At 63.5% G+C, this 94,371-nt stretch carries 84 protein-coding genes; 47 read left to right on the forward strand and 37 right to left on the reverse strand.

Translation table 11 applies throughout. The annotated features are described in order from the left end of the window. The first annotated feature begins 187 nt into the window (after positions 1 to 187). The 13 genes from QMX89_RS10715 to QMX89_RS10775 all read left to right on the forward strand — a co-directional run bounded on the left by QMX89_RS10715 (position 188) and on the right by QMX89_RS10775 (position 14,598). Complete coding sequence (locus QMX89_RS10715; protein WP_282348126.1) at positions 188 to 757, forward strand: lipocalin family protein; 570 nt, start codon at positions 188 to 190, stop codon at positions 755 to 757. Between the two features lie 142 nt (positions 758 to 899). Beyond that, on the forward strand, positions 900 to 1,610 hold the full coding sequence (hutC, locus tag QMX89_RS10720) for a histidine utilization repressor (RefSeq protein ID WP_282348176.1): 711 nt from the start codon (positions 900 to 902) through the stop codon (positions 1,608 to 1,610). A gap of 113 nt (positions 1,611 to 1,723) precedes the next feature. Beyond that, positions 1,724 to 2,692: an ABC transporter substrate-binding protein gene (locus QMX89_RS10725; protein ID WP_282348127.1), complete on the forward strand. Its 969-nt coding sequence runs from the start codon at positions 1,724 to 1,726 to the stop codon at positions 2,690 to 2,692. A gap of 45 nt (positions 2,693 to 2,737) precedes the next feature. Beyond that, entirely contained in the window at positions 2,738 to 3,589 is an 852-nt protein-coding gene (locus QMX89_RS10730) for a proline/glycine betaine ABC transporter permease (RefSeq protein ID WP_049861732.1), read from the forward strand. Next, the gene (locus QMX89_RS10735; protein ID WP_049861733.1) at positions 3,586 to 4,407 is read left to right on the forward strand and encodes a glycine betaine/L-proline ABC transporter ATP-binding protein; all 822 of its coding nucleotides are present in this window, start codon (positions 3,586 to 3,588) and stop codon (positions 4,405 to 4,407) included. The genes QMX89_RS10730 and QMX89_RS10735 overlap by 4 nt, the downstream gene beginning before the upstream one ends. 159 nt (positions 4,408 to 4,566) lie before the next feature. After that, the gene (locus tag QMX89_RS10740; RefSeq protein ID WP_282348128.1) at positions 4,567 to 5,712 is read left to right on the forward strand and encodes a hypothetical protein; all 1,146 of its coding nucleotides are present in this window, start codon (positions 4,567 to 4,569) and stop codon (positions 5,710 to 5,712) included. A gap of 90 nt (positions 5,713 to 5,802) precedes the next feature. Continuing rightward, positions 5,803 to 6,774 carry a prolyl aminopeptidase gene (pip, locus tag QMX89_RS10745; protein WP_056844443.1) on the forward strand — a complete coding sequence of 324 codons (972 nt, stop codon included), beginning with the start codon at positions 5,803 to 5,805 and terminating at the stop codon, positions 6,772 to 6,774. Beyond that, positions 6,771 to 7,208 carry a D-aminoacyl-tRNA deacylase gene (dtd, locus tag QMX89_RS10750; RefSeq protein ID WP_049861736.1) on the forward strand — a complete coding sequence of 146 codons (438 nt, stop codon included), beginning with the start codon at positions 6,771 to 6,773 and terminating at the stop codon, positions 7,206 to 7,208. Before pip ends, dtd begins: the two co-directional genes overlap by 4 nt. Positions 7,209 to 7,471: 263 nt before the next feature. After that, positions 7,472 to 9,229, forward strand: coding sequence for a glucan biosynthesis protein G (locus QMX89_RS10755; RefSeq protein ID WP_282348129.1), 1,758 nt, complete (start codon positions 7,472 to 7,474; stop codon positions 9,227 to 9,229). Further along, positions 9,222 to 11,798 carry a glucans biosynthesis glucosyltransferase MdoH gene (gene mdoH / locus QMX89_RS10760; protein ID WP_282348130.1) on the forward strand — a complete coding sequence of 859 codons (2,577 nt, stop codon included), beginning with the start codon at positions 9,222 to 9,224 and terminating at the stop codon, positions 11,796 to 11,798. The genes QMX89_RS10755 and mdoH overlap by 8 nt, the downstream gene beginning before the upstream one ends. A gap of 237 nt (positions 11,799 to 12,035) precedes the next feature. Next, positions 12,036 to 12,833 carry a transporter substrate-binding domain-containing protein gene (locus tag QMX89_RS10765; protein ID WP_282348131.1) on the forward strand — a complete coding sequence of 266 codons (798 nt, stop codon included), beginning with the start codon at positions 12,036 to 12,038 and terminating at the stop codon, positions 12,831 to 12,833. Between the two features lie 75 nt (positions 12,834 to 12,908). Next, positions 12,909 to 13,871 (forward strand): amino acid ABC transporter permease, encoded by a 963-nt coding sequence (locus tag QMX89_RS10770; RefSeq protein ID WP_282348132.1) that lies wholly within the window; start codon positions 12,909 to 12,911, stop codon positions 13,869 to 13,871. Beyond that, positions 13,864 to 14,598 (forward strand): amino acid ABC transporter ATP-binding protein, encoded by a 735-nt coding sequence (locus tag QMX89_RS10775; protein ID WP_282348178.1) that lies wholly within the window; start codon positions 13,864 to 13,866, stop codon positions 14,596 to 14,598. Before QMX89_RS10770 ends, QMX89_RS10775 begins: the two co-directional genes overlap by 8 nt. Before the next feature lie 299 nt (positions 14,599 to 14,897). On the opposite strand, the gene QMX89_RS10780 is transcribed toward QMX89_RS10775, so the two are convergent. From QMX89_RS10780 to ubiE, 10 genes are all read right to left on the reverse strand, one after another. Then, the gene (locus QMX89_RS10780) at positions 14,898 to 16,814 is read right to left on the reverse strand and encodes a methyl-accepting chemotaxis protein (RefSeq protein ID WP_282348133.1); all 1,917 of its coding nucleotides are present in this window, start codon (positions 16,812 to 16,814) and stop codon (positions 14,898 to 14,900) included. A gap of 129 nt (positions 16,815 to 16,943) precedes the next feature. Next, positions 16,944 to 17,651, reverse strand: coding sequence for a 16S rRNA (uracil(1498)-N(3))-methyltransferase (locus QMX89_RS10785; RefSeq protein ID WP_049861750.1), 708 nt, complete (start codon positions 17,649 to 17,651; stop codon positions 16,944 to 16,946). Continuing rightward, positions 17,648 to 18,436: a twin-arginine translocase subunit TatC gene (gene tatC / locus QMX89_RS10790; protein ID WP_282348134.1), complete on the reverse strand. Its 789-nt coding sequence runs from the start codon at positions 18,434 to 18,436 to the stop codon at positions 17,648 to 17,650. The genes QMX89_RS10785 and tatC overlap by 4 nt, the downstream gene beginning before the upstream one ends. Next, complete coding sequence (gene tatB, locus QMX89_RS10795) at positions 18,433 to 18,909, reverse strand: Sec-independent protein translocase protein TatB (RefSeq protein WP_049861752.1); 477 nt, start codon at positions 18,907 to 18,909, stop codon at positions 18,433 to 18,435. Before tatB ends, tatC begins: the two co-directional genes overlap by 4 nt. A 3-nt stretch (positions 18,910 to 18,912) precedes the next feature. Further along, complete coding sequence (locus tag QMX89_RS10800) at positions 18,913 to 19,173, reverse strand: twin-arginine translocase TatA/TatE family subunit (protein WP_049861753.1); 261 nt, start codon at positions 19,171 to 19,173, stop codon at positions 18,913 to 18,915. 25 nt (positions 19,174 to 19,198) lie between these two features. Further along, positions 19,199 to 19,534, reverse strand: a complete 336-nt coding sequence (locus QMX89_RS10805; RefSeq protein WP_049861754.1) for a phosphoribosyl-ATP diphosphatase — start codon at positions 19,532 to 19,534, stop codon at positions 19,199 to 19,201. Beyond that, positions 19,527 to 19,928 carry a phosphoribosyl-AMP cyclohydrolase gene (gene hisI / locus QMX89_RS10810; protein ID WP_056844435.1) on the reverse strand — a complete coding sequence of 134 codons (402 nt, stop codon included), beginning with the start codon at positions 19,926 to 19,928 and terminating at the stop codon, positions 19,527 to 19,529. Before hisI ends, QMX89_RS10805 begins: the two co-directional genes overlap by 8 nt. 52 nt (positions 19,929 to 19,980) lie before the next feature. Next, positions 19,981 to 21,588 (reverse strand): ubiquinone biosynthesis regulatory protein kinase UbiB, encoded by a 1,608-nt coding sequence (gene ubiB, locus QMX89_RS10815; RefSeq protein ID WP_049861756.1) that lies wholly within the window; start codon positions 21,586 to 21,588, stop codon positions 19,981 to 19,983. Continuing rightward, positions 21,585 to 22,208: an SCP2 sterol-binding domain-containing protein gene (locus QMX89_RS10820; RefSeq protein WP_090355674.1), complete on the reverse strand. Its 624-nt coding sequence runs from the start codon at positions 22,206 to 22,208 to the stop codon at positions 21,585 to 21,587. Before QMX89_RS10820 ends, ubiB begins: the two co-directional genes overlap by 4 nt. Next, a complete protein-coding gene (ubiE, locus tag QMX89_RS10825; RefSeq protein ID WP_043191385.1) occupies positions 22,208 to 22,978 on the reverse strand; it encodes a bifunctional demethylmenaquinone methyltransferase/2-methoxy-6-polyprenyl-1,4-benzoquinol methylase UbiE in 771 nt (256 codons plus the stop codon). Before ubiE ends, QMX89_RS10820 begins: the two co-directional genes overlap by 1 nt. Before the next feature lie 127 nt (positions 22,979 to 23,105). On the opposite strand from ubiE, the gene QMX89_RS10830 reads away from it, so the two are divergent. After that, positions 23,106 to 23,384, forward strand: coding sequence for a polyhydroxyalkanoic acid system family protein (locus QMX89_RS10830; protein ID WP_043191383.1), 279 nt, complete (start codon positions 23,106 to 23,108; stop codon positions 23,382 to 23,384). Here the strand turns inward: QMX89_RS10830 and QMX89_RS10835 are convergent. The 6 genes from QMX89_RS10835 to QMX89_RS10860 all read right to left on the reverse strand — a co-directional run bounded on the left by QMX89_RS10835 (position 23,381) and on the right by QMX89_RS10860 (position 30,888). After that, positions 23,381 to 23,758, reverse strand: a complete 378-nt coding sequence (locus QMX89_RS10835; protein ID WP_049861758.1) for a DUF971 domain-containing protein — start codon at positions 23,756 to 23,758, stop codon at positions 23,381 to 23,383. The genes QMX89_RS10830 and QMX89_RS10835 overlap by 4 nt on opposite strands. A gap of 86 nt (positions 23,759 to 23,844) precedes the next feature. Then, positions 23,845 to 25,182, reverse strand: coding sequence for an ATP-dependent protease ATPase subunit HslU (gene hslU / locus QMX89_RS10840; protein ID WP_282348138.1), 1,338 nt, complete (start codon positions 25,180 to 25,182; stop codon positions 23,845 to 23,847). Positions 25,183 to 25,256: 74 nt separating this feature from the next. Beyond that, positions 25,257 to 25,787, reverse strand: coding sequence for an ATP-dependent protease subunit HslV (gene hslV / locus QMX89_RS10845; RefSeq protein ID WP_049861759.1), 531 nt, complete (start codon positions 25,785 to 25,787; stop codon positions 25,257 to 25,259). Between the two features lie 271 nt (positions 25,788 to 26,058). Next, on the reverse strand, positions 26,059 to 26,748 hold the full coding sequence (locus QMX89_RS10850; RefSeq protein WP_282348139.1) for an SPOR domain-containing protein: 690 nt from the start codon (positions 26,746 to 26,748) through the stop codon (positions 26,059 to 26,061). A 1-nt stretch (position 26,749) separates the two neighbouring features. After that, positions 26,750 to 28,486: an arginine--tRNA ligase gene (gene argS, locus QMX89_RS10855; protein ID WP_282348140.1), complete on the reverse strand. Its 1,737-nt coding sequence runs from the start codon at positions 28,484 to 28,486 to the stop codon at positions 26,750 to 26,752. 182 nt (positions 28,487 to 28,668) lie between these two features. Next, on the reverse strand, positions 28,669 to 30,888 hold the full coding sequence (locus tag QMX89_RS10860) for a primosomal protein N' (protein ID WP_282348141.1): 2,220 nt from the start codon (positions 30,886 to 30,888) through the stop codon (positions 28,669 to 28,671). 220 nt (positions 30,889 to 31,108) lie between these two features. Between QMX89_RS10860 and rpmE the strand changes: the two genes are divergently transcribed. From rpmE to QMX89_RS10875, 3 genes are all read left to right on the forward strand, one after another. Then, positions 31,109 to 31,327, forward strand: coding sequence for a 50S ribosomal protein L31 (gene rpmE, locus QMX89_RS10865; protein ID WP_043193699.1), 219 nt, complete (start codon positions 31,109 to 31,111; stop codon positions 31,325 to 31,327). Beyond that, positions 31,327 to 32,133: a thermonuclease family protein gene (locus QMX89_RS10870; protein ID WP_282348179.1), complete on the forward strand. Its 807-nt coding sequence runs from the start codon at positions 31,327 to 31,329 to the stop codon at positions 32,131 to 32,133. The genes rpmE and QMX89_RS10870 overlap by 1 nt, the downstream gene beginning before the upstream one ends. Positions 32,134 to 32,323: 190 nt before the next feature. Next, positions 32,324 to 33,592 (forward strand): malic enzyme-like NAD(P)-binding protein, encoded by a 1,269-nt coding sequence (locus QMX89_RS10875; RefSeq protein ID WP_049861763.1) that lies wholly within the window; start codon positions 32,324 to 32,326, stop codon positions 33,590 to 33,592. A gap of 155 nt (positions 33,593 to 33,747) precedes the next feature. Here the strand turns inward: QMX89_RS10875 and QMX89_RS10880 are convergent, their stop codons facing one another. Continuing rightward, positions 33,748 to 36,195 (reverse strand): penicillin-binding protein 1A, encoded by a 2,448-nt coding sequence (locus QMX89_RS10880; RefSeq protein ID WP_090355684.1) that lies wholly within the window; start codon positions 36,193 to 36,195, stop codon positions 33,748 to 33,750. Positions 36,196 to 36,375: 180 nt separating this feature from the next. Between QMX89_RS10880 and QMX89_RS10885 the strand changes: the two genes are divergently transcribed. The 10 genes from QMX89_RS10885 to QMX89_RS10930 all read left to right on the forward strand — a co-directional run bounded on the left by QMX89_RS10885 (position 36,376) and on the right by QMX89_RS10930 (position 51,075). Next, complete coding sequence (locus tag QMX89_RS10885; protein ID WP_122743967.1) at positions 36,376 to 37,440, forward strand: pilus assembly protein PilM; 1,065 nt, start codon at positions 36,376 to 36,378, stop codon at positions 37,438 to 37,440. Next, positions 37,441 to 38,010 (forward strand): PilN domain-containing protein, encoded by a 570-nt coding sequence (locus tag QMX89_RS10890; RefSeq protein ID WP_049861766.1) that lies wholly within the window; start codon positions 37,441 to 37,443, stop codon positions 38,008 to 38,010. It begins immediately after the preceding gene. Beyond that, a complete protein-coding gene (gene pilO / locus QMX89_RS10895) occupies positions 38,007 to 38,666 on the forward strand; it encodes a type 4a pilus biogenesis protein PilO (RefSeq protein WP_056844426.1) in 660 nt (219 codons plus the stop codon). Before QMX89_RS10890 ends, pilO begins: the two co-directional genes overlap by 4 nt. Next, positions 38,663 to 39,190, forward strand: a complete 528-nt coding sequence (locus tag QMX89_RS10900; protein ID WP_049861768.1) for a pilus assembly protein PilP — start codon at positions 38,663 to 38,665, stop codon at positions 39,188 to 39,190. The genes pilO and QMX89_RS10900 overlap by 4 nt, the downstream gene beginning before the upstream one ends. Positions 39,191 to 39,225: 35 nt before the next feature. Then, positions 39,226 to 41,352, forward strand: a complete 2,127-nt coding sequence (pilQ, locus tag QMX89_RS10905) for a type IV pilus secretin PilQ (protein WP_090355694.1) — start codon at positions 39,226 to 39,228, stop codon at positions 41,350 to 41,352. A gap of 4 nt (positions 41,353 to 41,356) precedes the next feature. After that, on the forward strand, positions 41,357 to 41,875 hold the full coding sequence (gene aroK / locus QMX89_RS10910; protein WP_056844424.1) for a shikimate kinase AroK: 519 nt from the start codon (positions 41,357 to 41,359) through the stop codon (positions 41,873 to 41,875). A 98-nt stretch (positions 41,876 to 41,973) separates the two neighbouring features. Further along, a complete protein-coding gene (aroB, locus tag QMX89_RS10915) occupies positions 41,974 to 43,077 on the forward strand; it encodes a 3-dehydroquinate synthase (RefSeq protein WP_049861771.1) in 1,104 nt (367 codons plus the stop codon). A 114-nt stretch (positions 43,078 to 43,191) separates the two neighbouring features. Then, positions 43,192 to 44,781, forward strand: a complete 1,590-nt coding sequence (locus QMX89_RS10920; RefSeq protein WP_282348144.1) for an AAA family ATPase — start codon at positions 43,192 to 43,194, stop codon at positions 44,779 to 44,781. Between the two features lie 393 nt (positions 44,782 to 45,174). Next, positions 45,175 to 49,623, forward strand: coding sequence for a glutamate synthase large subunit (gene gltB / locus QMX89_RS10925; protein WP_049861772.1), 4,449 nt, complete (start codon positions 45,175 to 45,177; stop codon positions 49,621 to 49,623). A gap of 33 nt (positions 49,624 to 49,656) precedes the next feature. Next, positions 49,657 to 51,075: an FAD-dependent oxidoreductase gene (locus tag QMX89_RS10930; RefSeq protein ID WP_049861773.1), complete on the forward strand. Its 1,419-nt coding sequence runs from the start codon at positions 49,657 to 49,659 to the stop codon at positions 51,073 to 51,075. 306 nt (positions 51,076 to 51,381) lie between these two features. Here QMX89_RS10930 and QMX89_RS10935 read toward each other — a convergent pair whose 3' ends face one another. Next, entirely contained in the window at positions 51,382 to 52,422 is a 1,041-nt protein-coding gene (locus tag QMX89_RS10935; protein WP_282348145.1) for a low specificity L-threonine aldolase, read from the reverse strand. 146 nt (positions 52,423 to 52,568) lie between these two features. Here QMX89_RS10935 and QMX89_RS10940 point away from each other — a divergent pair, with 146 nt between their 5' ends. From QMX89_RS10940 to QMX89_RS10980, 9 genes are all read left to right on the forward strand, one after another. Continuing rightward, a complete protein-coding gene (locus tag QMX89_RS10940) occupies positions 52,569 to 53,279 on the forward strand; it encodes a TraX family protein (RefSeq protein WP_282348146.1) in 711 nt (236 codons plus the stop codon). 161 nt (positions 53,280 to 53,440) lie between these two features. Further along, entirely contained in the window at positions 53,441 to 54,694 is a 1,254-nt protein-coding gene (gene glyA / locus QMX89_RS10945) for a serine hydroxymethyltransferase (RefSeq protein ID WP_282348147.1), read from the forward strand. A 16-nt stretch (positions 54,695 to 54,710) separates the two neighbouring features. Beyond that, positions 54,711 to 55,961 carry a sarcosine oxidase subunit beta family protein gene (locus QMX89_RS10950; RefSeq protein ID WP_282348148.1) on the forward strand — a complete coding sequence of 417 codons (1,251 nt, stop codon included), beginning with the start codon at positions 54,711 to 54,713 and terminating at the stop codon, positions 55,959 to 55,961. A 14-nt stretch (positions 55,962 to 55,975) separates the two neighbouring features. Further along, positions 55,976 to 56,302 (forward strand): sarcosine oxidase subunit delta, encoded by a 327-nt coding sequence (locus QMX89_RS10955; RefSeq protein WP_043191317.1) that lies wholly within the window; start codon positions 55,976 to 55,978, stop codon positions 56,300 to 56,302. Beyond that, complete coding sequence (locus QMX89_RS10960; RefSeq protein WP_282348149.1) at positions 56,299 to 59,316, forward strand: sarcosine oxidase subunit alpha; 3,018 nt, start codon at positions 56,299 to 56,301, stop codon at positions 59,314 to 59,316. The genes QMX89_RS10955 and QMX89_RS10960 overlap by 4 nt, the downstream gene beginning before the upstream one ends. 155 nt (positions 59,317 to 59,471) lie before the next feature. Beyond that, positions 59,472 to 60,104, forward strand: coding sequence for a sarcosine oxidase subunit gamma family protein (soxG, locus tag QMX89_RS10965; protein ID WP_049861778.1), 633 nt, complete (start codon positions 59,472 to 59,474; stop codon positions 60,102 to 60,104). A 43-nt stretch (positions 60,105 to 60,147) separates the two neighbouring features. Beyond that, entirely contained in the window at positions 60,148 to 61,005 is an 858-nt protein-coding gene (gene purU, locus QMX89_RS10970) for a formyltetrahydrofolate deformylase (protein ID WP_282348151.1), read from the forward strand. Between the two features lie 200 nt (positions 61,006 to 61,205). Then, positions 61,206 to 62,405, forward strand: a complete 1,200-nt coding sequence (gene fdhA, locus QMX89_RS10975; RefSeq protein ID WP_043191307.1) for a formaldehyde dehydrogenase, glutathione-independent — start codon at positions 61,206 to 61,208, stop codon at positions 62,403 to 62,405. 286 nt (positions 62,406 to 62,691) lie between these two features. Then, a complete protein-coding gene (locus QMX89_RS10980) occupies positions 62,692 to 63,267 on the forward strand; it encodes a DUF2780 domain-containing protein (protein WP_282348152.1) in 576 nt (191 codons plus the stop codon). A 12-nt stretch (positions 63,268 to 63,279) separates the two neighbouring features. On the opposite strand, the gene QMX89_RS10985 is transcribed toward QMX89_RS10980, so the two are convergent. After that, the gene (locus QMX89_RS10985; RefSeq protein WP_282348153.1) at positions 63,280 to 64,170 is read right to left on the reverse strand and encodes an acyltransferase; all 891 of its coding nucleotides are present in this window, start codon (positions 64,168 to 64,170) and stop codon (positions 63,280 to 63,282) included. Positions 64,171 to 64,342: 172 nt separating this feature from the next. Here QMX89_RS10985 and QMX89_RS10990 point away from each other — a divergent pair, with 172 nt between their 5' ends. The 3 genes from QMX89_RS10990 (at position 64,343) to QMX89_RS11000 (ending at position 65,638) form a co-directional block, all read left to right on the forward strand. Then, complete coding sequence (locus QMX89_RS10990) at positions 64,343 to 64,846, forward strand: ATP-dependent zinc protease (RefSeq protein ID WP_056844418.1); 504 nt, start codon at positions 64,343 to 64,345, stop codon at positions 64,844 to 64,846. A gap of 127 nt (positions 64,847 to 64,973) precedes the next feature. Continuing rightward, positions 64,974 to 65,237, forward strand: a complete 264-nt coding sequence (vapB, locus tag QMX89_RS10995; protein ID WP_049861782.1) for a type II toxin-antitoxin system VapB family antitoxin — start codon at positions 64,974 to 64,976, stop codon at positions 65,235 to 65,237. Further along, complete coding sequence (locus QMX89_RS11000) at positions 65,234 to 65,638, forward strand: type II toxin-antitoxin system VapC family toxin (RefSeq protein ID WP_122743977.1); 405 nt, start codon at positions 65,234 to 65,236, stop codon at positions 65,636 to 65,638. The genes vapB and QMX89_RS11000 overlap by 4 nt, the downstream gene beginning before the upstream one ends. 13 nt (positions 65,639 to 65,651) lie before the next feature. Here QMX89_RS11000 and QMX89_RS11005 read toward each other — a convergent pair whose 3' ends face one another. From QMX89_RS11005 to QMX89_RS11030, 6 genes are all read right to left on the reverse strand, one after another. Next, positions 65,652 to 66,275, reverse strand: a complete 624-nt coding sequence (locus tag QMX89_RS11005; RefSeq protein ID WP_192000743.1) for a glutathione S-transferase — start codon at positions 66,273 to 66,275, stop codon at positions 65,652 to 65,654. Between the two features lie 151 nt (positions 66,276 to 66,426). Continuing rightward, the gene (locus QMX89_RS11010; RefSeq protein ID WP_349012434.1) at positions 66,427 to 66,834 is read right to left on the reverse strand and encodes a hypothetical protein; all 408 of its coding nucleotides are present in this window, start codon (positions 66,832 to 66,834) and stop codon (positions 66,427 to 66,429) included. Positions 66,835 to 67,323: 489 nt separating this feature from the next. Further along, complete coding sequence (locus QMX89_RS11015) at positions 67,324 to 67,506, reverse strand: hypothetical protein (protein WP_056844412.1); 183 nt, start codon at positions 67,504 to 67,506, stop codon at positions 67,324 to 67,326. Beyond that, entirely contained in the window at positions 67,503 to 68,627 is a 1,125-nt protein-coding gene (locus QMX89_RS11020; RefSeq protein WP_282348156.1) for a PepSY-associated TM helix domain-containing protein, read from the reverse strand. The genes QMX89_RS11015 and QMX89_RS11020 overlap by 4 nt, the downstream gene beginning before the upstream one ends. Before the next feature lie 184 nt (positions 68,628 to 68,811). Then, positions 68,812 to 69,522 (reverse strand): 3'-5' exonuclease, encoded by a 711-nt coding sequence (locus QMX89_RS11025; RefSeq protein ID WP_282348157.1) that lies wholly within the window; start codon positions 69,520 to 69,522, stop codon positions 68,812 to 68,814. Next, positions 69,519 to 71,456 carry a putative nucleotidyltransferase substrate binding domain-containing protein gene (locus tag QMX89_RS11030; protein ID WP_282348159.1) on the reverse strand — a complete coding sequence of 646 codons (1,938 nt, stop codon included), beginning with the start codon at positions 71,454 to 71,456 and terminating at the stop codon, positions 69,519 to 69,521. Before QMX89_RS11030 ends, QMX89_RS11025 begins: the two co-directional genes overlap by 4 nt. A 168-nt stretch (positions 71,457 to 71,624) precedes the next feature. Here QMX89_RS11030 and QMX89_RS11035 point away from each other — a divergent pair, with 168 nt between their 5' ends. Then, entirely contained in the window at positions 71,625 to 72,101 is a 477-nt protein-coding gene (locus QMX89_RS11035) for a response regulator (protein ID WP_049862102.1), read from the forward strand. A gap of 192 nt (positions 72,102 to 72,293) precedes the next feature. Here QMX89_RS11035 and rarD read toward each other — a convergent pair whose 3' ends face one another. The 7 genes from rarD to QMX89_RS11070 form a co-directional block, all read right to left on the reverse strand. Continuing rightward, positions 72,294 to 73,181 (reverse strand): EamA family transporter RarD, encoded by an 888-nt coding sequence (gene rarD, locus QMX89_RS11040; protein ID WP_049862092.1) that lies wholly within the window; start codon positions 73,179 to 73,181, stop codon positions 72,294 to 72,296. A gap of 89 nt (positions 73,182 to 73,270) precedes the next feature. Then, a complete protein-coding gene (locus tag QMX89_RS11045; RefSeq protein WP_282348162.1) occupies positions 73,271 to 74,245 on the reverse strand; it encodes a serine/threonine protein kinase in 975 nt (324 codons plus the stop codon). Between the two features lie 76 nt (positions 74,246 to 74,321). Continuing rightward, entirely contained in the window at positions 74,322 to 76,223 is a 1,902-nt protein-coding gene (locus QMX89_RS11050; RefSeq protein WP_049862090.1) for a PhoX family phosphatase, read from the reverse strand. 85 nt (positions 76,224 to 76,308) lie between these two features. Continuing rightward, positions 76,309 to 77,232: an aliphatic sulfonate ABC transporter substrate-binding protein gene (locus tag QMX89_RS11055; RefSeq protein ID WP_282348164.1), complete on the reverse strand. Its 924-nt coding sequence runs from the start codon at positions 77,230 to 77,232 to the stop codon at positions 76,309 to 76,311. Positions 77,233 to 77,244: 12 nt separating this feature from the next. After that, entirely contained in the window at positions 77,245 to 78,282 is a 1,038-nt protein-coding gene (gene mgrA / locus QMX89_RS11060; RefSeq protein WP_282348165.1) for an L-glyceraldehyde 3-phosphate reductase, read from the reverse strand. A 38-nt stretch (positions 78,283 to 78,320) separates the two neighbouring features. Further along, positions 78,321 to 79,637: an LLM class flavin-dependent oxidoreductase gene (locus QMX89_RS11065; RefSeq protein WP_282348166.1), complete on the reverse strand. Its 1,317-nt coding sequence runs from the start codon at positions 79,635 to 79,637 to the stop codon at positions 78,321 to 78,323. Between the two features lies 1 nt (position 79,638). After that, positions 79,639 to 81,774: a TonB-dependent receptor gene (locus QMX89_RS11070; RefSeq protein WP_282348182.1), complete on the reverse strand. Its 2,136-nt coding sequence runs from the start codon at positions 81,772 to 81,774 to the stop codon at positions 79,639 to 79,641. A 255-nt stretch (positions 81,775 to 82,029) separates the two neighbouring features. Here QMX89_RS11070 and QMX89_RS11075 point away from each other — a divergent pair, with 255 nt between their 5' ends. The 3 genes from QMX89_RS11075 to QMX89_RS11085 all read left to right on the forward strand — a co-directional run bounded on the left by QMX89_RS11075 (position 82,030) and on the right by QMX89_RS11085 (position 83,839). Next, positions 82,030 to 83,067: a LacI family DNA-binding transcriptional regulator gene (locus tag QMX89_RS11075; RefSeq protein WP_282348167.1), complete on the forward strand. Its 1,038-nt coding sequence runs from the start codon at positions 82,030 to 82,032 to the stop codon at positions 83,065 to 83,067. A gap of 149 nt (positions 83,068 to 83,216) precedes the next feature. Further along, positions 83,217 to 83,456: a type II toxin-antitoxin system prevent-host-death family antitoxin gene (locus QMX89_RS11080; RefSeq protein ID WP_049862084.1), complete on the forward strand. Its 240-nt coding sequence runs from the start codon at positions 83,217 to 83,219 to the stop codon at positions 83,454 to 83,456. Continuing rightward, complete coding sequence (locus QMX89_RS11085; protein ID WP_282348168.1) at positions 83,453 to 83,839, forward strand: type II toxin-antitoxin system VapC family toxin; 387 nt, start codon at positions 83,453 to 83,455, stop codon at positions 83,837 to 83,839. Before QMX89_RS11080 ends, QMX89_RS11085 begins: the two co-directional genes overlap by 4 nt. Before the next feature lie 6 nt (positions 83,840 to 83,845). On the opposite strand, the gene bioD is transcribed toward QMX89_RS11085, so the two are convergent. The 5 genes from bioD to bioB all read right to left on the reverse strand — a co-directional run bounded on the left by bioD (position 83,846) and on the right by bioB (position 88,406). After that, positions 83,846 to 84,526, reverse strand: coding sequence for a dethiobiotin synthase (bioD, locus tag QMX89_RS11090; RefSeq protein ID WP_049862082.1), 681 nt, complete (start codon positions 84,524 to 84,526; stop codon positions 83,846 to 83,848). After that, a complete protein-coding gene (gene bioC, locus QMX89_RS11095) occupies positions 84,523 to 85,338 on the reverse strand; it encodes a malonyl-ACP O-methyltransferase BioC (protein ID WP_282348169.1) in 816 nt (271 codons plus the stop codon). The genes bioD and bioC overlap by 4 nt, the downstream gene beginning before the upstream one ends. 76 nt (positions 85,339 to 85,414) lie before the next feature. Beyond that, positions 85,415 to 86,131 carry an alpha/beta fold hydrolase gene (locus QMX89_RS11100; RefSeq protein WP_282348170.1) on the reverse strand — a complete coding sequence of 239 codons (717 nt, stop codon included), beginning with the start codon at positions 86,129 to 86,131 and terminating at the stop codon, positions 85,415 to 85,417. After that, the gene (bioF, locus tag QMX89_RS11105) at positions 86,124 to 87,296 is read right to left on the reverse strand and encodes an 8-amino-7-oxononanoate synthase (RefSeq protein WP_282348171.1); all 1,173 of its coding nucleotides are present in this window, start codon (positions 87,294 to 87,296) and stop codon (positions 86,124 to 86,126) included. The genes QMX89_RS11100 and bioF overlap by 8 nt, the downstream gene beginning before the upstream one ends. Positions 87,297 to 87,347: 51 nt before the next feature. Continuing rightward, positions 87,348 to 88,406: a biotin synthase BioB gene (gene bioB, locus QMX89_RS11110; protein ID WP_122743987.1), complete on the reverse strand. Its 1,059-nt coding sequence runs from the start codon at positions 88,404 to 88,406 to the stop codon at positions 87,348 to 87,350. A 100-nt stretch (positions 88,407 to 88,506) separates the two neighbouring features. Between bioB and QMX89_RS11115 the strand changes: the two genes are divergently transcribed. From QMX89_RS11115 to QMX89_RS11130, 4 genes are all read left to right on the forward strand, one after another. Next, entirely contained in the window at positions 88,507 to 89,238 is a 732-nt protein-coding gene (locus QMX89_RS11115; protein WP_282348172.1) for a ComF family protein, read from the forward strand. A 9-nt stretch (positions 89,239 to 89,247) separates the two neighbouring features. Then, the gene (locus QMX89_RS11120) at positions 89,248 to 89,997 is read left to right on the forward strand and encodes a TOBE domain-containing protein (RefSeq protein WP_282348173.1); all 750 of its coding nucleotides are present in this window, start codon (positions 89,248 to 89,250) and stop codon (positions 89,995 to 89,997) included. Positions 89,998 to 90,199: 202 nt separating this feature from the next. After that, positions 90,200 to 92,005: a phenylacyl-CoA dehydrogenase gene (locus QMX89_RS11125; protein ID WP_282348174.1), complete on the forward strand. Its 1,806-nt coding sequence runs from the start codon at positions 90,200 to 90,202 to the stop codon at positions 92,003 to 92,005. Between the two features lie 85 nt (positions 92,006 to 92,090). After that, positions 92,091 to 93,866, forward strand: coding sequence for an acyl-CoA dehydrogenase C-terminal domain-containing protein (locus QMX89_RS11130; RefSeq protein ID WP_282348175.1), 1,776 nt, complete (start codon positions 92,091 to 92,093; stop codon positions 93,864 to 93,866). Positions 93,867 to 94,371: the final 505 nt, after the last annotated feature.

Below are 94,371 nucleotides of genomic sequence, written 5' to 3' on the forward strand. Positions count from 1 at the left end.
CCCGCTAAGGCTTCACCTCGTTCTGCCTGATATCCGGCGCTGCTCGCTTCGCGGGCAGAGCCCGCTCCCACAACCCCCAACCCCCAACCCCCAACCCACAAGCCATGAGGGTCGCAATTGGAACCCACGCGGTCTGCGCTCTTCTAAGCAGCACACACCCTGTGTCTGCCGTTCAAGGAGAGCCCCCATGTCGTTGCGCAAGTTCGCCTTGCTACCTTTGTGCCTGTCGCTGATGATCGCCGGCTGCAGTAACGCCCCCGACGCCAGCATGGCGCCACGCACCGTCGACAGCGTAGACCTGCAACGCTATCAAGGCACCTGGTACGAAGTGGCCAGATTGCCCATGTTCTTCCAACGCAACTGCGCCCAGTCCGAAGCCCACTACACCCTGCAAACCGATGGCAATATCGGCGTGCTCAACCGTTGCCGTACCGAAGGTGGTGAATGGAGCGAAGCCAAGGGCACGGCGTCGCCACAGGTCCCGGGCAAGACCGACAAGCTGTGGGTAGTGTTCGACAACTGGTTCTCCCGGATGGCGCCAAGCCTGGCCAAAGGCGACTACTGGGTCTTGGACGTGGACGACAGCTACCAGCATGCGCTGGTCGGCAGTCCGAGCCGCAAGTACCTGTGGCTGCTGTCACGTACTCCCCAGGTGTCCACCGCAGTGCGCGAGCGGATGTTGGCGAAGGCACGTCAGCAGGGCTATGACACCAGTCGCCTGATCTGGCGCGCGGCGGATGCCGACATCGGCAAATAAGGCCTGTCGCGACTTGCGCCCGGCACGAGTGGCGTTACAGCCTAGGCGCGAGTCGCGTTACAATGTCGCTCGCTGTGCCCTACGAATCAATCAAGGAATTCCCGTGCCGACTCCGCCTGTTGTCCCTGCGCTGGCTGCCCAGATGGGCGAAAGTCCGGCGCCCTTGTATGCCCGCGTCAAACAGATGATTGCGGTGCAGATCCTCAACGGCACCTGGCCACCGCACTACCGGGTGCCTTCGGAAAGCGAGCTGGTCAATCAGTTGGGCTTCAGCCGAATGACCATCAACCGTGCCCTGCGCGAGCTGACGGCCGAAGGCCTGCTGGTGCGCATGCAGGGCGTCGGTACGTTCGTGGCCGAGCCGAAAAGCCAGTCGGCGCTGTTCGAGGTGCACAACGTCGCCGACGAGATCGCCGCTCGCGGCCATCGTCACAGCAGCCGCCTGGTGCTGCTGGAAGAGGAGGCGGCCGGTGCCGAACGCGCCTTGACCCTGAACATGCGCGAAGGCCAGCGGGTGTTTCATTCGATCATCGTGCACTACGAAAACGACATCCCGGTGCAGATCGAGGATCGTTACGTCAACGCGCAGATCGCCCCGCAGTACCTGCAGCAGGACTTCGTCGACGAGACCCCCTATGCCTACCTGACCCGCGTGGCACCTTTGACTGCCGGCGAGCACGTGGTCGAGGCCATGCTGGCCAACCCCAGCGAGTGCGAGCTGCTGCAGATCGAGCGTGGCGAACCCTGCCTGCTGATCCTGCGGCGTACCTGGTCGGGCAAGACGCCCGTCACCGCCGCGCGCCTGATCCACCCCGGATCACGCCATCGCCTGGAAGGCCGCTTCACCAAATAGGCCTCCCCACGGCACAAATATGCCAATCTGCCGTTCGTCGCGCAGAACAATGGCTCATCGTGCGGTCACACTCATAGATCGCCGTGACCATGGCTTATGTGGAGCAGGACCCGATGAAACTGAACAAGACCCTCCTGGCAACGACCCTGTCCCTGGGCTTGCTGGCCGGTGCCACCAGCAGCCAAGCCGCTGGCTGGTGCGAATCGGGCAAGACGGTGAAATTCGCCGGCCTGAACTGGGAGAGCGGCATGCTGCTCACCGACCTGCTGCAATTCGTCCTCGAGCACGGCTACGACTGCAAGACCGACAGCTTGCCCGGCAACTCCATCACCATGGAAAGTGCCCTGGGCAGTAACGACATCCAGGTGTTTGCCGAGGAGTGGGTCGGCCGCAGCGAAGTCTGGAACAAGGCCGAGCAGGCGGGCAAGGTGGTCGGGGTCGGCGCACCGATCACCGGCGCCGTGGAAGGCTGGTACGTGCCGCGCTACGTGATCGAAGGCGACGCCAAGCGCGGCCTTGACGCCAAGGCCCCCGATCTTGCCGCCATCGCCGACCTGAGCAAATACGCCAAGGTGTTCAAGGACCAGGAAGAGCCGAACAAGGGCCGCTTCTACAACTGCCCGGCCGGTTGGACCTGCGAGCTGGAAAACAGCGAAATGCTCAAGAGCTATGGTCTGCAGGACAGCTACACCAATTTCCGCCCCGGCACCGGGCCAGCCCTGGATGCGGCTGTGCTGTCGAGCTACAAGCGCGGCGAACCGATCCTGTTCTACTACTGGTCGCCCACTCCGCTGCTGGGTCAGGTCGATGTGGTCAAGCTGGCAGAAAAGCCCGGTGTGGACAAGACCATCAGCATCAAGGTCGGCCTGTCCAAAGCCTTCCACGAAGGCGCGCCGGAATTGCTTCCCGTGTTCGAGAAGGTCAACCTGCCCATCGACCTGCTCAACCAGAACCTGGCGCGCATGAGCCGCGAGCGTATCGAGTCGCCCAAGCTGGCGCGCTTGTTCCTCAAGGAGCACCCGGAAGTCTGGAAGCCGTGGGTCAGTGAAGCGGCAGCCAGCAAGATCGAAGCGGCGCTTTGACCTTGCCCGTTGTTTTGACGAAGCCCCTTGCACCGAGAGCGCTCCATGTTTCCTGAGAGTTTCACCTTCTCCATCGCCGACTGGGTCAACGACGGCGTCGATGCGCTGGTCACCCGCTACGGCGATGTGTTCCGGCAGATCTCCGACACACTGCTGTGGGCCATCGTCAACCTGGAAAGCCTGCTGCGCATGACGCCTTGGTGGCTGATGCTGGCCATCGTCGGCGGCATCGCCTGGCATGCCTCGCGCAAATGGCTGACCACCGTGGTCATCGTTGGCCTGCTGTTTCTGGTGGGAGCCGTGGGCTTGTGGGACAAGCTCATGCAGACCCTGGCCTTGATGCTCGTGGCCACGGTGATTTCCGTAGTGATCGCCATTCCCCTGGGCATTCTTGCTGCGCGTAGCGACCGGCTGCGTGCGGTGTTGATGCCGCTGCTCGACATCATGCAGACCATGCCCAGCTTCGTGTACCTGATCCCAGTGCTGATGCTGTTCGGTCTGGGCAAGGTGCCTGCCATCTTCGCCACCGTCATCTACGCGGCACCGCCGCTGATTCGCCTGACCGACCTGGGTATTCGCCAAGTGGATCGAGAGGTCATGGAGGCGATCAACGCCTTCGGCGCCAACCGCTGGCAACAGCTGTTCGGCGTGCAACTGCCGCTGGCCTTGCCCAGCATCATGGCTGGTATCAACCAGACCACGATGATGGCGCTGTCCATGGTGGTGATTGCCTCGATGATCGGCGCGCGCGGCCTGGGCGAAGACGTGCTGGTCGGCATTCAGACGCTGAACGTGGGCAAGGGCCTAGAGGCGGGGCTGGCGATCGTCATTCTGGCGGTCGTGATCGACCGCATCACTCAGGCCTATGGTCGTCCCCGTCACGAGGTAGGCCGATGAACCCACCCAAGATCGAAGTGCGCAACGTCTACAAAGTATTCGGCAAGCGCGAGAAAGAGGCGCTGGCGCTGAGCCAGCAAGGCCAAAGCAAGGAACAGGTGCTGGCAGCAACCGGTTGCGTGGTTGGCGTCGATGACCTGTCATTGTCGATCGCAGCGGGCGAGGTGTTCGTGATCATGGGTCTGTCCGGTTCGGGCAAGTCGACATTGGTGCGGCATTTCAACCGACTGGTAGACCCTTCCAGTGGCCAGATTCTGGTGGATGGCGAAGATATCCTGCGCTATGGCATGCCAGCGCTGCGCGAATTTCGCCGCCGCAAGATCAGCATGGTGTTCCAGAGCTTCGGCCTGTTGCCGCACAAGAGCGTGCTCGACAACGTCGCCTATGGGCTCAAGGTTCGCGGTGAGAGCAAGGCGCTGTGCCAGGAGCGGGCGCAGCAGTGGGTCGAGGCGGTCGGTCTCAACGGCTACGAGCGTGCCTATCCCCAGCAGCTGTCCGGCGGCATGCGCCAGCGTGTGGGCCTGGCGCGGGCACTGGCGGCGGACACCGACATTATCCTCATGGACGAAGCGTTCAGTGCTCTGGACCCGTTGATCCGTGCAGAAATGCAGGATCAGTTGCTGGAATTGCAGACCCGCCTGCACAAGACCATCGTGTTCATCACCCACGACCTGGACGAGGCGATTCGCCTGGGCAACCGGATCGCCATCCTCAAGGATGGGCGCTTGATCCAGGCCGGGACTGCCAGGGAAATTCTGCACAACCCGGCTGACGATTACGTTGACCGGTTCGTGCAGCGTCGCAGCGTTGCGGTTTGAGGCAACCGGTGGTGGGGTCTGGAAAGCGTCTGCCGACATTGCTGTCAGACATTTCTGTCGGAAGTTTCTGAAAAGTGCCTCTTTCAGAAACTTCCGATTGTTGTCCCGCAATACCCTGCCTAGCGTGCAGGCATCCGTTCAGGAACAAGGAATGCCTGCATGCCCGTCACCAAGCACTACCTCAGCCATGAAGCCATCCACAAGGCGTTGCGCATTGCCGACTTGACCGATGCCTGCGAACCGCCCCACGCGGTACGCCTGCTGGTCAGGGATCTGCTCGCGGGTCTGGTGCGCCAAGGCTGGCCCCTGGCCGAAGTGCACAAGGGGCCGCGGATCATCTCCGCAGTGGAAAACTTTCAGCTGTGCGGTGACGATCCCCAAGTGATGGATGAAGTCAGCACTCACAGCTGTTGGGTCGATGATGAATTGCTGCTGCGCACCCAGACCAGCAGCGCGGTCATCACCGGCCTGCAGGCGGCGGCGGGGCGTCGCGCGCCGGGCGAAACCATCATGCTCGCCGCGCCCGGCATCACCTTCCGTCGCGACATCCGCGATCGCTGGCACTGCGCCGAACCGCACCAGATGGACATCTGGGTAGTGGGCGACGCCGCGCTGGGCAATCGTCAGGAGCTGCTGCGGCTGGTAGGCGACGTGCTGGACATCGCCGTGCCGGGACGCATGTGGGCGCACAGCTCGGGCGTCTGCGGTTTTACCCGCGATGGCCTCAATGTCAGCCTGGTCACCCGCCAGGCGCCGGTGGATATTCTGGCTTGCGGTTGCATCTGCCCGGCGTTCCTGCAACGCCTGGACGTCGATCCCCAGGCCCATGGCGGTCTGGTGCTGCGCCTGGGGCTGGATCGCCTGGCGATGCTGCGCAAGGGTGTTCCGGACATTCGTCTGCTGCGTGACGGCCATCCCCAGGTCCAGGCGCAGATGGGCGACCTCAAGGCCTGGCAACCGCTTTACCGCCAGCCGGCCATCAGCCGTGACCTGTCGCTGGCGGTGGAACCTGGATTGGGCATCGAGGACATCACAGAGCGTGTCCTGCAGGTGGCCGGCTATCGCGCCGGCTGGATCGAAGAATTGCACATACGGGGCTGCTGGTCGTTCGAGGAATTGCCTTCCCTGACCATCAAGCGTCTGGGTATCGTGCGTGGCCAGCACAACCTGGTGCTGCAGGTGGTGCTGCGCGACCATGCCCAGTCCTTGACCGCGCAACAGGCCGATGACCTATACCGGGACATCCGCGCCACCCTTCACCAAGGCGTGCCCGGTGGCGCCTATCTGGTGGGGGAGCGCTTGTGAAACCCTGCAATGGATAGGGAGAATGCGCCGAGTGGTCATTCGGGTTTATGATGGCCGACGGCAGAGACCCAACTTCCAACGGAGCGCACGATGCAAACCTTGTACCCGCAGATCAAACCCTACGCCAGGCATGATCTGGCCGTGGAAGAGCCGCACGTGCTGTATGTCGACGAGAGCGGTTCGCCGCAGGGCTTGCCGGTGCTCTTCATCCACGGCGGCCCGGGTTCGGGCTGCGACGCGCAGAGCCGTTGCTACTTCGATCCCAACGTCTATCGCATCGTCACCTTCGACCAGCGCGGCTGCGGCCGTTCCACCCCCCATGCCAGCATTGAGAACAACACCACCTGGCGGCTGGTGGCAGACATGGAGCGCATTCGCGAACACCTGGGCATCGACAAGTGGGTTCTGTTCGGCGGCTCCTGGGGCTCGACCTTGGCGCTGGCCTATGCCCAGACGCATCCCGAGCGCGTGCATGGCCTGATCCTGCGCGGAATCTTCCTGTGCCGCCCGCAGGAAATCGAATGGTTCTACCAGTGCGGCGCCAGCCGTCTGTTCCCCGACTACTGGCAGGACTACGTCGCGCCGATTCCACCGGAAGAGCGCGGCAACCTGTTGCAGGCCTTCCACAAGCGCCTCACCGGCAATGACCAGATCGCCCAGATGCACGCTGCCAAGGCGTGGTCCACCTGGGAAGGCCGTACCGCGACCCTGCGACCCAACCCGTTGGTGGTCGACCGCTTCTCCGAGCCGCAACGTGCATTGTCGATTGCCCGCATCGAGACCCACTACTTCGTCAACAACGCTTTCCTGGAGCCGGATCAATTGATCCGCGACATGCCGCGTATCGCCCATTTGCCGGCGGTGATCGTGCATGGCCGCTATGACGTGATCTGTCCGCTGGACAACGCCTGGGCGCTGCATCAAGCCTGGCCCAACAGCGAACTGCAGGTGATTCGCGACGCTGGCCACGCCGCCTCCGAGCCGGGCATCACCGATGCGCTGGTGCGTGCCGCCGAACAGATGGCGCGCCGTTTGCTGGATTTGCCTCTGGAAGAGGCATGAAGGGGCTGCTGCAACGGGTCAGCCAGGCCCGTGTCGAGGTCGCCGGGCAGACCATAGGCGCCATCGATCAGGGTTTGCTGGTACTGGTGGCCGTCGAACCGGACGACACCGCCGCCAGTGCCGACAAGCTGCTGCATAAGCTGCTCAACTATAGAGTGTTCAGCGATGAGCAGGGCAGGATGAATCTGTCGCTCAAGGACGTCGGCGGCGGGTTGCTGCTGGTGTCGCAATTCACCCTGGCGGCGGACACCCGCAGCGGCCTGCGCGCAGGCTTCTCCACTGCAGCGCCGCCGGCCTTGGCGCAGGCGCTTTTCGACCACCTGGTCGAGGCTGCAAAAAAAGCGCACGGGCAGGTTCAGGTGGGGCAATTCGGTGCCGATATGCAGGTAAGCTTGACCAATGATGGGCCTGTAACCTTCCTGTTACAAAGTTAATGGCCTATTGATGGCGAGTTTGCGGTCGTCGACCTCTCTTCGTAGCATAAATACTTGGGCTACCCTGATGCGTTGTGACGCGACGTACTAGATAATCGCGCGCCAGGGGGGCCACGTTTTGCTACCCGGTATTTCCAGTTTGAAGCGTGTCTGGCTCCGCTTGGGGAATCATTAAGCCCTTTTGGAGTCGGAACAGTGCTCGCCAACCCGGCGCAAGATTGCTGGCCGTTGGTTTTTCGATATGTTTTCGGCGAGGGTTGCTCGTGATTGTTAGTCCTTTAAATGCTTCAAGAACACCCCGCACTCGGTTGCGCAAAGCGATGCTGGCCGGGTCTGCACTGTTCTGCCTGTTCAGCGCCAGCCAACTCTGGGCCTTCAGCCTGGACGATGTTGCCGGACGCGCCAAGGAGCTTGCCGGTCAGAAATTCGAAACCCCGCGCAGCAACTTGCCCAAAGAGTTTCGCGACATGAAGTTCGCGGACTACCAGAAAATCCGTTTCCGCAACGAGAACGCAGAATGGGCTGATGCCAAGACCCCGTTCAAGCTGTCTTTCTATCACCAGGGCATGCATTTCGACACGCCGGTGAAGATCAACGAAGTCACCGCCACTGCCGTCAATGAAATCAAGTACGACCCTGCGCGTTTCGATTTCGGCGACCTGCAGTTCGATCCCAAGTCCACCGAGCAGTTGGGTTACGCCGGTTTCCGTGTGCTGTTCCCGATCAACAAGGCGGACAAACAGGACGAGATCATGACCATGCTGGGCGCGAGCTACTTCCGCGTCATCGGCAAGGGTCAGGTCTATGGCCTCTCGGCCCGCGGCCTGGCCCTGGATACGGCACTGCCGTCGGGTGAAGAGTTCCCGCGCTTCCGCGAATTCTGGGTAGAACGGCCAAACGAAGGCGACAAGCAGCTGGTAATCTTTGCCCTGCTCGATTCGCCGCGCTCCACCGGCGCCTACAAGTTGACCCTGCGTCCTGGCAAGGACACCACCGTCGACGTCGAGTCGCGGGTGTTCCTGCGTGACCGTGTCAGCCGCCTGGGTATCGCGCCGCTGACCAGCATGTTCCTGTTCGGCTCCAACCAGCCGTCCCGTGTGCAGAATTATCGCCACGAGCTGCATGACTCCACCGGCCTGTCCATCCATGCCGGCAACGGTGAGTGGCTGTGGCGCCCGCTGAACAATCCCAAGCACCTGGCTGTGAGCAGCTTCACCGTCGAGAACCCCAAGGGCTTCGGTCTGCTGCAGCGTGGCCGCGAGTTCTCCCGCTACGAAGACCTCGACGACCGCTACGACAAGCGCCCAAGCGCTTGGATCGAGCCGAAGGGTGATTGGGGCAAGGGCACCGTCGACCTGGTGGAAATCCCCACTGCGGACGAAACCAACGACAACATCGTGGCGTTCTGGAACCCGGAGAAGATCCCGGAGCCGGGCGTGGCGCTGGAGCATAACTACCGCCTGCACTGGACGATGGACGAAGACGAGTTCCATTCGCCCGACATTGCCTGGGTCGACCAGACTCTGCGCTCGACCGGTGACGTGAAGCAGTCCAACCTGATTCGTCAGGCCGATGGCAGCATCGCCTTCCTGATCGACTATCAGGGTCCGGTGCTGGCCGCTCTGCCTGAGGACGCCGCCGTTCGCAGCCAGGTCAGCGTCGATGACAACGCCGAGCTGGTCGAGAACAACGTTCGCTACAACCCGGAAACCAAAGGCTGGCGCCTGACCCTGCGGGTCAAGGTCAAGGATCCGAACAAGGCCGTGGAAATGCGTGCGGCGCTGGTCAAGGATCTGCCGGTGGAGCCCGTCAAGGCTACCGAACCGGTCGAAGACAAGGGTGCGCACAAGCATGACAAGGCGCACGGCAAGGCCGAGAAGCCAGCCGAAGTGGCCCAGGCCCCTGCAGCGACCGCGCCGGAAGCCGCTGCCGAAACCGCTCCTGTCACACCTACCGAACCGGTCAAGACCGAACAGGTCCTGACTGAAACCTGGAGCTACCAGTTGCCCGCCGATGACTAATTCTCCAGCTCGGCCAGAATCGCTTGGCGAATACCTGGCTCAATTGCCCTTGGGGGACGCACAGCGCGCAGAACTTGCCGACTGCACGTCCTTCACCGAACTGCACGAGCGCCTGTCCGGGCGCCCGGCGCACGATGCCGTGCTCGGCGCACAGAACTCGGTCGAACAGCGCCTGCGGCTGGACTCGGCTGCCGAACTGGAAGAGGCCGAGATGTTCGGCCTCGACGCCAGCGGTCGCCTGCAGCTCAAGGCCACGCCACCGATCCACCGTACGCTGGTGGTTCCCGAGCCCTGGCGCACCAACGTCCTGGTTCGGGCATGGCGCAAGCTGACCGGCAAGGCCAGCAAGCCCGAGCCGACCAGCGACAAGCGCGAGTTGCCGAAAGCGCGCTGGCGCTGGGTCGGTTCGATGCGTCGCTACATCCTGCTGGTGCTGATGCTCGGCCAGACCATCGTCGCCGGCTGGTACATGAAAGGCATCATGCCGTACCAGGGCTGGGGCATGGTCGACCTCGACGAAGTGGTTCGTCAGCCGATCATGCAGACCGCCACCCAGGTCCTGCCGTACTTCCTGCAGACCAGTATCCTGATCCTCTTCGGTATCCTTTTCTGCTGGGTATCGGCGGGGTTCTGGACGGCGTTGATGGGCTTCCTCGAACTGCTCACCGGTCGCGACAAGTACCGCATCTCCGGTGCCAGCGCGGGCAATGAGCCGATCGAAGCCGGTGCGCGTACCGCGCTGGTGATGCCGATCTGCAACGAAGACGTGACTCGCGTCTTCGCCGGTCTGCGTGCCACGTTCGAATCGGTGAAGGCGACCGGCGATCTGGATCGCTTCGATTTCTTCGTGCTCAGCGACACCAACGACCCCGACATCGCCGTTGCCGAGCAGCAGGCGTGGTTGCAGGTGTGCCGCGAAGCCGGTGGTTTCGGCCACATCTTCTATCGTCGCCGTCGTCGTCGGGTCAAGCGCAAGAGCGGCAACCTCGACGACTTCTGCCGTCGCTGGGGCAGCGAATACCGCTACATGGTCGTACTCGATGCGGACAGCGTGATGAGCGGCGAATGCCTGACCAGCCTAGTGCGCTTGATGGAAGCGACGCCGGACGCGGGCATTATCCAGACCGCGCCGAAGGCGTCAGGCATGGACACCCTGTATGCGCGCATGCAGCAGTTCGCCACCCGCGTGTACGGTCCGCTGTTCACCGCAGGTCTGCACTTCTGGCAGTTGGGCGAATCGCACTATTGGGGGCACAACGCGATCATTCGCATGAAGCCCTTCATCGAGCACTGCGCCCTGGCGCCGCTGCCGGGCAAGGGTGCGTTCGCCGGTGCGATCCTCTCTCACGACTTCGTCGAGGCGGCCCTGATGCGCCGTGCCGGCTGGGGCGTGTGGATTGCCTACGACCTGCCAGGCAGCTACGAAGAGTTGCCGCCCAACCTGCTTGACGAACTCAAGCGCGATCGCCGCTGGTGCCACGGCAACCTGATGAACTTCCGCCTGTTCCTGGTCAAGGGCATGCACCCGGTTCACCGGGCGGTGTTCCTGACCGGCGTGATGTCGTACCTGTCGGCACCGTTGTGGTTCTTCTTCCTGGTGTTGTCCACGGCCCTGCTGGCGGTGAACACGCTGATGGAGCCGACCTACTTCCTGGCGCCACGACAACTGTACCCATTGTGGCCGCAATGGCATCCCGACAAGGCGGTGGCGCTGTTCTCCACCACCATCGTGCTGCTGTTCCTGCCCAAGCTGCTGAGCATCATCCTGATCTGGGCCAAGGGTGCGAAGGAATACGGCGGTCGTTTCAAGGTCACCCTGTCGATGCTGCTGGAGATGCTGTTCTCCATGCTGCTGGCGCCGGTGCGTATGCTGTTCCACACCCGTTTCGTGCTGGCCGCGTTCCTGGGCTGGGCGGCTACCTGGAACTCGCCGCAACGCGACGACGACTCCACTCCATGGAGCGAAGCGATCAAGCGTCACGGCTCGCAAACCCTGCTGGGTGCGGCCTGGGCTGCCCTGGTGATCTGGTTGAACCCCAGCTTCCTGTGGTGGCTGACGCCGATCGTGGGTTCGCTGATGCTGTCGATCCCGGTATCGGTGATTTCCAGCCGGACCAACCTGGGTGTGCAGGCTCGGGAGGAGAAGCTGTTCCTGATCCCGGAAGAGTACGACACGCCACAGGAACTGGTTTCCACCGATCGCTACACCCAGGAGAACCGCGACAACGCGCTCAAGGACGGTTTCGTGCGTGCGGTCGTCGATCCGCGCCAGAACGCCCTGGCCTATGGTTTGGGCACGGCACGGCACGGCAAGGCCGCGCCGATCGAGAGCATGCGTGCGCAGTGGGTCCATCAGGCTTTGCAAGGTGGTCCGCAGAAGCTCGATAACAACACGCGCATGTCGCTGCTCAGCGATCCGGTGGCGATCTCGCGTCTGCATGAGCATGTCTGGGCCGATCAGAACACGGCCTGGCTGGATGCCTGGCGTCAGTCCAAGCAAGCGGAACGCCCGGCTCAGCCTGAGCAACCGCTCGGTGCTGTACCGGCAACAGGCTTGCAGAACGCCTGACCGCACCTGACCTTTTCGCGGCCGATGACCGCTCCTACAGGAATCTCCAAACACCTGTAGGAGCGGTCAGTGGCCGCGAAGGTCACACCCCAATATCCCCGCCATGCCCCCCAACAGTGCCATCCGGCACTAATTTCAGTACCAAACTTTGTCCAGACCCCCGTTTGAGTTAGGATCGCACCCCGAAATGGTGCGCCCAGGCCGGGTCGTGCCCGAAGTTGGCTAGGGGAATTGGTGATGAAGAAGTATCTGTCGATGCTGCTGCTCGGCGTCATGGCCATGGCGGCCGTGGGTTCGGCGCACGCGGGCGCTATCGATGAAGCGGTCAAGCGCGGCACATTGCGCGTGGGCATGGACCCCACCTACATGCCGTTCGAGATGACCAACAAGCGTGGCGAAATCATCGGTTTCGAAGTCGATCTGCTCAAGGCCATGGCCAAGTCCATGGGGGTCAAGCTGGAACTGGTTTCTACCAGCCTGGACGGCATCATTCCCGCCCTGATGACCGACAAGTTCGACATGATCGGCAGCGGCCTGACCCTGACCCAAGAACGCAACCTGCGCATCAACTTCAGCGATCCGTTCATCGTCGTCGGCCAGACCCTGCTGATTCGCAAGGAATTGGCCGAGAAGATCAAGACCTACAAGGACTTGAACTCAGAGGACTACCGCATCACTTCCAAAGTAGGCACCACCGGTGAGTTCGTGGCGCGCAAGCTGATCGCCAAGGCGCAATACCATGGCTACGACAACGAGCCTGAAGCGGTACTCGATGTGGTCAACGGCAAGGCCGACGCATTCATCTATGATTCGCCCTACAACGTGGTGGCGGTGGACAAGGTCGGCAACGGCAAGCTGGTCTACCTCGACGAGCCCTTCACCTACGAACCGCTGGCGTTCGGCTTGAAGAAGGGCGACTACGACAGCCTCAACTTCATCAACAACTTCCTGCGCCAGGCCCGTGAAGACGGCAGCTACGATCGTATCCACAAGAAGTGGTTCGTGAACAAGAACTGGCTCAACGAAATGCAGTGACTGCGCCTCTGGCCAGACTCTCCCTGACGCGCGGGCTTGCCCCGCGCGTCGGTCTTCTAGCGGATTGAACCCCCTGTGATCAAACACCACAAAGCCCAATGGCCCTGGCACGGGCTGACCGCGCTGGTGCTCATCGGCCTGGCTTTCAGCTTGTACGCCGCGACCTCGCGCATCTCCTACGAGTGGCACTGGAATCGGGTGCCGCAATACTTCGTCTACCAGGCCGAACAGCCGCAGCGCGCCGAAGGCTACGGCAGCGTCGAACAGATCACTCGGGAGGGCGGGCGGGCACAAGTGACCCTGCGCGATGAAGACGGCGGCGAGCAGGTGTTGCGTGTGGACGCCAGCAGTGTCGTGCTGCAGGAGGGCGATGACGTGTCCGAAGGCGATCAGATCGGCGTGACCCGGCACTGGACGGCCGGACCGATCGCCTGGGGCTTGTGGACCACCCTGTGGCTGTCGCTGGTGTCGGGCGTGGTCGGGCTGCTTCTGGGTCTGGTCACCGGGCTGTGCCGGCTGTCGAGCAATCCCACCCTGCGTCATCTGTCCACCGTGTATGTGGAGCTGGTGCGCGGCACGCCGCTGCTGGTGCAGATCTTCATCTTCTACTTCTTCATCGGTACCGTACTCAACCTCTCGCGCGAGTTCGCCGGTGTTGCGGCACTGGCGTTGTTCACCGGCGCCTACGTCGCCGAGATCGTGCGCTCGGGCGTGCAGTCCATCGCCAAGGGGCAGGGCGAGGCTGCCCGTTCGCTGGGCCTGGATGCCGGACAATCGATGCGTTACGTGATCCTGCCCCAGGCGTTCAAGCGTGTATTGCCACCGTTGGCGGGGCAGTTCATCAGCCTGGTCAAGGACACGTCGCTGGTTTCGGTGATCGCCATCACCGAGCTGACCAAGAGTGGGCGCGAGGCGATCACCACGTCGTTCTCGACGTTCGAGATCTGGTTCTGCGTGGCAGCCCTGTACCTGGTCATCAACCTGCCGCTGTCGTATTTCGCCAGCCGGCTCGAGCGGAGGCTTGCGCAAAGTGATTGAAGTACGCAACCTGTTGAAGGTGTTCAATACCCGCGGCCAGGTGGTGCGTGCGGTGGATCAGGTCAGCACCCAGGTGGCCAAGGGCGAGGTGCTGGTGGTTCTGGGCCCTTCGGGTTCGGGCAAGTCCACGTTCTTGCGCTGTCTGAATGGCCTGGAGGCGTTCGATCAGGGCTCGGTCAGCATCGACGGCCTGCGCCTGGATGACCCCAAGACCAACATCAATGCCTATCGGCGCGAAGTCGGCATGGTGTTCCAGCACTTCAACCTGTTTCCGCACATGACCGTGCTGGAAAACCTCTGCCTGGCGCAGAAGGTGGTGCGCAAGCGCGGCAAGGCCGAGCGCGAGGCCAAGGCCCGTGCGTTGCTGGCCAAGGTCGGCATCGGCGAGAAGGCCGATGCGTTTCCGTCACGGCTGTCCGGCGGCCAGCAGCAGCGCGTGGCCATTGCCCGGGCGTTGTGCATGGACCCCAAGGTGATGCTGTTCGACGAGCCGACTTCGGCGCTCGACCCGGAGATGGTCGGTGAAGTGCTGGAAGTGATGAAGACCCTGGCCGAGGAGGGCATGACCATGGTGTGCGTTACCCATGAGATGGGTTTCGCTCGGGAAGTCGCGGACCGGGTGCTGTTCTTCGACCACGGCCGGTTGCTGGAGGACGCGCCCCCGGCCGAGTTCTTCGATGCACCCAAGGACCCCAGGGCACAGGCGTTCCTGCGGCAGGTGTTGTAGTTCTGCTGTTTGGGTGACTGTAGGGCCTCTTCGCGGGCAGAGGGCTCGCCGCCCGCCCCGTTCCCACAGGAGTACGGCAGGAGTTGTGGGTCTGTTGCCTGGCTGACTGGCTGTGTTGGCCTCTTCGCGGGCAGAGACCCGCTCCCACAGGAGTACGGCGGGAGTTGCGGGTCTGTTGCCTGGCTGACTGGCTGTGTTGGCCTCTTCGCAGGCAGAGACCCGCTCCTACAAGATCGCTGCAAACTCTTGTGGGAGCGGGTCTCTGCCCGCGAAGAGGCCCGCAAGCCCACCACCCAACCTCAAACCTTGAACTGCCCCACCAACCCCTGCAGGTGTGTCCCCAGCCGCGCCAGCTCGATGCTCGACGCTGCGGTCTCCTCGCTCGCCGCCGACGTCTGCTCGGAAACCTCGCGCACATTGAGCACGCTGCGGTTGATCTCGTCGGCCACCACGCTCTGTTGCTCCGCCGCTGCCGCGATCTGCTGATTCATGGCCTGGATCGCCGACACCGTGCGGGTGATGTCGCTCAACGACTGGCCGGCACGGCGAGCCAGTTGCACGCTGCTGTCGGTCATTTCCCGGCTGCTGTCCAACGCGCTCGACACCTGATGAGTCCCGGTTTGCAGGGATGCGATCAGCGCCTGGATCTCTTCGGTCGATTGCTGGGTACGTTGGGCCAGGCTGCGTACTTCATCGGCCACCACGGCGAATCCACGACCGGCCTCGCCGGCGCGGGCCGCCTCGATCGCCGCGTTGAGGGCCAGCAGGTTGGTCTGCTGGGCCACGGAGGTGATCACATCGAGCACACCGCCGATCTTGCTGCTTTCCTGCTTCAACTGATTCATGGCTTCGCTTGAATGCAGCACTTCGGCGGCCAGACGTTCGATCTGGCCCACCGCCTGGCTGACCACCCGATCGCCTTCGCGTGCCTGTTGATCGGCAGCCACAGCGGCCTCGGACGCCTCTTCGGCATTGCGCGCGACTTCCTGCACGGTAGCGGCCATCTCATTCATGGCGGTGGCGACCTGATCGGTTTCGACCTTCTGCGCATTGACGCCGGCACTGGTCTGCTCGGTGACCGCAGACAACTCCTCGGCCGCGCTGGCCAATTGCGTCACGCCTTCGCTGATGCCGCCCACCAGTTCACGCAGGTTCAAGGTCATGCGCTGCAAGGCCAGCTGCACCTGGCCCAGTTCGTCACGCCGAATAATGGCCGGCGACTGTCTCAGGTCGCCGGACGCAACTCGTTCGACACTGGCCAGGGTCTGGCGCAGGGGGCCGACGATCTGCGCGGTAATGGCCCATGCCGCGGCAATGCCGAGCAGGGTCGCCAACGCTGCCGCTGTTGCCAGCCACGCTTTGGCACGGGCCGTATCGGCATCGCGCTTGGTGGTCTGCGAGTCGCCGAGTCGATCGCTCAGATCAAGCAGCGAGGTCCCCAACGTCGTCATCGTGTCGATGCTCTGAAGAGTTGTCTGCTGATTCTCGCTGAATTGCGCCACCGCAGCGCGGTAGGCGCTCAAGGCTTCCCCAGCCTGCTGCAGGCGCCCGATGAGTTCACTGGATACGCTGGCCTGTGCAGCGGCGACCGAGGCGATCGCCTGGTCGATGGCCGTCAGTGCCGGCTGGCGCGCTTCGTCCTTGGCGCTGTAGGTGTAGCCACGCACCTGGAAGCGAGCTTGCTGGATCAGCCGACTGGTTTCCACCAGCGTGCTGAACGCCGACAGGTCACCTTGGCCGAGCAGGGCTGCCTGCACCTGATTGACTTCGGCAACGGCGCGGTCGGCGGTGCTGCCCAATTGACTGCGGGCGGCCTCGCGACCCTGGATCGACAGCAGCGACGCGGCGAATGCCTGGCGATAGGCCTGGGTAGCCGCTATTTCCTGCTCGACCAGCGCTATATCTTCGGACATCACGAGGGTGTGCTGTGCGATCACCAGGTTGGCATCGAGCTCATCGAGCAGGCGAGTGACGGTGTCGGCACCGGAACTGCCTTTCTGCAATTCGAACGATTGAGCAGCGATGCGCAGGTCGCGCATGCGGTCATCGAGTATGGAAATGCTGGTGATCTTGTCGGCCCGCTCGATCAAGCGGGACAAGCCGAACCAGCCGGTGGCGGCGATCAGCAGCGTAAGCAGTAGCACCAACCCGAAACCGATCCCCAGTTTCAGGTTGACGCTCAGATTGCCCAGGTAACGGGCAAAGGTGTTCGACATGATTGAAGCTCCCTTTCAGGCCGACGGGTTGATTGTCGGCAGTTCAAGGGCATCGGCGTGAATGGAAGAAACTCGATAGTGGCATGTAACTAAATGCGGCGGCCGCTGTCACCTTCAGCTGTAGCCGCTTCAGAACAGCCGGGCGAGCAACACCGCCACCGCAGTTTCGACCCGCAGAATGCGTTCGCCCAGCTGGACAGGCTGCAGGCCCGCCTCCTTAAGCAGATCGATCTCGTAGGGAATCCAGCCGCCTTCCGGGCCGATGGCCAGCGTGACCGGCTCGGCGAGCTGGCGCGGGCAGGGCGGATAGTCGCCGGGGTGCCCGACCAGGCCCAAGGTGCCGGCGCACAGGGCCGGCAGGCGATCTTCGACGAAAGGCTTGAAGCGCTTTTCGATCACTACTTCCGGAAGCTGCGTGTCGCGGGCCTGTTCCAGACCCAGCACAAGCTGTTCGCGAATCGCGGCGGGTTCCAGGAAAGGGGTCTGCCAAAAGCTCTTCTCGACCCGGTAACTGTTCACCAGCACCACCTTGGCGACCCCCATGGTGGCAATGGTCTGGAATACCCGACGAAGCATCTTCGGCCGGGGCAGCGCCAGGATCAGGGTAAGCGGCAGCTTGGCCGGTGGTGCCTGGTCGAGCACCACGTCCAGCTCGGCTTCGTGACCCTCGAGACGGACCACTTCGGCACGGCCCATCAGGCCGTCGAGCTTGCCCACCCGCAGGCTGTCGCCCAGCTCCACGCGGTGCACGGCCTGCATATGGGTGAAGCGGCGGTCGCGCAACACCACCTTGTCCGGCGCGATGAAATCGGCCGTTTCGAGCAGCAGCAGGTTCATGCCCGGGTCGCGGGCGGCTGGTCGTTGCGATCGTCTTCCTCGCCGGGTTCGTCACCCCGCTTGCGGATCAGTGCGCCAAACAGGATGCCGATCTCGAACAGCAGCCACATCGGCACCGCCAGCAGCGTCTGCGAGAAGATGTCCGGTGGGGTCAGGATCATGCCGACCACGAAGCAGCCGATGATCACATAGGGGCGAATCTTGCGCAGGTACTTCACGTCGACCACGCCGATCCACACCAGCAGCACCACTGCTACGGGAATCTCGAACGCCACGCCGAAGGCGAAGAACAGCGTCATGACGAAGTCCAGGTAGCTGGCGATGTCGGTGGCCATGGTCACGCCCACGGGCGTGGCACTGGCGAAGAACTTGAAGACCAGTGGAAAGACCAGGAAATAAGCGAAGGCCATTCCGGCATAGAACAGGAAGATGCTCGATACCAGCAACGGTATGGCGATGCGCTTTTCATGCTTGTACAAGCCCGGCGCGATGAAGCCCCAGACCTGATGCAGGATGATCGGCACGGCCAGGAACAGCGAGACCATCATGGTCAGCTTGAACGGGGTGAGGAACGGCGAGGCCACGTCGGTGGCGATCATCGTTGCGCCAGCCGGCAGGTATTCGCGCAGCGGCGCCGATACCAGGGTGTAGATCTGTTGGGCAAACGAAAACAGCCCGGCGAAGACCAGAAAGATCACGGCAACGCAGCGCAGCAGCCGCGTGCGCAGTTCGGTCAGGTGCGAGACCAGCGGCATCGGCTGGTCATTTTCCGGAATTTCGCTCATGGGGCTCGCGGTGGCTGTGTAGGTTCATTGGAGGTGACGGGTATCGCGACCGCTGCGGCGCTGCTGGTATCGCGCTCGATCACGTCGGCCTGTTGCGCGGCAGTGGCCACGCTGGTCGGGGTGACGGCGGCGCTCACCGCATCGCGGTCCAGCACCGGCTGTGCCTGAGCTCCTGGCGCGATGGGATCGGCCAGCGGCGCAGGAGGCTCGCTCGGCCGCGCAGGACGCTGCGGGTCGAGAATCTTGCGCGCCTGCTCCTCCAGCGACAGCACGTGCTCGTTGTGCAATTGACGACGAATCTCGTCGGCGCCTATCTCGCGTTCGACTTCGGTCTTGATCGCATTGAAGCTGCGTTTCAGACGCCCGATCCACAGCCCTGCGGTTCGCGCGGCGCCGGGCAGTCGTTCAGGGCCCAGCACCAACAGGGCGATGAGGCCCACGAGCATGAGTTCACTGAAGCTGATACCGAACATTGATCAGTCTTTCCTGATGGGTTCTTCGACTTTCTGATGCTGGCCGTCGAGGGTGTGCGGCGGGGTCAGCGGCGAGCTGGCCTGCGGGTGCACCGGCTGGGTGGGCTGTTCGGCAGCCGGTTTGTCGTCGTCGTTCATGGCCTTGCGAAAGCCTTTGATCGACTCGCCCACGTCGGTGCCCAGGTTCTTGAGTTTCTTGGTGCCGAAGACCAATACCACGACGATCAGGATGACGATCCAGTGTTTCCAATCAAACAGACCCATGATTCAACTCCTCCAAAAAGACATTTCAGGCTGACGGCAGGCGGGCGGCTTTCTCATCGTGACCGGACAGACCGAAGCGGCGGTCCAGTTCATCGAGTACAGCCTGTGGGTGTTGGCCGAGTTGTGCAAGCATGACCAGGCTATGGAACCACAGATCGGCGGTTTCGTAGATGACATCGCTGCAGTCACCGCTGTGCGCGGCGTCCTTGGCGGCAATGATGGTCTCGACCGATTCCTCGCCCAGCTTTTCCAGAATCTTGTTCAAACCCTTGGCGTACAGGCTGGCGACATAGGAGCTGTCGGCGCTGGCGCCCTTGCGTTCTTCGAGTACCGCGGCAACGCGGTCCAGGGTGTCATTCATGGCCATGGCCTGTGTGATAGATGGCGTCGGGGTCTTTCAGGACCGGATCGACGACGGTCCATTGGCCGTCCTCGAAGACCCGATAGAAGCAGCTTTGGCGGCCGGTGTGGCAGGCGATGTCGCCGATCTGTTCGACGCTGAGCACGACCACGTCGGCGTCACAGTCCAGGCGCAGTTCATGCAGCTTCTGCACGTGGCCGGACTCCTCGCCCTTGCGCCACAGCTTGCCACGCGAGCGTGACCAATAGATGGCCCGGTTTTCGGCGGCGGTCAGCGCCAGTGCTTCGCGGTTCATCCAGGCCATCATGAGGATGCGCCCGGTCTTGTGATCCTGGGCAATCGCCGGCACCAGGCCGTCGCGGTCCCATTTGATCTCGTCCAGCCAGTCTTTCATGTGCGACTCCGACAACAGAGAGGGCTAGTGTGCCAGCCGATGGCGCCACTGGCTATCGGCGCACGACCAGGTACAAGCCCGATGCCAGCATCAACCAGGCCGGCCAGGCCTGCACACTGTCCAGGGCAATGCCGGAGACGGCGGTCACTGTCCCGCCCACCAACAAGGCACCGCCGAGCAGCCGCAGGGCCCACCGATCATGGCGTTGCTCCCAGGGCGGTGGTGGATCCTTGCGATGAGGCTGAGACATCCGTTCGAGTAGATCGCGGGTCATGTTGGCCAGATGCGGCAATTGCTCGACCTGCGATTGAACATTCTGAAACAAAGATTTCGGACTGACCCGCTCGCGCATCCAGCGTTCGAGGAACGGCTGGGCGGTGCTCCACAGGTCCAGGTCCGGGTACAGCTGGCGGCCCAGGCCTTCGATATTGAGCAAGGTCTTCTGCAACAGCACCAGTTGCGGCTGCACTTCCATGTTGAAGCGCCGCGCGGTCTGGAACAGGCGCATCAGCACCTGGCCGAAGGAAATGTCCTTGAGCGGCTTCTCGAAGATCGGCTCGCACACGGTACGGATCGCCGCTTCGAATTCGTTCAGCTTGGTTTCCGCCGGAACCCAACCCGAATCGATGTGCAATTGGGCGACGCGGCGGTAGTCGCGCTTGAAGAAGGCGAACAGGTTGCGCGCCAGGTAATCCTGGTCTTCGGGGGTCAGGCTGCCGACGATGCCGCAGTCGATGGCGATGTAGCGTGGGCTCCAGGGCGCCACGGTACTGACGAAGATGTTGCCCGGGTGCATGTCGGCGTGGAAGAAGCTGTCGCGAAAGACCTGGGTGAAGAAAATCTCGACACCGCGCTCGGCCAGCAGCTTCATGTCGGTACGCTGGTCGGCCAGGGCGGCCATGTCGGTGACCTGTACGCCGTAGATGCGCTCCATCACCAGCACCTTGGGCCGGCACCAGTCCCAGTACACCTGGGGCACGTAGAGCAGATCCGAATCTTCGAAGTTGCGCCGCAACTGGCTGGAGTTGGCCGCCTCGCGCAGCAGGTCGAGCTCGTCGTAGATGGTCCGCTCGTAGTCGGCGACCACGTCCACCGGGTGCAGCAGGCGGGCGTCGGCCGACAGTCGCTCGGCCTGACGAGCCAGCAGGAACAGCCAGGCCAGATCCTGGCCGATGACCGATCTGAGCCCCGGACGGATGACCTTGACCACCACCTCTTCGCCGGTCTTGAGCCGCGCCGCGTGGACCTGGGCCACCGAGGCCGAAGCCAGCGGCTCGACGTCGAAGCGACTGAACACGTCGGTGATCTTCGCCCCCAACTGCTGTTCGATCAGGGCCATGGCCTGCTTGGGATCGAACGGCGGTACGCGGTCCTGCAGCAGCATCAGCTCATCGGCGATGTCCTCGGGCAGCAGGTCGCGGCGGGTGGAGAGGATCTGCCCGAACTTGATGAAAATCGGTCCCAGGTCCTGCAACGCCAGGCGCAGGCGCGCGCCCCGGTTGAGCTCCTGGCGGCTGCGCGGCAGCCAGCGCCAGGGCATGGCGAAACGGGTGATCTTCAGCCACCACGGCAGTGGCAGGGCGAACATCAGGTCATCGAGGCGGTAGCGGATCACGACGCGCTGGATGCGCAACAGACGGCGGACGGCAAGCAGCTTCATGCGTTATCGCTGGAGTTGTGGGATCGGGCGAGGCGCTCAATACGCGCCTCGAGGCGTTCGACATCGACTTTCAAAGCATCCAGCTCATTGAAACGGGCCTGGGCTTCCTGCTCGCCTACCAGAGTACGCGCTTCCTCGGCCAGGTATTCGCCCAAATTCTGGGTCGCCGTGGCCAGACCTTCACGGGTCCAGCCCGTGCGGCTGCGCAGGTGCCCGGCCAGCAACGAGGTCGGCACCGGGCCAAGCCAGCGTGAGACTTCGTATTCCCAGTCCAGTTCAAGGTCCTGCAGCACCTTGACCAGCTCGAGCAGGGCAGCGCTGTCGCCGTCCAGATCGACCTGGGGGCTGTGCAGCACGGCAGTCTTGTCCTTGCGCAGCGCCAACTGCACCAGACTGGCGGCCGGCGCCCGCAAGGTGCAGTCGGCCGGCGTGGCCCATTGCTGGGCCAGCATCAAGCCATTGGCGCTGGGCAGGACGTAGAGCGTAAAGGAAGGCTGGCGACCCTGGATGGCAATCACCTTGCCATGCAGGTGCGCCAGGCGCGGCAGTGCCGTGGCGTCCAGGCGCAGCACACGGTTGAGGCCGTGTTCGACACTGGCGATCAGGCCGCCGAGCAACATCAGGGCTTGATCCCGCGGTGCAGTGCGACGATGCCGCTGGTCATGTTGTGGTAGGTGACGCGGTCGAAACCGGCCTGCACCATCATGGCCTTGAGGGTCTCCTGATCAGGGTGCATGCGGATCGACTCGGCGAGGTAGCGGTAGCTTTCCGAATCGTTGGTGATCAGCTTGCCAGCCAGCGGCATGAAGGCGAACGAATAGGCGTCGTAGACCTTGGACATCAGCTTGTTGGTGGGCTTGGAGAACTCCAGCACCAGCAGGCGACCGCCCGGCTTGAGCACACGCAGCATGGAGGCGATGGCCGCTTCCTTGTGCGTGACGTTGCGCAGACCGAAGGCGATGGTCACGCAATCGAAGTGATTGTCGGGGAACGGCAGCTTTTCGGCGTCGGCCTGAACGAATTCGATGTTGCCAGCCACGCCACGGTCGAGCAGCCGGTCGCGACCGACCTTGAGCATGGAGGCATTGATGTCGGCCAGTACGACCTGACCGGTCGGCCCGACCAGATCGGAGAACTTGCGTGCCAGATCGCCCGTGCCGCCAGCGATGTCCAGCACCCGGTTACCCACGCGCACGCCGGACAGCTCGATGGTGAAGCGCTTCCACAACCGGTGCATGCCGCCGGACAGTACGTCGTTCATCAAGTCGTACTTGGCCGCTACCGAGTGGAACACCTCGGCGACTTTTTCGGCCTTCTGGCTTTCCGGTACGTGCTTGTAGCCGAAGTGAGTGGTGGGTTCGGCATCGCCGCCTTTGCGCTGATCATTCATATCGCTGTCACCAGGAAAAATTACGCACCATTCTAAGCCGCACAGGGGCGCTTTGTCTTGGCGCGATGGATTGCCAGGGCATCCGCGTTAAACTGTGCGCCATTGAACCCATTACCCGGAGTCCCCGATGACCCAGATCAACGTCGAACGCAAACACAATCTGGGCCGCGATGCGGCTCGGCAGAAGGCTGAAGTGGTGGTGCAGAAGCTGATCGACCGCTATGACGTGCAGGCCACCTGGCAGGGCGACACGGTGGCGGTCAAGCGCAGCGGCGCGCAGGGAACCGTGCAGATCGACGACGAAGCGATTCGAATCGACCTGAAGCTGGGCATGATGCTGGCGATGATGAGCGGTACGATCCAGAGCGAGATCGAAAAGGCATTGGACAAGGCCCTGGCGGCCTAGAGCATCAACCTCACCACGGACTCGGCGGGGTCGCGGGATTTTCCAGCGGCGCGCAACTGTTCCAGGTAGTCGGCCCAGAGCTGCTCCTGGCGCAGCGCCAACTGGTACAGGTAGTCCCAGGTGAACAGGCCGCTGTCATGGCCGTCGTCGAAAGTCAGCTTCAAAGCGTACTGGCCAGCTGGTTCCACCTTGGTCAGGCCAACCCCCAGTTTCCCCACCTGCAGAATCGGCTTGCCGTGGCCCTGAACCTCGGCGGACGGCGAGTGCACGCGCAGGAACTCGGCGGGCAGGTGGAACACCTCGTCGGGGCCATACGTCAGGCTCAGGGTCTTGGAGGCCTTGTGCAGGTTGATGGCGCTCGGGATTTTGCTCATGGTCGACTCTCGCAGGCGCGGGGAGCAGCGTGTCAGTCAGAGCACGGAGCGGCCGTGACAGGCCGCTCCGCGCATGACAGGCCGTATTACAGAATGTACCGTGACAGGTCTTCGTTCTGCGCCAGCTCGCCCAGATGGCTGTTCACATACTCGGCATCGATCTGGATCGGCGCTTCGCTGTGCGCGGCAGCCATGTCACCGGCGCTGAACGAGACTTCCTCCAGCAACCGCTCCAGCAGCGTGTGCAGACGACGGGCACCAATGTTCTCGGTCTTTTCGTTGACCTGCCAGGCGATCTCGGCCAGACGCTTGATGCCTTCGGGCACGAACTCGATGTTCAAGCCTTCGGTCTTCAGCAGCTCGCGGTACTGTTCCGTCAGCGACGCATGGGGCTCGCTCAGGATGCGCTCGAAATCCTGCGGGCTCAATGCCTTGAGTTCGACGCGAATCGGCAGGCGACCCTGCAACTCGGGCACCAGGTCGCTCGGCTTGCTCAGGTGGAAGGCGCCCGAAGCGATGAACAGGATGTGGTCGGTCTTGACCATGCCCAGCTTGGTGTTGACCGTGCAGCCTTCGATCAACGGCAGCAGGTCGCGCTGCACGCCTTCACGGGACACGTCGGCGCCGCCCACGTTGCCGCGCTTGGCCACTTTGTCGATTTCGTCGATGAAGACGATACCGTGCTGCTCGACCGCTTCCAGCGCCTTGGCCTTGAGCTCTTCTTCATTGACCAAGCGACCAGCTTCCTCGTCGCGGACCATTTTCAGCGCGTCCTTGACCTTGAGCTTGCGGCTTTTCTTCTTGCCCTTGCCCATGTTGGCGAACAGGCTCTGCAGCTGGTTGGTCATTTCTTCCATGCCGGGAGGGGCGGAGATGTCCACGCCACCCATCTGCTCGGCCACTTCGATCTCGATTTCCTTGTCATCCAGCTGACCTTCGCGCAAGCGCTTGCGGAACAGCTGGCGGGTGTTCGAATCGTTGCTCACCGGCTCTTCGTTGAAGCCTGCACGGGCAACAGGCAGCAGCGCGTCGAGAATACGCTCTTCGGCTGCGTCTTCGGCACGATGGCGGACCTTGACCATTTCCTGCTCACGCAGCAGCTTGATGGCCGCATCGGCCAGGTCACGGATGATCGATTCGACATCGCGGCCCACGTAGCCGACTTCGGTGAACTTGGTCGCTTCGACCTTGATGAACGGCGCATTGGCGAGCTTGGCCAGGCGACGTGCGATTTCAGTCTTGCCGACGCCGGTCGGGCCGATCATCAGGATGTTCTTGGGCGTCACTTCGACGCGCAGCTCTTCAGGCAGCTGCATACGCCGCCAGCGGTTGCGCAGGGCAATGGCGACGGCGCGTTTGGCATCGTCCTGGCCAATGATATGGCGATTGAGTTCGTGGACGATTTCGCGGGGGGTCATGGACATGGTGTGTTCCGGACTCGAAGGTTCAGTGCGCGTGGTCTTCTGTGAAGATCATCCCAGGTGGGCGCGGCGACTGATCACTGGGCGAGATCCTGCTCCTCGATGGTCATGTTGTGATTGGTGAACACGCAGATGTCGCCAGCGATGCCCAGGGCGGTCTCGACGATTTCACGCGCGCCCAGCTCGGTCTTCTTCAACAGTGCGCTGGCAGCGGCTTGCGCGAAGGCACCACCGGAACCCATGGCAATCAGCCCGTCTTCGGGTTCGACGACGTCACCGTTGCCGGTGATGATCAAGGACGCATCCTTGTTGGCCACGGCCAGCATCGCCTCCAGGCGGCTCAGCGAGCGGTCGGTACGCCACTCCTTGGCCAGCTCCACGGCGGCACGGACCAGATGGCCCTGGTGTTTCTCGAGTTGACCTTCGAAACGTTCGAAGAGGGTGAAGGCGTCGGCGGTGGCACCGGCAAAGCCGGCGATGACCTGACCGTGGTACAGGCGCCGGACTTTCTTGGCGTTGCCTTTCATCACGGTGTTGCCGAGGGAAACCTGGCCGTCGCCGCCCATGACGACTTTGCCATGACGGCGGACTGAAACGATGGTGGTCAAGGGGAGAGTCTCCACGCAGCGGGGCGAAAATGCCCTGATGGAAACGGATATGGGGGTAGGTGAGAGGATTTCAACCTTTGGGGGTTGTGGGGCGCGTGGAGACAGCTTGCGGCGTATCAGGAAATTTGCGGTGGGCCCTTCGCGGGCAGAGGGCTCGCCGCCCGCCCCGCCCCCACAGGGCCCCGCTCCCACAGATGCTGCGCGCGCCTGTGAGCGCGGGCTGTGTGGGAGCGGGCTCTGCCCGCGAAGGACGCCCCGCCGATGCATGGACTTACTGCCGAATCTGCCTTTGCTGCAACAGCAGGTTACTAAATCCACTGCCCGCCAGTTGCTTCTGCGCCACGGTCAGTTGCTCGCGGTTGCTGAACGGACCCACCAGCACCCGGTACCAGGTGTCCTCCTTGACCGTTCCGGACTCGACGTTCACCGACTGCCCCAGCAGGATGATCTGCGCCCGCACCCGGTCGGCGTCCGCCTGCTTGCGGAACGAACCGGCCTGCAGATAGAACTGGGTGGTCGCCGCGGGTTTGATCACGGGCGGGGCCGGCGGCGGAGTCCCGCCGCTGAGCGCCGCCTGGGCGCGTGCAGTATCGATCTTGGCCGCTTCGGCCGGCGTGACGGGGGCCTGGGCCGGAATCGGAGGTGTCTTCTCGGGAACCGCCTCGGGCGGCACGATGACCTCCGATTCCGGCAGCAGGGTGTAGAAGTCGTACTTGGGCTTGACCGGTGCCTGAGGGCTGGGCGGGGTCTTGTTCGCCTCGGCGATCTTCTCCGCCTTCGCCTGCTCGGCCTTGACGCGCTTGACGTCGCCGTTGCCCGGCTCCAGCTTCATCAGGAACACCACGAACGCGCCCACGCTCAGGCCGATCGCCAGCCACAGCCAGCCCGGGATGGGCTTCTTGGCAGGTGCGGAATTGCGGCTGGCGCCACGTTTGGGTGCAGGTTTCTTCTTGGCAGCCAACTTACATACGCTCCAGTGTTTCCAGGCCCAACAGAGCCAATCCTTGCTTGAGGGTGCGGCCGGTCAGCGCCGCCAGGCGCAGGCGGCTTTGTTGCTGAGCGGGGTTTTCGGCCGCCAGGATCGGGCAGTTCTCATAGAAGCTGGAGAACAGCCCGGCCACATCGTACAGGTAAGTGCACAGCACATGGGGCGTGCCTTTCTCACCGACGGTGTTCAGCACTTCGGTGAATTGCGCCAGCTTGGCCGCCAATTCCTTCTCGTGTTCGGCTTCCAGCACGATCTGGCCTTCGACGTCCGCGAAATCCTTGCCCAGCTTGCGGAACACCCCGGCCACGCGGGTGTAGGCGTAGAGCAGGTACGGCGCGGTATTGCCTTCGAAGTTGAGCATCAGGTCGAAGTTGAAGCTGTAGTCGCTGGTGCGATGCTTGGACAGGTCGGCATATTTCACCGCGCCGATCCCCACGGCCTTGGCGATCACCCGCAGGTCAGCCTCGGCGACCTCGGGGTTCTTTTCCTTGACCAGGGTGTAGGCGCGTTGCTCGGCTTCGTCTAGCAGGTCGACCAGCTTCACGGTGCCGCCGTCGCGGGTCTTGAACGGGCGGCCATCGGCGCCGTTCATGGTGCCGAAGCCCATGTGCTCGGGCTGCATGCCATTGCTGATGAAACCGGCGCGCCGCGCCACCTCGAACACCTGCTGGAAGTGCAGGGCCTGACGCTGATCGACGAAGTACAGCGCGCGGTCGGCCTTTAGCACATTGCTGCGATAGCGCAGCGCAGCCAGGTCGGTGGTGGCATACAGATAACCGCCACCGGCCTTCTGCACGATCACCGGCAATGGGGTGCCTTCGGCGGTCTTGAATTCTTCGAGGAACACGCACTGCGCGCCGTTGCTTTCCACCAGCAGGCCCTTGGCGCGCAGGTCGGCGACCACGTTGGCCAGGTCGTCGTTGTAGGCGCTTTCGCCCATCACGTCGGCCGGGGTCAGCTTGACGTTCAAGCGCTCGTAGGTGCTCTGGCAGTGGGACAGGGAGATTTCGTTGAAGCGCTTCCACAGCGCCAGGCACTCGGCGTCGCCGGCCTGCAGCTTGACCACCAGGCCGCGTGCGCGCTCGGCGAATTCCTCGGATTCATCGAAGCGCTGCTTGGCTGCGCGATAGAAATTCTCCAGGTCGGAGAGTTCGTCGCTGGTAGCGGGTTTCTCCTGCAGGTAGGCGAGCAGCATGCCGAACTGCGTGCCCCAGTCACCGACGTGGTTCTGGCGGATCACGGTGTCGCCGAGGAACTCCAGCACATTGGCCACGCCATCGCCGATGATCGTCGAGCGCAGGTGGCCCACGTGCATTTCCTTGGCCAGGTTGGGTGCCGACAGATCGACCACCACGCGCTGTGCCGGGCCGGCCTTGCGCACGCCGATGTGGGCATCGGCCAGTGCAGCATCCAGGCGCGCGGCGAGGGCGGCACTGTTCTGGAAGAAGTTGAGGAAGCCGGGACCGGCGATCTCGACCTTGCTCACTCCCTCATCGGCCGGCAGCGCGGCAATCAGCTTTTCTGCCAGGTCACGTGGCTTCATGCCGGCAGGCTTGGCCAGCATCATGGCGATGTTGCTGGCGAAATCGCCGTTCTTCTTGTCTCGCGAGTTTTCCACCTGGATTGCCGGCGTCAGACCTTCTGGCAGCACACCTTCGGCGACGAGGTGGGTCAGGGCTTGTTGAATCAGCTGGCGAATGGTGTCTTTCATGGGGTTCTCGGTCGACCGCGGGTACGGCGGTGCTGGATGCGCGGGTGGAAAAACTGGGCATTATCCGGTTGTTGGCAGGGGTTGCCAACCCGCAAATCCCCCCCTGCAAGCCACCACCCCTGCAGCAGCGGCGCAAGCCGCGTCAGCAGACGCCGCCGATCCCTGCCCCAAGCGCGCCTATCTCAATACAAATCCACCGGGTCCACATCCAGCGACCAGCGCACCTGGCGCCCGCTCGGCAGTTGCTCCAGTTGCAGCATCCAGGCATTGAGCAAGCGGTGCAGCGGTGCTCGCAACGTCGCCTGCACCAGCAGCTGCGCCCGGTAGCGTCCGGCGCGGCGTTCCATGGGGGCTGGTACCGGCCCCAGCAGTTCGAGACCGCCCAGTGCCAGTTGCGCCACCAAGGCTTCGGCGGCGGCGCAGGCTTCGTCCAGAAAGGCTTCGGCCTGGCCCGGCTTGTGGGCCTCGGCGCGCAGCAGCGCCAAGTGCGCGAAGGGTGGCAGGCCGGCGGCGCGGCGTTCGGCCAGGGCCTGCTCGGCGAAGGCGAAGTAACCCTGCTCGGTCAATTGCACCAACAGCGGATGGTCGGCCAGGTGCGTCTGGATGATCACCTTGCCCGGTTCTTCCGCGCGCCCGGCGCGGCCGGCCACCTGAACGATCAATTGCGCCATGCGCTCGCTGGCGCGGAAGTCACCGGAGAACAGCCCACCGTCGGCATCGAGGATCGACACCAGGGTGACCCGCGGAAAGTGGTGCCCCTTGGCCAGCATCTGAGTGCCGATCAGGATGCACGGTTGGCCCTTCTGGATGGTCGCGAACAGCTGGTTCATCGCGTCCTTGCGCGAGGTGCTGTCGCGGTCGACGCGCAGCACCGGGTAGTCGGGAAACAGGATCGCCAGGCGTTCCTCGGCGCGCTCGGTGCCGGCGCCCACCGGCCGCAGGTCCACGGTGCCGCACTTGGGGCACTGGCGCGGTACGCGTTCGACGTGGCCGCAGTGATGGCAGCGCAACTCGCCCGAGCGCTGGTGAACGGTCGTGCGCGCATCGCAGCGCGGGCACTCGGACAGCCAGCCGCAATCGTGGCACAGCAAGGTAGGGGCAAAGCCGCGGCGGTTGAGAAACACCAGCACCTGTTGGCCGTTGGCCAAGGTCTGGCCGATGGCCTGCTGCATCGGTCCGCTGATGCCGCTGTCCAGCGGTCGGCTCTTCACATCCAGGCGCAGGAACTTGGGCTGCTGGGCGCCGCCGGCGCGCTGGTCGATGCGCAGCAGGCCGTAACGACCGGTGTGGGCATTGTGCAGGCTTTCCAGGGATGGCGTGGCCGAACCCAGGACAATGGGAATGTCTTCCTGGCTGGCGCGCACCAGCGCCAGGTCACGGGCGTGATAGCGCAGGCCTTCCTGCTGTTTATAGGAGCCGTCGTGTTCTTCGTCGATGATGATCAGCCCAGGGTTCTTCATGGGCGTGAACAGCGCCGAGCGGGTGCCGATGATGATGTCGGCCTCGCCGTCGCGGGCGGCCAGCCAGGCGTCGAGACGGTCGCGGTCGTTGACCGCCGAATGCACCAGCGCGATGCGTGCGTTGAAGCGCTGTTCGAAGCGCGCCAGGGTCTGCGGCCCCAGGTTGATCTCCGGGATCAGCACCAGGGCCTGCTTGCCGGCCTCCAGGCATTCGTGAATCAGTTGCAGGTACACCTCGGTCTTGCCACTGCCGGTCACGCCCGCGAGGAGAAACGCGTGGAAGCCGCCCAGGCTGGCGCGGATCGCCTCGAAGGCGGCGCGTTGCTCTTCGTTGAGCGGCAGTTCCGGTTGCGCCAGCCAGTGTTCCGCGCGTGGGCCGGGGCCATGGCGGCGCACTTCGACGCTGACCAGTTGCTTGGCCAGCAGCAGGTCGAGGCTGTCCTTGTTCAGCTGCAGCTTGCTCAACAGCTGATGCGCCACGCCATGGGGATGCTGGGCCAGGGTCTTGAGGGCGTCGCGCTGCTTGGGTGCGCGGGCGATGCGCGGGTCGTCCAGGCGCGCATCGGCGGCGGCGTGCCAGAAGCGCTCCTGGCGGGCCTCGGCCGGTTCCCCCTGGCGCAGCAGCACCGGCAGTGCCCAACTGAGGGTGTCGCCCAGGCCGTGCTGATAGTACTGCGAGGTCCACAGGCACAGCTTGAACAGCGCCGGCGGCAGCGGGCTGACCGGATCGAGCAGGGCAATGGCCGGCTTGAGTTTGTCGGCCGGTACCTCGCTGTGGCTGACCACCTCGACCAGTATGCCGATCATCTCCCGCCGCCCGAACGGTACCCGCAGGCGCATGCCCGGGGTGAATACGGTCTGCGCCGTGTGGGCAGGCGCCTTGTAGTCGAACAGGCGTCGCAGCGGCGAGGGCAGGGCGAGGCGCAGGATGACGTCGGGCACGCGGGAATTCTCTTGAGTGGAGGCGACTGCAATCGTGGGCGGAGCCAGGGTCACGGCGGGTGACCGCGCTCGAAGGATTCGAGGTGCGCAGCCTAGCAGACGACGGTCGGCGCAAGCGACAACTTGCGTGTTCGCCGGATTCTGTTAATATACGCGGCCTAATTACGTGCGGTACTCGACAATGGTGTCGGGTGGCGGCACGCAGCCTGAGGAAGTCACCATGAAAGCCGATATCCATCCAGTATACGAAGCCATCGACGCTACCTGCAGCTGCGGTAACGTTATCAAGACCCGTTCGACTCTGGCCAAGCCATTGAGCCTCGACGTCTGCTCCGAATGCCACCCGTTCTACACCGGCAAGCAGAAAACCCTGGACGTTGGCGGTCGTGTTGACCGTTTCAAGCAGCGTTTCGGCGGTTTCGGCGCCAAGAAAGCTTGATTGGTTTGCTCTCGCTGTTGAAGAAGGCGCCCCGTGTGGGCGCCTTTTTTGTGGGCGTCTTCTGGCTGGGCGCCGCACAGGCCGAGGCCTACTGCCCGGCACCGGGCGGGCTGAGCACCGTTCAGGTACGGCAGGTCATCGACGGCGACACCCTGCGCCTGCAGGATGGTCGCAGCGTTCGGCTGATTGGTATCAATGCGCCTGAGATCGGTCGCAAGGGGCAGAGTGACGAGCCCTATGCGGTGGCTGCCCGGCGCCGGTTGCAGGCACTGGTCGATGACAGCGACGGCTTGGTCGGCCTGCAGCTAGGTCGCGAAAGCAAGGATCGCTATGAGCGCACCCTGGCCAACGTCTATGGCCGCGGCGGCTTGAACTTCGAGGCGCAATTGCTGGCCGAGGGGTTGGCCCTACAGGTCGCGGTGGCGCCCAATGTCGACCAGGTCGCGTGCCAGCAGAGTGCCGAACGTGCGGCGCGACAGGCCGGGCTGGGCATCTGGCGTCAATCGCCGACCATCGCCGCCGCGCAGGTGGATCGCGCCGGTTTTGCCCTGCTCGGTGGGCGTGTCAGCAAGGTCGAGCGCAACCGCGCCGGGGCCTGGATCGAACTCGACGACTCGGTGGTGCTGCACGTCGCGCCCAAGGTGTTCGGGCTGTTCCCGGACGGCTGGCTCGATACCCTCGAAGGTCGCCAGGTCGAGGCGCGCGGCTGGGTGCTGGATCGCAGCCGGCGCGGCAATCAGGACGCAGGGCAGTTGCGCTGGATGCTGCCGGTCAGCGACCCCGCCATGGTGCAGATACAGCCCTGAGCCTGTCGACGGCGGCGAGGCATTGGTTGATCCGCAGGCCTTGAACAGGCCTTTCGCGGACCTGGCCATACCCGCCGAAAGTCGTAGGCCAGGGGCCTTGACGCAAGTGACTGGGTAGTCTTGTCGGGTGTAGGCATCTTGCGTATCCTCGCGGGTCTCGTCAGACCAACAGTAAAAGCGGAACGCCCCCATGTCAGATTTGAAAACTGCCGCTCTCGAGTACCATGCCCATCCACGCCCAGGCAAACTGAGCGTCGAACTCACCAAGCCCACTGCCACCGCCCGTGATCTGTCGCTGGCCTACAGCCCAGGCGTGGCCGAGCCCGTTCGCGAAATCGGTCGCGATCCTGAACTGGCCTACAAGTACACGGGCAAGGGCAACCTGGTAGCGGTCATCTCCGACGGCACCGCCATCCTGGGCCTGGGCAACCTCGGCCCACTGGCTTCCAAGCCGGTCATGGAAGGCAAGGGCGTTCTGTTCAAGCGTTTCGCCGGCATCGACGTCTTCGACATCGAAGTGGACTCGGAAAGCCCGCAGGCCTTCATCGACACCGTCAAGCGCATCTCGATCACCTTCGGCGGTATCAACCTGGAAGACATCAAGGCGCCCGAGTGCTTCGAGATCGAACGTGCCCTGATCGAACAGTGCGACATTCCGGTGTTCCACGATGACCAGCACGGTACCGCCATCGTCACCGCGGCGGGCATGATCAACGCCCTCGAAATCGCTGGCAAGACCCTGGAAGACGCCAAGATCGTCTGCCTCGGCGCTGGCGCTGCGGCCATCTCCTGCATGAAGTTGCTGGTGAGCATGGGCGCTCGCATCGAAAACATCTTCATGATCGACCGCACTGGCGTGATCCACGCTGGCCGTGACGACCTGAACCAGTACAAGGCAGTGTTCGCCCACACCACCGACAAGCGCACCCTGGCTGATGCCTTGCAGGGCGCCGACGTGTTCGTCGGTCTGTCGGGTCCGAACCTGTTGAGCGCCGAAGGCCTGAAGTCGATGGCGGCCAACCCGATCGTGTTCGCCTGCTCCAACCCCGATCCGGAAATCTCCCCGGAATTGGCGCACGCCACCCGTGACGACGTGATCATGGCCACAGGCCGTTCCGACTACCCGAACCAGGTCAACAACGTCCTGGGCTTCCCATTCATCTTCCGTGGTGCCTTGGACGTCCGCGCCAAGCGCATCAACGAAGAGATGAAGATCGCCGCAGCCAACGCCCTGCGCGAACTGGCCAAGCTGCCGGTCCCTCAGGAAGTCTGCGATGCCTACGGCGGCATCTCCTTGGAATTCGGCCGCGAGTACATCATTCCCAAGCCAATGGACCCACGCCTGATCACCCTGATCTCCGACGCCGTGGCCAAGGCCGCGATCGAGACCGGTGTGGCCACCCTGCCGTACCCCAAGCACTACCCGCTCAAAAGCGTGGATGACGTGTTCAACGGTTGATCCCTTGAAAGCCTCATAAAAAAAGCCCCGGCTCGCGAGAGTCGGGGTTTTTTTTGGTCTGCTGTGTGTGTTCGCGGCCACTGGCCGCTCCTACGGGTGTACGCGATCCATGTAGGAGCGGCCAGTGGCCGCGAAGGGGTCGATACGGTTCGGGATCAGAACAGATCGATCGGCGCCGATTCATCGGCCGGGAGTGGGCTGCCTGGTGCGCTGCCGCCGCCGAACTCGCTGTTGGAGGGCGGGGTGTCTTCGCTCTTGAACAGTTCGAAGTAGGCGCCGGGTGTGCCCGGGGCAGCCGCACGGCCGCTGATCGGGTCCACCCGCAGGCTCAGGATGCCTTCGGGCTCGGGCTGCACGTGGGCAGGTTTGTCTTTCAGTGCGGCGCCCATGTAGGTCATCCAGATCGGCAGTGAAACGGTGCCGCCAAACTCGTGCCGGCCCAGGGTTTCGGGCTGGTCGAAACCGGACCACACGGTGGTGATGTAGTCGGCGTTGTAGCCCGAGAACCAGGCATCCTTCGAATCGTTGGTGGTCCCCGTCTTGCCGGCCAGATCGGTTCGGCCCAGCGCCATGGCGCGGCGCCCGGTGCCCTTCTTGATCACGTCCTCGAGCATGCTGGTGAGGATGAACGCGGTGCGCCCGTCGATGACTCGCTCGGCGATCACCGGTGCCGGTGGCGCGCCTGGAGTCAGGGTCGCGTCGACGCCGATCGGTGCCGGTTCCGGCGCGGGCGTGCCTGGCGCGGGCTGGGGCGACGCGGCCGCGACTTCGTCAGCCGGTACGGTCGGCGGATTGGCGCGGAACAGGGTTTCACCGTTGCGGCTGTCGATCCGCTCGATCAGGTAGGGCGACACCTTGTAGCCGCCGTTGGCGAACACGCTCCAGCCGGTGGCGATTTCCATCGGTGTCAGCGTCGCAGTGCCCAGCGCCAGCGACAGATTGCGCGGCAGGTCCTGCTTGTTGAAGCCGAACTTGCTGATGTAGTCGATGGTGCTGTCCACGCCCAGGCTCTGCAGAACCCGGATGGACACCAGGTTGCGCGACTTGTACAACGCTTCGCGCAGGCGGATGGGGCCCAGGAAGGTGTTAGTGTCGTTCTTCGGTCGCCAGACCTTGTCCACCGATTCGTCGACGAACACGATGGGCGCATCGTTGACCAGGCTGGCGGGCGTGTAGCCCTTGTCCAGTGCGGCACTGTAGATGAACGGCTTGAAGCTCGAACCAGGCTGACGCTTGGCCTGCATGGCGCGGTTGTAGTTGCTCTGCTCGAACGAGAAGCCACCGACCAGGGCGCGGATGGCACCGGTACGCGGGTCCAGCGAGACCAGCGCGCTCTGCACGGTCGGTACCTGGCTGAACTTCAAGGTGCCATCGTCTTGACGCTGCACGCGGATCAAGTCCCCGACCTGCGCGACGTCCGCAGGCTGGGTCGGCATGCGTCCGACGCTGTTGGTGTTCATGAACGGGCGCGCCCATTTCATGCTGTCCCAGGCGATCGATTCCTGCTTGTCGTCACGGGTGAGCACGACGATCCCGGTCTTGTCGACCTTGGTCACGATGGCCGGCTCCAGGCCGTTGAGTGGACGCTGGCGGGTCAGTTCGACCGCCCACTCGCGTGGCGTCTTGCCCGGCAGGCGCGCTTCGGGTCCACGATAGCCGTGGCGCTGATCGTAGGCGATCAGCCCGGCACTGATGGCGTGGTTGGCGTCTTCCTGCAGGTTGCTGGGCACCGTGGTGGTGACGTTGAAACCCTGGGTGTAGGCGTCGCTGCCGTAGCGCCCGACCATCTCGGCGCGGGCCATCTCGGCGATCCACGGCGCGCTGACTTCCGGCGTGGGCACGTGGTAGCTGGCGTTGAGTGGCTCGTTGATGGCGGCGTTGTAGCTGGCTTCGTCGATCTTGCCCAGGCGGAACATGCGCCCCAGGATCCAGTCGCGACGCTCCTTGCTGCGCACCGGATTGGCCAGCGGGTTGAAGCGTGACGGCGCCTTGGGCAGGCCGGCGATCATCGCCATCTGCGCCAGGCTGACATCGCGAATCGACTTGCCGTAGTACACCTGTGCAGCGGCTTCGATACCGTAGGCCCGGTTGCCCAGGTAGATCTTGTTCACATACAACTCGAGAATCTCGTCCTTGGTAAGTTGGCGCTCGATTTGCAAGGCAAGAAGGATTTCAGTGATTTTGCGGGAAAAACTGCGTTCAGACGTCAAGAAATAGTTCTTGGCGACCTGCATGGTGATGGTACTGCCGCCGGTCTGGATATGACCGCTGCGCACCAGCTGCGAGGCGGCGCGCATCAGGCTGCTGGGGTCGACGCCGTAATGGTTTTCGAAATTGTCGTCCTCGGCGGACAACAGGGCTTGGATGAAATGTGGCGGAATCTCGGCGAACTTGATCGGCGAGCGGCGCATCTCGCCGAACTCGGCGATCAGTTTTCCGTCGCTGCTGAACACCCGCAAGGGGATCTGCAGCTCTACGCTGCGCAGGGCGTCGACAGACGGCAGGCTGGGGCTAAGATACAGAAATGCCCCACTGAGCACGAGCAACAGCCCGCAGAACACGGCGAGGAAAGACCACCAGAAAAACTTCAGCAGGCGTATCAAGGCTTTTGGATTTCCAGATAAAAGAATGGGTTAAGCGCAGCACGCGGTACGTGGAAAAAACGCTGGGCATTATAAGCATTTTTCGGCCCGGAGCGTCATTTGCGCTTCTGTCAAGACTGCTATTAAATGCCCCGTACGACAAAGGGTCCGTAAGTCGCGGATAGTAATAGGGAATCGGTTGTGCGTGGACTCTTCAGCAAGAAAGCACATTCGCTATTGGGCATCGATATCAGCTCCACATCGGTCAAACTGCTCGAGCTGAGCCGCACGGGCAACCGTTTCCGGGTCGAGTCGTATGCCGTGGAGCCGCTGCCGGCCAATGCCGTGGTCGAAAAGAACATCGCCGAGCTCGAGGGCGTGGGTCATGCCTTGAGCCGCGTGCTGGTCAAGGCGCGCACCAGCACGCGCATCGTGGCGGTGGCCGTGGCCGGTTCCGCGGTGATCACCAAGACCATCGAGATGGACGCCGGGCTGTCCGACGACGAACTGGAAACCCAGCTCAAGGTCGAGGCCGACCAGTACATTCCCTATCCACTGGAAGAAGTTGCCATCGACTTCGAAGTGCAGGGCTATTCGACGCGCAACCCGGAGCGGGTCGAGGTGTTGCTGGCCGCCTGTCGCAAGGAAAACGTCGAGGTGCGCGAGGCCGCCCTGGCCCTGGCCGGGCTGAGCGCCAAGGTGGTCGACGTCGAGGCGTATGCCCTGGAGCGCGCTTTCGGCCTGCTCACCGCGCAGCTGGCCGGGGGCAATCAGGCCCTGACCGTGGCCGTGGTGGACATCGGCGCGACCATGACCACCCTCAGCGTGCTGCACAACGGCCGCATCATCTATACCCGCGAGCAGCTGTTCGGCGGGCGTCAGCTGACCGAGGAAATCCAGCGCCGCTACGGCCTGTCCAACGAGGAAGCCGGCCTGGCCAAGAAACAGGGCGGGCTGCCCGACGACTACGTGGCCGAAGTGCTGCAGCCGTTCAAGGACGCCGTGGTGCAGCAGGTGTCGCGCTCGCTGCAGTTCTTCTTCGCCGCCGGCCAGTTCAACGATGTCGACTACATCATGCTCGCCGGCGGCACTGCCTCCATTTCCGGTCTGGATCGGCTGATCCAGCAACGCCTGGGCACCCCGACCCTGGTGGCCAACCCGTTCGCCGACATGGCCCTGAGCAGCCGAGTCAATGCCGGCGCCCTGGCCAGTGACGCACCGGCCCTGATGATCGCCTGTGGCCTGGCGCTGAGGAGCTTCGACTAGATGGCAAGGATCAACCTGCTGCCGTGGCGCGAGCAGCTGCGTGAAGAGCGCAAGCGACACTTTCTGATGGCCATGGCCGGTGTAGTGGTAGGCGCCATCGCGATCATCTTTCTGGCAGACCGATTCATCGGCAATGCCATCGACATCCAGACGGCGCGCAATGCCCACCTGCAGTCCGAGATCGTCCTGCTCGACCAGCGCATCAAGTCGATCAGCGAGCTCAAGGCGCGGCGCAAGCAGTTGCTCGAGCGCATGAAGACCATCCAGGACCTGCAGGGCAACCGGCCGATCATCGGGCGCATCTTCGACCAGATGGCGCGCACGCTGCCTGACGGTGTGTACTTCACCGACGTGAAGATGACCGACAAGAACATCGCCATTGCCGGCGCTGCCGAAACCAACAATCGCGTGTCCGACCTGCTGCGCAACCTCGATGCCTCGCCCTGGCTGGAAGCCCCGACCCTCAACGAGGTCAAGGCCAACACCAGTGCCGACGTCAACGGCGCCAACAGTTTTCAGCTGACCGTGCGCCAGACGGCGCCGGTGCCGGCCGACGGGGATGACAAATGAACCCTTCGAGCTGGATGGACAGCCTGCGCAAGGTCGAGCTCAGCGAGCTGGACCTCAACAACATCGGATCCTGGCCCAATGCCGTCAAGGTGATCGCCGGCGTGCTGCTCATGGCACTGATTCTGGGCCTGGGCTACAACTTTCACATCTCCGACCTGGAAGCGCAGTTGCAGCAGCAGGCCGACCAGGAGGCTACGCTCAAGGAGCAGTTCTCCACCAAGGCTTTCCAGGCGGCGAACCTGGAGACCTACACCGAACAGATGAAAGAGATGGAAACCTCGTTCGGTGCCATGCTGCGACAGTTGCCCAGCGACACCGAGGTTCCGGGTCTGCTCGAAGACATCACCCGCACCGGTCTGGGCTCGGGGCTGGAGTTCGAGGAAATAAAACTGTTGCCTGAAGTGACCCAGCAGTTTTATATCGAGCTGCCGATACAGATCAGCGTGACCGGCACCTACCATGACTTGGCCACTTTCGTCAGCGGTGTGGCCAGCCTGCCGCGGATCGTCACCCTTCACGATTTCGAAGTGAAGCCGGTCGATCCCAAGGCCAGCAACAGCCAGCTGCGCATGAGCATCCTGGCCAAGACCTACCGTTACAATGACCAAGGCCTGCCTGGGACGAATGCGGTACCGGCACAGGGGCAAGCGAAATGAGGGCGGTTTTCGTGGCAGGTCTGGCGCTGTGCACGCTGGTGCTGGCCGGTTGTGGTGGCGGTGGCGATTTCGCCGACCTGGATGCATTCATGGCCGAGGTCAAGGCGCGGCCCAAGGGCAAGATCGAACCGATACCGCGCTTTGCGCCCTATCAGGCGTTCAGCTACGAGGCTGCGTCGCTGCGCAGCCCGTTCCAGCCACCGATCAAGATCGAACTGGTGAACAGGCAGAAGGGGTCCAGGCTCATCAAGCCGGACACGACGCGGGTCAAGCAATTCCTGGAGGGTTTCAACATCGAGGAATTCGAAATGGTCGGTACGCTGGGCAATGCCGGCGGACGCTACGCCCTGATGCGTGGTGCCGGTGGCGTGCATCGACTGAAGGTGGGCGATTACCTGGGTCGCAACGACGGGCGGATCATCGCCATCAGCGATGCCCAGGTCGATGTCATTGAAATTGTTCCCGATGGGGATGGTGGTTGGTTGGAGCGGCCTCGCACCATCCCGCTCAAAGAGCGCTCGTAAAGGGCTGGGTCAAGCATGTCTAGTGGAACTCGAAAATGAACAGGATTCTCTCAGCCTTCGGTATTTCGCTAGGGATAGCGATGCTTTCACCGATTGTCATGGCCGCGAACTTGAAGACGCTCGACGTTGCTTCCCTGCCCGGTGATCGTGTCGAGCTCAAGCTCTCGTTCGACGGTCCGGTCACGGCACCGCGCGGCTACACCACCGAGCAACCGGCGCGCATCGCCCTCGACTTGCCCGGTGTGACCAGCCAACTGGGCGCGCGCAGCCGCGATCTGGGCGTGGGCAATGCTCGCAGCGTGGTCGTGGTCGAGGCCACCGACCGTACGCGGGTCATCGTCAACCTGACCAAGTTGGCGCCTTACAGCACCCGTGTGCAGGGCAACGACCTGTTCGTGCTGGTGGGCGAGGGCGCCGCTGCGCTGCAGGGCACGTCGCTGCCGGCCCCAACGTCTACGCCGACCACGCCCCGTCCCGTGTCGCGACCTGCGGCGGTGTCTTCGCCGGCGCCGGCGACCTCGCGAGCGGCGGTGCCGGCCGGACGCGCCATTCGCAACGTCGATTTCCAGCGCGGCGAGCTGGGCGAAGGCAATGTGATCATCGATCTCAGTGACCCGACCATCAGCCCCGACATTCAAGAGCAGGGCGGCAAGATCCTCCTCAACTTCGCCCGCACGCAACTGCCCGAGGCATTGCGTGTGCGCCTGGACGTCAAGGATTTCGCCACCCCGGTACAGTTCGTCAATTCCTCGGCCAGCGCCAATGGCGCGACCGTGTCCATCGAACCCAGTGGCACCTTCGACTACTCCTCGTACCAGACCGAAAATCGCCTGACCATCAGCGTGCGACCGCTGACCAACGAGGACGTGGCGCGGCGCAACGTCGAGCGCAACGTCTATACCGGCGAGAAGCTGTCGCTGAACTTCCAGGACATCGACGTGCGTTCGGTGCTGCAATTGATCGCCGACTTTACCAACCTTAATCTGGTGGCCAGCGACACGGTGCAGGGCGGCATTACCCTGCGCCTGCAGAACGTGCCATGGGATCAGGCGCTGGACCTGGTGCTCAAGACCAAGGGCCTGGACAAGCGCAAGGTCGGCAACGTGTTGCTGGTGGCGCCGGCTGACGAGATCGCTGCCCGCGAGCGCCAGGAACTGGAGTCGCAACGGCAGATCCAGGAGCTCGCGCCACTGCGCCGTGAGCTGATGCAGGTCAACTACGCCAAGGCTGCCGACATCGCCAAGCTGTTCCAGTCGGTTACCCGCGGTGAAAACGTCGAGACCGAGCGCGGCTCGATCACGGTCGACGAACGCACCAACAACATCATTGCCTACCAGACCCAGGACCGCCTCGACGAACTGCGCCGCATCGTCACCCAACTGGACATCCCCGTACGGCAGGTGATGATCGAAGCCCGCATCGTCGAGGCCAACGTCGGCTACGACAAGGCGCTGGGTGTGCGCTGGGGCGGCTCGACCAACCTGCGCGGCAAGCACAACTGGACTGCCTACGGCCTGGACAACAACGGCGACGAAGCCGGCAACACCGGCGCCGACGTAGGCAGCAACACGCCCTTTATCGATCTGGGCGCCGCCGATGCGACCTCCGGCATCGGCCTGGGCTTCGTGACCAACAACGTCCTGCTGGACCTCGAACTCAGCGCCATGGAGAGTACCGGCAACGGCGAGATCGTCTCGCAGCCCAAGGTGGTGACCTCCGACAAGGAAACCGCGAAGATCCTCAAGGGCACCGAGGTGCCGTACCAGGAGGCTAGCTCCAGCGGTGCCACCACGGTATCGTTCAAGGAGGCTTCGCTGTCGCTCGAAGTGACGCCGCAGATCACCCCGGACAGCCGCATCATCATGGAAGTGAAGGTCACCAAGGATGAGCCCGACTACCTGAACGCCGTACTGGGCGTGCCGCCCATTAGCAAGAACGAGGTCAACGCCAAGGTGCTGGTCAACGACGGCGAAACCATCGTCATTGGCGGGGTTTTCTCCAACACGCAAAGTAAAACCGTGGACAAGGTGCCCTTTTTGGGCGACGTGCCGTATGTTGGGCGCCTTTTCCGTCGGGATGTCGTGTCGGAAGCCAAATCCGAGCTGCTGGTATTCTTGACACCGCGTATCATGAATAACCAGGCGATTGCTGTGAGTCGTTGATTCTGTGCGAAATTTGATACTTGTTGGGCCAATGGGTGCAGGCAAGAGCACCATTGGCCGTCTGCTGGCCAAAGAGCTTCGGTTGCCGTTCAAGGATTCCGACAAGGAAATCGAGACCCGTACCGGGGCGAATATCCCGTGGATCTTCGACCAGGAAGGCGAGGTCGGCTTTCGCGATCGCGAGCAGGCCATGCTGGCCGAGCTGTGCGAATTCGACGGTCTGGTGCTGGCCACCGGCGGTGGCGCCGTCATGCGCGACGCCAATCGCCAGGCACTGCACGCCGGTGGGCGTGTGGTGTACCTGCACGCCTCGGTGGAGCAACAGGTGGGCCGCACGGCGCGTGATCGCAATCGGCCGCTATTGCGTACCGCCAATCCAGAGGCCACGCTGCGGGCCCTGCTGGCGGTGCGCGATCCGCTGTACCGCGAGATCGCCGATCTGGTGGTGCAGACCGACGAGCGTCCGCCGCGCATGGTGGTGCTCGATATCCTCGAACGTCTGCAACGCCTGCCGCCGCGCTGAGGCGCGTGTAGCCGAGGGTGTTCGCAGCGCTTGCAGGGCCGTTTGGCGCTAACGTGATTTCATGGAAGCTGTTTTCAGAAAAACAAGAGTGGGGACAGATGCAGACACTCAAGGTTGACCTCGGCGAGCGCAGCTATCCGATCTACATCGGGGAAGGGTTGCTCGATCAAGCCTCATTGCTGGCCCCGCACATTGCCGGGCGAAAGGTGGCGGTCGTCTCCAACGCCACGGTGGCGCCGCTCTACCTGGATCGCCTGACCCAGACCCTGGGTGCCTACTCGGTGGTGCCCGTGGTGCTGCCAGACGGCGAAGCCTTCAAGAACTGGGAAACCCTGCAGACCATTTTCGATGCCATGCTCACCGCACGGCTGGATCGACGCGTCACGGTCATTGCCCTGGGCGGCGGCGTCATCGGCGACATGGCCGGGTTCGCCGCCGCCTGCTATCAGCGCGGCGTCGATTTCATCCAGGTGCCGACCACGCTGCTGTCCCAGGTCGACTCGTCGGTGGGCGGCAAGACCGGCATCAACCATCCGCTGGGCAAGAACATGGTCGGCGCGTTCTATCAGCCGCAGGCGGTCCTGATCGATACCACGACCCTGGCCACGCTGCCGCCGCGCGAGCTGTCGGCGGGTCTGGCCGAGGTGATCAAATACGGTTTCATCTGCGACGAGCCGTTCCTGGGCTGGCTGGAAGAACACGTCGATGCCCTCAGGGCGCTCGACCAGGCCGCCCTCACGGTGGCCATCGCTCGCTCCTGCGAAGCCAAGGCCCGCGTGGTCGGGGCGGACGAACGCGAGTCGGGTGTGCGGGCCACACTGAACCTGGGGCATACTTTCGGCCACGCCATCGAAACCCATATGGGGTATGGTGTGTGGCTTCACGGCGAAGCCGTGGGGGCTGGTACGGTGATGGCGCTGGAGATGTCCATGCGCCTGGGCTGGATCACTCAGGCCGAGCGGGATCGCGGCATTCGTCTGCTGCAGCGCGCCGGTTTGCCGGTGGTGCCGCCAGCGGAAATGACGCCGGCCGATTTCCTCGAGCACATGGCGATCGACAAGAAAGTGCTGGATGGCAGTCTGCGCCTGGTGCTGCTGCGCAGCCTGGGCGAAGCGGTGATCACCGCCGACTACCCGCATGATGTGCTTCAGGCGACCCTGGAAGCGGATTACCGCGCCATCGTCGCCGGGCTGGAAGCCTGATTGTGATGGCGCTCGCCGCCCGCCCCGCTCCCACAGGTGTTGAGCCCGGCGTATTCCAGCAGGACGTGATGCCAGCAATCCATCAACGATTCACCTTTGTTCTACGAGAGTTCGATGACAAGTCTGCATGCCGATGAGGCCTTTCTCGGCCACTACCAATTGGATCATGACCCCTTCGCCGCAAGGGTGCCTGGCTTCAAATTCTTCCCGGCCCAACGCAAGCCGGTGCTGGGGCAATTGCACCATCTGGCGCGCTACAGCCAGCTGTTGCTGGTAGTCACCGGCCCGCACGGCAGTGGCAAGACGCTCCTGCGCCAGGCCCTGGTCGCCAGTACCAACAAGCAGTCGGTGCAAAGCATCGTAGTCTCGGCACGCGGTGCCGGCGATGCCGCGAGCGTGCTGACCCAGGTCGCCCAGTCGCTCAACCTCAATACCCTGGAAGTGCCAGCCATGCTGGCGCAGATCGTCCAGCTGGGGCTCACCGGGCGGGAAGTCTACCTGCTGGTGGACGACGCGGAACAACTCGACGAATCCGCACTCGAAGCCCTGCTGGCGTTGGCGGCGGGCACTGCGGACGGGCGCCCTCACGTGTTCCTGTTCGGCGAGCCTTCCTTGATCGCGGGCCTGGAGCAGTTCAGCGCCGGGCAGGAATTGTTCCACGTGATCGAGCTGCAACCGTACAGCCTCGAGGAAACCCGCGAATACCTGGCGCTGCGTCTGGAAGGTGCAGGGAAGGGTATCCAGTTGCTCACCAATGACCAGATTGCCGACATTCACGAGAACTCGGATGGTTGGCCAGGGGCCATCAACCAGGTTGCTCGTGATACGTTGATCGAGGCCATGATCGCTAGCCGCTCGTCGGTGAAGCGTCCTGCTATGGGGTTTAAGATGCCTAAGAAACACGTATTGGCGATTTCCGCCGTTGTCGTCGTCGCGGTGGCCGCCGCCTGGCTGATACCCAGCCGCGATGGCAAGGCACCGAGCACCACCGAACAGGCTCAGTTGCCGATGGGTCAGGGGCAGCCAACTGCCGCCCAATCCAACAACGGCAATCCGTCGGTCGAATTCAATGGCAGCACCCAGTCGTTGCCGATGAACGGGCAACAGCCGGTCATGCGCGGTCCGCTGGCCGAATCCACCGGCATGGGCGATGGCGACGAAACCGGCGCTGCCGTGAACACTTCGCCACAGCCGCCGACCGTCACCACCACCGCGCCACCTGCGGGCGTGCCTGCAGGTGCACCCGCTGTGGTTGCGCCCACGCCCACGCCGACGCCTGCACCTGCACGTCAGGCGGCGCCGGTGGCGACCACCAAGCCTGCACCTGTCACCGCTGCCAAACCGGCACCTGCGCCTGCACCGACCGTGGCCGCCAAGCCGGCTCCTGCTGCTGCCGCTGCTGCCAAGCCTGCTGCCGGTGGCAGCTGGTACGCCGGCCAGTCGCCGAGCAACTACGTCGTGCAGATCCTGGGAACCAGCAACGAAGGCGCTGCGCAGGCCTATGTCAAGGAGCAGGGTGGTGACTTCCGTTACTTCAAGAAAACCCTGCAGGGCAAGCCGCTGTACGTGATCACCTACGGCAGCTTCGCCAGCCGCGATGCAGCGGTTGCCGCCATCAAGAACTTGCCAGCCAAGGTCCAGGCTGGTAAACCTTGGCCTCGCACTGTCGCCAGCGTCCAACAGGACCTCGCGACAGCTCGCTGATTGTCGGGCGGCACCTATCCCCGCCGCCCCACCCTCCGGCGTCATCTGAATCCCGAGCCTGCTACGCATTGTGTAGCAGGCTTCGCCGTCCCTGTCCCACCGTTTGCCGTCGAAGGCTCAAGCACGGGCCTTGTAGACATGCGGGCTTGCGCTGTCGAGCTGCGGGATTCAGAATCCAGCCTAAGTCGCTATCACAATAGCTCGCTGGAAAACGTTCACATTTGCGACAATTGAGTTATTGATTTCGTCGCTGAATTTGTGACCACCCGTTGCGCTGTGTACAATAACCTCCCTTTTGCCTCCGCAAAGCCGGCGTACGTTCGGCGCGCATGGTAACTAGTTGAATCGAAAAGAAATTGCCTCGAAAAGAGGCAGCCTGGTGAGAATGTGTCTATGAAAACAGGTCTGTATCGTCCGGATGAATTCAAGGATAACTGCGGTTTTGGCCTGATTGCCCATATGTCGGGTGAGCCCAGCCATAACCTGTTGCAAACGGCCATCGAGGCCCTGACCTGCATGACCCACCGCGGTGGGATCAACGCCGACGGCAAGACCGGCGACGGGTGCGGCTTGCTGATCCAGAAGCCCGACCTGTTCCTGCGTGCCATCGCCAAGGACCATTTCGGCAGCGAACTGCCCAAGCAGTACGCCGTGGGCATGGTCTTCTTCAACCAAGACCCGGTGCGCGCGCAAGCGGCACGCGACAACATGAATCGCGAGATCGAAGCCGCCGGCCTGCAACTGATCGGCTGGCGCGACGTGCCGATCGATACCAGCGTGCTCGGCCGTCTGGCCCTGGAGCGCCTGCCCAAGATCCAGCAAGTGTTCGTCGGCGGTGAAGGCCTGAGCGATCAGCAGTTCGCGATCAAGCTGTTCAGCGCCCGTCGCCGTTCGTCCGTGGCCAACGCGGCCGACACCGACCATTACATCTGCAGCTTTTCGCACAAGACCATCATCTACAAAGGCCTGATGATGCCGGCCGACCTTACGGCCTTCTACCCGGACCTGTCCGACGAGCGTCTGCAAACCGCGATCTGCGTGTTCCACCAGCGCTTCTCGACCAATACCCTGCCGAAGTGGCCGTTGGCCCAGCCCTTCCGCTTTCTCGCCCACAACGGCGAGATCAACACCATCACCGGCAACCGCAACTGGGCCTTGGCCCGTCGTACCAAGTTCGCCAACGATCTGATCCCGGATCTGGAAGAGCTCGGCCCGCTGGTCAACCGCGTGGGATCCGACTCCTCCAGCATGGACAACATGCTCGAACTGATGGTCACCGGTGGCATCGACCTGTTCCGTGGTGTGCGCATGCTGATTCCGCCGGCCTGGCAGAACGTCGAGACCATGGACCCCGACCTGCGGGCGTTCTATGAGTACAACTCGATGCACATGGAGCCGTGGGACGGTCCGGCCGGTGTGGTCATGACCGACGGCCGCCATGCCGTGTGCCTGCTCGACCGTAACGGCCTGCGCCCGGCGCGCTGGGTCACCACCAAGAATGGCTACATCACCCTGGCGTCGGAAATCGGCGTGTGGAACTACCAGCCCGAGGACGTGATTGCCAAGGGCCGTGTGGGCCCGGGCCAGATCCTGGCGGTCGATACCGAAACCGGCCAGGTCCTGCACACCGATGACATCGACAACCGCCTGAAGTCGCGCCACCCCTACAAGCAGTGGCTGCGCAAGAGCGCGCTGCGTATCCAGTCGACCATGGAAGACAACGACCACGGTTCGGCTTTCTACAGCAGCGACCAGCTCAAGCAGTACATGAAGATGTACCAGGTGACCTTCGAGGAGCGCGACCAGGTGTTGCGCCCGCTGGGCGAGCAGGGCCAGGAAGCCGTGGGCTCGATGGGCGATGACACGCCGATGGCCGTACTGTCCCATCGGGTCCGTACGCCTTACGACTATTTCCGCCAGCAATTCGCGCAGGTCACCAACCCGCCGATCGATCCGCTGCGCGAAGCGATCGTGATGTCGCTGGAAATCTGCCTGGGCGCCGAGCGCAATATTTTCCAGGAATCCCCAGAGCATGCTTCGCGGGTGATCCTTAGCTCGCCGGTCATCTCGCCCGCCAAGTGGCGCTCGCTGATGAACCTGGATCGGCCGGGCTTCGATCGCCAGGTCATCGAGCTGAACTACGATGAAGCCATGGGCCTCGAGGCCGCCGTGCGCAACATCGCCGATCAGGCAGAGGAAGCCGTGCGCGCCGGACGTACCCTGCTGGTACTCAGCGACCGCAACATCGCGCCGGGCAAGCTGCCGGTGCACGCGTCGCTGGCGACCGGTGCCGTGCACCATCGCCTGACCGAAAAGGGTCTGCGCTGCGACAGCAACATCCTTGTCGAAACCGCCACCGCCCGCGATCCGCACCACTTCGCGGTGCTGATCGGCTTCGGTGCTTCGGCGGTCTATCCGTTCCTGGCCTATGAAGTGCTGGGCGACCTGATCCGGACCGGTGAAGTGCTGGGCGACCTCTACGAGGTGTTCAAGAACTACCGCAAGGGCATCACCAAGGGCCTGCTCAAGATTCTTTCGAAGATGGGCATCTCCACCGTGGCTTCGTACCGCGGCGCCCAGCTGTTCGAGGCTATCGGTCTGTCCGAGGAAGTCTGCGAGTTGAGCTTCCGCGGCGTGCCGAGTCGTATCAAGGGCGCGCGTTTCGTCGACCTGGAAGCCGAACAGAAAGCCCTCGCTGCCGAAGCCTGGAGCACGCGCAAGCCGATCCAGCAAGGTGGCCTGTTGAAGTTCGTCTACGGCGGCGAGTATCACGCCTACAACCCGGACGTGGTCAACACCCTGCAAGCCGCGGTGCAGCAGGGCGACTACAGCAAGTTCAAGGAATACACCGCGATCGTCGACAACCGTCCGGTGTCGATGATCCGCGACCTGCTCAAGGTCAAGACCCTCGACCAGCCGCTGAGCATCGACCAGATCGAACCGCTGGAAGCGATCCTCAAGCGTTTCGATTCGGCCGGGATTTCCCTGGGTGCGCTGTCGCCCGAGGCTCACGAAGCGCTGGCCGAGGCGATGAACCGCCTGGGCGCGCGTTCCAACTCCGGTGAAGGCGGCGAAGACCCGTCGCGCTACGGCACCGTGCGCAGCTCGAAGATCAAGCAGATCGCCACTGGCCGGTTCGGCGTCACTCCCGAGTACCTGGTCAACGCCGAAGTGCTGCAGATCAAGGTGGCCCAGGGCGCCAAGCCCGGGGAGGGCGGTCAGCTGCCCGGCGGCAAGGTCAACGGCCTGATTGCCAAGCTGCGTTATGCCGTACCTGGCGTGACCCTGATTTCGCCACCGCCGCACCACGACATCTACTCCATCGAGGACCTGTCGCAGCTGATCTTCGACCTCAAGCAGGTCAACCCGGCCGCACTGGTATCGGTGAAGCTGGTGGCCGAGGCGGGGGTAGGCACCATCGCCGCCGGCGTGGCCAAGGCCTATGCCGACCTGATCACCATTTCCGGTTACGACGGCGGCACCGGGGCCTCGCCCCTGAGCTCGATCAAGTACGCCGGCGCGCCGTGGGAACTGGGCCTGGCCGAAACCCACCAGACCCTACGGGGCAACGACCTGCGCGGCAAGGTGCGGGTACAGACCGATGGCGGCCTGAAAACCGGCCTGGACGTGATCAAGGCGGCCATTCTCGGTGCCGAGAGCTTCGGCTTCGGTACCGCGCCGATGATCGCTCTGGGCTGCAAGTACCTGCGCATCTGCCACCTGAACAACTGCGCCACCGGCGTGGCCACGCAGAACGAGAAGCTGCGCAAGGACCACTACATCGGCACGGTCGACATGGTGATCAACTTCTTCACCTACGTGGCCGAGGAAACCCGCGAATGGCTGGCCAAGCTGGGCGTGCGCAGCCTGGGCGAGTTGATCGGGCGCACCGACCTGCTGGAAATGCTGCCCGGTGAAACCGCCAAGCAGCAGCATCTGGACCTGACCCCACTGCTGGGCAGCGACCAGATTCCGGCGGACAAGCCGCAGTTCTGCGAAGTGGATCGCAACCCGCCGTTCGACAAGGGCCTGCTGGCCGAGCAGATGGTGGAAATGGCCTTGCCGGCGATTCAGGGCAAGACCGGTGGCGATTTCGAGATGAACATCTGCAACTGCGACCGTTCGATCGGTGCGCGCATCTCCGGCGAGATCGCCAAGTTGCACGGCAACCAGGGCATGAACGCCAACCCGCTGACCTTCCGCTTCAAGGGCACTGCAGGTCAGAGCTTCGGCGTGTGGAACGCCGGTGGCCTGAACATGTACCTGGAAGGCGATGCCAACGATTACGTCGGCAAGGGCATGACCGCCGGCAAGCTGGTGATCGTGCCGCCCAAGGGCAGCCCGTTCAAGACCCAGGACAGCGCCATCATCGGCAACACCTGCCTGTACGGCGCCACGGGCGGCAAGCTGTTCGCCGCCGGCACCGCAGGCGAGCGTTTCGCGGTGCGCAACTCCGGTGCCCATACGGTCGTTGAAGGCACGGGCGATCACTGCTGCGAATACATGACCGGCGGTTTCGTCTGCGTGCTCGGCAAGACCGGCTACAACTTCGGTTCGGGCATGACCGGCGGTTTCGCCTACGTGCTCGACCAGGACAACAGCTTCGTCGACCGGGTCAACCACGAACTGGTGGAAATCCAGCGCATCAGTGGCGAAGCCATGGAAGCCTACCGTACTCACCTGGAACGCGTGCTGGCCGAATACGTCGCCGAAACCGACAGCGAATGGGGCCGCAACCTTTGGGAAAACCTGGACGATTACCTGCGTCGTTTCTGGTTGGTCAAGCCCAAGGCCGCCAACCTGAAATCGCTGCTGTCCAGCACCCGTGCCAACCCGCAGTGATATGCGCCTGAAGAGTTTGATGAGGTTTTAACAATGGCTGAACGTCTGAGTAATGACTTCCAGTTCATCGAGGTCGGGCGCAAAGATCCGAAGAAGAAACTGTTGCGTCAACGCAAGAAAGAGTTCGTGGAAATCTACGAGCCCTTCAAACCCGCGCAGTCGGCCGATCAGGCCCACCGCTGCCTGGGCTGTGGCAACCCGTACTGCGAATGGAAGTGCCCGGTGCACAACTTCATTCCCAACTGGTTGAAGCTGGTCGCCGAGGGCAACATCCTCGCGGCCGCCGAGCTGTCGCACCAGACCAACACCCTGCCCGAAGTGTGCGGCCGGGTGTGCCCGCAGGATCGTCTGTGCGAGGGTGCCTGCACCCTCAACGACGGTTTTGGCGCAGTGACCATCGGTTCGGTGGAGAAGTACATCACCGACACCGCGTTCGCCATGGGCTGGCGTCCGGACATGTCCAAGGTCAAGCCGACCGGCAAGCGCGTCGCCATCATCGGCGCCGGCCCGGCCGGGCTGGGTTGCGCCGATGTGCTGGTGCGCGGTGGCGTGACCCCGGTGGTGTTCGACAAGAACCCGGAAATCGGTGGTCTACTGACCTTCGGCATCCCCGAGTTCAAGCTGGAAAAGAGCGTGTTGAGCAATCGCCGCGAAGTCTTCACCGGCATGGGCATCGAGTTTCGCCTGAACACCGAGGTGGGCAAGGACATCAGCGTCGAGCAGTTGCTGGAAGAGTACGATGCCGTGTTCATGGGCATGGGCACCTACACCTACATGAAAGGCGGCTTCCCCGGTGAAGACCTGCCTGGCGTGCACGACGCGCTGGATTTCCTGATCGCCAACGTCAACCGCAACCTGGGCTTTGAAAAGTCGCCGGAAGATTTCGTCGACATGAAGGGCAAGAAGGTCGTGGTACTGGGCGGTGGCGACACGGCGATGGACTGCAATCGCACGTCGATTCGCCAGGGCGCCAAGGCGGTGACCTGCGCCTATCGTCGCGACGAGGCGAACATGCCGGGCTCGCGCAAAGAGGTGAAGAACGCCAAGGAAGAAGGGGTGAAATTCCTCTACAACCGTCAGCCGATCGCCATCGTGGGTGAAGACAAGGTCGAAGGCGTGAAGGTGGTCGAGACCCGTCTCGGCGAACCCGATGCCCGTGGCCGTCGCAGCCCTGAGCCGATTCCGGGTTCCGAGGAGATCATCCCGGCCGATGCCGTGGTCATCGCTTTCGGCTTCCGCCCAAGCCCTGCGGCCTGGTTCCAGGACCACAGCATCCAGACCGACAGCCAGGGCCGCGTGGTGGCACCGGAACAGGGTCAGTTCAAGCACCAGACCAGCAACCCGAAGATCTTCGCCGGCGGCGACATGGTGCGCGGCTCGGACCTAGTGGTCACCGCCATCTTCGAAGGCCGCAACGCCGCCGAAGGGATCCTGGATTACCTGGAAGTCTGAGTCAGCGTGGGTGGTGGTAACCGCTCCCACGGTGGAACTGCGGTGACCTGAGCAGGATGTGGGAGCGGGCTCTGCCCGCGAAAAGGTCTCTGCGGTATTTCAGGTGCACCGCGGTGGATTCTTCGCGGGCAGAGTGGCTCGCCGCCCGCCCCGCTCCCACAAGGCCACTGCAGTACTTCAGGTATACCGCGCTGAATTCTTCGCGGGCAGAGACCCGCTCCCACAAGGTTGCTGCGGTATTTGAGGTACACCGCGGTGGATTCTTCGCGGGCAGAGTGGCTCGCCGCCTGCCCCGTTCCCACAGGATCAGGCGCTCATGACAGCCTTGATGTCATGAGCCAGCTCGCGCACGCGGGCTTCTTCGGTGTCCCATGAGCACATGAAACGGGCGCCGCCGCTGCCGATAAAGGTGTAGAAGCGCCAGCCCTTGGCGCGCAGGGCTTCCAAGGCCGGTTCCGGCATCTGCAGGAACACGCCGTTGGCCTCCACCGGAAACATCAACTCCACCCCCGGTATACCCTCGACCAGCGCCTTGAGCAGCTGGGCACAATGGTTAGCGTGCCCCGCATGCTTGAGCCAGGCATCGTTCTCCAGCAAGCCCACCCAGGGCGCCGACAGGAAGCGCATCTTCGAGGCCAGTTGGCCCGCCTGCTTGCAGCGATAATCGAAATCTTCGGCCAGATCATGATTGAAGAACAGGATCGCCTCGCCCACCGCCATGCCATTCTTGGTGCCACCGAAGCACAGTACATCCACGCCCGCCTTCCACGTCAGTTCGGCTGGCGAGCAGCCCAGAAACGCGCAGGCGTTGGCGAAGCGTGCGCCGTCCATGTGCAGGTTCAGGCCGAGCTCCTTGCAGGTGGCGCTGATGGCCCTGAGCTCTTCGGGACGGTACACGCTGCCCACTTCGGTGGCCTGGGTCAGGGTGACCACACGCGGCTTGGGGTAGTGAATGTCCTGGCGCTTGAGCGCCACTTCGCGAATGGCCTGCGGGGTCAGCTTGCCCATTTCCGTGCGCGCGGTGAGCAATTTGGAGCCATTGGAGAAGAACTCGGGGGCACCGCATTCGTCGGTCTCGACGTGAGCGGTTTCCGAACAGATGACGCTGTGGTAGCTCTGGCACAACGACGACAGGGCCAGGGAGTTGGCTGCAGTGCCGTTGAAGGCGAAGAAGACTTCACAGTCGGTTTCGAACAGGCGTCGGAATTCATCGGCGGCGCGTGCGGTCCACTGGTCGTCGCCATAGGCGCGCTGATGGCCCTGATTGGCCTGTTCCATGGCCGCCCAGGCCTCGGAGCAGATGCCCGAATAGTTGTCGCTGGCGAACTGTTGGGTTTGGTCGTTCATGGGCGGTCCTTGGTGTTAGGTATGGGAAGCACTGTAAACCAACTGTGAGAGATGTGTCGTCTCAGCGGGCCTCTTCACCTGTGGGAGCGGGCTCTGCCCGCGAAGAGGCCGGCATGAGCAACCCACAAACTTGAGGCTATCCACAGATGACCCGCAACCGCTCACTGGACCTGCTCAAATGGTTGGCCATGCTGTGCATGGTGCTCGACCATCTGCGCTATGTCGGCTGGTCGCTGGACTTCCTCTATGTACCGGGTCGCCTGGCGTTCCCCTGGTTCTGCCTGGCCATCGCCGCCAACCTGATGCGCCGCCCGGAAGCCCCCCTGGGTGGCCGCTACCTGGCGTGGTTGCTGATCTTCGCTGCGCTTTCGGAAATCCCTTACCGCCTGTTCGTCTATCCCGCCGACACCCTCAACGTCCTGCCGACCCTGGCCCTGGGTCTGGTGGCCGCCAAGGCCTGGCAGCAACGGCGACAACCGGCCATGGCCGCGCTCGGCTGTGCGGTACTCGTCGCTGCCATTGTCTTCGACCACCACTTGATGTTCGGCCTGGCCGGCGTGCTGCTGCCGCTGGGCTTCGTGCTCGCCTGGCAGCGCCCGCTGTACTGGGCGCTGCCACTGGGCGTGCTGTGCCTGGCCGCCAACGCCTGGAGCAATCTGTTCGAATCGGCTCGCCACCTCTACTGGCCGGCCATTGGCGGCATCGTCGCCTGCCTGCTGGCACCGGGGCTGGGTCTGCTTGTACTGCGTACCGATGTGCGCCATGCCGTTGTCCCCATGCGCCGCTGGGCCTACGCCATCTACCCCCTGCATTTCCTTGCCCTGCTGGGCCTTCGCCTGCTGTTGCGCGCGCTCTGACGCTGGCCTGATCGCGCCATGTCGTAAACGAACCTCTGCAAGGCGCGCGCAGGCATTTGGTCGGATCGCGCCGGCCCTACCATCGCTCTCAAAGGGGGCAGCCGCAGACGGTCGCCTTCGTCCAACAAGCCAGGCGCCGCGCCGCCGCTGGGGAGACTGCGATGTTCAGCAAAGAAGATCAGATCAAGGGCTATGACGACGTCCTGCTGGCGGCCATGAACGCCGAGGATCAGCGTCAGGAAGACCACATCGAACTGATCGCCTCGGAAAACTACACCAGCAAGCGCGTGATGGAGGCCCAGGGCAGCGGCCTCACCAACAAGTACGCCGAAGGCTATCCAGGCAAGCGCTACTACGGTGGCTGCGAGCATGTGGACAAGGTCGAGCAACTGGCCATCGATCGCGCCAAGCAGCTGTTCGGCGCCGACTATGCCAACGTCCAGCCTCACTCCGGTTCCCAGGCCAACGCCGCCGTCTACCTGGCGCTGCTGCAGGCCGGCGACACCGTACTGGGCATGAGCCTGGCCCACGGCGGTCACCTGACCCACGGCGCCAAGGTCAGCTTTTCCGGCAAACTCTACAACGCCGTTCAGTACGGCATCGACACCGACACCGGTCTGATCGACTACGACGAGGTCGAGCGCCTGGCCATCGAGCACCAGCCGAAGATGATCATCGCCGGCTTCTCGGCCTACTCCAAGACCTTGGATTTCGCCCGGTTCCGCGAGATCGCCGACAAGGTAGGCGCCTACCTGTTCGTCGACATGGCCCACGTGGCCGGGCTGGTTGCCGCCGGCCTGTACCCCAACCCGATTCCGTTCGCCGACGTGGTCACCACCACCACCCACAAGACCCTGCGTGGCCCACGTGGCGGCCTGATCCTGGCCCGTGCCAACGAAGCTCTGGAAAAGAAATTCAACGCCGCCGTGTTCCCCGGCGGTCAGGGTGGCCCGCTGATGCACGTGATCGCCGCCAAGGCGGTGTGCTTCAAGGAAGCGCTGGAGCCTGAATTCAAGACCTACCAGCAGCAGGTCATCGACAACGCCCAGGCCATGGCCGGGGTGTTCGTCGAGCGCGGCTACGACGTGGTCTCTGGCGGCACCGACAACCACCTGTTCCTGGTCAGCCTGATTCGTCAGGGCCTGACCGGCAAGGACGCCGACGCTGCCCTGGGTCGTGCCCACATCACCGTGAACAAGAACGCGGTGCCCAACGATCCGCAATCGCCCTTCGTGACCTCGGGCCTGCGCATTGGCACCCCGGCAGTCACCAGTCGTGGTTTCAAGGTGGCCCAATGCACGGAGCTGGCCGGCTGGATCTGCGACATCCTCGACAACCTGGGCGATGCCGACGTCGAGGCCAACGTGGCCCGCCACGTGACGGCCCTGTGCAGCGACTTCCCGGTCTACCGCTGAGAGTGGAGTGAACACCATGCAACGTTATTCTGGCTTCGGCCTCTTCAAGCACTCGCTCAGCCACCACGAAAACTGGCAGCGCATGTGGCGCACGCCGACCCCCAAGAAGGTCTACGACGTGGTCATCGTCGGCGGTGGTGGGCACGGTCTGGCCACTGCCTACTATCTGGCCAAGGTCCACGGCATCACCAACGTGGCCGTGGTCGAGAAGGGCTGGTTGGGCGGTGGCAATACCGCGCGCAACACCACCATCGTGCGTTCCAACTACCTGTGGGACGAGTCGGCGCACTTGTACGAGCACGCCATGAAACTCTGGGAAGGCCTGTCCCAGGACATCAACTACAACGTGATGTTTTCCCAGCGCGGCGTGTACAACCTGTGCCACACCCTGCAGGACATGCGCGACTCCGAGCGCCGCGTCAGCGCCAACCGCCTCAACGGCGTGGACGGCGAACTGTTGAACGGCAAGCAGGTGGCCGAAGAGATTCCCTACCTGGACTGCAGCAAGAACACCCGTTACCCGATCATCGGCGCTACCGTCCAGCGGCGTGGCGGCGTGGCCCGTCACGACGCCGTGGCCTGGGGCTATGCCCGTGCGGCCGACGCCCTGGGCGTGGACCTGATCCAGCAGACCGAAGTGATCGGTTTCCGCAAGGAAAACGGCGTGTGCATCGGTGTCGAAACCAACAAGGGTTTCATCGGCGCCAAGCGCGTCGGTGTGGTCACCGCCGGCAACTCCGGGCACATGGCCAAGCTGGCCGGCTTCCGTCTGCCGGTCGAGTCCCACCCTTTGCAGGCGCTGGTGTCGGAGCCGATCAAGCCCATCATCGACAGCGTGATCATGTCCAACGCCGTGCATGGCTACATCAGCCAGTCGGACAAGGGCGACCTGGTCATCGGCGCCGGTATCGACGGTTGGGTCGGCTACGGCCAGCGCGGTTCGTACCCGATCGTCGAGCACACCCTGCAAGCCATCGTCGAGATGTTCCCGGTGCTCTCGCGCGTTCGCATGAACCGCCAATGGGGCGGCATCGTCGACACCACGCCGGACGCCTGCCCGATCATCTCCAAGACCCCGGTGCCGAACATGTTCTTCAATTGTGGCTGGGGCACGGGTGGCTTCAAGGCCACACCGGGCTCGGGCCATGTGTTCGCCGCCAGCCTGGCCACCGGTGAAATGCACCCGCTGGCCAAGCCGTTTTCCATCGAGCGCTTCCACAACGGCGCGCTGATCGACGAACACGGCGCTGCCGCCGTCGCCCACTAACAGGAGAAACGATCATGCTGAACATCTTCTGTCCACACTGTGGCGAGCTTCGCAGCGAAGAAGAATTCCACTGCTCGGGCCAGGCGCACATCGCCCGACCGCTCGATCCAGGCGCGTGCACCGACGCGCAGTGGGGCGAGTACATGTTCTTCCGCAACAACCCGCGTGGCCTGCAGCACGAGCTGTGGATCCACGCCGCCGGTTGCCGCCAGTATTTCAATGCGACCCGCAACACGGTCACCTATGAAATCCTGGAAACCTATCGCATCGGCAGCCAGCCCCAGTTCGTCGAGAAGACTATCGACGAAACCCCTCAAATCGCCTCGGGAGATCAGCCATGAGCCAGGTCAATCGCCTGTCCAACGGCGGACGTCTGGACCGCAGCAAGAAGCTGACCTTCACCTTCAACGGCACGACCTACGTCGGCTATGAAGGTGACACCCTGGCCTCGGCCCTGCTGGCCAATGGCATCGACGTGATCGGTCGCAGCTTCAAGTATTCGCGCCCGCGCGGCATCGTTGCCGCAGGCGCCGAAGAGCCCAATGCGGTGCTGCAGATCGGCGCCACCGAGGCCACCCAGATTCCCAACGTGCGCGCCACTCAACAGGCGCTGTACCAGGGCCTGGTCGCCACCAGCACCAACGGCTGGCCGAACGTCAACACCGACATGATGGGTATCCTGGGCAAGGTCGGCGGCAAGCTGATGCCGCCCGGCTTCTACTACAAGACCTTCATGTACCCGCAGTCCTTCTGGATGACTTACGAGAAGTACATCCGCAAGGCCGCCGGCCTGGGCCGTTCGCCGACCGAAGTCGACCCCGATTCCTACGACTACATGAGCCGCACCTGCGACGTGCTGGTGGTCGGCGCCGGCCCGGCCGGGCTGTCTGCCGCCCTGGCCGCGGCGCGCAGCGGTGCGCGGGTGATCCTGGCCGACGAGCAGGAAGAGTTCGGCGGCTCGCTGCTCGATACCCGCGAGAGTCTGGACGGCCAGCCGGCCGGTGAATGGGTGAAAGCGGTCATCGCTGAACTGCAAGGTTTGCCGGACGTGACCTTGCTGCCTCGTGCCACGGTCAACGGCTATCACGACCACAATTTCCTGACCATCCATCAGCGCCTCACCGATCACCTCGGCGACCGTGCACCGATGGGCCAGGTGCGCCAGCGCATGCACCGGGTTCGCGCCGGGCGCGTGGTGCTGGCCACCGGCACCCACGAGCGGCCCCTGGTGTACGGCAACAATGACGTGCCGGGCAACATGCTGGCCGGCGCCATTTCCACCTATGTGCGCCGCTACGGCGTGGCACCGGGCAAGAAGCTGGTGCTGTCGACCAACAACGACCATGCTTACCGCGTGGCCCTGGACTGGTACGACGCCGGCCTCAAGGTCGTCGCCGTGGCCGATGCCCGGCACAACCCGCGTGGTGCGCTGGTCGAGGAAGCTCGCGCCAAGGGCATCCGTATCCTGACGTCCAGCGCGGTGATCGAAGCCCGTGGCAGCAAGCACGTCACGGCAGCGCGCGTCGCCGCCATCGACGTCAGGGCACACAAGGTGGCCAGCCCCGGCGAGTGGCTCGACTGCGACCTGATCGGCAGCTCGGGCGGCTACAGCCCGGTGGTCCACCTGGCATCGCATCTGGGCGGCAAACCGATCTGGCGTGAAGACATCCTCGGCTTCGTGCCTGGCGAAGCCCCGCAGAAACGCGTGTGCGTGGGCGGCGTGAACGGCGTGTATGCCCTGGCCGATGCCATGGCCGACGGGTTCGAAGGCGGGGCAAGAGCCGCGTCCGAGACCGGTTTCGGCATTGTCGAAGGCACCTTGCCCAAGGTCTTGAGTCGCGTCGAGGAGCCCACCCTTGCGCTGTTCCAAGTCCCCCACGACAAGGACACGGCACGTGCGCCCAAGCAGTTCGTCGACCTGCAGAACGACGTCACCGCGGCCGCCATCGAGCTAGCCACCCGTGAGGGCTTCGAGTCGGTCGAGCACGTCAAGCGCTACACCGCGCTGGGCTTCGGTACCGACCAGGGCAAGCTGGGCAACGTCAACGGCCTGGCCATTGCTGCCCGTTCGCTGAACGTCACCATTCCGGAAATGGGCACCACCATGTTCCGCCCCAACTACACGCCGGTCACCTTCGGTGCGGTGGCTGGGCGTCACTGCGGCCACCTGTTCGAGCCCGTGCGGTTCACTGCGCTGCATGCCTGGCATGTGAAGAACGGCGCCGAATTTGAAGACGTCGGCCAATGGAAGCGCCCTTGGTACTTCCCCAAGCGCGGTGAGGACATCCATTCCGCCGTTGCCCGCGAATGCAAGGCGGTGCGCGACAGCGTCGGCCTGCTGGACGCCTCGACCCTGGGCAAGATCGACATCCAGGGCCCGGACGCGCGCGAATTCCTCAACCGCATCTACACCAACGCCTGGACCAAGCTGGACGTGGGCAAGGCGCGCTACGGCCTGATGTGCAAGGAAGACGGAATGGTCTTCGACGACGGCGTGACCGCCTGCCTGGCCGACAACCACTTCCTGATGACCACCACCACCGGCGGTGCCGCACGTGTTCTGCAATGGCTAGAAATCTACCAGCAGACCGAGTGGCCGGACCTGAAGGTGTACTTCACCTCGGTCACCGACCACTGGGCGACCCTGACCCTGTCCGGGCCCAACAGCCGCAAGCTGCTCGGCGAAGTGACCGATATCGACCTGGACAAGGACGCTTTCCCGTTCATGACCTGGAAGGAAGGGCAGGTAGCGGGTGTGCCAGCACGGGTGTTCCGCATCTCCTTCACCGGCGAGCTGTCGTACGAGGTCAACATCCAGGCCGACTACGCCATGGGTGTGCTGGAGAAGATCATCGAGGCAGGCAAGCAGTACAACCTGACTCCGTACGGCACCGAAACCATGCACGTGCTGCGCGCCGAGAAGGGTTTCATCATCGTCGGCCAGGACACCGATGGCTCGATGACCCCGGACGACCTGAACATGGGCTGGTGCGTGGGGCGGACCAAGCCGTTCTCGTGGATCGGCTGGCGCGGGATGAACCGCGAAGACACCGTGCGCGAGGAGCGCAAGCAGTTGGTGGGACTCAAGCCGATCGATCCCAACAAATGGTTGCCCGAAGGCGCTCAGTTGGTGTTCGACCCCAAGCAGGCGATCCCCATGAGCATGGTCGGCCACGTGACGTCGAGCTACGCCAGCAACTCGCTGGGTTACTCGTTCGCCATGGGTGTGGTCAAGGGTGGCCTCAAGCGCATGGGTGAGCGGGTGTTCTCGCCCCAGGCCGATGGCAGCGTGATCGAAGCCGAAATCGTTTCCTCGGTGTTCTTCGATCCGAAGGGCGAGCGGCAGAACATCTAGCACAGGGCGCCTGTAGGAGCGGCCAGTGGCCGCGAAAAGCCCGTCGCGGTGTGCCAAGGCAACTGCAGCAGGCCCTTCGCGGCCGATGACCGCTCCTACGGGAGCTCACCATCTTCTTGCAGGCTTCAACAGCATTCACTGACAGGTGCAGCAAAATGACCACAGTCAACGTATACCAGCAACGCCCCACCTCGGGCGCCAAGGCCGAAGACCCGCTTCACCACGCCGACCTCGCCAGCCTGGTCGGCAAGGGCCGCCAGGGTGCCGGTGTGACCCTGCGCGAGAAAAAACTGCTGGGTCACCTGACCCTGCGCGGAGACGGCCATGATGCGACCTTCGCCGGCGCCGTGCACAAGGCCACCGGCCTGGAACTGCCGGGCGCCTTGAGCCTGGTCAGCAACGGCGAGACATCGCTGCAATGGCTGGGCCCGGACGAGTGGCTGCTGATCGTTCCCGGTGGCGATGAGTTGGCCGCCGAGCAGCGGTTGCGCGAGGCATTGGCCGGGCTGCATGTGGCGGTGGTCAACGTCAGCGGCGGCCAGTCGCTGATCGAGCTGAGCGGGCCGAACGTGCGCGACGTACTGATGAAGTCCACCAGCTACGACGTGCACCCGAGCAATTTCCCGGTGGGCAAGGCGGTGGGGACAGTGTTCGCCAAGTCCCAACTGGTCATCCGCCGTACGGGCGAGGAAACTTGGGAGCTGCTGATCCGCCGCAGCTTCGCCGACTACTGGTGGCTGTGGCTGCAGGATGCTTCGGCCGAGTATGGGCTGAGCATCCAGGCCTGACCGCTCATACAGTTGTTTCGACCTCGACACCAAAGGACTACCCATGAGCCATGCCCCTGATACCTGGATCCTCACCGCCGATTGCCCAAGCGTTTTGGGCACGGTGGACGCGGTCACGCGCTACCTGTTCGAGCAGGGCTGCTATGTCACCGAGCACCATTCGTTCGACGACCGGCTGTCGTCGCGCTTCTTCATCCGAGTAGAGTTTCGGCAGCCTGAAGGTTTCGACGAGGCCGCCTTTCGCGCCGGGCTGGCCGAACGCGGTGCCAGCTTCGGCATGATCTTCGAGCTGACTGCGCCGCAGTATCGGCCCAAGGTGGTGATCATGGTGTCCAAGGCCGACCACTGCCTCAACGACCTGCTCTATCGTCAGCGCATCGGCCAGTTGCCCATGGACGTGGTTGCGGTGATCTCCAACCATCCGGACCTCGAGCCGCTGGCGCGCTGGCACGACATTCCCTACTACCATTTCCCCCTCGACCCCAAGGACAAGCCGTCGCAGGAGCGCAAGGTGCTGCAGGTCATCGAACAGGCCGGCGCCGAACTGGTGATCCTCGCCCGCTACATGCAGGTGTTGTCACCGGAGCTGTGCCGCCGCCTGGACGGCTGGGCGATCAACATTCACCACTCGTTGCTGCCCGGTTTCAAGGGCGCCAAACCGTACCACCAGGCTTACAACAAAGGCGTCAAGCTGGTCGGGGCGACCGCGCACTACATCAACAATGACCTGGACGAAGGGCCGATCATCACCCAAGGTGTAGAAGTGGTCGATCACAGTCACTACCCCGAAGACCTCATCGCCAAGGGGCGCGATATCGAATGCCTGACCCTGGCCCGAGCCATCGGCTACCACATCGAGCGCCGCGTGTTCCTCAACGCCAACCGCACGGTGGTGCTGTAGCAGCGGCGCAAGCCGCGTCCGGCCCTGATGTGATGTGTCAGGTGTACCGCGCCGTCATTGACGCGGCTTGCGCCGCTGCTACAGATGACCGCGCATTCCTGTAGCAGCGGCGCGAGCCGCTTCAGGGCAGCACACGAATCAACGCATGACCGCAGCACGCAAAACCCAAGCTCAACAACAATAAACAGCGAGGTGAAAGCATGTCTGGTAATCGTGGAGTGGTGTATCTGGGCTCCGGCAAAGTCGAAGTGCAGAACATCGATTTTCCCAAAATGCAGGACCCGCGAGGCAAGCGCATCGAACACGGTGTGATCCTGCGCGTGGTCTCGACCAACATCTGCGGCTCCGACCAGCACATGGTCCGCGGCCGTACCACGGCTCAGGTCGGCCTGGTGCTGGGCCATGAGATCACCGGCGAGGTGATCGAGGCCGGTCGCGACGTCGAGCACCTGAAGGTCGGTGATCTGGTGTCCGTACCCTTTAACGTCGCCTGTGGTCGTTGCCGCTCCTGCAAGGAGCAGCACACCGGCGTTTGCCTGACCGTCAACCCGGCGCGTCCGGGCGGCGCCTACGGCTACGTCGACATGGGTGATTGGGTCGGCGGCCAGGCCGAGTTCGTCCTGGTGCCCTATGCCGACTTCAACCTGCTCAAACTGCCCGACCGCGATGCAGCCATGGAGAAGATCCGCGACCTGACTTGCCTGTCCGACATTCTGCCAACCGGTTACCACGGTGCGGTGACGGCTGGCGTTGGCCCCGGCAGCACCGTGTACGTCGCCGGCGCCGGGCCGGTCGGGCTGGCCGCCGCTGCTTCTGCGCGCCTGCTGGGCGCGGCCGTGGTTATCGTCGGTGACGTCAACCCAACGCGCCTGGCGCACGCCAAGGCTCAGGGCTTCGAGATCGCCGACCTGTCCCAGGACACCCCGCTGCACGAGCAGATCGCCGCCTTGCTGGGCGAGCCGGAAGTGGACTGCGCAGTCGATGCGGTGGGCTTCGAGGCACGCGGTCACGGCCACAGCGGCGCCAAGGCGGAAGCCCCGGCGACCGTGCTCAACTCGTTGATGGGCGTGGTGCGCGTGGCCGGCAAGATCGGCATCCCCGGCCTGTACGTCACCGAGGATCCGGGCGCGGTGGATGCGGCGGCGAAGATGGGCAGCCTGAGCATCCGCTTCGGGCTGGGCTGGGCCAAGTCGCACAGCTTCCACACGGGCCAGACACCGGTGATGAAATACAACCGGCAACTGATGCAGGCCATCATGTGGGACCGCATCAAGATCGCCGACATCGTCGGCGTGGAAGTCATCTCGCTGGACGACGCCCCGCGCGGCTACGGCGAATTCGACGCGGGCGTACCGAAGAAATTCGTCATCGACCCGCACAAACTGTTCAGCGCCGCCTGATCACAACCGCTCCCACACACTCTGCCCGCGAAAACGCAAAGCGTTATACGTGGCGCACCAAGATCCCCTGTGGGAGCGGGGCGGGCGGCGAGCCCTCTGCCCGCGAACAGCTCACCGCGCAGTCCCTGAACGACCGCGCCACTCCCTTCGCGGCCACGGACCGCTCCTACACAAGACATGTCGTGCAACTCCCCGCCATTACACAATTTTCACCCTCAAGGAACATAATGGGACCGAACTGCCGTTTGACGACGGTCCGCTTATCTGTCCCCGAGGTTGCTGCACAATGAACATCACTCGCGCCATGGCCCTGGCTTCCCTGATGGCCGTTGCCACCAGTCCGGCCTTCGCTTTCAACCTGAACGACGCGGTCAACGCCGCTGCCACCCTGCAGAACGGCAAGCAAGGCAACAACGCTGCCGTGGCTGCCGCACCGGAAGCCGCAGGCCTGCTCAACACCTTGGGCTCGACCCTGAACATCACCCCGACCCAGGCCATCGGCGGCACCGGCGCCATGCTGGGCCTGGCCAAGAACCAGCTGAGCACTGCCGACTATGCACAACTGAGCAAGTCCGTGCCCGGCATCGACAAGCTTTCGGGCAACAATGCCCTGGGTGGCTTGAGCGGTCTGAGCGGTCTGCTCGGCAAATCCGACCAGAAGAATATCAGCGCCCTGAACAACGCCCTGGGCGATGTCAAAACCACCAGCGACATGAACAGCGCCTTCAGCGCGCTGGGCATGAACAGCGGCATGGTCGGCCAGTTCGCGCCAGTGATTCTGCAATATTTGGGGCAACAGGGCGTCGGTGGTCCGCTGCTCAAGAGTCTGGGCAGCGTCTGGGGCACCGGGACGGGCAGCTAAGCCTGCGCTGGATCAGCGATTGAGTTCGGCGCGCAAGGCGTCGATGCGCCGATCCTTTTCGGTCCAGAGCTGGTTGACCCAGTTCTGGACGGTCAAGCGGAAGTCCGGATCATTTTCGTAGTCGCCATCGATCAGCTCCGCGTCGATGGCGCGCGACTGGATCTCCACGATCACCCTCGGCACATCACCACACAGCAGGTTCCAGAATCCCGGAATGGCCGTGCCCGGATACACCACCGTCACGTCCAGCAGACGGTCGAGTTGTGGCCCCATGGCCGCCAGCACGAACGCCACGCCACCGGCCTTGGGCTTGAGCAGGTAGTTGAACGGTGACGCCTGTTCATCGCGCTTGGCCGGGCTGAAGCGCGTACCTTCCAGGTAGTTCACCACCGTCACCGGCTGGCGCTTGTACAGCTCGCATGCGGCCCGAGTGATCTCCAGATCCTTGCCCTTGAGTTGCGGATGCCTGGCCAGAAACGCCTTGCTGTAGCGCTTCATGAAGGGGTAATCCAGCGCCCACCAGGCCAGGCCCAGCAGCGGGACCCAGATCAGTTCCTTCTTGAGGAAAAACTTGAAGAACGGTGCCCGCCGGTTCAGCGCTTGAATCAGTGCCGGAATGTCGACCCACGACTGGTGGTTGCTCACGACCAGATAGGACGTGTCCTGGCGCAGGTCCGCCGCGCCCCGTATGTCCCACTGGGTCGGCACGCACAAAGCGAAGATGAGTTTGTCGATCTCGGCCCAGGTTTCAGCGATCCACACCACGGCTGCCGATGCCCAATCACGATAACGCATGGGCAGCACCAGCTTGATCAGGGCGAACACCAGCAGGGGTCCGATGAACACCAGGGTGTTGAGCAACAGCAGCAGGGCAGTCATACAGCCGGTGAGCAGGCGACGCATAGAACGACTCGGGGGGTATTCACGGCCGGCAATCATAAGCACAAGCGAGTGCCGAGCCAATTCCGGCACGCGGTTTCGTCAACAAATGTTTCACTTTTCATTGGGTATGCTGAGCCCATACCGTTTGCAGCACCGATCGCCTTCACCGGCCCTGGCTCAAGGAAAAGCTTCAGTGAAATCCGTTCTCGCATTGCTGTCCGTATTGGCGCTGCCGGTCATGGCCGCCGAACCCACGCTGTATGGTCGCTTTGAATACATCAAACTGCCGGAAATCGGTGGTCAGGTGTTCAAGGCCAAGATGGACACCGGCGCATTGACCGCCTCACTGTCGGCCAAGGACATCCAGACCTTCACCCGCGACGGCGACGATTGGGTACGTTTCCGCCTGGCCACCAAGGACGCCGACAACAAGGTGTACGAGCACAAGATCTCGCGTATCAGCAAGATCAAGAACCGCGCCGAGGAAGACGACGACGGCGAGGGCGCCGAAGTCTCGCAGCGCCCCGTGGTGGACCTGGAACTGTGCCTGGGCGACGTCAAGCGCACCATCGAGGTCAACCTGGTCGACCGCAGCAAGTTCAACTACCCCCTGTTGATCGGAGCCAAAGGCCTGCGCGAGTTCAAGGCCGCGGTCAACCCCGCCCGCCGTTTCGTCGCCGACAAGCCGGACTGCTGATTCTGCGCGTGGCAGGCCGACATGCAGTCGTCCCGATAGGGGTGCCTACAAGGTAAGCAACAATCTCCCGTTTTCCATGCTCAAATGCGGGTATATATTATGATGTATACCCGCATTGGAGATGGACATGTCACAGACAGCAAAAGTCTTCGTTAACGGCCGAAGCCAAGCTGTGCGCTTGCCTGCCGCCTTCCGATTCGATACCGATGAAGTCTTCATACGGCGCGATCCCGAGACCGGCGATGTGATTTTGTCCAGAAAGCCCGACTCATGGGATGAGTTTCTGGCACTTGTCGCTCAAGGCGGCGTTCCAGACGATTTCCTGAGCGCCGACGATCGCACGCAGATGGCTCGCGGAAACCGCGATCCACTCGACGGTATTCCCGAATGAAGCAACTGATGCTGGACACCAATACCGTTAGCCACCTGCTCAAGGGGCATCCGGGTGTCATCAAGAACCTGAGCGCTGTGCCCATGACATCGGTGTGCATCTCCTCCATCACCGAGGCAGAATTGCTTTATGGCCTGGCCAAGCGGCCGTCTGCGCAGCGGTTGGCGGGGATTGTGACCGCGTTCCTGAAAACCATCGATATTCTTCCGTGGGGCAGCCAGGCAGCCCAGGCCTATGGTTCGAGCCGAGCCACGGGCGAGAGTCGTGGGCACTGTCTGGGCGCATTGGACGGCCTTATCGCCGCCCATAGCCTTTCGCTCGGGATGACACTGGTCACCAGTGACAAGGCGTTTCGCTTGGTCGAGGGGCTTGAGGTACAGGACTGGTGCGAGGTTGCGTAAGCACTCCCCCGTGTCAGGCCGACGGCATAGTCGAGCGTAGCGACTCGCGCTGACTCACCTCGGCAAACCAGCCGGCCAACCCCGGATAACGCTGCCGCCACGCTGACTCTGGCATGCGAAAATCCACATACCCCAGCGCACAGGCCACGCCGATTGCCGCGATATCGAACGCTGCGCTCAACTCCGCGACCGCCGTGGCCTCCAGATACGCCAGTCCCCGTTCGATCTTCTCGGCCTGATTATCCAGCCACAATGGCCAGTGCAGCTCAGGCGGCCGCAGGGCCTTCTCGTAGCGAATCAGCACGGCCGCGTCGAGCATCGCATCCGCCAGTGACGCCACCGTCAACCGCCGCCAGCGCGACGCGCCTTCCCGAGGGATCAGCGGGTTGCCCACATGCTGGTGATCCAGATACTCCAGGATCACCCGGCTGTCATGCAGCGTAGTGCCGTCTTCGAGCACCAACGCCGGAATCTTCCCGGCCGGGTTGTCCTGGTTCACTGACGCATCCGGACTGACAGGGCTCAACGCCACCGTCTTCAGAGCGACCCGCTCCAACTGACCGGTCTCATGCAGCAGCACCATGACCTTGCGAGCAAAGGGAGAGGCGGGGTTGTGATAGAGCGTCATGGCGGGCATGAGGTGTTCTCCTTGGATAAGGAGTTACCCTGTATCAGCTTGAAGATGGGGTCAAGCCGTCCCAACTTGATTGTGATCCAACGCTCTCGGACCTTAAGTGCTTTGGCCAGGAATGCAGGCGCGTAGCTCGAGTTATGCATAGGGCTGACGCTCAGCGTTCTGCCATTTCCGCTATGCCGTTGAGCAGACCCGCCTCTCTTCTCAACAGATGCCATGGCCCATCGGCAACGATCCTGCCCTGCTGGATAACCAGAACTCGATCGAAACGCGCCAATGCGTCGATATCGTGAGTGACGCAGATCAACCCTTTTCCTTTGAATGCATCCCTCAAGGTGTCCCACGTTGCCATGGCCAGCTCTTGATCGAGCGAAGCGGTTGGCTCGTCGAAGAGATTGAAGCGTCCAGGCCTGTTGAGCAGCCGAAGCAGGCTGAGTCGCTTGGCCTGTCCGCCGGAGAGATTGGACGCGGTATCGTTGAGATTCAACTGGCTGAGAAGTGCCTCCAATGACAACTTCCGCGCTTGCTCCAGCACTTCAGGTCCAGCGGCATGGCCATACATCACGCCCGATTCCAGATCGCCCGGCAGGAATACCGGACTTTGCGGGCAGTAGCGCAGGGCGCGCAGCTGTGAGGCGCCGCGGATCCGCTGAACGCCGATGGCATTGATACCAAGTGCAGATAAATATCACCGAGTTGAGTCATACACAACGTTTACGCACAGCCCTACGTCCCGAAAAGCTGTAGGATTTTTAACAGCGGAATATCGGGCGAATTAGCTGCAAAGTAGGACGCAATCTTCAGTTGTTCAAAGCAGAGCGGTTTATCCTGTAGGACTCGACAGCGTCGGGTGAGCGGATTTTTTGTGGGAGCGGGCTCTGCCCGCGAAGAGGCCGATGTTCGCAATACACATCATCAGGCCATACGTCGAATGCACGAAGCGGTCGCCTTCGCGAGGTATCCCAATGATAACTGCGCAAGCTGCTCCACCGATTGCATCCTGATCCTGGATTACCTAAGCGCAGATGACCCCACCGGTGCAAGGCCCAGCTCAGCCCCTCCTGACCAACCCCCACCCCCCCAGCACCGCTGGAATCCCCAACCCCACCCACGCCAGGGCATCCCACCAGCCATCTCCCAGCAGGGCTGCGAACAATCCGGCCGCGCCGATCAGTCCGATCGCCAGCGGAATGCCGAACACCGGCCAGAACGTCGACTTCTTCCGTTTCGTCACGCCGCGGCCTCCACGCCAGCGGCCTTGGCGGCGCGGCGGCGGACCCACCACAGGTACACGCCACTGCTCAGCACGATAATGGTCAGCACATCCAGCGCTGCCCACAGAATCTGCATCGGCATGCCGCCGTAGTCGCCGAAGTGCAGCGGCTGCGACAGGCCCATGGCGTCCATGTACCAGGGCCGTTCGACCACTGCCGTGACGTCCAGGGTGGTGGCGTCGATCAGCACCGGCGTCAGCAAATGCGAAGTCAGGTGGGTGCCGCCCTTCATGAATACCGCGTAGTGGTGTTCGCTTGAAAAGCGCGTCCCGGGAAAGGCGATGAAGTCGGGTGTCATGCCCGGCGCGGCGCCGTGGGCGATGTCCAGCAGGCGGGTGGCAGGCGCCCGTTGCGTGAGCGGTGGTGCGTCGCGGTAGGGTTCGATCAGGGCCGTGAGGCTTTCCGCCCGCCAGGCACTGATCAGCAGGTCGGCGCAGGCGCTGATCACGCCCGTCACTCCCACCACCAAGGCCCAGGTCAGGGTGACCACGCCGATCAGGTTGTGCAGGTCGAGCCAGCGGGTACGGGTGGACTTCTGATTGCGCACGGTGCCGAACGAGAGTTTGCGCATGAACGGCGAATACAGCACCACCCCGGAAACGATGGCCAGCACGAACAGCAGGCCCATGAACGCCAGCAACAACTTGCCGGGCAGCCCGGCATACATGTCCACATGCAAACGCAGCATGACCATCATGAAGCCGCCGTTGGCCGAAGGCATTTCCATGGCCTCGCCGGTGCGGTTGTCGAGCATGAAGGTGTGGGACAGGTTGGGCTCGGTGTCGGCTGTGGCGGCGGTGATGGCGAACACGCCATGAGGGTCGTCTTCGTCCCAGCCGAAATACTGCACCACCTCGCCCGGACGGTGGGCCTGAGCGGCCTGAACCAGTTGCTGCAGGTCCAGCTGCGGCGTGTTGGCCGGCATGTCGCGGAACTGTGGCTCGTCGCCCAGCAGGTGTTCGATCTCGTGATGGAACACCAGGGGCAAGCCGGTGATAGCCAGCATCAACAGGAACAGGGTGCAGATCAGGCTGGTCCAGGTGTGGATGAAGGACCAGCGGCGGATGGTGGTGCTTTTCATTTCAGGGCCTGCAAAAAGAACCCAGCCGTCCGCGCAGGGCTGGCTGGGTCATGGAGCATCAGGTGTCAGGGCGTTACGACCTGTAGTCGCACCAGTATACGTACAGGCAGCGGGAAAAAGGCCAGTGGCCAGCGCAATCGAGGCGTGTCGGCAGCGTTCATGTGCATACGCAGTTTCGCGCCGGTCAGAACGCCTGAGTCTGCTGGCGCCGCCGCCACTGAGCCACTTTCTCGGCCAAGGCGCTGGGGCTGTCCAGGCCCTGGCGGCGGGCACGGCTGAACAGCAGCATGGCCAACTCCGCCGTGACCAGCGCATCGGCACTGGCATGATGGCGCTCACCGACCTGCAGGCCGAACTGCGCGGTCCAGTCATCCAACCCGGCTTCGCGCAGGGCCGCATCCGGGCACAGCATCGGCGCCAGGGCGGCGACGTCCAGGAACGGGTGCTGCAAGCGGTAGCCCAGACTTTGCTTGAGCGCGCGCGTGAGCATGTGCTCATCGAAGGGCGCGTGAAAGGCCAGCAGCGGGCTGTCACCTATGAAGGCCATGAAGTCCAGCAAGGCCTCGGCCGGGTCGTCCCCGGCGGCAATCGCGTCGGGGCCCAGGCCATGGATCAAGACACTGGCACCCAGACGCGGTTGCTCGCGCAGCAACGTGCGTTCGAACTGCCGGGAGAAATCCACCGCGCCATCTTCGATGACCACCGCGCCGATCGACAGCACCTGATCCTTGTTCAGGTTCAAGCCGCTGGTTTCCAGGTCCAGCACCACCCAGCGCTGCTCGCGCAGGCTGCAGGTTTGCCAGGGCTGAGCCGTGGGCAGTGCTGCCACACGTTGCTGCAAAGTGGCGTCCAGCACGCAGGCAGGCTTGGCCCGTAGCCAGTCGAACAGGCTCACAGCTGGTACCTCAGGCTCAGACTGGCCTGCAGACGCTGGGCCTGGCGCAGCGATTCACGCAGGATGCGCCGGTCCAGGTGGTTGAGCTCGGCCGGGTCGACGCGATTGGAATAGGGCAGGTGCTGCCGGGCCTGGGCTTGATGCTGCTGCATGCGCGTCTGCTGGATGAAATGGTAGGCCTCTTCATAGGCGGCACCGTCCTGTGCGTCGATGACTTCTTTCGCGACCAACTGGCGCAGGCGCTCCAGGGTGTTCCCGGTGTCGATGCCGTTGGCCAGGGCCAGCAGGCGCGCGCCGTCGACGAAGGGCGTCAGGCCTTGCACCTTGAGGTCCAGGGTGGGCGCCTTGTCGCTGCCCTGGCGGGTCAGTACGAAGTCGCGAAAGCGCCCGACCGGAGGCCGCTGGCGCAAGGCGTTCTGCGCCAGCATGCGCTGGAACAGGCTGTTGTCCGCGACCTGTTCCAGCACGCTGCGGCGCAGTTGTGCACAGGCCGAGTCATCGCCCCATACCGTGCGCAGGTCGAAATAGATGCTCGAATTGAGCAGGTTTTCCGGGCTCGCCTCGCGGATGAAACCGGCGAAGCGCCGCGCCCATTCCAGGCGCGACAGACACAGCTCGGGATTGCTCGCCATGACGTTGCCCGTGCACAGACTGAAGCCGCACTGCGCCAGCGCCAGGTTGATCTGATGCGCCAGCGGCAGCAGCTTGCCGCGGATCTCGGCAGCGTGGGCAGCGTCACGGGCTTCGAAGACGATACCGTTGTCCTGATCGGTATGCAGGGTCTGCTCGCGGCGGCCTTCACTGCCGAAACACAGCCAACTGAAGGGCACACCCGGATCACCGCGTTCCTGCAGCACCAGTTCGATCACCCGGCAGACAGTGTGATCGTTGAGCAAGGTGATCAGCTGGGTAATCTGCGTCGACGAGGCGCCATGGGCCAGCATGCGCTCGACCAGAGCGCTGATTTCCCCGCGCAGAGCGACCAGCTGTTCCAGCCGCGAAGCATGGCGGATGGTCCGAGCCAGGTGCACCAGATCCACCCGCTGCAGGGAAAACAGATCGCGCTCGGACACTACGCCGCACAGGCGCCGGTCCTTGACCAGGCAGACGTGGGCAATGTGCCGTTCGGTCATGGCCACGGCGGCATCGAAGGCACTGGCTTCCGGGCTGAGGTGGAAGGGCCGGGGAATCATGTACCGCTCGATGGCTGCGCCGAAATCGGTGGCTGCATCGGCCACGGCCTGACGCAGATCGCGCAGGGTGAAGATGCCTTGGGGGGCTTTCAGGTCGTCGACGATGACGATGCTGCCCACTTGCTGTTCGTGCATCAGGCGTACGGCATCGCGCAGCGGCAGCGAAGCGGCGCAGGTTACGGGATGACGCATGGCGAGGTCGCCCAGCCGGGTGTTCAGCGAGTACTGCGTACCCAGGGTTTCGACGGCCTGGCGCTGCACCTGCTGGTTGACCTGGTCGAGCAGGCTGCTCACCCCGCGCAGGGCGAAATCACGGAACACCGTGGACAGCGCGAACAGCTTGATGAAGGCCGGTTTGTTCAATTGCAGACAGAAGGTGTCCTCTGCCGCCAGATGCTCGGTGCGCGTGGCGCGCTCGCCCAGCAGCGCAGCGAGCGGGAAGCACTCGCCCGCGGTGATCTCGAACGTGGTTTCGGTCCCGCGACGTGCACTGTGCGGCCGTTCGCCCACCACCTGACCCTGCTTGACGATGTAGAAGTGCTCGACAGCGCCGTCGGCCGGTTTGATGATGCTTTCACCGCTGGCATAGAAGCGCAGTTGGCACTGTTCGACCAGATAGGCCAGATGGGCGTTTTCCATCTGGTTGAACGGTGGGAAGCGTTGCAGGAACTGCACGGTGCCGTGAATGTTCTGCAGCACTGCGGTCTTGCCCGCCTGGGTGAAGGCGTCGGTTTTGCTCATGGCCGTTACCGCCCGATAAGTCGAATCGGAAATTGTCGTTATTGAGAATTTGGCTTTATTGTTTGGCCATGGTCGACTGCATGAGCGAACGTGCCCATTGGACGTAAGTCTAAAAGGTGGAACGGCAGTCAAAAGGCCGATGGATAGGTAATGGATGACGGGAAACGTATGTCCGATCACGAATCATTGTTGAGTGATGCCGAGCGTGAAGCGCTCAGCGAGTTGGGCCAGGTTCAGGATACACCGCCCCAGCTGGCGCTGGTGGTCGATGACGATCGCGACACGCGGGACGTGCTCGCGCAGATTCTGCAGGCGCACGGCATCCCCTGTGTGCAGGCCGAAAGCGCCATGGGCGCGATGGGCCAACTGCGCGCCAACCTTCGCATCGGGTTGCTGATCACCGACCTGCGCATGGGCCCCGAGTCGGGCCTGGATCTCATTCGTGAAGTGCGTGAGTCGGAGCGCGCGGCCTTGCCGATCATCATCATTTCCGGCGATGCCAGCGTGAAGGATGCGATCGCGGCAATGCACTTCAGCGTGGTGGATTTCCTGCTCAAACCGATCGACATGAACACGTTGGTCAAACTGGCGCGTGAAGAACTGGGACTGGATGGGGCGCCTCGAGGTTATCCACGTTTATCCTGAGCGTGGCTGTGGATAACCTGTGTCGATAGCCCTGGAGCCCACAGCCTGCAACGGTTTGCGAACCTTGATCAAAAAACGGACAGTTGTGCCGGGCTTGTGCACAATCCAGGTGGATCAGCCTGTGGATAACCTAGGCGTAACTCGCTGCAGGTCTTGTATGGCCTGGCCTGCAGCCATGTGAGTGTTTTTTGATCAGCTGCGCTGGCGCCGATTCCACCAGATATCCACACTGTAGATAAGCAACCCCGCCCAGATGAAGATGAACGTCACCAGCGTTGCCGGCGCCAGGTGTTCGCCAAACACTTGAACGGCCAGCAGCAGCACCAGGGTGGGCGCGATGTATTGCAGGAAACCCAGTGTGGTGTAGGGCAGGTGGCGCGCGGCTGCGTTGAAGCACAGCAGCGGCACCAGGGTGATCGGGCCCGCGGCCATCAACCAGAGGGCCTCGCTGGTGGTCCAGAACGCCGGCTGGACGCTGGCGGCATCGCCATGCCAGAGCAGCCAGCCCGCAGCCAGCGGCACCAGCAGCCAGGTTTCGATGACCAGCCCCGGTAACGCTGCCACCGGCGCGCGCTTGCGAATCAGGCCGTAGAAACCGAAGGTCAGGGCCAGCGCCAGGGACACCCACGGCAGACTGCCCACTTGCCACACCTGCTGCGCCACGCCGATTGCCGCCAGCGCCACCGCGACCCACTGCAGCGGACGCAGCCGCTCACGCAGGATCAGCAACCCGAGCACGACGTTGAGCAGTGGATTGATGTAGTAGCCCAGGCTGGCCTCGAGCACTCGGTCGTGGGTCACTGCCCAGACATAGACCAGCCAGTTGGCGGCGATCAGGCAACCGCTGCCGACCAGTATCGCCAGGCGCATGGGGTTGTCGCGCAGTTCGCGCAGCCAGCCGGGATGCTTCCACACCAGCAGCAGCAACGAGCCGAGCAGCGCCGACCAGAGTACCCGCTGGGCAATGATCTCCACGGCCGGGTAGTGCGAGAGGGTCTTGAAGTAGAGGGGGATGAACCCCCAGCAGATGTAGGCGCTCAGGCCCAGGATGTATCCCCGGCGGGGATTGGCGACTTGCATGGAGCTCCCTGCTTGCATGGTTTTGTTATTGAGCGGTGGTCGGCAACTTTACACATCGGGCCGTGAGACACAACGCCTCGCGTGTGTGCTCAAAACAGTTTCAGTGGCTCTTCGTTGAGCGCCGCCAGTTGTTCGCGCAACGCCAGCACCTGGTCGCCCCAGTACCGCTCGCTGCCGAACCAGGGGAAGCTGCGCGGGAAGGCCGGGTCTTCCCAGCGGCGTGCCAGCCAGGCGCTGTAGTGCATCAGGCGCAGCGCGCGCAGCGGTTCGATCAGTGCCAGTTCACGGGGGTTGAAGTCGTGGAACTCGCTGTAGCCGTCCATGAGTTCGGACAGCTGCCCCAGGCATTCCTGGCGATCGCCGGCGAGCATCATCCACAGGTCCTGGACCGCCGGGCCCATACGGCAATCGTCGAGGTCGACGATGTGGAACACGTCGTCGCGGCACATCATGTTGCCGGGGTGGCAGTCACCGTGCATGCGGATGTTCTGGTGTGGCGTGGCCTTGTAGACCTCTTCCACGCGCTTGAACAGGTCGCGGGCCACCGACTCGTAGGCGGGCAGCAGGCTGCGCGGAACATGGTTGCCTTCGAGCAGGGTCTGCAACGAATCGTGGCCGAAGTTCTGCACGCCCAACGCTTCGCGGTGCTCGAACGGGCGCGTGGCACCCACGGCGTGCAGACGACCGAGCAACTGGCCCAGACGATAGAGCTGGTCGAGGTTCCCCGGCTCCGGCGCGCGACCGCCGCGACGAGGAAACAGAGTAAAGCGAAAGCCGGCGTGCTCGAACAGCGTCTGGCCCTCGTGCACCATCGGCGCAACCACCGGCACTTCACAGTCGGCCAGCTCGGCGGTGAAGGCGTGTTCTTCGAGGATGGCCGCATTGGTCCAGCGATCGGGACGGTAGAACTTGGCAATCAGCGGTTGGCCATCTTCGATGCCCACCTGGTAGACGCGGTTCTCGTAGCTGTTGAGCGCCAGCACCCGTGCATCGCTGAGAAAGCCGATGCTTTCCACGGCGTCGAGCACCAGGTCTGGGGTCAGTGTTTCAAAAGGGTGGGCCATGCGAACTCCTGCGCGCGGCAGGCTGCCGCGTCCGGCTCGCCATGGTAGCGCAGACGCGACAGTAGCGGTGGGCATGTTACGCGCCGATCACCCCACCGTCTTCGCGGCTGATGGCGATCACCGAAGAACGTGGCTTGCCGTTGGGCAGGTGTTCGGGGAAGGTCGAACCACCGTTTTCACCTGGATGCTGGATGCCGATGAACAGGGTGCGTTGATCGGGGGCGAAGCTCACGCCGGTGACTTCGCAGCCCACCGGGCCGACCATGAAGCGGCGAATCTCGCCGCTGGCCGGGTCCGCGCAGAGCATCTGGTTGTTGCCCATGCCGGCGAAGTCACCGGCATTGCTGGTGTCGCCATCGGTCTGCACCCAGAGCCGGCCGGCATCGTCGAAGGCCAGGCCATCGGGGCTGTTGAACATGTTCTGCGGGTTGATGTTGGACGAACCACCCTTGGCCTGGCCAGGATGCACACTGGGGTTGCCGGCCACCAGGAACAGGTCCCACTCAAAATCCATGGCACCGTGCTCGTCGCCGCTTTCGCGCCAGCGCAGGATCTGCCCGTAGACGTTCTTCTCGCGCGGGTTGGGGCCGCCGACCGGCTGGCCGTCGTCGCCGCGTTTGATGTTGTTGGTCAGGGTGCAATAGACCTGGCCATCCTTGGGGCTGACCACGATCCACTCGGGGCGGTCCATGCGTGTGGCCTGCATGGCACTGGCGGCGAGCCGTGCGTGAATCAACACTTCGGCCTGGCTGGCGAAGCCCTTGCTGGCGTCCAGACCGTTCTTGCCATGGGTCAGCTCCACCCATTGGCCATGCCCCTTGGGACGATCCGGGTTGCCGTCGCCATTGTCGAAACGGGCGACGTACAACGTGCCGTGGTCGAGCAGGTCACGGTTGGCCTTGGGGTTGTGGTGGTCGATGCGGTCGCGGCTGATGAACTTGTAGATAAACTCGCCACGCTCGTCATCGCCCATGTACACCACCGCGCGACCATCGCGCGTTTCGGCCAGGGCCGCGTTCTCGTGCTTGAAGCGACCCAGCGCGGTGCGCTTGACCGGCATGGCGGTCGGGTCGAACGGGTCCACTTCCACGACCCAGCCGAAGCGGTTGAGTTCGTTGGGATTGCGCGCCATGTCGAAGCGCGGGTCGTGGGGGTGCCAGTTGATTTCCTTGCTCGCCGCGACCACCCCGTAGCGTTTCTGCGCGGGAGTGAACGCCAGGGTAGCGTCGGTGCTGCCGAAGCAGTCGGTGAAGTTTTCTTCGCACGTCAGGTAGGTGCCCCAGGGGGTCTTGCCGTTGGCGCAGTTCTGGAAGGTGCCATGCACCAGTTGCCCGGTGCTGTCGGCCGCAGTCTTGAGCAGGGCATCACCGGCCGCCGGGCCGCTGACGCGGATTGGCGTGTTGCCGTGAACGCGGCGGTTGTATTGCGAGCCCTGGACGAAATGCCAGTGGCCGCCCTTGCGCTGGATCTCGATCACCGACAGGCCTTCGCAGGCCAGGGCCTTGCGTACTTCTTCAGCCGACTGCGGGCTGCCGCCGTGGGCATAGAGGTAGCGGTAGTTGGTGTATTCGTTGTTGATTGCCATCAACGCGCGATTGGCGTCGTTGGGGAAGGGGAACAGACTCATGCCGTCGTTGTTGTCACCGAACTGCACTTCCTGGGCCTCGGCGCTGCCGTTGCCGCTGGGATCGAAGGCCGGGCCACCCGCCTGCAGTGGCTGCCCCCAGCTGATCAGCACGCTGGCCTGATAGCCGGGCGGCAGGCTGATGGTATCGCTGGTGGCCGCGGCAATACCGGTAAAGCCCAGCAATGCGCTGTTGCCGGCGCTGACCGCGTTGGCCATGGCCGTGCGGGTCAGCAGGTTGCCGCCCAGGAACATCGCGGCACCGCACAGGGCGCCAGCGCCGATGAAGCGGCGACGGCTCAGGCCGGTGATCTTTTCCAGGTCGGTGGCTTGGTGTTCTTCTAACAGGCTCATGGTGATCTCCCTTCAGGTCAGCGAGTACCTTAAGGAGGGATTGTGACGAACAGATTGCAGGCCGTGGCTTAATCCTCGCACAGGCTCACTGCGCCACGTGGCCGACATCCAGCGCCTTGGGCAGCAGCTTGTTCTGGTAGAACAGGTCGGCAGTCGCCTGCTGGGTCTGGATCACAGCGTTATCCACAGGCCGCACGGGGGAGGGTGGGCGGTTGTCCACATAACGCTCGACTACTGACTCCGGCAGCCCCATGGACTGGGCCAGCACTGCGATGCTCTGTGCATGCTCGGTGCGGGTCAGTGCCTCCGCGCTGCTGAGTTGGTCCAGCAGGTTGTGGATAAACTCGCCGTTGGCCTGGACATAGGCACGCCGTGCGGTGTAGATCGGCCCGCCCAGACCCAGGCCGCTGCCATCGGCCAACAGCCGCGCATGACCCTGGCTCAGGGCCAGCGACGAGTAGGGTTCCCAGATTGCCCAAGCGTCGACACTGCCTTGTTCGAAGGCCGCCCGAGCGTCGGCCGGGCTCAGGTACACCGGCTGAATGTCCCGATAGCTCAGGCCAGCCTTGTTCAGCGCCCGCAGGATCAGGTTGTGCGAACTGGAGCCTTTCTGAAAGGCGACCTTCTTGCCTTTGAGGTCGGCGACCTGAGCGAACGTACTGGTGTCCTTGACCAGCAAGGTCTCGGCCTGGGGCTTGGCCGGCTCGGCACCGATGTACACAAGGTCCGCGCCCGCTGCCTGCGCGAACAGCGGCGGGATATCGCCCGTTGCCGCCACATCCAGACTGCCGATGTTCAAGGCCTCGAGCATCTGCGGGCCTGCGGGAAATTCGATCCACTGGACCTGGGTCTGCCCGAAGCGTTTTTCCAGCAGGCCATGCTGCTTGGCCAGGACCAGGGCAATCGAGCCCTTCTGATAGCCGATGCGCAGCGCCGCCGGATCGGCCAGAGCGGCGCCGGCCAGGCCCAGCAAGGCCAGCACGGCGCCCACGCGAGCGAGTGTCTTCATGTGATCGATCCCTTATTGCGCAGTCGAGGGTTTTTCCCAGAGGTTGATGCCGCCTTCCACCGCATGGCGGTCGATCTCGGCCAGTTCCTCGGCGCTGAAGCTGAGGTTGTCCAGTGCGCCGACGTTTTCGATGATCTGCTCGGGGCGGCTGGCGCCGATCAGGGCGCTGGTCACGCGGCTGTCGCGCAGGGTCCAGGCCAGGGCCAATTGCGCCAGGCTCTGGCCGCGGCGGCGGGCAATTTCGTTGAGCGCGCGAACGTGGGTCAGGTTGGCCTCGCTCAAATGCCCAGGGAGCAACGAGCCGCCGCCGGGACGGTTGACCCGCGCATCGGCCGGCACGCCTTGCAGGTACTTGTCGGTGAGCAGCCCTTGCGCCAGCGGCGTGAAGGCAATGACACCGGCCCCCAGTTCGTCGGTGACCTGCAGCAGGTCGTTCTCCACCCAGCGGTTGAGCAGGTTGTAGGCAGGCTGGTGGATCAGCAGCGGCACCTTCCACTCCTTGAGCAGGGCGGCGATCTCACGGGTCTTGACCCCAGAGTACGAGGAAATGCCGATGTACAGCGCCTTGCCCTGCTGCACCGCCGTGGCCAGGGCGCTGGCGGTTTCTTCCAGCGGCGTGTCGGGGTCGAAGCGGTGCGAGTAGAAGATATCCACATAGTCCAGGCCCAGCCGTTGCAGGCTCTGGTCCAGGCTGGCCAGGATGTACTTGCGCGAGCCGCCGCCCTGGCCGTACGGGCCGGGCCACATGTCCCAACCGGCTTTGCTGGAGATGATCAGCTCGTCACGGTAGTGCTTGAAGTCCTCGCGCAGCAGACGGCCGAAATTGATCTCGGCACTGCCATAGGGCGGGCCGTAGTTATTGGCCAGGTCGAAGTGGTTCATGCCCAGATCGAAGGCGGTGCGCAACAGGCTGCGCTGGGTGTCGATCGGGGTGCTGTCGCCAAAGTTGTGCCACAACCCCAGGGACAGTGCTGGCAACACCAGGCCACTGCGGCCGACACGGCGGTAGGGCAGGCGCTGGTAGCGATGTTCGGCAGCGATGTAGGTCATGGAAAGCCTCGTTTCAAGGTATGTCGAAGGGCGCCCGATCAGCGCCCGTTGATTTCGGGCAGGCCCAGATGCTCACGCAACGTGGTGCCTGTGTAGTGGGTGCGGAACAGGCCGCGGCGTTGCAGTTCGGGCACCACCTGGCGTGCGAAGTCCTCGAGCCCGCCGGGCAGATGCGGCACCAACACGTTGAAACCATCGGCGGCGCCGTTCTGGAACCATAGCTGCAATTGGTCGGCGATCTGCGCGGGGGTGCCGATCAGGTTGAAATGCCCACGCCCCCCGGCGATTCGGCGACCCAGTTGCGCCAGGTTGAGATGCTCGCGCTCGGCCAGTTCGCTGAGCAGTTGCTGACGGCTGCGCTGGCCGCTGTCGGTCAGGGGCAGCTCGGGCAGCGGTCCGTCCAGCGGGTAGCCGGACAAGTCGAAGTTGCCCAGCATGCGGCCCAGCAGCGCAACCCCGACCTCGGGTTGCACCAGGTCCTGGAATGCTTCGAACTTGGCCTGCGCCAGGGCCTGGGTTTCGCCGACCACGACGAACACCCCAGGCATGATCTTCAGCTCATCGGCGGCACGACCAAACGTGGCCGCGCGGTTCTTGAGGTCGGCGTAGAACGCTTGCGCGGCGGCCAATGAAGGCTGCGCGGTGAAGATCACATCGGCGGTCCGTGCCGCCAGCGCGCGGCCGGCTTCGGACGAACCGGCCTGCACCACCACTGGTCGCCCTTGCGGTGAGCGGGCGACGTTGAGGGGGCCCTTGACCTTGAAGTGCTCGCCGACATGGTTCAGCTCGCGGCGCCCGGCCGGGTCGTAGTATTGGCCGCTGGCCTTGTCGCGCACGAAGGCATCGGCGCTCCAGCTGTCCCAGAGCCCAGTGACCACCTGATGAAACTCTTGCGCCCGGCTGTAGCGCTCGGCGTGGCCGATGTGTTCGTCGCGGCCGAAGTTGCCGGCCTCGGCCGCGGCGTCCGAGGTCACCAGGTTCCAGCCGGCGCGGCCACCGGACAGATGATCCAGCGAGGCGAACTTGCGTGCCACATGATAGGGCTCGTTGTAGCTGGTAGTGACCGTGCTGATCAGGCCGATGCGTTCGGTGACCACGCTCAGTGCCGAAAGCAGGGTTAACGGTTCGAAATGGTCGGAGCGGGCCATCTGGCTGGCGCTGTCGCCGGTGGCTGCTGCCACGCTGTCGGCCAGGAACAGGGTGTCGAAGCAGGCCGCCTCGGCCACCTGCGCCAGGTGCCGATAATGCTGGAAATCGAGCCCGGCATCGGCCGGCACCTGGGGATGGCGCCAGGCAGCCACGTGGTGCCCGGTGGCCATCAGAAACGCACCCAGTTTCATCTGTCTGGCGCTCATGTCAGAAATCCTTGCGCAGTTGCACGCCGAAGTAGCGCTCGTCATCACGGGGCACGGCGCGGTAGATATAGCCGCTGCCACTGGCCAGCATCGGCGAGTAGGACTTGTCGGCCAGGTTCTTGCCCAGCAGCGCGACACGCCAGCCATTGGTGTAGTCGGCCAAGGCGATGCTGGCATTCCAGATGCCATAGGCACCTTGCTTGGTGTCCGGGTTCTGGCTGATGTCGTACTGCACTTCGCTCTGCCAGCTGTAATCGGTCCCCAGCTCCACATCCAGGCCATTGGCCAATGGAATGCTGTAGTCGGCGCGCACGTAGCTCTTCCAGTCGGGGCTGTAGGGCAGGGTCTTGCCGTCGACGTTGCAGGAAGCAGCCGCGCCGGCCGGGCAACTGAACTGATCGATGCGCGCACGGGTGTAGGCCAGTGCGCCGGACAGCTTGAGGTTCTGTGTGGCCTGCAGGGCGTAGTCCAGCTCGACGCCCTCGGTGCTGACGCTGCCGGCGTTGATCAGTCGCGTCACCACCTGGTTGGCCACGGTGTCGAAGAAGTTCGCCTGGTAGTTGTCGTACTCGCTGTGAAAGACCGCCACGTTGGTGGTCAGGCGGTTGTCCCAGGCGCTGGCCTTGATCCCCGCTTCCCATGTGTTGGAAGTTTCCGGCTTGAGCGCGTCGGTGTCGCGCGGCTGCATGTTGAAGAACACGTTGTAGGCGGGGCCTTTGTACCCGCGTGAATAGGTGACATAGGCCATGACGTCTTCACTGAGGTCGTACTGCACGCCCAGTCGTCCGGACCAGCCATCCTCATCCACCGAGCCTGAACTGCGGGTGCCCGGCTGGATGCCGCTGACGGTGGTGGCCGAGGTCGACACGCGACGGTGATCGTATTCCAGGTCGTCGTGGGTCCAGCGCAGGCCGGCGATGCCGCGCAGCCGCGAGGTGAAGTTGAGGGTGGTCTCACCGAAGGCCGAGTAGCTGTCGCTGGTGGTGGTGTAGTCGGCCACGCCGCGCTGGCTGCCGGTCGGTGTCACCAAGGTGCGGCGGTAGGTTTCGTCATCCTTGCCGTGCATGTAGAACAGCCCGCCGACGTACTCCACGAACTCACCCTTGGGCGAGGCCAGGCGGACTTCCTGTGAGTACTGGTCGTAGCTCAGATCGCCCTTGTCTTCCGTGCCGGGGAAAGCGCTGGTGATGGTCGCCAGGCGGTCGCCGTCCTGCCATTGGGTGTTGTCCCAGCCGCGCCAGGCGGTGATCGAGGTCAGGGTGTAGTCGCCCAGGTTCCAGTCCAACTGGGCCGACAGACCCTTGTTGATGTCCTCGACATGGCTGCGGTAGTCGCTGGCGATATCACGGCTGTGGCCGCTGGCCGACACCGGCGCCAGGGCGCCCGCGAACGCGGGAGTGAGTGCCTTGCTGACGACGCCATTGGGTGCGTCGTCGTGACTCTGCATGTAGTCGGCGGCCAAGGTAAGCGTGAGGTCGTCATTGGGGGTGAACTCGAGCTTCCCACGCACACCCTTGCGGTTGTAGCCGTTGACTTCGTGACCATTGGCGCGGTTGTCGACGTTGCCGTCGTAGCCGCCGAACAGCGTGGTCAGCGAGCCCTTGAGGGTGTCGGGGATCAGGCTGCCACCGATGCCGAAGCGGGTGCGGCTTTCGTTGCCGCTGTAGTACGACTGGTCGATGTAGCCGTGGGTCTCTTGGGTGGGCGCCTTGGTCACGATGTTCAACACGCCGGCCGAGGCGTTCTTGCCGAACAGCGTGCCTTGGGGGCCGCGCAGCACTTCGATGCGTTCCAGATCCAACAGGTCCAGGGTGGCCTGGCCGGGGCGCCCGTACACCACGCCATCGATGACCGTGGCCACGGTGGGCTCCACGCCGGGTGAGGTGGAAATGGTGCCCACGCCACGGATGAACAGCGAGGTGTCCTTGTTCGAGGCGCCGGTGCGGAAATTCAGGCTGGGCACCTGTTGCACGATGCTCGCAACGCCGTTGCGGTTGTCCCGTTCCAGTTGCTCGCCGTCGACCACCGACACCGCCACGGGCACTTTCTGCAGCGACTCGGCACGCCGCGTGGCGGTGACCGTGACGGCCTGCAGGCTGACCGACTCTTCATCGCCCTGGGCGGCAAAGGCGGGCATTGCGCCCAAGGCGATGGCCGCAGCGACGGCTTGGGACAATACGGAAGTCTTGATCGCGAAAGATTGACGCTGTGGCATGGCGGGTCGCTCGAACAGGGGCTGGACATTGTTTTGATTGGCGCAGCATTCGCTCGAGCGAGTAGCAGACAGGTTAGTTGGTTAGCGCTAACATGGCGAATAGTGGCGATGAACGCTTATACGGTCAAATACCGTGATCTCTACTGTTTATGGTTTTTAGTTATTAGAGGCGGGCAGATGACCGATCCCAAGCACCAGCGCAAGCGCCGTGGTGCTGGCCGCGTGACACTGGCCAGCGTGGCCACCTACGCGGGGGTCTCTGCCATGACCGTGTCGCGGTATTTCAATCGACCGGACCTGGTATCGGACGAGCATCGGCAGCGCATCGCCCAGGCGGTGACGGAGCTGGGTTATGTTCCCAATCTGGTTGCCGGAGGGCTGGCGTCGGCGCGGGGCAAGATCGTCGGCATGGTCATCCCGAACATTTCCGGGCCGATCTTCGCCCATACCATTCAAGGCTTCAGCGATACCTTGAGCAGGCATGGCTACCAAGTCCTGCTGGCGTCCAGCTATTTCAGCGCCGAGCAGGAGGAGAACGCTGTGCGTGCCTTCCTTGGCTGGTCGCCTGCGGCCCTGGTGCTGACCAGCCACTTCCACAGCGTCGGCACCGAGAAGATGCTGGCCCAAGCGCAGATACCGTTGGTGGAAACCTGGGACTATCAACCCGAACGCGCGCCGATGCAGATCGGCTTCTCGCATGCTCAGGTGGGCGTCACTTCGGTGCGCTATCTGTACGGCGAAGGCTACCGGCGCATCGCCTTCGTCCAGAACAGCGCAGCGGGCGACTTGAGTGCTCTCGAGCGTCGAGACGGCTATGCCGCGACGCTGGCCGAGCTGGGCCTGGAACCCCAGGTGTTCGCTCCCGATCCCTCCCTGGCGCCTTTCGAAGCCGGCAAACAGGCCCTGCATGCCCTGATGGCGAGCGCGCAACCACCGGATGCGATCATCTTCGCCAACGACAACCTGGCCGCCGGCGGCTTGCTGGCGGCCCAGCGCGCCGGGCTGCGCATTCCACAGGATTGCGCGGTGATGGGCTTCGGCGACTACCCCTTCGCCGAAATGCTCCTGCCCAGCCTGACCACCATCAGGCCGCCTGCGCTGCAGATTGGCGTGCTGGCAGCGACTCGTGTCCTGCAAAGCCTGGGCATCATCGAGGGCGAGCCGCCGCATCTGGAGCTGCTCGACTGCGAACTGGTGGCGCGGGAGAGCAGTTGATACGCAAAGCGGCCTTCGACTTCGCACCTGCGTTTGAAAATGACACACAAGAATGCATTAGCTAACACGTCGGGCTAGGCTAGACTTGACATGCATCGCATGGTTTTGCCTTGCACAGATCGTTTGTCCTGCCAAGGGAGTCGCCACCAATGGCCATCCACAACATTCACGACGCCAAGAGCAATCTGTCGCGCTTGCTCGAACAAGCCGCAGCCGGTGAAGTGGTGGTCATCGCCAAGGCCGGCAAGCCCATTGCCAAGCTGGTGGCCTATGATGCGCCAGAGCCGCGCGAAGCAAAGCGTATCGGTTTCATGCTTGATCTTGTGGTTCCGGAAGACTTTGATGAACTCGACAATGAGGTCACCAATCTCTTCGAGGGCAAGGTGTGAAGTTACTGCTCGACACGCATATCCTGATCTGGGTCGCCAAGGACAGCCCAATGCTTTCCTCAATGGCTCGATCCTTGATCGCCAATCTGGATCACGAGGTTTACTTCAGCGCGGCAAGCCTATGGGAAGTGGCTATCAAAAACGGCCTCAGCCGCAGCGGCATAGTGATCGATACGGTGGGTCTGCGCCGTCAGCTATTGCTCAATGGCTACCACGAACTGCCGATCACGGCAGCCCATGGCATGGCCGTTGAAAAGCTGCCACCCATTCACCGCGATCCATTCGACCGCCTGCTGTTTGCCCAAGCCACTCTGGAAAGCATGCAGCTACTGACGGCCGACGCACTGTTGAGTCAATACGGCGCACCCGCGTTGCAGGTTTGAGCCTTGCTACCCAAGAAGCTCGATATGCAGATATTCGGCCACGCTCTGTGCGCTGGCGTTCTTCAGGTAGGGCACGCGACCCAGGCAAGGGGCCGGCAGGCGTTCGGCCAGGGTGGCGAGGTTGTCTTCCAGGCGTGAGGTTTTCGGTTCGATGATGTTGGCCACCCAGCCGGCCAGTTGCAGGCCGTCGCGGGCGATGGCTTCCGCGCTCAGCAGCGCATGGCTGATAGCGCCAAGGCGCACGCCCACCACCAGAATCACCGGCAGCTTCAAGGCAATGGCCAGGTCCGACAGATTGGCTTGGTCGGACAGCGGCACGCGCCAGCCACCAGCGCCTTCGATCAGGGTGAAGTCGGCCTGCCGGGCCAGCACCTCACGCATGGGGGCCAACAGCGAGCCGACGGTGAGGGCCACGCCGGCCTCGCGGGCGGCGATGTGGGGGGCGATTGCAGGTTCGAAGGCGACCGGATTGATCTGCGCGTACTCAAGCTTGAGCGAGCTTTGGGCCATCAAGGCCAACGCATCGCTGTTGCGCAGGCCCTTGGGGGTCACCTCGCAACCCGAGGCAACCGGCTTTGCGCCCAGGGTGCTCAGGCCCTTGAGGCTGGCAGCGTGCAGCAGGCCGGCGGCCACGGTGGTCTTGCCGATGTCCGTGTCCGTACCGGCGATGAAATAGGCGCTCATCAGGATTGTCCTTGCTCGGCGGGTTTGCGCAGCACAGCGTAGACCACCTGGTAGGTGGCTGGCAGCCCCTGGGGTACACGAAAGGCTTCATAGGCCTGCAACAGACCGAGCATGCGCGCGCGGCCGGTCAGGCCGTCGGGGCGACCGGGGTTGAGGTTGTGCGCACCCAGCGCCTTGAGTTCATGGGTCAGGCCACGCACGTCGGCGTAGTGCAGCACATGGGATACGTTATCCAGGCCCAGCACCTCCAGGCCGCTGTCAGCGCACAGGCGTTGGTAGTCGGCGAATTCACGGAAGCGGTTGACGTGCACTCGGCCATCCACCGCTCGCCAGCTTTGCCGCAGCTCGTGCAATGTGCCCGCGCACAGGCTGGCAAAGGCCAGCACGCCGCCGGGTTGCAAGGTTCTGCGAGCCTCGGCGAGCACGGCGGCGAAGTCACTGCACCATTGCACCGCCAGGCTGGAATAGATCAGACCACAGCTGCCGTCGCGCAACGGCAGCTGCTCGGCATCGCCAGCCACATGCCAGGTAGCACCACCCTGTACCCGCGCGTGGCTGAGCATGCCTTCGGCAATGTCCAGCGCCACACCGACGCCGCTTGGAAAACGCTGGGCCAGAACACGGCTGAAGTAGCCGGTGCCGCTGCCCAGGTCGAGCCATTGCCAGGGTTGCAGGTCGTCTGGCAGTCGAGTGAGCAATGAGTGACCCACGTCCCGCTGCAATTGCGCGACGCTGTCATAGCTCGCCGCCGCCTTGGAGAACGACGCCGCCACCAGCCGCTTTTCCGGCAACCCGAGCGCATTCTCCCGCCTCACCTCACCCCCTGTAGCAGCGGCGCAAGCCGCGTCATCTGCTACCTCAACGCCTGCGCCAAGCACAATCCCGTTCCTCTCACTCATGCACAAAGGCCCCAATTGCACCGGCGACCCTATCCGGGTCTTCCAGCATGAACCCATGGCCGGCCCGCTCGACCACGCCGATCTGCGCCTCCGGCACCAGCTTGCGCAATGCACTCACTGCCCCGACGGGCACCAGCGAATCGCTCCCGGCAAACAGGTGCAGTTGCGGCCCGGCAAACGCCTGCAACGCGGCTCGGGTATCCAGCTCCGCCAGCACGTGCAGGCCCTCGACCAACGTCTGTGTCGAAGCGGGCTCAGCAACTGCCAGTCGCCGAGAAAGCCCGCGCGGATCAGCAGCGCCTTGCGCACAGAGCGACGCGAAGCGCTTCAGCAGGGTTTTCGGATCCGCCTCGCAAGCGGCCAGAAAGGCTTCGAACGTCTCAGCGGGCATTGCATCCGGCCAGTCGGTGCGGGCCACGAAGCAGGGGTTGCTGGCCAGGGTCAACAGGCCGGGGCAGCGTTCACCCCGGCGCGCCGCGAGCTCGGCGGCAAGCATGCCCCCCAGCGACCAGCCGCCCAGCCAGACACCGTCCGGCAGGCGTGCGTCGAGGGCATCCAGCCAACCGGCAAGCCCCGCAGCGTCTGGCGTGGGCAAGGGTTCGATCTGCACCGGCACCGGTTCAGCGAGCTGCTGCAGCGCAGCGACCAACGGCTCCAGCGCATCTGTACCCAGGCCCCAGCCGGGCAGCAGGATCAGGCGATCAGACATGTTCGGCTCCCAGCAGCGGGTAGCATTCAGCCAGCGCATTGAGCAATTGCTGGACCTGGGCACTGCTGTGCGCTGCCGAAAGCGTCACCCGCAACCGCGCACTGCCGGCAGGCACGGTCGGCGGACGTATGGCCGTGACCAGCAATCCGCGCTCGCGTAACAACTGGGACAAGCGCAAGGCACGGCCGGCATCGCCGACCAGAATCGGCTGAATGGGCGTGAAACTGTCCATCAAGGTCAGGCCCAACTGGGCAGCGCCGTATCGGAACTGGGTGATCAGGCTCGCCAGGTGCTCGCGCCGCCAGTGTTCGCTGCGCAGCAGTTGCAGGCTGCGCAAGGTGGCGCAGGCCAGCGCCGGTGGCTGGCTGGTCGTGTAGATGTAGGGCCGAGCGAACTGCACCAGGGTCTCGATCAGTTCCTCACTGCCCGCCACGAACGCGCCTGCGGTGCCAAAGCCCTTGCCCAGAGTACCGACCAGTACTTGCACATCGTCCATCCCCAGCCCGAAATGCTCGACGATACCGCCGCCGGTAGCGCCCAGGGCACCGAATCCGTGGGCGTCGTCGACCATCAGCCAGGCGCCCTTGGCCCGCGCAACGGCTGCCAGTTGTGGCAGTTCGGCGAGGTCGCCGTCCATGCTGAACACACTATCGGTCACCACCAGCGTGTTGCCGACGGCTTTGGCCAGGCGTGTTTCCAGGCTAGCTGCATCGTTGTGCAGATAACGGCTGAAGCGCGCGCCGCTGAGCAGCCCGGCGTCCAGCAGCGATGCGTGGTTGAGACGGTCCTGCAACACGCTATCGCCTTGCCCCACCAAGGCAGTGACCGCCCCCAGATTGGCCATGTAGCCGGTGGAGAACAGCAGCGCCCGCGGGCGCCCGGTGAATTCAGCCAGGGCTTCTTCCAGCGCATGGTGAGGGCTGCTGTGGCCAACCACCAGATGGGACGCGCCGCCCCCCACGCCCCAGCGCTCGGCGCCCTCGCGCCAGGCCTTGATCACGTCGGGGTGGTTGGCCAGACCCAGGTAGTCGTTACTGCAGAAGGCCAGCAGCGGTTGGCCATCGACCACCACGCGCGGCCCTTGCGGGCTTTGCAGCAATGGACGCTGACGATAGAGGTCGGCGGCGCGGCGCTCGGCCAGGCGCGCGCTGAGGTCGAAGGGCATGCAGGCCTCGAATGGCAGTGGATGAACGCCGGCGACGGGGCCGGCGCAGGGTCAGGCGGAGGCAGCGTCGTAGAACAGGTCGCTGCTCTTCTGTTCGACCAGGGCCTGTTCGATGGCCGCTTGATGGACCTCGTCAGCGTGTTCTTCCCGCGCTTCTGGGGCGATCCCGAGGCGGGCGAACAACTGCATGTCCTTGTCCGCCTGCGGGTTGGCGGTGGTCAGCAGCTTGTCGCCGTAGAAGATCGAGTTGGCCCCGGCCAGGAAGGCCAGTGCCTGCATCTGCTCGTTCATCGCCTCACGCCCGGCGGACAGACGCACGTGGGATTGCGGCATGAGAATGCGCGCCACGGCCAGCATGCGGATGAAGTCGAACGGATCGACATCCTCGGCGTTCTCGAGCGGGGTGCCGGCGACCTTCACCAGCATGTTGATCGGCACCGACTCGGGATGCTCCGGCAGGTTGGCCAACTGGATCAGCAGCCCGGCGCGGTCGTCCAGCGACTCGCCCATGCCCAGAATGCCGCCCGAGCAGATCTTCATGCCGGCGTCGCGCACGTGGGCCAGGGTCTGCAGGCGCTCGCTGTAGGTGCGGGTGGTGATGATGCTGCCGTAGAACTCCGGCGAGGTGTCCAGGTTGTGGTTGTAATAGTCCAGCCCGGCCTGGGCCAGTGCCTTGGTCTGGTCTTCGTCCAGCCGGCCCAGGGTCATGCAGGTTTCCAGGCCCATGGCCTTGACCCCGGCAACCATCTGCAACACATACGGCATGTCCTTGGCCGAGGGGTGCTTCCAGGCCGCGCCCATGCAGAATCGCGTCGAACCGATCGCCTTGGCGCGGGCGGCTTCTTCGAGCACCTTCTGCACTTCCATCAGCTTTTCTTTTTCCAGCCCGGTGTTGTAGTGCCCCGACTGCGGACAGTATTTGCAGTCCTCAGGGCAGGCGCCGGTCTTGATCGACAGCAGGGTCGAGACCTGAACCCGATTGGGATCGAAATGCGCGCGATGCACGCTTTGCGCCTGAAACAGCAGGTCGTTGAAAGGCTGCACGAACAGCGCCTTGACCTCGGCCAGGGTCCAGTCGTGACGAACGGTTGCAGTTGTACTGGCGCTCATCGGCGATTCCTTGTTTATGCTCGGTCAAGTCCAGGACACGGAATGTCCATGGGCGCAACGCGGCTATTGAGTCGAATGCGGGCATGATTAAGGAAGCGCCATGTACTGTCAACCTGCTGTCAATACCTCGGTTTACAAGTGGATAAAAAGTGATCAGTCCTGCTTGCTGTGTGATGGCGCTTCGGGTAACCCCTATGCGCTCTGCGAGGCCTGCGAATGCGATCTGCCCTGGCTGGACGAGCAATGTGTGGTGTGTGCCCTGCCGCTGGCCATGAGCGGATTCACCTGCGCCCCGTGCCGGCGCCGTCCGCCCGCCTTCGAGAAGGTGGAAACCCCCTGGCATTACGGTTTCCCCGTCGACAGCCTGATCACGCGTTTCAAGCACAACAGCCAGTGGCCCTACGGGCGCCTGCTGGCAGAGTTGACCAGCCACTGGCTCGACCACCGTTTCAACGAGGATCTGCCGCGCCCGCAATTGCTGATCCCGGTGCCCATGGGCCGCAAACGCCTGCGCAAGCGCGGTTTCAACCAAGCTGAAATGCTCGCTGGCTGGCTGTCCAGGGCGCTGCATATCGACTGCGATTCGACCCTCGTTCAGCGCGCGCTCGAAACACGAGCCCAGCAGGAACTGGGTGCCAAGGCGCGGCTGCACAATCTGCAACACGCTTTTTCCGTGATACCTGACGCGAGGCTGGAAGGGCTGCACGTGGCCCTGGTCGACGACGTGATCACTACTGGCGCCACTGCCCAGGCCTTGGCGGTGCTGCTGCGCAAGGCCGGCGCCGCGCGCGTGGACGTCTACTGTCTGGCGCGCACGGCCAAGGCCGAGTAGCCTTGAACCATGACCTTGTCCCCTTTGCTGGCCCAACACATCGCACGTCGTCCGCAACGCATCGAGTTGCTGCGGCATATTGCCGAGCAGGGTTCGATCACCCGCGCCGCCAAGGCCGCCGGCCTGAGCTACAAAGGCGCCTGGGACGCCATCGACGAACTCAACAACCTCGCTCACACGCCCCTGGTCGAGCGCGTCGTGGGCGGCAAGGGCGGCGGGGGCGCCCGATTGTCCGAGGAAGGGCAGCGCATGCTGCGCCTCTACCAGAAACTTCAAGCGCTGCAGGCGCAGGTTCTCGAAGCCGCCGAAGACGCCAACGACCTGGACCTGCTCGGCCGACTGATGCTGCGCACCAGTGCGCGCAACCAGTTGCATGGCCGCGTGAGTGCCATCGAGGCGCAAGGTCGCAACGACCACATCACCCTGGATCTTGGCGCAGGGCTGAACTTGCGTGCCCAGATCACCCACGACAGCACGCAAATCCTGTCGCTGGCCCCGGGCGCCGGGGTGGTGGCCTTGATCAAGGCCGGTTGGCTCTGCGTGTTGCCGGTGGAGGTCGCCGGTGTCCCCGGTCACAACTGCCTGCAAGGGCTCCTGGAGCAGGTTCTGCTCCAGGACCAGGGGCCCTGTGAAATGCGCATCGGGCTGGCCAATGGGCAGACCCTCTGCGCACTGTCTCCGCTCGGACCGGTCCGAGAGGGCGAGCCGGTCAATGTCTGGTTCGATCCTGCCAACGTGCTGCTCGGCACGCCGCTCTAACCCGTACGCTACCCGCTGAATACCTCGCTGTACCCGTTTCTGCAGACCGGATGCGCGCTGCTACTGGCAGGCGCGATGCCGTCGACCGGCGCCGGGCGGGTATTGACTTTGCCCAGGCGTAAACGTATGTTTCAAACACCCGTTTGATAGCGACAACCTGTCGCAGGTCGAACCCACCGGAGTTCAGCAGAGGTTTATCGCTATGTCGGATTACAAGGCCCCCTTGCGTGATATTCGCTTCGTCCGCGACGAGCTGCTCGGCTACGAAGCGCACTATCAAAGCCTGCCCGGTTGCCAGGACGCAACGCCGGACATGGTCGATGCCATCCTCGAAGAAGGCGCCAAGTTCTGTGAACAGGTACTGGCACCGCTGAACCGCGTGGGTGACATCGAAGGCTGCACCTGGAGCGAGGACGGCGTGAAGACGCCAACCGGTTTCAAGGAAGCCTACAAGCAGTTCGTCGAAGGCGGCTGGCCGAGTCTGGCCCATGACGTCGAGCACGGCGGCCAGGGCCTGCCCGAATCCCTGGGGCTTGCGGTCAGCGAGATGATCGGCAGTGCCAACTGGTCCTGGGGCATGTATCCCGGCCTGTCCCATGGCGCGATGAACACCATTTCCGCCCACGGAACCCCCGAGCAGCAAGAGGCCTACCTGACCAAGCTGGTGTCCGGCGAGTGGACCGGCACCATGTGCCTGACCGAGCCGCACTGCGGCACCGACCTGGGCATGCTGCGCACCAAGGCCGAACCCCAGGCCGACGGCAGCTATGCGATCAGCGGCACGAAGATCTTCATTTCTGCCGGCGAACACGACATGGCCGACAACATCGTGCACATCGTCCTGGCACGCCTGCCCGATGCGCCGGCCGGCACCAAAGGCATCTCGCTGTTCATCGTGCCCAAGTTCCTGTCCAACGCAGACGGTTCGATCGGCGCGCGCAATGCGGTGAGCTGTGGCTCGCTGGAACACAAGATGGGCATCCACGGCAACGCCACCTGCGTGATGAACTTCGACAGCGCCACCGGCTACCTCATCGGCCCTGCCAACAAGGGCCTCAACTGCATGTTCACCTTCATGAACACCGCGCGCCTGGGTACCGCTCTGCAGGGCCTGGCACACGCCGAAGTGGCGTTCCAGGGTGGTCTGCGCTATGCCCGCGACCGCTTGCAGATGCGCTCGCTCACCGGCCCCAAGGCGCCGGAGAAGGCCGCCGACCCGATCATCGTGCACCCGGACGTGCGCCGTATGCTGCTGACCATCAAGGCCTTCGCCGAAGGCACGCGTGCCATGGTCTATTTCACCGCCAAACTGGTGGACGTGCTCAAGTTCAGCCAGGACGAGGAAGAGCGCAAACGTGCCGATGCCCTGCTGGCATTCATGACCCCGATCGCCAAGGCGTTCATGACCGAAGTGGGCTTCGAGGCCGCCAACCACGGCGTGCAGATCTACGGTGGACACGGCTTCATCGCCGAGTGGGGCATGGAGCAGAACGTACGCGACAGCCGCATTTCCATGCTGTACGAAGGCACCACAGGTATCCAGGCGCTCGACCTGCTGGGCCGCAAGGTGCTCATGACCCAGGGCGAGGCGCTCAAGGGCTTCACCCGCATCGTGCACAAGTTCTGTCAGGCCAACGAAGGCAACGAAGCGGTTGCCGAGTTCGTCACCCCCTTGGCGCAGTTGAACAAGGAGTGGGGCGAGTTGACCATGAAGGTCGGCATGGCCGCCATGAAGGACCGTGAAGAAGTCGGCGCCGCCTCGGTCGACTACGTGATGTATTCGGGCTACGCCTGCCTGGCCTACTTCTGGGCCGACATGGCTCGCGTAGCGGCGCAGAAACTGGCCGAGGGTCATGGCGATGCGGCGTTCTACACGGCCAAGTTGCAGACTGCGCGCTTCTACTTCCAGCGCATCCTGCCGCGCACCCGCACTCACTTTGCCGCCATGCTGTCCGGCGCAGGCAACCTGATGGCCATGGACGAAGCGCACTTCGGCCTTTCCTACTGACAGGCCAACCAGCCTGCGGCGCGCGTCGACCCGAGCGCGCCGCCCGGCTTTCGAACTTCAGCCCTCGAATTCCTGCGAGTTAGCCATGGCGGACTACAAAGCTCCCTTGCGCGATATGCGCTTTGTTCTGAATGAAGTATTCGACGTCGCCAGCCACTGGGCGCAATTGCCGGGCCTGGCCGACAGCGTCGACGTGGAAACCATGGAGGCGATCCTCGAAGAGGCCGGCAAGGTCACGGCCCAGGCGATCGCACCGTTGAGCCGGGCGGCCGACGAGGAGGGCTGTCACTGGCGCGATACCGTGGTCACCACCCCGGCTGGATTCCTCCAGGCCTACCAGACCTATGCCGAGGGCGGCTGGGTCGGCGTCGGCGGTGAGCCCGCCCACGGTGGCATGGGCATGCCCAAGGTGATTTCGGCGCAGGTCGAGGAGATGGTCAACTCAGCCAGCCTGGCGTTCGGCCTGTACCCGATGCTGACGGCCGGTGCCTGCTTGTCCATCAACGCTCACGCCAGCGACGAGCTCAAACGGACCTACCTGCCCAAGATGTATGCAGGCACCTGGGCCGGCTCCATGTGCCTGACCGAAGCCCATGCAGGCACCGACCTCGGCCTGATCCGCACCCGCGCCGAACCGCAAGCCGACGGCAGCTACAAGGTCAGCGGGACGAAGATCTTCATCACCGGCGGCGAACACGACCTGACCGAGAACATCATTCACCTGGTGTTGGCCAAGCTTCCCGATGCACCGCCCGGTCCCAAGGGCATCTCGTTGCTGCTGGTGCCCAAGTTCATGGTCGATGCCGACGGCAACCTGGGGGCGCCCAATGCCGTGTCGTGCGGTTCCATCGAGCACAAGATGGGCATCCAGGCCTCGGCCACCTGTGTGATGAATTTCGACGGCGCCACCGGTTACCTGGTCGGCGAGGCGAACAAAGGTCTGGCGGCCATGTTCACCATGATGAATTACGAGCGTCTGGGGGTCGGTATCCAGGGCCTGGCGTCGGCCGAGCGCTCCTACCAGAACGCTGTGGAATATGCCCGCGACCGGCTGCAAAGTCGCTCACCCAGCGGTGCTGTCCAGCCCGACAAGATGGCCGACCCGATCATCGTCCACCCGGACGTGCGGCGCATGCTGCTGACCATGAAGGCCTGCAACGAAGGCGGGCGTGCTTTTTCCACCTACGTTGCGTTGCAACTGGACACGGCCAAGTACAGCGAAGATCCGGCCACGCGCAAGCGCGCCGAGGACATGGTCGCTTTGCTGACACCGGTGGCCAAGGCGTTCCTGACCGACCTGGGCCTGGAAACCACGGTGCATGGGCAGCAGATATTCGGCGGCCACGGCTATATCCGTGAATGGGGCCAGGAGCAGCTGGTCCGCGATGTGCGCATCACCCAGATCTACGAAGGCACCAACGGTATCCAGGCGCTGGACCTGATGGGGCGCAAGGTCGTGGGCAACGGCGGCGCGTTCTATCAGCTGTTCTCCGAGGAGGTACGGGCTTACGCGACCCAGGCCGAAGGCGCATTGCAGGAGTTCACCCAGCCGTTGATCCAGGCGTTGGACCGTCTGGATGCGCTGACGGCCGGGGTTCTGGACCGGGCCGGGAACGATCCGCGCGAGATTGGCGCGGCGTCCGTCGAGTACCTGCAGGCCTTTGGCTACACCGCCTATGCCTACATGTGGGCAAGGATGGCCGGCGCCGCGCTGGGCCGGCAGGACGAGGCGTTCTACGCCAGCAAGCTGGGCACGGCGCGGTTTTATTTCGCGCGTTTGTTGCCACGGGTTCACTCGCTGGCGGCCGCTGTCGATGCCGGCAGTGCGTCGCTGTTTCTGCTGGATGAGGCGCAGTTCTGACGGTGTAAGCTTTGGCTTACGTAACGCGGCGTCTTTGAGCTATATCCGAAGATTGGATCCACGGTTAATCTTCTCTCCAAGGACGTTGCGCAGGATGCGCCTAGATATAACAGGGACACGTAGGATTTCTGCCAGGACGGCGGACGGAAATGGATGTCATGGGAAACAGTCTGCAAAACCCCGCTTCGGCGGGGTTTTCTTTTTTCCGCTCCCGAATATTCCCCGCATCACCGCCGGCCGCCAGACGCCGCACACCTGACACCCCGCATCACCGCCCGACGCTGCTCACACACCCCCTGTAGCAGCGGCGCAAGCCGCGTCACCGACGACGCGATTCACCTGACACCCCGCATCACCGCCCGACGCTGCTCACCCCCCCCTGTAGATACTCTGTTACCGGTCAAGCTTTCGCGAGATGTTTTTCGCTGAAAAGCTTGGCCGTATCGAAGTCTGTACCGGTTCGGATGCAGGCCCAAAGTCCGGTCAGGTATTTACGCATGACTGC

The organism is Pseudomonas sp. PS01301 (assembly GCF_029960215.1).
GTDB lineage: Bacteria > Pseudomonadota > Gammaproteobacteria > Pseudomonadales > Pseudomonadaceae > Aquipseudomonas > Aquipseudomonas coleopterorum.

Coding starts and splice junctions, on each gene's coding strand:
- QMX89_RS11020 (WP_282348156.1), bottom strand. CDS start 68,627: ATGAAAAGCACCACCATCCGCCGCTGGTCCTTCATCCACACCTGGACC.
- bioB (WP_122743987.1), bottom strand. CDS start 88,406: ATGAGCGCCAGTACAACTGCAACCGTTCGTCACGACTGGACCCTGGCC.
- QMX89_RS11115 (WP_282348172.1), top strand. CDS start 88,507: ATGTACTGTCAACCTGCTGTCAATACCTCGGTTTACAAGTGGATAAAA.
- QMX89_RS10920 (WP_282348144.1), top strand. CDS start 43,192: ATGACAAGTCTGCATGCCGATGAGGCCTTTCTCGGCCACTACCAATTG.
- QMX89_RS11075 (WP_282348167.1), top strand. CDS start 82,030: ATGACCGATCCCAAGCACCAGCGCAAGCGCCGTGGTGCTGGCCGCGTG.
- ubiB (WP_049861756.1), bottom strand. CDS start 21,588: ATGAAGCTGCTTGCCGTCCGCCGTCTGTTGCGCATCCAGCGCGTCGTG.
- QMX89_RS10935 (WP_282348145.1), bottom strand. CDS start 52,422: ATGAACGACCAAACCCAACAGTTCGCCAGCGACAACTATTCGGGCATC.
- QMX89_RS11010 (WP_349012434.1), bottom strand. CDS start 66,834: ATGTATGGCCATGCCGCTGGACCTGAAGTGCTGGAGCAAGCGCGGAAG.
- QMX89_RS10960 (WP_282348149.1), top strand. CDS start 56,299: ATGAGCCAGGTCAATCGCCTGTCCAACGGCGGACGTCTGGACCGCAGC.
- QMX89_RS10950 (WP_282348148.1), top strand. CDS start 54,711: ATGCAACGTTATTCTGGCTTCGGCCTCTTCAAGCACTCGCTCAGCCAC.
- gltB (WP_049861772.1), top strand. CDS start 45,175: ATGAAAACAGGTCTGTATCGTCCGGATGAATTCAAGGATAACTGCGGT.
- QMX89_RS10725 (WP_282348127.1), top strand. CDS start 1,724: ATGAAACTGAACAAGACCCTCCTGGCAACGACCCTGTCCCTGGGCTTG.
- QMX89_RS10715 (WP_282348126.1), top strand. CDS start 188: ATGTCGTTGCGCAAGTTCGCCTTGCTACCTTTGTGCCTGTCGCTGATG.
- QMX89_RS10830 (WP_043191383.1), top strand. CDS start 23,106: ATGACCCAGATCAACGTCGAACGCAAACACAATCTGGGCCGCGATGCG.
- hslU (WP_282348138.1), bottom strand. CDS start 25,182: ATGTCCATGACCCCCCGCGAAATCGTCCACGAACTCAATCGCCATATC.
- QMX89_RS11065 (WP_282348166.1), bottom strand. CDS start 79,637: ATGAGCGCCAGACAGATGAAACTGGGTGCGTTTCTGATGGCCACCGGG.
- QMX89_RS10835 (WP_049861758.1), bottom strand. CDS start 23,758: ATGAGCAAAATCCCGAGCGCCATCAACCTGCACAAGGCCTCCAAGACC.
- rarD (WP_049862092.1), bottom strand. CDS start 73,181: ATGCAAGTCGCCAATCCCCGCCGGGGATACATCCTGGGCCTGAGCGCC.
- QMX89_RS10875 (WP_049861763.1), top strand. CDS start 32,324: ATGTCAGATTTGAAAACTGCCGCTCTCGAGTACCATGCCCATCCACGC.
- hisI (WP_056844435.1), bottom strand. CDS start 19,928: ATGAAAGACTGGCTGGACGAGATCAAATGGGACCGCGACGGCCTGGTG.
- glyA (WP_282348147.1), top strand. CDS start 53,441: ATGTTCAGCAAAGAAGATCAGATCAAGGGCTATGACGACGTCCTGCTG.
- QMX89_RS10785 (WP_049861750.1), bottom strand. CDS start 17,651: ATGAACCTGCTGCTGCTCGAAACGGCCGATTTCATCGCGCCGGACAAG.
- QMX89_RS10930 (WP_049861773.1), top strand. CDS start 49,657: ATGGCTGAACGTCTGAGTAATGACTTCCAGTTCATCGAGGTCGGGCGC.
- soxG (WP_049861778.1), top strand. CDS start 59,472: ATGACCACAGTCAACGTATACCAGCAACGCCCCACCTCGGGCGCCAAG.
- ubiE (WP_043191385.1), bottom strand. CDS start 22,978: ATGAATGATCAGCGCAAAGGCGGCGATGCCGAACCCACCACTCACTTC.
- mdoH (WP_282348130.1), top strand. CDS start 9,222: ATGACTAATTCTCCAGCTCGGCCAGAATCGCTTGGCGAATACCTGGCT.
- QMX89_RS11050 (WP_049862090.1), bottom strand. CDS start 76,223: ATGAGCCTGTTAGAAGAACACCAAGCCACCGACCTGGAAAAGATCACC.
- QMX89_RS10780 (WP_282348133.1), bottom strand. CDS start 16,814: ATGTCGAACACCTTTGCCCGTTACCTGGGCAATCTGAGCGTCAACCTG.
- aroB (WP_049861771.1), top strand. CDS start 41,974: ATGCAGACACTCAAGGTTGACCTCGGCGAGCGCAGCTATCCGATCTAC.
- QMX89_RS10740 (WP_282348128.1), top strand. CDS start 4,567: ATGCCCGTCACCAAGCACTACCTCAGCCATGAAGCCATCCACAAGGCG.
- bioF (WP_282348171.1), bottom strand. CDS start 87,296: ATGCCCTTCGACCTCAGCGCGCGCCTGGCCGAGCGCCGCGCCGCCGAC.
- QMX89_RS11030 (WP_282348159.1), bottom strand. CDS start 71,456: ATGAGCAAAACCGACGCCTTCACCCAGGCGGGCAAGACCGCAGTGCTG.
- pip (WP_056844443.1), top strand. CDS start 5,803: ATGCAAACCTTGTACCCGCAGATCAAACCCTACGCCAGGCATGATCTG.
- QMX89_RS11120 (WP_282348173.1), top strand. CDS start 89,248: ATGACCTTGTCCCCTTTGCTGGCCCAACACATCGCACGTCGTCCGCAA.
- QMX89_RS10735 (WP_049861733.1), top strand. CDS start 3,586: ATGAACCCACCCAAGATCGAAGTGCGCAACGTCTACAAAGTATTCGGC.
- pilQ (WP_090355694.1), top strand. CDS start 39,226: ATGAACAGGATTCTCTCAGCCTTCGGTATTTCGCTAGGGATAGCGATG.
- fdhA (WP_043191307.1), top strand. CDS start 61,206: ATGTCTGGTAATCGTGGAGTGGTGTATCTGGGCTCCGGCAAAGTCGAA.
- rpmE (WP_043193699.1), top strand. CDS start 31,109: ATGAAAGCCGATATCCATCCAGTATACGAAGCCATCGACGCTACCTGC.
- vapB (WP_049861782.1), top strand. CDS start 64,974: ATGTCACAGACAGCAAAAGTCTTCGTTAACGGCCGAAGCCAAGCTGTG.
- pilO (WP_056844426.1), top strand. CDS start 38,007: ATGAACCCTTCGAGCTGGATGGACAGCCTGCGCAAGGTCGAGCTCAGC.
- argS (WP_282348140.1), bottom strand. CDS start 28,486: ATGAAAGACACCATTCGCCAGCTGATTCAACAAGCCCTGACCCACCTC.
- dtd (WP_049861736.1), top strand. CDS start 6,771: ATGAAGGGGCTGCTGCAACGGGTCAGCCAGGCCCGTGTCGAGGTCGCC.
- QMX89_RS10800 (WP_049861753.1), bottom strand. CDS start 19,173: ATGGGTCTGTTTGATTGGAAACACTGGATCGTCATCCTGATCGTCGTG.
- tatB (WP_049861752.1), bottom strand. CDS start 18,909: ATGTTCGGTATCAGCTTCAGTGAACTCATGCTCGTGGGCCTCATCGCC.
- QMX89_RS10955 (WP_043191317.1), top strand. CDS start 55,976: ATGCTGAACATCTTCTGTCCACACTGTGGCGAGCTTCGCAGCGAAGAA.
- QMX89_RS10730 (WP_049861732.1), top strand. CDS start 2,738: ATGTTTCCTGAGAGTTTCACCTTCTCCATCGCCGACTGGGTCAACGAC.
- QMX89_RS11055 (WP_282348164.1), bottom strand. CDS start 77,232: ATGAAGACACTCGCTCGCGTGGGCGCCGTGCTGGCCTTGCTGGGCCTG.
- purU (WP_282348151.1), top strand. CDS start 60,148: ATGAGCCATGCCCCTGATACCTGGATCCTCACCGCCGATTGCCCAAGC.
- QMX89_RS10940 (WP_282348146.1), top strand. CDS start 52,569: ATGACCCGCAACCGCTCACTGGACCTGCTCAAATGGTTGGCCATGCTG.
- QMX89_RS10980 (WP_282348152.1), top strand. CDS start 62,692: ATGAACATCACTCGCGCCATGGCCCTGGCTTCCCTGATGGCCGTTGCC.
- QMX89_RS11045 (WP_282348162.1), bottom strand. CDS start 74,245: ATGGCCCACCCTTTTGAAACACTGACCCCAGACCTGGTGCTCGACGCC.
- tatC (WP_282348134.1), bottom strand. CDS start 18,436: ATGAGCGAAATTCCGGAAAATGACCAGCCGATGCCGCTGGTCTCGCAC.
- QMX89_RS10805 (WP_049861754.1), bottom strand. CDS start 19,534: ATGAATGACACCCTGGACCGCGTTGCCGCGGTACTCGAAGAACGCAAG.
- QMX89_RS10765 (WP_282348131.1), top strand. CDS start 12,036: ATGAAGAAGTATCTGTCGATGCTGCTGCTCGGCGTCATGGCCATGGCG.
- QMX89_RS11125 (WP_282348174.1), top strand. CDS start 90,200: ATGTCGGATTACAAGGCCCCCTTGCGTGATATTCGCTTCGTCCGCGAC.
- QMX89_RS11000 (WP_122743977.1), top strand. CDS start 65,234: ATGAAGCAACTGATGCTGGACACCAATACCGTTAGCCACCTGCTCAAG.
- QMX89_RS11070 (WP_282348182.1), bottom strand. CDS start 81,774: ATGCCCGCCTTTGCCGCCCAGGGCGATGAAGAGTCGGTCAGCCTGCAG.
- QMX89_RS11100 (WP_282348170.1), bottom strand. CDS start 86,131: ATGTCTGATCGCCTGATCCTGCTGCCCGGCTGGGGCCTGGGTACAGAT.
- QMX89_RS11035 (WP_049862102.1), top strand. CDS start 71,625: ATGTCCGATCACGAATCATTGTTGAGTGATGCCGAGCGTGAAGCGCTC.
- QMX89_RS10900 (WP_049861768.1), top strand. CDS start 38,663: ATGAGGGCGGTTTTCGTGGCAGGTCTGGCGCTGTGCACGCTGGTGCTG.
- QMX89_RS11005 (WP_192000743.1), bottom strand. CDS start 66,275: ATGCCCGCCATGACGCTCTATCACAACCCCGCCTCTCCCTTTGCTCGC.
- hutC (WP_282348176.1), top strand. CDS start 900: ATGGGCGAAAGTCCGGCGCCCTTGTATGCCCGCGTCAAACAGATGATT.
- QMX89_RS10985 (WP_282348153.1), bottom strand. CDS start 64,170: ATGCGTCGCCTGCTCACCGGCTGTATGACTGCCCTGCTGCTGTTGCTC.
- QMX89_RS10890 (WP_049861766.1), top strand. CDS start 37,441: ATGGCAAGGATCAACCTGCTGCCGTGGCGCGAGCAGCTGCGTGAAGAG.
- QMX89_RS11130 (WP_282348175.1), top strand. CDS start 92,091: ATGGCGGACTACAAAGCTCCCTTGCGCGATATGCGCTTTGTTCTGAAT.
- QMX89_RS10820 (WP_090355674.1), bottom strand. CDS start 22,208: ATGTTGCTCGGCGGCCTGATCGCCAGTGTCGAACACGGCCTCAACCGT.
- QMX89_RS11080 (WP_049862084.1), top strand. CDS start 83,217: ATGGCCATCCACAACATTCACGACGCCAAGAGCAATCTGTCGCGCTTG.
- mgrA (WP_282348165.1), bottom strand. CDS start 78,282: ATGACCTACATCGCTGCCGAACATCGCTACCAGCGCCTGCCCTACCGC.